The organism is Lactobacillus sp. PV037 (assembly GCF_014522345.1).
Taxonomy (GTDB): domain Bacteria; phylum Bacillota; class Bacilli; order Lactobacillales; family Lactobacillaceae; genus Lactobacillus.
Genome location: NZ_CP041987.1, coordinates 922,744 through 1,038,086, shown reverse-complemented (window position 1 = coordinate 1,038,086; position 115,343 = coordinate 922,744). Strand labels below are relative to the sequence as shown.

The 115,343-nt window shown below is 33.9% G+C and carries 115 protein-coding genes, 1 tRNA gene, 3 pseudogenes, 1 riboswitch and 2 other annotated features (1 of these 122 running past the window's edge); of the genes and pseudogenes, 106 read left to right on the top strand and 13 right to left on the bottom strand.

Going from position 1 to position 115,343, the window contains the following annotated elements; genetic code table 11:
• Nucleotides 1–36: 36 nt before the first annotated feature.
• Nucleotides 37–243 (top strand) — a binding site (T-box leader).
• Between the two features lie 38 nt (nt 244–281).
• From pheS to greA, 4 genes are all read left to right on the top strand, one after another.
• A complete protein-coding gene (pheS, locus tag FP435_RS05605; RefSeq protein ID WP_265483211.1) occupies nt 282–1,331 on the top strand; it encodes a phenylalanine--tRNA ligase subunit alpha in 1,050 nt (349 codons plus the stop codon).
• Nucleotides 1,331–3,745 (top strand): phenylalanine--tRNA ligase subunit beta, encoded by a 2,415-nt coding sequence (pheT, locus tag FP435_RS05600; protein WP_265483210.1) that lies wholly within the window; start codon nt 1,331–1,333, stop codon nt 3,743–3,745. Before pheS ends, pheT begins: the two co-directional genes overlap by 1 nt.
• Before the next feature lie 58 nt (nt 3,746–3,803).
• On the top strand, nt 3,804–4,901 hold the full coding sequence (gene mltG / locus FP435_RS05595) for an endolytic transglycosylase MltG (protein ID WP_265483209.1): 1,098 nt from the start codon (nt 3,804–3,806) through the stop codon (nt 4,899–4,901).
• Between the two features lie 78 nt (nt 4,902–4,979).
• Nucleotides 4,980–5,459, top strand: coding sequence for a transcription elongation factor GreA (greA, locus tag FP435_RS05590; RefSeq protein WP_265483208.1), 480 nt, complete (start codon nt 4,980–4,982; stop codon nt 5,457–5,459).
• A 27-nt stretch (nt 5,460–5,486) separates the two neighbouring features.
• Here greA and FP435_RS05585 read toward each other — a convergent pair whose 3' ends face one another.
• Complete coding sequence (locus tag FP435_RS05585) at nt 5,487–8,063, bottom strand: YfhO family protein (RefSeq protein WP_265483207.1); 2,577 nt, start codon at nt 8,061–8,063, stop codon at nt 5,487–5,489.
• A gap of 112 nt (nt 8,064–8,175) precedes the next feature.
• Between FP435_RS05585 and FP435_RS05580 the strand changes: the two genes are divergently transcribed.
• From FP435_RS05580 to FP435_RS05485, 20 genes are all read left to right on the top strand, one after another.
• Entirely contained in the window at nt 8,176–10,263 is a 2,088-nt protein-coding gene (locus tag FP435_RS05580; protein ID WP_416202978.1) for a peptidoglycan D,D-transpeptidase FtsI family protein, read from the top strand.
• A 102-nt stretch (nt 10,264–10,365) separates the two neighbouring features.
• Nucleotides 10,366–10,515 (top strand): 50S ribosomal protein L33, encoded by a 150-nt coding sequence (gene rpmG, locus FP435_RS05575; RefSeq protein WP_265483205.1) that lies wholly within the window; start codon nt 10,366–10,368, stop codon nt 10,513–10,515.
• Nucleotides 10,516–10,566: 51 nt separating this feature from the next.
• Complete coding sequence (locus FP435_RS05570) at nt 10,567–11,112, top strand: 5-formyltetrahydrofolate cyclo-ligase (protein ID WP_265483203.1); 546 nt, start codon at nt 10,567–10,569, stop codon at nt 11,110–11,112.
• Nucleotides 11,113–11,123: 11 nt separating this feature from the next.
• Nucleotides 11,124–11,798 (top strand): rhomboid family intramembrane serine protease, encoded by a 675-nt coding sequence (locus FP435_RS05565; protein WP_265483201.1) that lies wholly within the window; start codon nt 11,124–11,126, stop codon nt 11,796–11,798.
• Nucleotides 11,795–12,013: a YqgQ family protein gene (locus FP435_RS05560; RefSeq protein WP_265483200.1), complete on the top strand. Its 219-nt coding sequence runs from the start codon at nt 11,795–11,797 to the stop codon at nt 12,011–12,013. Before FP435_RS05565 ends, FP435_RS05560 begins: the two co-directional genes overlap by 4 nt.
• Nucleotides 12,014–12,031: 18 nt before the next feature.
• On the top strand, nt 12,032–12,430 hold the full coding sequence (locus FP435_RS05555; RefSeq protein WP_265483198.1) for a rhodanese-like domain-containing protein: 399 nt from the start codon (nt 12,032–12,034) through the stop codon (nt 12,428–12,430).
• 218 nt (nt 12,431–12,648) lie between these two features.
• Nucleotides 12,649–13,050, top strand: coding sequence for a 3-hydroxyacyl-ACP dehydratase FabZ (gene fabZ, locus FP435_RS05550; RefSeq protein ID WP_265483196.1), 402 nt, complete (start codon nt 12,649–12,651; stop codon nt 13,048–13,050).
• Between the two features lie 69 nt (nt 13,051–13,119).
• Complete coding sequence (locus FP435_RS05545; RefSeq protein ID WP_265483195.1) at nt 13,120–13,557, top strand: MarR family winged helix-turn-helix transcriptional regulator; 438 nt, start codon at nt 13,120–13,122, stop codon at nt 13,555–13,557.
• A 14-nt stretch (nt 13,558–13,571) separates the two neighbouring features.
• Entirely contained in the window at nt 13,572–14,540 is a 969-nt protein-coding gene (locus tag FP435_RS05540) for a beta-ketoacyl-ACP synthase III (RefSeq protein ID WP_265483193.1), read from the top strand.
• A 22-nt stretch (nt 14,541–14,562) separates the two neighbouring features.
• Nucleotides 14,563–14,808 (top strand): acyl carrier protein, encoded by a 246-nt coding sequence (locus tag FP435_RS05535; RefSeq protein ID WP_265483192.1) that lies wholly within the window; start codon nt 14,563–14,565, stop codon nt 14,806–14,808.
• Nucleotides 14,808–15,752: an ACP S-malonyltransferase gene (locus FP435_RS05530; RefSeq protein ID WP_265483190.1), complete on the top strand. Its 945-nt coding sequence runs from the start codon at nt 14,808–14,810 to the stop codon at nt 15,750–15,752. The genes FP435_RS05535 and FP435_RS05530 overlap by 1 nt, the downstream gene beginning before the upstream one ends.
• Nucleotides 15,736–16,467, top strand: coding sequence for a 3-oxoacyl-ACP reductase family protein (locus FP435_RS05525; RefSeq protein ID WP_265483188.1), 732 nt, complete (start codon nt 15,736–15,738; stop codon nt 16,465–16,467). The genes FP435_RS05530 and FP435_RS05525 overlap by 17 nt, the downstream gene beginning before the upstream one ends.
• Before the next feature lie 8 nt (nt 16,468–16,475).
• The gene (gene fabF / locus FP435_RS05520; protein ID WP_265483186.1) at nt 16,476–17,711 is read left to right on the top strand and encodes a beta-ketoacyl-ACP synthase II; all 1,236 of its coding nucleotides are present in this window, start codon (nt 16,476–16,478) and stop codon (nt 17,709–17,711) included.
• Complete coding sequence (gene accB / locus FP435_RS05515; RefSeq protein WP_265483184.1) at nt 17,711–18,166, top strand: acetyl-CoA carboxylase biotin carboxyl carrier protein; 456 nt, start codon at nt 17,711–17,713, stop codon at nt 18,164–18,166. Before fabF ends, accB begins: the two co-directional genes overlap by 1 nt.
• A gap of 3 nt (nt 18,167–18,169) precedes the next feature.
• Nucleotides 18,170–18,598 carry a 3-hydroxyacyl-ACP dehydratase FabZ gene (gene fabZ / locus FP435_RS05510; protein ID WP_265483182.1) on the top strand — a complete coding sequence of 143 codons (429 nt, stop codon included), beginning with the start codon at nt 18,170–18,172 and terminating at the stop codon, nt 18,596–18,598.
• A gap of 9 nt (nt 18,599–18,607) precedes the next feature.
• Nucleotides 18,608–19,993, top strand: a complete 1,386-nt coding sequence (accC, locus tag FP435_RS05505) for an acetyl-CoA carboxylase biotin carboxylase subunit (protein ID WP_265483180.1) — start codon at nt 18,608–18,610, stop codon at nt 19,991–19,993.
• Nucleotides 19,974–20,819 carry an acetyl-CoA carboxylase carboxyltransferase subunit beta gene (locus FP435_RS05500; protein WP_265484641.1) on the top strand — a complete coding sequence of 282 codons (846 nt, stop codon included), beginning with the start codon at nt 19,974–19,976 and terminating at the stop codon, nt 20,817–20,819. The genes accC and FP435_RS05500 overlap by 20 nt, the downstream gene beginning before the upstream one ends.
• Nucleotides 20,812–21,582 carry a carboxyltransferase subunit alpha gene (accA, locus tag FP435_RS05495; RefSeq protein ID WP_265483178.1) on the top strand — a complete coding sequence of 257 codons (771 nt, stop codon included), beginning with the start codon at nt 20,812–20,814 and terminating at the stop codon, nt 21,580–21,582. Before FP435_RS05500 ends, accA begins: the two co-directional genes overlap by 8 nt.
• Before the next feature lie 2 nt (nt 21,583–21,584).
• Nucleotides 21,585–22,343, top strand: coding sequence for an enoyl-ACP reductase FabI (gene fabI, locus FP435_RS05490; RefSeq protein WP_265483176.1), 759 nt, complete (start codon nt 21,585–21,587; stop codon nt 22,341–22,343).
• Nucleotides 22,344–22,346: 3 nt separating this feature from the next.
• Nucleotides 22,347–23,057, top strand: coding sequence for a biotin--[acetyl-CoA-carboxylase] ligase (locus tag FP435_RS05485; protein ID WP_265483174.1), 711 nt, complete (start codon nt 22,347–22,349; stop codon nt 23,055–23,057).
• A gap of 104 nt (nt 23,058–23,161) precedes the next feature.
• On the opposite strand, the gene FP435_RS05480 is transcribed toward FP435_RS05485, so the two are convergent.
• The gene (locus FP435_RS05480; RefSeq protein WP_265483173.1) at nt 23,162–23,341 is read right to left on the bottom strand and encodes a DUF3042 family protein; all 180 of its coding nucleotides are present in this window, start codon (nt 23,339–23,341) and stop codon (nt 23,162–23,164) included.
• 107 nt (nt 23,342–23,448) lie between these two features.
• Between FP435_RS05480 and miaA the strand changes: the two genes are divergently transcribed.
• The 13 genes from miaA (at nt 23,449) to FP435_RS05415 (ending at nt 38,910) form a co-directional block, all read left to right on the top strand.
• On the top strand, nt 23,449–24,369 hold the full coding sequence (miaA, locus tag FP435_RS05475; protein ID WP_265483171.1) for a tRNA (adenosine(37)-N6)-dimethylallyltransferase MiaA: 921 nt from the start codon (nt 23,449–23,451) through the stop codon (nt 24,367–24,369).
• 152 nt (nt 24,370–24,521) lie between these two features.
• Nucleotides 24,522–25,859, top strand: a complete 1,338-nt coding sequence (gene glnA, locus FP435_RS05470; protein ID WP_265483170.1) for a type I glutamate--ammonia ligase — start codon at nt 24,522–24,524, stop codon at nt 25,857–25,859.
• A gap of 143 nt (nt 25,860–26,002) precedes the next feature.
• Nucleotides 26,003–27,517 (top strand): glutamate/gamma-aminobutyrate family transporter YjeM, encoded by a 1,515-nt coding sequence (yjeM, locus tag FP435_RS05465; protein ID WP_265483169.1) that lies wholly within the window; start codon nt 26,003–26,005, stop codon nt 27,515–27,517.
• A gap of 176 nt (nt 27,518–27,693) precedes the next feature.
• On the top strand, nt 27,694–29,418 hold the full coding sequence (locus FP435_RS05460; RefSeq protein WP_265483168.1) for a glycoside hydrolase family 3 protein: 1,725 nt from the start codon (nt 27,694–27,696) through the stop codon (nt 29,416–29,418).
• A 185-nt stretch (nt 29,419–29,603) separates the two neighbouring features.
• Nucleotides 29,604–30,914, top strand: coding sequence for an SLAP domain-containing protein (locus FP435_RS05455; protein ID WP_265483167.1), 1,311 nt, complete (start codon nt 29,604–29,606; stop codon nt 30,912–30,914).
• A 116-nt stretch (nt 30,915–31,030) separates the two neighbouring features.
• On the top strand, nt 31,031–31,846 hold the full coding sequence (locus FP435_RS05450; RefSeq protein WP_265483166.1) for a Cof-type HAD-IIB family hydrolase: 816 nt from the start codon (nt 31,031–31,033) through the stop codon (nt 31,844–31,846).
• Nucleotides 31,847–31,863: 17 nt separating this feature from the next.
• Nucleotides 31,864–32,820, top strand: a complete 957-nt coding sequence (locus FP435_RS05445; RefSeq protein ID WP_265483165.1) for an ABC transporter ATP-binding protein — start codon at nt 31,864–31,866, stop codon at nt 32,818–32,820.
• Entirely contained in the window at nt 32,813–34,357 is a 1,545-nt protein-coding gene (locus tag FP435_RS05440) for an ABC transporter permease/substrate-binding protein (protein WP_265483164.1), read from the top strand. Before FP435_RS05445 ends, FP435_RS05440 begins: the two co-directional genes overlap by 8 nt.
• Entirely contained in the window at nt 34,357–34,752 is a 396-nt protein-coding gene (locus FP435_RS05435; RefSeq protein ID WP_265483163.1) for an OsmC family protein, read from the top strand. The genes FP435_RS05440 and FP435_RS05435 overlap by 1 nt, the downstream gene beginning before the upstream one ends.
• A gap of 77 nt (nt 34,753–34,829) precedes the next feature.
• Nucleotides 34,830–35,447 carry a GTP pyrophosphokinase gene (locus FP435_RS05430; protein WP_265483161.1) on the top strand — a complete coding sequence of 206 codons (618 nt, stop codon included), beginning with the start codon at nt 34,830–34,832 and terminating at the stop codon, nt 35,445–35,447.
• Between the two features lies 1 nt (nt 35,448).
• Nucleotides 35,449–36,114 carry a response regulator transcription factor gene (locus FP435_RS05425; protein ID WP_265483159.1) on the top strand — a complete coding sequence of 222 codons (666 nt, stop codon included), beginning with the start codon at nt 35,449–35,451 and terminating at the stop codon, nt 36,112–36,114.
• Between the two features lie 9 nt (nt 36,115–36,123).
• On the top strand, nt 36,124–37,407 hold the full coding sequence (locus FP435_RS05420) for a sensor histidine kinase (RefSeq protein ID WP_265483157.1): 1,284 nt from the start codon (nt 36,124–36,126) through the stop codon (nt 37,405–37,407).
• Nucleotides 37,408–37,521: 114 nt separating this feature from the next.
• Nucleotides 37,522–38,910, top strand: coding sequence for an IS3 family transposase (locus tag FP435_RS05415; RefSeq protein WP_265482988.1), 1,389 nt, complete (start codon nt 37,522–37,524; stop codon nt 38,908–38,910).
• Nucleotides 38,911–38,963: 53 nt separating this feature from the next.
• Here the strand turns inward: FP435_RS05415 and FP435_RS05410 are convergent, their stop codons facing one another.
• On the bottom strand, nt 38,964–39,311 hold the full coding sequence (locus FP435_RS05410; RefSeq protein ID WP_265483156.1) for a winged helix-turn-helix transcriptional regulator: 348 nt from the start codon (nt 39,309–39,311) through the stop codon (nt 38,964–38,966).
• A 145-nt stretch (nt 39,312–39,456) separates the two neighbouring features.
• Here FP435_RS05410 and FP435_RS05405 point away from each other — a divergent pair, with 145 nt between their 5' ends.
• The 3 genes from FP435_RS05405 to FP435_RS05395 all read left to right on the top strand — a co-directional run bounded on the left by FP435_RS05405 (nt 39,457) and on the right by FP435_RS05395 (nt 42,402).
• A complete protein-coding gene (locus tag FP435_RS05405) occupies nt 39,457–40,476 on the top strand; it encodes a zinc-binding alcohol dehydrogenase family protein (protein ID WP_265483155.1) in 1,020 nt (339 codons plus the stop codon).
• Between the two features lie 4 nt (nt 40,477–40,480).
• A complete protein-coding gene (locus FP435_RS05400) occupies nt 40,481–40,696 on the top strand; it encodes a hypothetical protein (RefSeq protein ID WP_265483154.1) in 216 nt (71 codons plus the stop codon).
• A 110-nt stretch (nt 40,697–40,806) separates the two neighbouring features.
• The gene (locus FP435_RS05395) at nt 40,807–42,402 is read left to right on the top strand and encodes a hypothetical protein (RefSeq protein ID WP_265483152.1); all 1,596 of its coding nucleotides are present in this window, start codon (nt 40,807–40,809) and stop codon (nt 42,400–42,402) included.
• A 186-nt stretch (nt 42,403–42,588) separates the two neighbouring features.
• On the opposite strand, the gene FP435_RS05390 is transcribed toward FP435_RS05395, so the two are convergent.
• Nucleotides 42,589–44,973, bottom strand: coding sequence for a Xaa-Pro dipeptidyl-peptidase (locus tag FP435_RS05390; RefSeq protein ID WP_265483150.1), 2,385 nt, complete (start codon nt 44,971–44,973; stop codon nt 42,589–42,591).
• A gap of 162 nt (nt 44,974–45,135) precedes the next feature.
• Here FP435_RS05390 and FP435_RS05385 point away from each other — a divergent pair, with 162 nt between their 5' ends.
• Both FP435_RS05385 and FP435_RS05380 read left to right on the top strand, forming a co-directional pair.
• Nucleotides 45,136–47,670: a M1 family metallopeptidase gene (locus FP435_RS05385; RefSeq protein ID WP_265483149.1), complete on the top strand. Its 2,535-nt coding sequence runs from the start codon at nt 45,136–45,138 to the stop codon at nt 47,668–47,670.
• Between the two features lie 214 nt (nt 47,671–47,884).
• Nucleotides 47,885–49,240, top strand: a complete 1,356-nt coding sequence (locus tag FP435_RS05380; protein WP_265483146.1) for a C45 family autoproteolytic acyltransferase/hydolase — start codon at nt 47,885–47,887, stop codon at nt 49,238–49,240.
• A gap of 63 nt (nt 49,241–49,303) precedes the next feature.
• Here the strand turns inward: FP435_RS05380 and FP435_RS05375 are convergent, their stop codons facing one another.
• The gene (locus FP435_RS05375; protein WP_265483144.1) at nt 49,304–49,966 is read right to left on the bottom strand and encodes a nitroreductase family protein; all 663 of its coding nucleotides are present in this window, start codon (nt 49,964–49,966) and stop codon (nt 49,304–49,306) included.
• A gap of 294 nt (nt 49,967–50,260) precedes the next feature.
• On the opposite strand from FP435_RS05375, the gene FP435_RS05370 reads away from it, so the two are divergent.
• Complete coding sequence (locus tag FP435_RS05370; RefSeq protein WP_265483142.1) at nt 50,261–50,884, top strand: TetR/AcrR family transcriptional regulator; 624 nt, start codon at nt 50,261–50,263, stop codon at nt 50,882–50,884.
• 37 nt (nt 50,885–50,921) lie between these two features.
• Here FP435_RS05370 and dapF read toward each other — a convergent pair whose 3' ends face one another.
• Nucleotides 50,922–51,926 carry a diaminopimelate epimerase gene (gene dapF / locus FP435_RS05365; RefSeq protein WP_265483140.1) on the bottom strand — a complete coding sequence of 335 codons (1,005 nt, stop codon included), beginning with the start codon at nt 51,924–51,926 and terminating at the stop codon, nt 50,922–50,924.
• An 11-nt stretch (nt 51,927–51,937) separates the two neighbouring features.
• On the bottom strand, nt 51,938–53,293 hold the full coding sequence (locus FP435_RS05360; protein WP_265483139.1) for an aspartate kinase: 1,356 nt from the start codon (nt 53,291–53,293) through the stop codon (nt 51,938–51,940).
• A gap of 159 nt (nt 53,294–53,452) precedes the next feature.
• A riboswitch (Lysine riboswitch) is annotated at nt 53,453–53,622 on the top strand.
• A gap of 103 nt (nt 53,623–53,725) precedes the next feature.
• On the opposite strand from FP435_RS05360, the gene lysA reads away from it, so the two are divergent.
• The 9 genes from lysA to FP435_RS05315 all read left to right on the top strand — a co-directional run bounded on the left by lysA (nt 53,726) and on the right by FP435_RS05315 (nt 61,810).
• Nucleotides 53,726–55,036, top strand: coding sequence for a diaminopimelate decarboxylase (gene lysA, locus FP435_RS05355; protein WP_265483135.1), 1,311 nt, complete (start codon nt 53,726–53,728; stop codon nt 55,034–55,036).
• Between the two features lie 15 nt (nt 55,037–55,051).
• A complete protein-coding gene (dapD, locus tag FP435_RS05350) occupies nt 55,052–55,762 on the top strand; it encodes a 2,3,4,5-tetrahydropyridine-2,6-dicarboxylate N-acetyltransferase (protein ID WP_265483134.1) in 711 nt (236 codons plus the stop codon).
• A 2-nt stretch (nt 55,763–55,764) separates the two neighbouring features.
• Entirely contained in the window at nt 55,765–56,913 is a 1,149-nt protein-coding gene (locus FP435_RS05345) for an N-acetyldiaminopimelate deacetylase (RefSeq protein ID WP_265483132.1), read from the top strand.
• 2 nt (nt 56,914–56,915) lie between these two features.
• Nucleotides 56,916–57,851 (top strand): 4-hydroxy-tetrahydrodipicolinate synthase, encoded by a 936-nt coding sequence (gene dapA, locus FP435_RS05340; RefSeq protein ID WP_265483131.1) that lies wholly within the window; start codon nt 56,916–56,918, stop codon nt 57,849–57,851.
• The gene (dapB, locus tag FP435_RS05335; RefSeq protein WP_265483129.1) at nt 57,844–58,611 is read left to right on the top strand and encodes a 4-hydroxy-tetrahydrodipicolinate reductase; all 768 of its coding nucleotides are present in this window, start codon (nt 57,844–57,846) and stop codon (nt 58,609–58,611) included. Before dapA ends, dapB begins: the two co-directional genes overlap by 8 nt.
• A 13-nt stretch (nt 58,612–58,624) precedes the next feature.
• Nucleotides 58,625–59,818, top strand: a complete 1,194-nt coding sequence (locus tag FP435_RS05330; RefSeq protein ID WP_265483127.1) for an aminotransferase class I/II-fold pyridoxal phosphate-dependent enzyme — start codon at nt 58,625–58,627, stop codon at nt 59,816–59,818.
• Entirely contained in the window at nt 59,811–60,869 is a 1,059-nt protein-coding gene (locus FP435_RS05325; RefSeq protein ID WP_265483126.1) for an aspartate-semialdehyde dehydrogenase, read from the top strand. The genes FP435_RS05330 and FP435_RS05325 overlap by 8 nt, the downstream gene beginning before the upstream one ends.
• A 209-nt stretch (nt 60,870–61,078) precedes the next feature.
• Nucleotides 61,079–61,273, top strand: coding sequence for a type II toxin-antitoxin system HicA family toxin (locus tag FP435_RS05320; RefSeq protein ID WP_265483124.1), 195 nt, complete (start codon nt 61,079–61,081; stop codon nt 61,271–61,273).
• Nucleotides 61,274–61,408: 135 nt separating this feature from the next.
• Nucleotides 61,409–61,810, top strand: a complete 402-nt coding sequence (locus FP435_RS05315; RefSeq protein WP_265483122.1) for a type II toxin-antitoxin system HicB family antitoxin — start codon at nt 61,409–61,411, stop codon at nt 61,808–61,810.
• A gap of 197 nt (nt 61,811–62,007) precedes the next feature.
• Here FP435_RS05315 and FP435_RS05310 read toward each other — a convergent pair.
• Nucleotides 62,008–62,081: transfer RNA gene (locus FP435_RS05310), tRNA-Arg, on the bottom strand.
• 139 nt (nt 62,082–62,220) lie between these two features.
• On the opposite strand from FP435_RS05310, the gene FP435_RS05305 reads away from it, so the two are divergent.
• From FP435_RS05305 to FP435_RS05175, 27 genes and pseudogenes are all read left to right on the top strand, one after another.
• Complete coding sequence (locus FP435_RS05305) at nt 62,221–62,448, top strand: 2-hydroxymuconate tautomerase (RefSeq protein WP_265483120.1); 228 nt, start codon at nt 62,221–62,223, stop codon at nt 62,446–62,448.
• A 93-nt stretch (nt 62,449–62,541) separates the two neighbouring features.
• On the top strand, nt 62,542–62,961 hold the full coding sequence (locus tag FP435_RS05300; protein WP_265483118.1) for a helix-turn-helix domain-containing protein: 420 nt from the start codon (nt 62,542–62,544) through the stop codon (nt 62,959–62,961).
• Entirely contained in the window at nt 62,954–63,535 is a 582-nt protein-coding gene (locus FP435_RS05295; RefSeq protein WP_265483116.1) for a Fic/DOC family protein, read from the top strand. The genes FP435_RS05300 and FP435_RS05295 overlap by 8 nt, the downstream gene beginning before the upstream one ends.
• A 1-nt stretch (nt 63,536) precedes the next feature.
• Nucleotides 63,537–64,553: an alpha-hydroxy-acid oxidizing protein gene (locus tag FP435_RS05290; protein WP_265483114.1), complete on the top strand. Its 1,017-nt coding sequence runs from the start codon at nt 63,537–63,539 to the stop codon at nt 64,551–64,553.
• 88 nt (nt 64,554–64,641) lie between these two features.
• Nucleotides 64,642–66,033, top strand: coding sequence for a DUF2325 domain-containing protein (locus tag FP435_RS05285; protein WP_265483113.1), 1,392 nt, complete (start codon nt 64,642–64,644; stop codon nt 66,031–66,033).
• A 79-nt stretch (nt 66,034–66,112) separates the two neighbouring features.
• The gene (locus FP435_RS05280; protein WP_265483111.1) at nt 66,113–66,952 is read left to right on the top strand and encodes a YitT family protein; all 840 of its coding nucleotides are present in this window, start codon (nt 66,113–66,115) and stop codon (nt 66,950–66,952) included.
• Nucleotides 66,953–67,016: 64 nt separating this feature from the next.
• Nucleotides 67,017–67,096: a sequence feature (ribosomal protein L21 leader region), on the top strand.
• 14 nt (nt 67,097–67,110) lie between these two features.
• Nucleotides 67,111–67,422 (top strand): 50S ribosomal protein L21, encoded by a 312-nt coding sequence (gene rplU, locus FP435_RS05275; protein ID WP_265483109.1) that lies wholly within the window; start codon nt 67,111–67,113, stop codon nt 67,420–67,422.
• Between the two features lie 17 nt (nt 67,423–67,439).
• A complete protein-coding gene (gene rpmA / locus FP435_RS05270; RefSeq protein WP_265483107.1) occupies nt 67,440–67,739 on the top strand; it encodes a 50S ribosomal protein L27 in 300 nt (99 codons plus the stop codon).
• Nucleotides 67,740–67,887: 148 nt separating this feature from the next.
• Nucleotides 67,888–68,457, top strand: a complete 570-nt coding sequence (gene efp / locus FP435_RS05265; protein ID WP_265483106.1) for an elongation factor P — start codon at nt 67,888–67,890, stop codon at nt 68,455–68,457.
• 23 nt (nt 68,458–68,480) lie between these two features.
• A complete protein-coding gene (locus tag FP435_RS05260; RefSeq protein WP_265483104.1) occupies nt 68,481–68,909 on the top strand; it encodes an Asp23/Gls24 family envelope stress response protein in 429 nt (142 codons plus the stop codon).
• Entirely contained in the window at nt 68,909–69,310 is a 402-nt protein-coding gene (gene nusB / locus FP435_RS05255; RefSeq protein ID WP_265483102.1) for a transcription antitermination factor NusB, read from the top strand. The genes FP435_RS05260 and nusB overlap by 1 nt, the downstream gene beginning before the upstream one ends.
• 42 nt (nt 69,311–69,352) lie before the next feature.
• Nucleotides 69,353–70,204 carry a bifunctional 5,10-methylenetetrahydrofolate dehydrogenase/5,10-methenyltetrahydrofolate cyclohydrolase gene (locus FP435_RS05250; protein ID WP_265483100.1) on the top strand — a complete coding sequence of 284 codons (852 nt, stop codon included), beginning with the start codon at nt 69,353–69,355 and terminating at the stop codon, nt 70,202–70,204.
• Nucleotides 70,194–71,546 carry an exodeoxyribonuclease VII large subunit gene (gene xseA, locus FP435_RS05245; RefSeq protein WP_265483098.1) on the top strand — a complete coding sequence of 451 codons (1,353 nt, stop codon included), beginning with the start codon at nt 70,194–70,196 and terminating at the stop codon, nt 71,544–71,546. Before FP435_RS05250 ends, xseA begins: the two co-directional genes overlap by 11 nt.
• Before the next feature lies 1 nt (nt 71,547).
• Nucleotides 71,548–71,790 (top strand): exodeoxyribonuclease VII small subunit, encoded by a 243-nt coding sequence (locus FP435_RS05240; protein WP_265483097.1) that lies wholly within the window; start codon nt 71,548–71,550, stop codon nt 71,788–71,790.
• A complete protein-coding gene (locus FP435_RS05235) occupies nt 71,790–72,656 on the top strand; it encodes a polyprenyl synthetase family protein (protein WP_265483096.1) in 867 nt (288 codons plus the stop codon). Before FP435_RS05240 ends, FP435_RS05235 begins: the two co-directional genes overlap by 1 nt.
• Nucleotides 72,656–73,474, top strand: coding sequence for a TlyA family RNA methyltransferase (locus FP435_RS05230; protein WP_265483094.1), 819 nt, complete (start codon nt 72,656–72,658; stop codon nt 73,472–73,474). Before FP435_RS05235 ends, FP435_RS05230 begins: the two co-directional genes overlap by 1 nt.
• A gap of 4 nt (nt 73,475–73,478) precedes the next feature.
• Nucleotides 73,479–75,161, top strand: a complete 1,683-nt coding sequence (gene recN / locus FP435_RS05225; RefSeq protein WP_265483093.1) for a DNA repair protein RecN — start codon at nt 73,479–73,481, stop codon at nt 75,159–75,161.
• A 142-nt stretch (nt 75,162–75,303) separates the two neighbouring features.
• Nucleotides 75,304–75,918, top strand: coding sequence for a guanylate kinase (gmk, locus tag FP435_RS05220; protein ID WP_265483092.1), 615 nt, complete (start codon nt 75,304–75,306; stop codon nt 75,916–75,918).
• 2 nt (nt 75,919–75,920) lie between these two features.
• Nucleotides 75,921–76,139 (top strand): DNA-directed RNA polymerase subunit omega, encoded by a 219-nt coding sequence (gene rpoZ, locus FP435_RS05215; protein WP_265483091.1) that lies wholly within the window; start codon nt 75,921–75,923, stop codon nt 76,137–76,139.
• 51 nt (nt 76,140–76,190) lie between these two features.
• On the top strand, nt 76,191–78,581 hold the full coding sequence (gene priA / locus FP435_RS05210; protein ID WP_265483090.1) for a primosomal protein N': 2,391 nt from the start codon (nt 76,191–76,193) through the stop codon (nt 78,579–78,581).
• Nucleotides 78,582–78,593: 12 nt separating this feature from the next.
• On the top strand, nt 78,594–79,538 hold the full coding sequence (fmt, locus tag FP435_RS05205; protein ID WP_265483089.1) for a methionyl-tRNA formyltransferase: 945 nt from the start codon (nt 78,594–78,596) through the stop codon (nt 79,536–79,538).
• Nucleotides 79,507–80,846 (top strand): annotated as a pseudogene (gene rsmB, locus FP435_RS05200) (16S rRNA (cytosine(967)-C(5))-methyltransferase RsmB). The gene fmt and the pseudogene rsmB overlap by 32 nt, the downstream one beginning before the upstream one ends.
• Before the next feature lie 6 nt (nt 80,847–80,852).
• Nucleotides 80,853–81,605 (top strand): Stp1/IreP family PP2C-type Ser/Thr phosphatase, encoded by a 753-nt coding sequence (locus FP435_RS05195; protein WP_265483088.1) that lies wholly within the window; start codon nt 80,853–80,855, stop codon nt 81,603–81,605.
• Nucleotides 81,605–83,589, top strand: a pseudogene (pknB, locus tag FP435_RS05190) (Stk1 family PASTA domain-containing Ser/Thr kinase). The gene FP435_RS05195 and the pseudogene pknB overlap by 1 nt, the downstream one beginning before the upstream one ends.
• Nucleotides 83,589–84,479 (top strand): ribosome small subunit-dependent GTPase A, encoded by an 891-nt coding sequence (rsgA, locus tag FP435_RS05185; protein ID WP_265483086.1) that lies wholly within the window; start codon nt 83,589–83,591, stop codon nt 84,477–84,479. Before pknB ends, rsgA begins: the two are co-directional and overlap by 1 nt.
• Before the next feature lie 8 nt (nt 84,480–84,487).
• Nucleotides 84,488–85,138 carry a ribulose-phosphate 3-epimerase gene (gene rpe / locus FP435_RS05180; RefSeq protein ID WP_265483084.1) on the top strand — a complete coding sequence of 217 codons (651 nt, stop codon included), beginning with the start codon at nt 84,488–84,490 and terminating at the stop codon, nt 85,136–85,138.
• Nucleotides 85,138–85,821, top strand: coding sequence for a thiamine diphosphokinase (locus FP435_RS05175; RefSeq protein WP_265483083.1), 684 nt, complete (start codon nt 85,138–85,140; stop codon nt 85,819–85,821). Before rpe ends, FP435_RS05175 begins: the two co-directional genes overlap by 1 nt.
• A 77-nt stretch (nt 85,822–85,898) precedes the next feature.
• Here FP435_RS05175 and rpmB read toward each other — a convergent pair whose 3' ends face one another.
• Entirely contained in the window at nt 85,899–86,084 is a 186-nt protein-coding gene (gene rpmB, locus FP435_RS05170; RefSeq protein WP_004895337.1) for a 50S ribosomal protein L28, read from the bottom strand.
• 197 nt (nt 86,085–86,281) lie between these two features.
• On the opposite strand from rpmB, the gene FP435_RS05165 reads away from it, so the two are divergent.
• From FP435_RS05165 to FP435_RS05125, 9 genes are all read left to right on the top strand, one after another.
• Nucleotides 86,282–86,644, top strand: coding sequence for an Asp23/Gls24 family envelope stress response protein (locus tag FP435_RS05165; protein ID WP_265483076.1), 363 nt, complete (start codon nt 86,282–86,284; stop codon nt 86,642–86,644).
• 19 nt (nt 86,645–86,663) lie between these two features.
• Nucleotides 86,664–88,328, top strand: coding sequence for a DAK2 domain-containing protein (locus tag FP435_RS05160; RefSeq protein WP_265483075.1), 1,665 nt, complete (start codon nt 86,664–86,666; stop codon nt 88,326–88,328).
• A gap of 1 nt (nt 88,329) precedes the next feature.
• Nucleotides 88,330–90,378 carry an ATP-dependent DNA helicase RecG gene (gene recG / locus FP435_RS05155; protein ID WP_265483073.1) on the top strand — a complete coding sequence of 683 codons (2,049 nt, stop codon included), beginning with the start codon at nt 88,330–88,332 and terminating at the stop codon, nt 90,376–90,378.
• Nucleotides 90,379–90,388: 10 nt separating this feature from the next.
• Entirely contained in the window at nt 90,389–91,384 is a 996-nt protein-coding gene (plsX, locus tag FP435_RS05150; RefSeq protein WP_265483071.1) for a phosphate acyltransferase PlsX, read from the top strand.
• 40 nt (nt 91,385–91,424) lie between these two features.
• Nucleotides 91,425–91,667 carry an acyl carrier protein gene (gene acpP, locus FP435_RS05145; protein WP_265483069.1) on the top strand — a complete coding sequence of 81 codons (243 nt, stop codon included), beginning with the start codon at nt 91,425–91,427 and terminating at the stop codon, nt 91,665–91,667.
• A gap of 98 nt (nt 91,668–91,765) precedes the next feature.
• Nucleotides 91,766–92,443: a ribonuclease III gene (gene rnc / locus FP435_RS05140; RefSeq protein ID WP_265483067.1), complete on the top strand. Its 678-nt coding sequence runs from the start codon at nt 91,766–91,768 to the stop codon at nt 92,441–92,443.
• Nucleotides 92,444–92,460: 17 nt separating this feature from the next.
• On the top strand, nt 92,461–96,021 hold the full coding sequence (smc, locus tag FP435_RS05135) for a chromosome segregation protein SMC (protein ID WP_265483066.1): 3,561 nt from the start codon (nt 92,461–92,463) through the stop codon (nt 96,019–96,021).
• Nucleotides 96,022–97,371 (top strand): signal recognition particle-docking protein FtsY, encoded by a 1,350-nt coding sequence (gene ftsY, locus FP435_RS05130; protein ID WP_265483064.1) that lies wholly within the window; start codon nt 96,022–96,024, stop codon nt 97,369–97,371.
• Nucleotides 97,372–97,382: 11 nt separating this feature from the next.
• Nucleotides 97,383–98,807 (top strand): C69 family dipeptidase, encoded by a 1,425-nt coding sequence (locus tag FP435_RS05125; protein ID WP_265483062.1) that lies wholly within the window; start codon nt 97,383–97,385, stop codon nt 98,805–98,807.
• 130 nt (nt 98,808–98,937) lie between these two features.
• Here FP435_RS05125 and FP435_RS05120 read toward each other — a convergent pair whose 3' ends face one another.
• On the bottom strand, nt 98,938–99,546 hold the full coding sequence (locus FP435_RS05120) for a DUF3862 domain-containing protein (RefSeq protein WP_265483061.1): 609 nt from the start codon (nt 99,544–99,546) through the stop codon (nt 98,938–98,940).
• 140 nt (nt 99,547–99,686) lie between these two features.
• On the opposite strand from FP435_RS05120, the gene FP435_RS05115 reads away from it, so the two are divergent.
• The 9 genes and pseudogenes from FP435_RS05115 to FP435_RS05075 all read left to right on the top strand — a co-directional run bounded on the left by FP435_RS05115 (nt 99,687) and on the right by FP435_RS05075 (nt 105,670).
• Complete coding sequence (locus FP435_RS05115; RefSeq protein WP_265483060.1) at nt 99,687–100,052, top strand: pyridoxamine 5'-phosphate oxidase family protein; 366 nt, start codon at nt 99,687–99,689, stop codon at nt 100,050–100,052.
• A 113-nt stretch (nt 100,053–100,165) separates the two neighbouring features.
• Complete coding sequence (ylxM, locus tag FP435_RS05110; protein WP_265483059.1) at nt 100,166–100,504, top strand: YlxM family DNA-binding protein; 339 nt, start codon at nt 100,166–100,168, stop codon at nt 100,502–100,504.
• A gap of 3 nt (nt 100,505–100,507) precedes the next feature.
• Nucleotides 100,508–101,938, top strand: a complete 1,431-nt coding sequence (ffh, locus tag FP435_RS05105; RefSeq protein WP_265483058.1) for a signal recognition particle protein — start codon at nt 100,508–100,510, stop codon at nt 101,936–101,938.
• A gap of 79 nt (nt 101,939–102,017) precedes the next feature.
• Nucleotides 102,018–102,290, top strand: coding sequence for a 30S ribosomal protein S16 (gene rpsP / locus FP435_RS05100; protein WP_265483057.1), 273 nt, complete (start codon nt 102,018–102,020; stop codon nt 102,288–102,290).
• Between the two features lie 68 nt (nt 102,291–102,358).
• Nucleotides 102,359–102,880, top strand: a complete 522-nt coding sequence (rimM, locus tag FP435_RS05095; RefSeq protein WP_265483055.1) for a ribosome maturation factor RimM — start codon at nt 102,359–102,361, stop codon at nt 102,878–102,880.
• Nucleotides 102,870–103,591, top strand: a pseudogene (trmD, locus tag FP435_RS05090) (tRNA (guanosine(37)-N1)-methyltransferase TrmD). The gene rimM and the pseudogene trmD overlap by 11 nt, the downstream one beginning before the upstream one ends.
• A gap of 114 nt (nt 103,592–103,705) precedes the next feature.
• Nucleotides 103,706–104,056 (top strand): 50S ribosomal protein L19, encoded by a 351-nt coding sequence (rplS, locus tag FP435_RS05085; protein WP_265483054.1) that lies wholly within the window; start codon nt 103,706–103,708, stop codon nt 104,054–104,056.
• Between the two features lie 122 nt (nt 104,057–104,178).
• Nucleotides 104,179–104,826 (top strand): NAD(P)H-binding protein, encoded by a 648-nt coding sequence (locus tag FP435_RS05080; RefSeq protein ID WP_265483052.1) that lies wholly within the window; start codon nt 104,179–104,181, stop codon nt 104,824–104,826.
• Between the two features lie 103 nt (nt 104,827–104,929).
• Nucleotides 104,930–105,670: a hypothetical protein gene (locus tag FP435_RS05075; protein WP_265483050.1), complete on the top strand. Its 741-nt coding sequence runs from the start codon at nt 104,930–104,932 to the stop codon at nt 105,668–105,670.
• Nucleotides 105,671–105,799: 129 nt separating this feature from the next.
• On the opposite strand, the gene lexA is transcribed toward FP435_RS05075, so the two are convergent.
• Nucleotides 105,800–106,426 carry a transcriptional repressor LexA gene (lexA, locus tag FP435_RS05070; RefSeq protein WP_265483048.1) on the bottom strand — a complete coding sequence of 209 codons (627 nt, stop codon included), beginning with the start codon at nt 106,424–106,426 and terminating at the stop codon, nt 105,800–105,802.
• Between the two features lie 141 nt (nt 106,427–106,567).
• Between lexA and FP435_RS05065 the strand changes: the two genes are divergently transcribed.
• A complete protein-coding gene (locus tag FP435_RS05065; protein ID WP_265483046.1) occupies nt 106,568–106,816 on the top strand; it encodes a DUF896 domain-containing protein in 249 nt (82 codons plus the stop codon).
• Nucleotides 106,817–106,888: 72 nt separating this feature from the next.
• Nucleotides 106,889–107,116, top strand: coding sequence for a YneF family protein (locus FP435_RS05060; protein ID WP_265483045.1), 228 nt, complete (start codon nt 106,889–106,891; stop codon nt 107,114–107,116).
• A gap of 599 nt (nt 107,117–107,715) precedes the next feature.
• On the opposite strand, the gene FP435_RS05055 is transcribed toward FP435_RS05060, so the two are convergent.
• The gene (locus FP435_RS05055) at nt 107,716–108,897 is read right to left on the bottom strand and encodes an SAM-dependent methyltransferase (protein ID WP_265483043.1); all 1,182 of its coding nucleotides are present in this window, start codon (nt 108,895–108,897) and stop codon (nt 107,716–107,718) included.
• A gap of 72 nt (nt 108,898–108,969) precedes the next feature.
• On the bottom strand, nt 108,970–109,584 hold the full coding sequence (locus FP435_RS05050; protein WP_265483041.1) for a lysophospholipid acyltransferase family protein: 615 nt from the start codon (nt 109,582–109,584) through the stop codon (nt 108,970–108,972).
• Between the two features lie 72 nt (nt 109,585–109,656).
• Between FP435_RS05050 and FP435_RS05045 the strand changes: the two genes are divergently transcribed.
• From FP435_RS05045 to FP435_RS05015, 7 genes are all read left to right on the top strand, one after another.
• The gene (locus FP435_RS05045; RefSeq protein WP_265483039.1) at nt 109,657–110,697 is read left to right on the top strand and encodes a GIY-YIG nuclease family protein; all 1,041 of its coding nucleotides are present in this window, start codon (nt 109,657–109,659) and stop codon (nt 110,695–110,697) included.
• A 145-nt stretch (nt 110,698–110,842) separates the two neighbouring features.
• Nucleotides 110,843–111,625: a 30S ribosomal protein S2 gene (gene rpsB / locus FP435_RS05040; protein ID WP_265483037.1), complete on the top strand. Its 783-nt coding sequence runs from the start codon at nt 110,843–110,845 to the stop codon at nt 111,623–111,625.
• A gap of 38 nt (nt 111,626–111,663) precedes the next feature.
• Complete coding sequence (gene tsf / locus FP435_RS05035; RefSeq protein WP_265483035.1) at nt 111,664–112,689, top strand: translation elongation factor Ts; 1,026 nt, start codon at nt 111,664–111,666, stop codon at nt 112,687–112,689.
• A 158-nt stretch (nt 112,690–112,847) separates the two neighbouring features.
• A complete protein-coding gene (gene pyrH, locus FP435_RS05030) occupies nt 112,848–113,573 on the top strand; it encodes a UMP kinase (RefSeq protein WP_265483033.1) in 726 nt (241 codons plus the stop codon).
• On the top strand, nt 113,573–114,130 hold the full coding sequence (gene frr, locus FP435_RS05025) for a ribosome recycling factor (protein WP_265483031.1): 558 nt from the start codon (nt 113,573–113,575) through the stop codon (nt 114,128–114,130). The genes pyrH and frr overlap by 1 nt, the downstream gene beginning before the upstream one ends.
• A gap of 1 nt (nt 114,131) precedes the next feature.
• Nucleotides 114,132–114,851 carry an isoprenyl transferase gene (locus tag FP435_RS05020; protein ID WP_265483029.1) on the top strand — a complete coding sequence of 240 codons (720 nt, stop codon included), beginning with the start codon at nt 114,132–114,134 and terminating at the stop codon, nt 114,849–114,851.
• 16 nt (nt 114,852–114,867) lie between these two features.
• Nucleotides 114,868–115,343: the 5' portion of a phosphatidate cytidylyltransferase gene (locus FP435_RS05015; RefSeq protein WP_265483028.1), read on the top strand. Its footprint extends 316 nt past the window's final position; only the first 476 of its 792 coding nucleotides appear in the window; its start codon is at nt 114,868–114,870; its stop codon lies beyond the right edge, outside the window.

Sequence of the window (115,343 nt, the reverse complement as noted above, 5' to 3'; positions counted from 1 at the left end):
TAAGTTTTGTTTTAACATAATAAATATAATTAAAAATTAAATGCGTTGATCAAGATTAGTAGTGAGGATTTCTATTTTAGAGAGGGCTTAAGTTGGTGAAAGAGCCTATAGAATAAACATGAATTTCATCTTAGGAGCAGAATCTAATCAATTCCGGTATTTCACCGTTAACGTAAAAGAGTGTGAACACGCACTTTTGTGCTAGTTTAAACTAGGGTGGTACCGCGAAGCTTCGTCCCTTTTTAGGGGATGAGGCTTTTTTTATCGGAAAGGAAAAAATAATGGACTTATTCGAGAAATTAAATAAGTTAAAAGAAGAAGGAACCGAAAAGATTAAGCAAGCTGATACTCAAAAAAAGCTTGATGAAATTAGGGTCAACTTAGTTGGCCGTAAAGGACAATTGACAGAAATTTTACACTCAATGAAAGAAGTAGAAGCAAGTCAACGTCCTAAAGTTGGACAAAAAGTTAACCAATTGCGTGACTACTTCCAAGAGACTTTTGATAAAGCTAAAGAAAAGATGACCCAAGCAGTAATTGCACGTCGCCTAGAAGAAGAAAAAATTGACGTAACTCTTCCTGGACGTAAAGGTCATGTTGGTTCAATGCACCCAATTAACATTATTTTAGATGATTTAGAGAGTTTCTTTATTGGGATGGGTTACAAGGTAGTTCAGGGACCTGAAATTGAAACAGATCACTACTGTTTTGAAATGATGAACTTACCAAAGGATCACCCAGCTCGTGATATGCAAGCTACTTTTTATATCGACGAAGAAAACTTGCTGAGAACGCAAACTTCTGGTGACCAAGCACGTGTTTTAGAAAAGCATGATTTTTCAAAGGGTCCTTTAAAGATGGTAGGACCTGGTAAAGTATATCGTCGCGATGATGATGATGCAACACACTCACACCAATTCCAACAAATGGAAGGCCTAGTGATTGATAAAAATGTAACTATGTCTGATTTAAAGGGTACTTTGGAAATGATTACTAAGCATATGTTTGGCCAAGATAGAAAGACTCGCTTGCGCCCATCATATTTCCCATTTACTGAACCATCTGTAGAAATGGATGTATCTTGTTTTAATTGTGATGGTAAAGGCTGCCCAATTTGTAAATTCACTGGTTGGATTGAAGTTTTAGGAGCTGGAATGGTTCACCCAAACGTTTTGCGTAATGCAGGTGTAGATCCAGAAGTTTATGGTGGTTTTGCCTTTGGGGTAGGACTTGATCGTTTTGCAATTTTGAAGTATGGAATTAATGATATTCGTGATTTCTATACTAATGATGTTCGTTTCTTAGCACAATTCCGTAAGGAGGAAGACTAATGCTTGTTTCATATAATTGGCTTCAAGATTTTTTAGATTTAGATATTGACCCAAAAGACTTAGCAGAAAAAATTACACGTACTGGTGTAGAAATTGAATCAGTTAACCATCCTGAAGATGGATTAAAAAAATTAGTTGTAGGACATATTTTAGAATGTGAAGACATCGAAGGAACTCACTTGCACAAATGTTTAGTAGATGTAGGTGAAGATGAACCGGTTCAAATTGTTTGTGGTGCTCCTAATGTAGCAGCTGGTCAAAATGTAATTGTAGCGCTTCATGGAGCAAGAATTGCAGGTAACCATAAGATTAAACGTGGTAAGATTCGTGGTATTGAATCAAACGGGATGATTTGTGGTTTGCAAGAAATTGGCTTTGCTGATAAGATTGTTCCTCCAAAGTATGCAGATGGAATTTTTGTTTTTCCTAAAGATGCTGATGTAAAACCAGGTGAAGATGTTTACCAGGCCTTAGGAATGGACGACTATATCTTAGATTTTGACATTACTCCTAACCGTGCAGATACACTATCAATGGAAGGAGCTGCTTATGAAGTTGGGGCAATTGTTGACCAAAAGCCTAAGATTGAACCAGTTGTTTTAAAAGAAGATGGTGCAGATTGGACTGGTGAGTTAGAGACTGAAGTTGATGAAAAACTTGCTCCTAAAATGTCTTTGCGTAAAATTACTGGTGTTAAGGTTGGCGAAAGTCCATTATGGATGCAAAGAAGACTTTGGAATGCAGGAATTCGTCCAATCAATAATGTAGTTGATATTACAAATTATGTCATGCTGTTAACTGGACAACCAATGCATGCTTACGACGCTCGTACTTTTGAAAATGGTAATTTTGAAGTTAGAAATGCCAAGCAAGGTGAAAAGCTTACTTTATTGAATGATAAAGAAGTTGAATTAGATCCACGTGATATTATAATTACTGATGGAAAAGAACCTGTAATGATGGCAGGAGTAATGGGTGGTAAAAATTCTGAAGTTGAAGATGATACCACTGATATTATCTTAGAGTCAGCAATTTTTGATGGAACTAGTGTAAGAAAGTCTGCGGTTCGCCACGCTAACAGAACCGAAGCTTCTAGTCGCTTTGAAAAAGGTGTTAACTGGGATAATACTGAAAAGGCACTTGATATGGCTGCTTTGCTTTTGCGTAATGAAGCTGAAGGAAAGATTGCTACTGGTGTGATTCGTCCTACTAAGCAAGAAAGAAAGCCAGCTGTAGTTAAGACAACTATTTCGCACATTAACAAAGTGTTGGGAACTGAATTGACTAGCGCAGAAATTGAGAAGATTTTTGATCGATTGAATTTTGAAACTCAAATTAATGGGGATGAATTAGTAGTTACGGTGCCAAATAGAAGATGGGATATTTCAATTCCAGCTGATTTGGTAGAAGAAGTTGGTCGAATTTATGGTTATGACAATCTTAAGTCAACTCAACCTCTTTTAGCTGAAACACATGGTGGATACAGTGAAAAAGAAATTGCGATGAGAAGAATTAAGGCAATCATTCAAGGCCAAGGAATGATGGAAGCTATTTCTTATTCTTTGACTTCACCAGAAAAGGCCGTTCGTTACACTAAGGATCCTCAACCTTTAGTAGAAGTAGAAATGCCTCTTAACTCAAGCCGTTCTGCAATGAGAGAAAACTTGATGACTGGGTTAATGGATGCTGCTAGATACAACATGGCTCGTAAAGAAAAAGAATTAGCACTTTTTGAACAAGGTCGAGTTTATGATCATGCAAATAACGAGTTCAATGAACATGAACATGTTGCTACTTTATACTCAGGGCATACTTTTGATCAAAACTGGCAACATGAAAATCAAAAGGTTGATTTCTACTTTGTTAAGGGTCAGTTAACTGAACTCTTTATTGCAATTGGCATTAAAGAAGATGAGGTTGAATACAAAGCAGAAGTAATTAATGGCATGCATCCAACTAGAACTGCTGGTATTTACATTAAGGGTGAATATGTAGGAATGATTGGAATGATTAGCCATGAAATTATGGTCCAAGATAAATCTTTACGTGGTAGTGAAATTTATGGTTATGAATTAGATCTTGATAAAATTATTCCACTCCTTCATAAAGGGATGAAAGCTCAACCAGCTCCAAAATTCCCAGCTATTAAGCGTGATTTATCAGTTCTAGTAGCTGATGACATTACAAATGCTCAAATTGTAAGTCAAATTAAACAAAGTGCTGGTAAGTACCTTACTAAGGTTGAAGTAATCGATGTGTATGCTGGAGCACAAATTGAAAACGGCAAGAAGTCAATCTCTTATTCATTAACTTTCTTAAATAAGAAAGAAACTTTGACTGATGAAGTAGTTACTAAGGCGATGGATAAAGTAGAAGAAGATTTGAAGGAAAAATTAAATATTGTAATTCGTTAATTTTTTAGAGAAACTTTTGGTATAATTGCCTTAGCTTTGTAAAGGCGGAGGATTGCAATTGCTAGATAAAAAGAGAGAAAAGCAGCGTCAATTAGAACAAAGAGCTTCTAATAAATTAACAAAATGGATTTTGGGGATAATTGGTGCAATAGTTGTTGTAGCAGTGATATTTACTGGTGGGTATACTATTTATGCAATGCAACCTGTAAATAGACATAATGATGCAGCAATTAGTGTTAATATTCCTGAAGGAGCAACTAATTCTCAAGTTGCAGATATTTTACGTAAGAATCATTTGATTCGTAATACAAAGATTTTTAATATTTGGTTAAAACTTCATAGTGAAAGTGGTTTTCAGGCGGGAGATTTTTACTTATCACAATCAATGTCTAATAAAGAATTGGTCAATATTTTACTAGGTGGTCAGCGTCCTATTGATGGGCATGTCCTAGTAAAAGAAGGTCAAACAATAGATGCGATTGCGACAACAGTAAGTAAATCAACTAAGTATAGTAGAGCTGACTTTTTGAAATTGATGAAGAACAAGAAATTTTTGAAACAACTAGAAAAGAAGTATCCTAAACTTTTATCTAGTTCAATGGCCAAAGACAATGTTCGTTATCATTTGGAAGGTTATCTCTTTCCAGCGAGATATGATGTTTATAAAGGTTCTTCTTTAGAAGAATTAGTTACGCAGATGGTACAAAAGACCAATGAGGTCTTAACTCCATATTATGCAACTATTAAAAAGAAAGACCTTACTGTTCAAGAAGTGCTTACCTTAGCATCGTTAGTAGAACGAGAAGGGGTAAAAACTTCAGATCGTCGTAAGATTGCTGGTGTATTCTTTAATCGTTTAGAGGCAGGGATGCCAATTCAGTCAGATATTTCTGTAATGTATGCTTTGAACAAGCACAAGAACTCCTTAACCATTAAAGATACAAAAGTTAAGTCACCATATAACTTATATGTTCACAAAGGATTTGGACCAGGACCATTTAATAATCCTAGTTTAGATTCAATTCAAGCGGTCTTAAATCCAGCTGATCGTGATGAAGGTTACCTTTACTTTGTCGCTAACTTGAAGACAGGAAAGGTTTACTTCTCTAAGAGTTATGACCAACATTTACAAACAAATAGCAAATTAGGTCAATAAAAGCATTTGACTTTTTAGCCAATAAACAATAAGCTATTTTTGCAAGATTAAGAAATTCATAGTGAGGAGCAAAAAAGTATGGCAGAAAAGGTTTATCCAATGACTGCTGAAGGTAAAGAAAAACTTCAGAAAGAATTAAAAGATTTGAAATTGGTTAAGCGTCCAGAAGTTATTGAACGTATCAAAGTAGCTCGTTCATTTGGAGATTTATCAGAAAACTCTGAATATGATGCAGCTAAAGATGAACAAAGTGCTGTAGAACAACGTATTTTACAAATTGAGCAAATGTTAAAATACGCTCAAGTTGTAGATGGAGAATCAGTTGATCCAAATGAAGTAGCAATTGGTAAGACTGTTACTTATACTGAAGTGGGTACTGATGATCCAGAGACTTACACAATTGTAGGTACTGACGAATCTGATCCATTAAACGGAAAGATTTCCAATGACTCTCCAATTGCTCAAGCTTTGCTTGGCAAAAAGAAGGGTGAAGTTGTTACTATCAATACTCCAGGTGGAAGTTTTGAAGCAAAAATTGATGATGTAACTACTAAATAAAAACTTAGTCAAAAAAAGAGGCGACCCTTACTGGGATCGTCTCTTTTTTGCATGTTTTCGGAAAACTGGGATAGAAATTAAAGTCATTAATGAAATTAAGGACCCAATTAAGAAAGGATAAGGAATATAAATCAAAGTAATTTGATGTTTTCCTTTAGCAAGATTAAAGGACAAAAATGTGTTATGCCAAAGTTTAGCAGTGACTCTTTGCCCGTTATCAAAAATCAACCAATTTTTTGAATAAGGTAAAGTTGAAGCAAAAGTAGTATTTTTGACGGAATAATAGTTAAATTTGAGTGATAAAGCTAAGGTTTGATATATTGTTGGTTGCTTTTGCAAGTATTGTTTCATTACTTGTAAGTAATGCTGAGTATCAAATGTCCACAAACGTGCAGTTGAAAGATCTAAAGTGTTGTCTTTTAAATCAAAGGTGATATGAATTGGATGATTTTTATGACGAGAGGTAAGATTAATTAATTTAAATCCACTTCCTAAGTCACTGGTGTCAATTTCTTTGCCATTAATTATTAAGGTTGCGCTATCCTTATCAACATAGCTGGGCAGCTCTAAGTAGTAAGGATCGTTAGTGCTAGGAATTAGAGTAAAACTAACACTACTTTCGAATTTTTTATTAACTGTGCTATAAACATGCCAGCTATTTTTCCAAGCTTTACTATTACGTAAAATAGGTTTAGGGAAGGCAAGAGCACTGTAGAAATATGTTTGCCTGCCGAGAATTTGGTAGAGTAAGTTGGTTTGATTATAAATGGGATCGCCGTCTTTCAAGGAAAATTTTTTATTTGAGTTAATTGTAAAAAATAATGGAAGAGCAGCAGGATTTTTTCTAATTTGAATTTGGTCAATATTTTTAAGAAATGGATCTTGGTTGAGGTCAAGACGTTCGTATGTTTCCGTTAAATTAAGTTGCTTTTGGACGGGAAGACGCCAGTGAAGAGAATTGGGTAGTAAATAATATTTAATTCCTAAGATACTATCAGTTACTAAAGTAGAATAGTTATTTGAAAAAGAATTATCATTACTTTTAAGTCCAAGAGCACGGACAAAAGAGATGGTTTTACTATCAGAAATTGAATTAAAGTGCCCAATACCATAATAATTGTTGCTTAGTGAATCGTTTTCTGAGCGATCAAAATTTTTTTCAATTCTAAATAAGCTGGTATCTTTTTGGTTAAGATAATTAACGGCTCGGGTGAGATTATTAGTCGTATTGCTATAAGCAAAGTTATTTTGGTAAGAAATTTCATTGAGTGAGAAGATGAGATTAATGGTCACTTCAATCCCCACTAGACCAAAGATAAATAACTTGGCCCATTGATAATTGTAAAAAGTAATTAAAAGCCCCACACAAATTAGGAAAAGAACTGAAAGTTCGAATTTAAAATTACTCATAAATTCAAATTGATTTTTGCTAATATACCAGAAAACCATTAAAGCTATTAAAAGAATATCAGTTAGAATTTTTTGCCATACTTTAAAGTAATGTTGACGTTGGAGAAGTTGAATTCCTAAATCAAGAAGGTAAAAAATTAATACAAAACTAAAACGTCCCGGATACCATACGGGAAATTGTCCCATGTGCCAGAGGAGAATGAGGGGATTGAAGCTTAATGATAAGAGAAGGAAGAGTAGTAGACCAGCTTGGAAGAATTTTTGACGCTTGGAAAATGATTGACTGGTAAAGTAAAGAATAGCCAAAATTAAAAAAGTAGAAGTTAAGAAAATGTTTGGAAAACCTTTTTCCATTTCTGTAAAACTGTAGCTACCAATTTCAAATTTGGTAAAAATGTTCCAAGGCATAAATTGAAAATTCCAATTAAATTGAGAATCAACATTTGTTTTTCCTTGTAATAGTTCAACAACAGTTGGGACTAGAGTAAAACTAGCAAGTAATGTAGCTAAGACACTCTTTTTGAAATAAATAAGAATTTTTTGGAAGGGAGAGCTAATTTTTTGACCCAAGAGGTTGGAAATAAAATATAAAAAACCAAATAGCAAAGCCATATAACCAGTGTAAAAATTAGTAAACCAAAGTAAAAAAGTAATTAAAAGTAAGTGGTTATTTTTTTGATTTTTTAGAATTTTTTGTAAACTATAAATTAATAATGGGAGTAAAATAACACTATCAAGCCACATTAAATTTAAGTTATTAGCAAGCATGTAGCCACTTAAGGCATAGGCAAGACTAGCTGCTAAAGCAAAAAATTTTCCTGTTGTTTGAAACTTTCTTTGCCAAAGAAAGTAACTTGTTAAACCAGCTAGACCAATTTTTAGAGAGATAAGTAGCAAAGTGGCTTGAGGAAGGAAACCAGTGGGAAAGAGTAATAAAATTAAATTTAAAGGACTATTTAAGTAGTAAGCATCTGTCCCAATCATTGACCCCCCTAAGCCTTTAGAGAGGCTATAAATCAGTTTTAGGGGTGAGTGAAAGAAGTTGGTTTTAAAATAGGCAAGAAAATCGATGTATTGCTGCCCTAAATCTACAGTTAAAATGTCCATTTTTCGAAAATAGAAATAGGTGAAAAAAATAAAACTAGGTAAGATAAACGATAAAATATAGATAAAAATTCGACGAGTTTTTGTCATAAAGATCCTTTTCTTTTGTAATATTTAAGATTAGCTTCAATTCATGAATAATGATAGAAGTCAGAGGCTTTTTTTGCTAAAATTTATCTTGGTTTTAAGAGAGGTTAAAAATTTGAACTATCAAAATAATAATTCAAAAAGAAAGGCTGCCTCTACACCTTTAAGAATGAAAATAATTCTAGGTGTAATTTTAGCACTTTTTCTTTTATTAATTGGACAATTAGTTTATTTACAATTAGTTTATGGTGGCCGGTTTCAAGCTGAAGTAAAAAAGACTGACCAACAGGTAATTACTAATAATGTTCCGCGAGGAGTAATGTATGACTCAACAGGGAAATTATTAGTAGGAAATACTGCTAACAATGCAATTACCTATACTAAAGGTTCTAATGTAACAACTAAAGATATTTATAATATTTCCAATCGCCTAAGTAACTATATCACACTTGATGAAGAGCCAACTAAACGTCAGTTATATGATTACTATTTGGGAAATTCTAAAGTAGCGGCTCAAGAAGAAGCAAAATTACCTAAATCTGAACGAGCAGAGGGAATGACTACTTCTGAAATTACCGAAAATATCATTAAACATTTAGAAAAAGAAAATCTGAAGTTTACTGCAAAACAAAAAACAGCTGCTTTAATTTTTAATAAAATTTCAGGTGCTTACCAACTTTCAACTATTTACATCAAAAATAAAAATCTTACTACTAAAGAAATGGCAGTAGTTGGTGAGCATTTATCAGAATTACCAGGAGTAAGTATTGGAACTGACTGGTCAAGAAGTTATCCAAATGGTAAATCTATTCAAAGTATCATTGGTTCAGTATCTTCTGAAAAGTCAGGGCTTCCAAGTGATAATCTTCAATACTATTTAGCACAAGGTTATTCTCGTAATGATCGTGTAGGAACAAGTTATCTTGAACAAAAATATGAACCACTTTTAAAAGGAACCAAGTCCCAAGCAGAAGTTGTTTCAAAGAGCAATGCTTCTGCAGATGGAATTGGTGATACTAAGACTGTTTATGATGGTCAAAGTGGTGCTAGTTTAATCTTAACTTTGAATTCTAAGTATCAACAAGAAGTAACTAAATCACTGCGTAAGGTTTATGCTTCCGCGCAAGCAGCAGGGGCTACTCAATATTCAAGCGGTGCTTATGCAGTAGCAATGAATCCCAAAACTGGCGCACTTTTGGCAATTGCTGGGTTAAATCATAATGTAAAAACCAATAAAGTAACTGATGATGCGTTAGGAATTATTAATCGATCCTTTGTTATGGGATCAGTAGTAAAGGGTGCGATGGTTTCAGGAGGGTTAATTAATAAAGTAATTACCCCAACCAATAATACCTTACCTGATACAGCGATTTACTTACCTGGTTCACCGGTTAAAAAATCAGTTTATCCAGTTGGAACATTTGGTTCATTAGATGCACCAAGTGCATTGGAGGTTTCAAGTAACATTTACATGATGCACTTAGCAATGAACTGGTTGAAAGCAAAATATGTACCAAAGTCTTATATTTCAATGCCTTCTGATTCCTTCCAAGTTTTAAGAAGAAACTTTGCTATGTTTGGTTTAGGGCAGAAGACGGGAGTAGATTTGCCAGGGGAAGTTTCTGGAATTCAAGGTGCAACTACAGACTCGCAAAATCGTTTGTTAAGTGGATCTGTACTTGACTTGTCTTATGGTAACTATGATGCTTATACTCCAATTCAATTAGTGCAGTATATTTCAACAATTGCTAATGGTGGTTATCGAATGAAACCATATCTTGTTCAGTCTGTTGGAGAAACTAATAAGCAAGGTAATAAAGTATCAATTTTGTATAATACTAAGCCGACTGTGCAACAACAAATTCCTTGGACGCAAGCAGAATTAAATGTGGTTAAGCAAGGTCTTCACCAAGTTGTTCACGGTTCTAATAGTTGGGGAACAGCTCACCAATTAAAGGATGTAACTCCATCAATTGCAGGTAAGACTGGTACTGCGGAAACTTTTTATTATGATGAGGATAATCCTGGTAATAAAAATGCTCCTGAGTTAATTAACGCCACTTTTGTAGGTTATGCTCCAGAAAAAGATCCAAAGCTTGCAATTGCAATTGTCTTTCCTGGCTTAGATCCAGATAAAGAAGGTACCTATACCTTACAAATGGCTAAAGAAATGGTACAAGATTACTTTGCTTTGAATAAGTAATTAACTAGTGTGAAACGTATTTCGTTAAAACACTGGAAAATTAGAGAAAAAAGTTATATAATTTAACAAGTCGATATAAAAAGCAAATAGGTGGTGGAAAAAATGGCAGAACACATTATTCTTGAATGTACTGAATGTGGTGACAGAAGTTACTTATCTGAAAAGAATAAGCGTAAACACCCAGAACGTTTAACTTTAAAGAAGTATTGCCCAGTTGAAAGAAAGGCAACCCTTCACCGCGAAACTAAGTAATTTAGAGACAACAGGTTATGCCTGTTGTTTTTTTGTATATAGGGATTTTTAATGGATAAAAAAGAAGTTAGACAACATCAAATAAAACTCCTCAAAGAGTTTAGTAAGACATCACAAAAGTTAGAAGAAGATAAGATTTTAATGCAGCAACTTTTGGCAAGTGCTGAAGTGGAAAAGGCTCACTCAATTGGGATTAGTTTTTCGATGGACTTTGAAGTTAATACCCAAGAAATTATTGAAAAGCTATGGCAAGCAGGTAAAGAAGTTTATATTCCACGTTGCTTGCCAAAAAGACAAATGGAATTTACCAAATTTACTACAGATACTGTGTTAACAACTACATCTTTTGGGGTTAAAGAAAATCACGAAAAAAATGCGCAAGTCAAAAATGATTTGGATTTACTAGTAGTTCCTTTGTTAGCTTTTTCTTCAGAAAATCATGCTCGTTTAGGATTTGGTGGCGGGTACTATGATCGCTTTTTAGCTAAGTATTCATCAAATGCAATTTCTTTGGTAAACTCTAAACAGTTATATCAAAAAAATATCTGGGAAATTGAGAAGACAGATGTTCCAATTAGAAAATATCTTACAATTTAAGGAGGGATTTGGTGAAAAAATTTCGTTCAAGTACTTATGTCACAAATACAATTTTGATTATCTTATTTTTAATATTTATTGGTGAAACTCTTTTAGGAGGTTCAACAAATATTAATACTTTGATTAGGATGGGTGGAGAAAATAACCAGTTAATTGCACTTAAGGGGCAATGGTGGCGTCTTTTTACAGCCCAGTTTTTACATATTGGTTGGCTTCACTTGGCCTCAAATGCGGTCATGATTTATTATCTTGGTCAATATATGGAACCAATGCTAGGTCATTTACGTTTTTTAATTGTGTATTTGCTCAGTGGTGTTGGAGGTAACTTATTAAGCTTTGGCTTAGGTAGTGATGCAACAGTTAGTGCTGGAGCTTCAACAGCTTTGTTTGGACTTTTTGGGGCCTTAATTGCAATTTATTTAGCTAATCGAAAAATAGGTCCAGTAGCGGAATTAGGTAAACAAGCAATTGCGTTAGCAGTCATTAATATTGGCTTAGACTTTTTTGCACCAGGAATTGATGTTTTAGGTCATATTGGTGGTCTATTTGCTGGATTTTTCTTAGAAATTATTTTTGGCTCCCGTAATTTGCGTAATTATCACAATAAGCTCAAGGTATTAGCTGGCGTAGTCTTAATTATTTTTGTAGTCTTTTGTGTCAGTCGAGGAATGAGGATTGCAAATTGAGAAATTTATATGATGTGCAGCAACTACTTAAAAAATTTAATATCTTGGTTCATGTTGGAAAAAGAAAATGGGATATTGAATTAATGGGATTAGAATTAGATAATTTAAACAGGGCGGATGTAATTTCTAAAAAAGAATACATGAGTGCAAAAATGATTTTGCGCCATGAACATGAAATTGAAGTCCAAAAAGAAAAGAAAAACTTACAAGACTAGATAATAAAGGGGATAGGTATGAATATATTTTCAATTATTAGTATTATTATAATTATTATTTTAGTGCTAATTGGGGTTAATTGGCTCTGGTTAAAATTAGAAGAAAAGCGTGTTGGAGGAGCAATTAATAACGAAGAATTTTCTCAAGGAAAACATAAGGCACAAATTATTGATGTTCGAGAAAAGGGACCTTTTAAGAAAAAGCATATCTTAGGTGCACGCAACATTCCAATAACGATGTTTAAATACCAATATAATACTATTCGTCCAGATTTGACTGTTTACATTTATTCAGATTCACCAACTGTTTCCATGCGCGCAATAAAAATTTTAAAGAAAAATGGTTATCACAAAGTTTACTGGTTGAAAGATGGTTTTGAAGGCTGGGATGGACCAACTAAATCGGCAAAGAATTAAATAAGTTTAGAAGCAAAGAGTAAAAATAAGTTACTCTTTGCTTTTTTTATAAAAAAATATTTTTTGGTGAAAGTCATAAAGAATAAGGTTTAATAACACTTAAAAGAAAAAGAAAGAAGAAAAATAGTTTGACATACGAAGTATTAGTGATATGATTTGTTTAACAAATAATTTGAATATCAAACTATTTGTAATACAAAATATAAGGAGTGAATAAGGTGAAATTAAACGCCGTTGAAATTCAACAAATTATTGGTTATCAACCTCCACTTTGCTTATTAGATCGAGTAATCAGTCTTGAATTAGATGATTTCCTGATAGCCACTGCAAGCATTAGTATCAATGAACCTTTTTTCAAAGGACACTTTCCTGATAATCCAGTAATGCCAGGCGTTTTAATAGTTGAAAGTATGGTGCAAGGAGCACAAATTTTATTTAAAAATAAATTTCCTAAATTACAGTTAAAGAAAATAAAAAAAGCCAGGTTTAAAAAGATGGTAAAACCTGGTGATGAATTAGTTATGAAGCTGAAAGTTTTAGATTTAGACAATAAAATTTGTGATGCCAAAGTGTATGTAAATGATGAAGTAGCATGTAGTAGTGAACTTGTTTTCTCTTAAAGAAAAGGGTTTCAATTTATTATATAATTAGTTTAAATATTAAAACTTAAGCTAAAGGAATTGAAACTAATGAATGAATTGTATAAGGAAATCAACGATGCACTTTATAATACATACTACGGAATTAATCGAATTGAAGAAGAAGAATTAAAAAAAAGTCGTTTTAAAGATTTAACTGTTAAAGAAATGCATGCCATTGATGCAATTACTTTACATGGGGAACTAACTGTCTCACAAGTTGCAAGTAAACTACATGTCTCACGGGCTACGATTACGGCGACAGTAGATAGATTAGTTCGTAAAGGTTATGTAAAACGAGTACGTGATGAAAAGGATCGCCGAGTAATTCATCTAAAATTAACTAAAAAGGGTCGGGTTTTATGTAGAGCGTATCATGCTTATCACAACATGATGGTAAAGAGCTTTTTACAAAACTTAGATGAAGATGAATTAAAGACAATTTATCATGCCTTTACTAATCTTGAAAAATTTGTAAATTCACACTAGATAGGATGACATAGGTGAAAGATATTGAAATTGTTGCTAGTGCCAAAAGTATACCCTCAAAAATAGTCACTAATGAAGAATTGAGTAATTTGATGGACACATCAGATGAATGGATTCAGAAAAGAACAGGGATTAAAAAAAGACATATTAGTACAATTAAAAATACTTCAGATCTTGCCAGTGATGTAGCCATGCAGTTGTTAAACAAGACAGCTACTCAAGCCAGTGAAATTGATTTAATTATTGTAGCAACTATGTCACCAGATAATATGACACCGGCTACAGCAGCGATGGTTCAAGGTGCAATTGGGGCCAGACGGGCTATTGCTTTTGATATTTCAGCTGCGTGTTCAGGATTTTCGTATGCAATTGCAATTGCACATGATCTGATGGTGAGCAATAATTTAAAAAAAGCAATTGTGATTGGTAGTGAAGTTTTGTCTAAAATGCTTAATTGGCATGATCGCACTACAGCAGTTTTATTTGGTGATGGGGCTGGTGGAGTATTATTAAATGCTAGTGCGCATCAGCATTTATTAGCTCATGAATTACAAACATTTGGTGAACTAGGAAATAAGCTAATTGCTGGTCATACCAAAGTAGAAAAAGATTTTACAGCAAATGACCATGTATTTAGTACCTTTGAAATGGATGGTAGAGAAGTATATCGGTTTGCGACGCATAAAGTTCCCGACTCCATTAAGTTGGCAATTGCAAAAGCTAAGTTAAATCTTAATCAAATTGATTACTATCTTCTTCATCAAGCTAATGTGCGGATCATTAAGAGTGTAGCACGTAATCTGAAACAGCCACTTACGAAATTTCCAGTTAACATTGATGAATATGGAAATACTGCAGCAGCAAGTGAAGCAATCTTGTTAGCAGAGTGTATGAAAAAAAATCTTTTTAAAAAAGGAGATATTATTTCCCTAAGTGGTTTCGGAGGCGGCCTAACTGCTGCAACGATAATTTATAAATTTTAAATTTAATAATGAGGTAAAGAAAATGACAAAAGAAGAAATTTTTAACGATATCAAAGCTATTGCTCAAGAAGAACTAGAAGTTGAACCAGATCAAATTACCCTTGAAACTAATATTAAGGAAGACTTGGATGCAGATAGTTTAGATTTATTTGAAATCTTAAATGAAATTGAAGACAAGTATGATATCGAATTAGAAACTGATGACAAAATTGAAACCATGAATCAATTGGTAGATTTTGTTAAAGAACAATTAGATAGTCAAAAATAATGAAAACAGTACTTTTATTTAGTGGACAAGGAGCCCAACGACCAGGAATGGGTCTTGATTTCATGGCAGATCCGCTTTTTAAAGAAGTAATTGAACAAGCAAGTTTAGCTAGTAAAAAAGATATTCTTACCATTTTTAAAAGTGAGAATGAAGAACTTAACAAAACAGTTAATGTTCAACCAGCTCTGGTAGCATTTGAAGCAGGAATCTACCAGATGTTACAAAGAGACTGGCCAGATTTGCAAATTCAGGGAATGATTGGACTTTCTTTAGGTGAATATAGTGCCATGTTTGCTAGTGGGGCACTAGATTTAGAAAATACGATTAGTCTGGTCAGTGACCGGGCACGCTATATGCAAGAAGATGCGAATCAAGTAACGAGTGCGATGGTAGCTGTGCTTAAACCTCAAACTTCTAAAATTGAAACTCTTTTGACCGAGTTACAACAAGAGGGTGAAAAGGTTTTTATTGCAAACTATAATTCACCTTCCCAAATTGTAATTAGCGGAGAAAAAGAAGCAGTAAAACAGGCTAGTACTCTGATTACAGAAGAAAAATTGGCTGCAAGGTTAATAGAGCTAGAGGTAAATGGTGCTTTTCACACGCCCTTATTTACCAAAGCTAGTCAAAAGATGCACGAGCGACTTAATAAAGTGAGTTTTAGTAAAAATCAGATTCCCGTTATTTCTAATACAACAGCAGTAGCTTTTAAAGATAACTGGGACTTGATAATGGAAAAGCAGCTAATGAAACCTACTCATTTCGGAGCTTGCTTGCAATATTTACTTGAGCAAGAGGATATTGATACTGCAATAGAGATTGGACCTGGGAAAACTTTATCTTTGTTTGCTAAACAAGTAAATCGTAAATTAAAACGTTACCAATTAGGAAAATATAAAGATTATCAAAAATTTATTGAGGAAAAAGATGGAATTAAAGGATAAAGTAGTTCTTATAACCGGATCTACACGAGGCTTAGGAGCGAGCTTAGCAGTAGCTTTTGCTAAAAAAGGAGCTAAGTTGCTATTAAATGGACGTCATGAAAAAATTCCAGTTGAATTAGAAGAAACTCTAAAGCAATTGGGAGGAGAATATAAATATTTACAAGCTGATTTAACTAAAGTGAGCCTTAAAGATTACTTTGATCAAGCTTGGGAAGAGTTTGGAAAAGTAGATATTTTAATCAATAATGCCGGCATTACTCGTGACAAGATGTTCATTGGAATGAGGGATGCAGATTTTGATGAGGTTATGAACTTAGATCTCCGGATTCCATTTTTCCTAAGTAAAGTTGCCCTCAAAAAGATGAATCGTGAACGTTCAGGGGTTATCTTAAATATGAGTAGTATTGTAGGGATGCATGGAAATGTTGGTCAAGCTAATTATGCAACGGCAAAGGCAGGGCTAATTGGATTGACGAAGTCACTTGCTAAAGAAGCTGCAATGCGTAATATTCGGGTAAATGCAATTGCACCAGGGATGATTGATACAGAGATGACGCAAGTACTTTCTGAACGTGTAAAAAATAATATATTAAAGCAGATTCCATTGACGCGCTTTGGTAAAACAAGTGAAGTAGCGCAGGCTGCTATTTTTTTGACCCAAAATGACTATATTACAGGTCAAACAATTGTTGTTGATGGTGGTATGACGATCTAGGAGATAATATGCAAAGAGTTGTTATTACTGGGATGGGAGCGATTGCTCCTAATGGAAATGGATTTAACGAATTTGTAGAAAATAGTTTGTTAGGAAAAAATGGTATAAAGTCAATTTCAAAATTTGATGCAAGTGAAACAGGCATTTCTGTAGCAGGTGAAATTGATGATTTTAATCCAGAAGATTTTGTGGGCAAAAAGGCTGCAAAAAGAATGGATTTATATTCACAATATGCAATTCAAGTAGCTACAGAAGCAATGGAAATGGCCCAAATTACCGAAGAAAATACTAAGTCTGAAGACTTGGGAGTAATTTTTGGTTCTGGAATTGGTGGTTTGACTACTTTAGAAGAACAAATAATTCGCATGCATGATAAAGGTCCCAGAAGAATGTCACCATTTTTTATTCCAATGGCAATAGGAAATATGGCAGCTGGTAATATTTCAATTCGTTTTAAAGCAAAAAATATTTCAACATCAATCGTAACTGCATGTGCTTCAGGAAATAATTCGATTGGAGAAGCTTTTCGCCAAATTAAAGAGGGAAGAGCAAAAGTAATGATTGCAGGTAGTAGTGAAGCAACAATTAATGAATCTGCAATTGGTGGTTTTGCGGCCTTAACAGCTCTTTCTAAAAGTTCTGATCCTGATCATGCCAGTCTTCCTTTTGATAAAGATCGTTCAGGATTTGTTTTAGGAGAAGGAGCTGGGGCAGTAGTGCTAGAAAGCTTAGAGCATGCTAGAGAACGTAATGCCAAAATATTAGGAGAAATTGTTGGTTATGGAGCAACTAGTGATGCCTATCATATTACTTCGCCGGACCCTGAAGGAGAAGGTGCGGCTAGAGCGATGAAGCTAGCCATCTCTGAGGCAAACATTATGCCTGATGAGGTTGGGTATATAAATGCCCATGGTACTGCGACTCATATAAATGATAGCGGTGAAAGTCGGGCGATAAATAAAGTCTTTGGTAAAGAAAGTTCCGTCTTAGTTTCTTCAACTAAGGGGATGACAGGACACTTACTAGGAGCAGCGGGTGCAATAGAAGCTGTTTTAACGATAGCAAGCTTACAAAAAGGGAATTTTCCAATGAATGTTGGTTGTTTTAATCAAGATGAGGCATGTGAAGTTAATTTAGTGACTTCTGCTAGTCAAAACATTGAAACTAATTATGCCATTTCGAATTCATTTGGTTTTGGAGGACATAATGCAGTTTTAGCTTTTAAGAAATGGAGTGAAAAGTAATGAAGGGAAATATTGATGAAATTCAAACCTTAATGAAGCAGTTTGAGGATTCTGAAATACGAGAATTAAAAATAGATAGTAAAGATTTTCACTTGTACTTGAGCAAAAATAAAGTCAAATCAGTAGAAGCCACTAAACCTGCTTTACCTAAAGTTGCAGTGAAAAAACAAGAGGATTCTCCTCAACCTAAAAAGCAAGAAAAACTTGAAGATGCAGGGGTACCAGTGAAGGCACCAATTGTGGGGATTGTCTATTTACAAGCTAAGCCTGGACAACCTGCCTTTGTAAAGGTTGGTCAACATCTTAAAAAAGGGGATACAATCTGCATTATTGAAGCTATGAAGATGATGACAGAAGTAAAAAGTACAGTTACTGGTACTGTTAAAGCAATTAAAGTTGAAAATGAAGACTTAGTTGAAGTAGATCAGCCTTTAATTATGGTTGAGGAAGATTAAAGTATGAAAGATCTAGGAATTAAAGAAATTAAAAAAATTATTCCTCATCGCTATCCGATGCTTTTGTTAGATCGAGTAGTAGAGGTTATACCTGGCAAAAGTGCAACTGGAATTCATAATGTAAGCTTTAATGAAGAAGTTGTCCAAGCTAGTTCAAAAACCAATCCAGTTTTGCCAGCACCATTAATTGTAGAAGCATTAGCACAAACTGGCGCAGTTGCGCTTTTAAGTGAGGAAAAATTCAGTGGGAAAACAGCATATTTTGGTGGTATTCAACAAGCTGATTTTTTCGACAAAGCTCAACCAGGTGATCAATTAATATTAAAAACCGAATTAACAAAGATTAGAAAAAATATAGGTGTTGGGATTGGAAAAGCATATGTTAAAGAGAAACTTATTGTAAGTGCGGAATTAACATTTGTAATTAATTAGGTGATAAAAATGTTTAAGAAAGTGTTAGTAGCAAATAGAGGAGAAATTGCAGTTCGTGTTATTCGTTCCTTAAAAGAAATGGGAATCAAAACCGTGGCAATTTATTCAACAGCGGATCGAGATAGTCTTCATGTTCAATTAGCTGATGAAGCAGTTTGTGTAGGTGGACCACAACCAACTGCTTCGTATTTAAATCTTAAAAACATCTTAGCTGCCGCTGTAGGAACAGGAGCACAAGCCATTCACCCCGGTTATGGCTTTTTATCCGAAAGTGCGGAATTTGCTCAGATGTGTACGAAATGTGGTCTTACTTTTATTGGTCCTAATGCAGAAACGATTGATCAAATGGGTAATAAGGAACATGCTAGACAGTTAATGATCAAAAATCATGTTCCAGTTACTCCTGGCAGTCAGGGTTTTATTACTTCAGTAACGCAAGCAGAAAAAATTGCAGCAAAAGTAGGCTATCCTGTACTTTTAAAGGCTGCTGCAGGTGGTGGGGGAAAAGGAATTCGCCAAGTAAGTAAGCCAGAAGAAATGGCCAATGCTTTGGCTTCTGCGCAAGCAGAAGCTAAAACGGATTTTGGTGATGATCGCATGTACTTAGAAAAAGTAATGCAGAATGTTAAACATATTGAGGTACAAATCTTTCGCGACAAATTTGGCCAGACAGTTTATTTTCCCGAACGTGATTGTTCTCTTCAAAGAAATAAACAAAAGGTTTTAGAAGAAAGTCCATGTAATGTAATTACTGAACAAGAACGGACAAAATTAGGTAAAATTGCTGTTCAAGCTGCAGAAGCAGCAGGGTATTTTAATACAGGGACTATTGAATTCTTGATGGATCAGGATCATAACTTTTATTTTATGGAAATGAATACCAGAATTCAGGTTGAACACACAGTAACTGAAATGGTAACTGGGGTAGATTTAGTGAAGGCCCAGATTAAAGTAGCTGCTGGTGAAAAGCTTCCTTTTACTCAAGAAGATTTAAAAATTAAAGGTCATGCAATTGAATGCAGAATTAATGCAGAAGATCCAGCTAATAATTTTATGCCTTCAGTTGGTGACATAGACTTTCTTTATTTACCAATTGGAAATCCAGGGATGCGGATTGATACTGCTTTATATCAAGGTGAGAAGATTTCGCCATTTTATGATTCAATGATTGCTAAAATAGTTGCTTTTGGTCAAAATCGAACAGAGGCCATCGAAAAAATGAAGCGATTACTAAATGAGATGGTAATTAGAGGGATTAATACTAATCAAGATTTCCATAGTGCTATTTTAAGTGATCCTGATTTTGTTAAGGGTTTATTTACAAATACTTATCTTGAAAAAGAATTTTTACCAAAGTGGAGGAGTCGTTCTAATGGTGAAACTATTTCCGCATAAAAATACTCTATCAGAAGTCAGAGTGAAGGCAGATATTAATGCAGATGATCGTGTACCAAATAATTTGATAAAAAAATGTCCAAAGTGTGGTGAAGAGGTATTTGCAGATAGATTAACTCAATATCAAACCTGCTTAAATTGTGGCTATGGCTTCAGAATTACGGCAAAATTGCGCCTACAGTGGTTAGTTGATGAAGCTAAAGAATGGAACTCGGAACTCCAAGCTACAGATCCATTAAACTTTCCTAGTTACCAACAAAAAATAGCTAAAGCTGAACAAACTAGCAAATTAAAAGAAGCAGTTTGGACAGGGCAAGGAAAAATTAAAGATGAAATCTTTGCCTTAGGCATTATGGATCCGAGTTTTATTATGGGCTCATTAGGACAAATGACCGGAGAAAAGTTAGCGCAACTTTTTGAAAAAGCTACGGATAAAAAATTGCCAGTTGTTTTATTTACAGCTTCTGGTGGTGCTCGTATGCAAGAAGGAATATTTTCACTAATGCAAATGGCGAAGGTATCTAATACAGTCGCAAAGCATTCAGAAGCAGGATTACTTTATATTGTGGTTTTGACTGATCCAACTACTGGTGGGGTAACAGCAAGTTTTGCCAGTCAAGGCGATATTATTTTAGCGGAACCTCATGCAATGGTAGGTTTTGCAGGAAGACGAGTAATTGAACAAACTATTCATCAAAAAATTGCTCCTGATTTACAAGATGCAGAAAATGTACTGCGGTATGGGTTTATTGATCACATTGTAAAGCGGGAAGATGAAAAAGAAGTTATTTCATGGCTGTTGAAAGTAGGTGGTCGAAATGAATAAAACGGCAATGGACATTGTATTAGCCGCACGTAGTGAAAAGCATATTTCTGGTCATGAAATACGTAAGCGACTTTTTCCAGATTTTTTTGAACTTCATGGCGATCGCTTAAATCAAGATGATCCAGCAATAGTTGGGGGAATCGCTAGTTTCCATGACCGACCAGTAACAGTTATTACTACAAGTCGGGGGCATGATTTACAAGAAAGAATGGCTAAGCACTTTGGTCAACCACAACCAGGTGGTTATCGAAAAGCCTTACGCTTAATAAAAAATGCAGCAAAATTTAAACGACCAGTTTTTTTATTTGTGGATACTGCAGGAGCTTATCCTGGAAAAAGTGCTGAAGAAAATGGACAAGGGCAAGCAATTGCACAAAATCTGCTTGAAATCGGACGTATTAAGACTCCAATTATTACGATTATGTATGGTGAAGGTGGTTCGGGAGGAGCATTAGCATTAGCTTGTGGCGATGAAGTCTGGATGTTGGAAAATAGTATATATTCTGTTTTATCGCCAGAGGGTTTTGCTTCTATTCTTTGGAAAGATGCTCAAAAAGTTACCCAAGCAGCTGAAAAGATGAAATTAACTCCCAAAGATTTATTGAAATTCAAAGTAATTGAAGGAATCATTGAAGAACCAGCTGATCATCAAATAGTTTGCGATAAGATCGATCAAGTTTTAAAAACTGAACTAAAGAAATTGGACCAATTATCTTTGGATGAATTAGTGCAAAAACGTTATGAAAGATTTAGAAAGTATTAAAAATGAGTGGAATTTTAGAAGGTAAAAAAATTTTAGTAATGGGTATAGCCAACAGTCGCTCCATTGCTTGGGGATGTGCTCAGGCAATGGAAGAGCAGGGAGCAGAAATAATTTACACTTATCAAAATGAACGATTAAAAAAGTATATTTCTAAGCTTGTACCTGATGAAAAATATCTCTTTGAGTGTGATGTTACAAGTGATACAAGTATCACAGAAGCCTTTGACAAAATAAAAAATAACTTTGGAAAAATTGATGGCATTGTCCATGCGATTGCTTTTGCTAAGAAAGAAGAGTTAGGTGGTTCAATTCTTAATTCAACTCGTCAAGGTTATGCTCAGGCCTTAGATGTTTCCTCATATTCTTTCTTAGCAGTGGCCAAAGAAGGAGTTAAGATTTTAAACGATCCCGCTAGCCTAGTAACTTTGACTTATATGGGAAGTGACCGTGCCCTTCCAAATTACAATACTATGGGAATAGCTAAGGCTGCCCTTGAATCAGAGGTACGCTATCTTGCGAGAGATTTAGGAAAAGATGGTATTCGCGTAAATGCAATTTCAGCAGGAGCCATCAAAACATTAGCTGTTTCTGGAATTAAGGGTCATTCAGAATTACTTAAAATTTCTCAAAGTGAAACAGTAGATGGAGTAAATGTAACTAAAGAAGAAGTAGGTAATACTTGTGCATTTTTGATGAGCAATTTGGCTTCGGGGATAACTGGAGACATTATTTTTGTTGATAAGGGCGTTCATTTACGATAAGTTATGAAATTTTTCCAATATGATGAAGTAACTTCAACGCAAGATTTAGCCAAAGAATACTTAAAGGATAATTTGGAAGCTGCAGCTTTTATTGCTAGTAGTCAAACTAGTGGATACGGCAAGCAAGGGCGTCCTTTTTATTCCCCTAAGGATACGGGTATTTATTATAGTGTTGCTATTCCAAACTTCAAAATAAATAAGGCAAAAATAGGCTTATTAACACCTTACATTGCGATTAAACTTGTTGAAGTTTTGAAAAAATATTTTCCTAAAAAAACTTTCTTTTTAAAGTGGGTAAATGATATTTATTTTAATAATAAAAAAATAGGCGGCATCTTAACAGAAAACCTAAATAATGGGCTCATAATTGGAGTGGGAATAAATGTTAATACAGCTAATTTTCCGGTTAGTTTGAGGGAGTTAGTAGGAAGTATTAGCAAGGAAGATTATAATAAAAAGTGTTTGAGGCAAGATTTAGTTCAAGCAACTATCAAGGCCACTAGTGAATATGACCAGCGAGATTTTATGCCTCTGTATCGCAAATTGTCTAATGTAGTTGGAAGAAAAGTAGTATTTAAAAATGGAAAAAATACCATCCAAGCTTTGGTGCAAGATATTGACGATAATGGTAATTTAGTAGTGAAAACGCAGTCAAAGGTGAAAGTTTTTACTAGTGGTGAAATAACTAAAATCAAAATTAAGCAAGAAAAGTGATTCTTTTAGAATCATTTTTTTCTTGCAAAAAATAAACAGTGAAGTTTAAATTAATTTAGGCAAAAGAAAAGACCTGTTTCAGCTAAACAGGTCTTAGTAAGATATTAAGCTTGGTGAGCTGCGTAGCTCTTACGGTTAGCTTTCTTACGGTTTTCTTCAATTTTTTGTTCGTGTTGTTCTTGAGGATCAACAACCTTCTTCTTGTAGGTAAATAATCCAGCTGCTAAAGCACCAACAGTTGCTAAAACACCAGTTGCAAGACCGGCACCAAATTTCTTTGCCATAATAAATACCTCCTGAATAAATCAATTAATTTTCTACCTTCATTTTGATTTTACCAATATTTGGGTATTTAATAAAGAAATACGATTTTAAATTAAAGGATATATAAATGCAGAAAGTAATAGTTATTATTGGACCAACAGCTGTTGGTAAAACTGAGGCAGGTTTAAAATTAGCTAAGACGCTGAATACTGAAATTATCTCAGGGGATTCAATGCAAATCTATCAAGAAGTAGCAATTGGAACCGCAAAACCTACTAAACAAGAACAAGCGCAAATTAAGCACCATTTAATTGACCAGCGGTCAGTCTTTCAAGAATACTCGGTAAAAGACTTTGTAAAACAGGCTAATGAAGTAATTGAAGTTTTAAATAAAAAAGGAAAGGTTCCAATTGTTGTAGGGGGAACAGGTTTTTATATTAATGCGTTAGTTAATAAGATGCAATTAGGTGAACCTGGAGAATATAAGACAAGTGTAGATAAAAAGTGGGAAGATTTTTTAGAAAAAAATGGTCCAGAAAAATTGTGGAAAGAATTAGAAAAAATAGATCCAGCAGCTAGTGAAAAAATAGCACCGAATAATAGTCGACGAACCTTAAGAGCATTAACAGTGATTGGCCGAACAGGAAAACTTTTTTCTCAGCAACAAAAACAGATTACTCCTCGTTATGATGCCTTAATTATTGGTTTAAATAGTGAGCGACAGTTAGTTTATGACCGCATTAATCGTCGAGTTGACTTGATGATGGAGAAGGGGCTACTTGATGAAGCAAAATTTATTTACGAAAATCGTGCCCAGGAACATCAAGTAATCCAAGCTATTGGTTATAAAGAACTGTTTCCTTATTTTGAAGGAGAAAAAAGTTTAGAGGAATGTATAAGTAAATTAAAACAAGCTTCCAGAAAGTACGCTAAACGCCAAATTACTTATTTTAAGCATCAGTTACCAGTACATTGGGTAGACCCTTTACAAGATTCAACAAGTGAAACGAAAATTAAAAAACTAGTTAGTGATTTCTTAAAAGTTTAAATGAAAACACCTTTTATATTGACGATACCAATTTTGTTTGTTATGGTTAGTAATGTGCAAAGGCACAAGGAAAAATGAGATTTTCAAGGACTAGACCAATTTAAAAACAATCTATAAAATTGATCTATAATTGTAGAATAAGGTGTGTACAAATGAGTAAAACATTAACTGCAGAAGATATTAAAAATAGTGTAGAAAATGAAGATGTTCGTTTTTTACGATTAACCTTTACTGATATTAATGGAACATTAAAGAGTGTAGAAGTTCCTACGAGCCAATTAGATAAGGTTTTGAATAATGAAATTCGCTTCGATGGTTCATCAATTGACGGTTTTGTTCGCATTGAAGAAAGTGACATGGTTTTATATCCTGACTTTTCAACTTGGGCAGTCCTCCCATGGGGTGATGAAGAAGGCGGTAAGATTGGTCGCTTAATTTGTAGCGTACACAAGACCAGTGGGGAACCATTTGAAGGTGATCCAAGAAATAACTTAAAGCGTGTTCTTAAAGAAATGAAGGACATGGGCTTTACTGACTTTGATATTGGTTTTGAAGCAGAATTTCACTTATTTAAGTTAGGTGAAGACGGCAACTGGACTACTGAAAATGCAGATCATGCTTCATATTTTGATATGACTTCAGATGATGAAGGTGCAAGATGTCGTCGTGAAATTGTTGAAACTTTGGAAGGTATGGGCTTTGAAGTTGAAGCTGCACACCACGAAGTAGGATCAAGCCAACATGAAATTGATTTCAAATTTGATGATGCTTTAACTACTGCTGATCGTGTTCAAACCTTTAAGATGGTTGTTCGTGCAATTGCAAGAAAGCATGGTTTATTTGCGACCTTTATGGCTAAGCCAGTACAAGGGGAAGCTGGTAATGGGATGCACACTAATATGTCGCTCTTTAAAGATGGTACAAATGTCTTTTATGATAAAAATGGTAAGTACAATTTATCAAAGACAGCCCTTTATTTCTTAAATGGGATTTTGGAACATGCACGTGCAATTACTGCAATTGGTAATCCAACTGTAAACTCATATAAGCGTTTAATTCCAGGTTATGAAGCACCAGTTTATATTTCATGGGCTACTAAGAACCGTTCTCCATTAGTTAGAATTCCTTCTGCAGAAGAAGTAACTACTCGTTTAGAAATGCGCTCTGCTGATCCAACTGCCAACCCTTATTTATTGCTAGCTGCTGCTTTAAAGGCTGGACTACAAGGCATCAAGGAAGAAAAGATGCCAATGGAACCAGTAACTTCTAATGTGTTTGAAATGAGTGAAGATGAAAGAAATGAACGTGGTATTAAGCCATTACCTTCAACTTTGCATAATGCGATTAAGGCCTTTAAGGAAGATGAATTAATTCAAGATGCTTTAGGTAAACACTTAACGCAAAGCTTTATTGATTCTAAGGAATTAGAATGGTCTCAATATACTCAAAGCGTTTCTGATTGGGAAAGAAACAAGTACATGAATTATTAATTGAGTAATAATTTAGAGAAAAAAGCAGTTAATGAAAGTTAATTGCTTTTTTTGTATGAAAAATTAAATTAATAACATTCTTTGAAAAAATTATGAAAAAGAGGATAATAAGTAAGTGTTTATAAAAAGGAGAATTTTAATTTATGGAAGAAAAAAAGGATGTTAAAATCAAGACCGGTGCGTTAGTACTGCTGATTTTTTCATCAATCTTTGGTTTTAGTAATTCATTGACCGCCTTTTACCAAATGGGTTACTCAAGTATTATTTGGTATGTTTTAACAGCGATTCTTTTCTTTGTTCCTTCAGCTTTAATGTTTGCGGAATACGGAGCAACTTTTAAAGGAGCAAAGGGAGGAATTTTTTCGTGGTTAAGAGGGTCAGTTAGTGAAAGAACGGCATTTACAGGAACGTTTATTTGGCTAGCAGCTTGGGTAATTTGGCTAGTATCTTCAACGCAGTTTTTCTTAGTATCAGTTTCGACAGCTATTTCTGGCCATGATACTACACAAAGTTGGCATTTGGGAGCAATTGGTTCTACCCAATTATTGGGGATTTTAGAAGTATTATTTTTAGTAATTGTAACTTTTTGTGCTGTAAAAGGTGTAGATAAAATTGCTGCTGTAAGTAAAGTTGGAGGAATTTTTACCTTAGCAATTGCAATTGGATTTATGGTAGTCTCTCTTCTGGTATTTTTACTAAGTGGAGGGCATTTAGCTGAACCTGCAACTGCTCAAACTTTTACTCATTCACCAAATCCTAGTTTTCAAACGCCGATTGCAATTATTTCCTTTATTGTGTATGCCTTATTTGCATATGGTGGTTTGGAAACCTCAGCGGGAGTAATTGACTCAGTTGATAAACCTGAAAAAACATTCCCTAAAGCTTTAATTATTGCAGTGATTGTGATGACAGGGTTGTATGTTTTTAATATTTTTATGGCAGGAGTAGCTGTAAACTGGAATAAAACCTTGAGTGGTAATAAAGTTGACCTAGCAAACGTTGAGTATGTTTTGATAAACAATTTAGGGATTGTTACTGGACATACTTTAGGACTGTCAAATTCAGCTTCTTTGGCATTAGGAACTGCTTTTTCAAGATTTGCCGGAATTGCAGATGTATTGGCAGGAATTTCAGCCGCTTTCGTAATGGTTTATTCACCAATCAAATCTTTTATTGAAGGCTGTGATCCCCGTTTATTGCCTAAGACTTTAACTAAACTTAATAAGCACAATATGCCAGAACATGCAATGTGGCTTCAAGCAGTTATTGTTAGTGTAGTAATCTTATTTATTTCATTTGGTGGTAGTGGTGCGCAACAATTCTATACTATCTTAATGGATATGATGAACGTATCATCTTCAGCGCCATATCTATTTTTAATTGGAGCTTATCCTTTCTTTAAAATGAAGAAAAATTTGGATCGTCCGTTTGTTTTTGTTAAAAATATGAAATTAGTTTGGGCAATTACAATCATAGTTTGGCTTGTGGTAGCAATTGGGATCGTCTTTACTTGCATTGAGCCATTATTTACAAATGATTACATGACATCATTTTGGACTGCAATTGGACCAATAGCCTTTGGTTTAATTGGCTGGTTCTGGTATGCAAGTGTATCTAAGAAAGCCCAGGTTAATGAAGTAGAAGAGTTAGATGAGTAAATAAAATTAACTCGCTATCAAATTTTTTAAGTAATAAAAATGAATCAAGTATCTTATCACTTGATTCATTTTTATTTGAAAATTCTTTGTAAAGTATTTGTTATGAATCTATTAAAAGAAGAATGTAGAATGGATTATGGTATATTTTGCTTTTAGATTAACTTTAAGGAGAAAAAATGAAAAAAAGACTTATAAGAAAAATTACTACTGCAGCGATTGCAGGAGTAACAATTGCGGCTGGTTTAAGTGGAATTTTCACTCATAAAACTCAGGCAGCAACTAGTAGTCAGATTAATACATACATTAAAAAGGCAAGTTTAAATCAAAAGATTGGCCAAATGTATATTGCACGTACACCGCAAAAGCTTGGACAAGCAGAACAAGATGCATACAAGTATAACTTAGGTGGGTATATTATGTATGATGCAGATATGCAAAATTATACCCAAAAGCAGTTTAAAAGTAAGATTGATAATTATCAAGCAACCGCTCAACTTCCCTTATTGATTGGAATTGATCAAGAAGGAGGATCAGTATCTCGTTTGACTCACAGTGGCTTGGTAAAAGAAAATGGTGATCAATTTAAATTTCCTCGTGACCAATATGAAAATGCGGAAGCTAATGAAAAGGGCAGCGGGATGGATGCTGTAGTGCAGTATGCGACAGATACAGCAAGTTTATTACATAAATTAGGTATTAATTGGAATTATGCCCCAGATGCCGATTATAGTGATAATCCATCTTCTTTTATTTATCAACGTGGATTTGGTGGCCTAAAAGGGAAAAAGAGTTATACAGCTGAAGCTAACTATATTAAGCAAGTTGTTCCAGCTTGGCAACATGATAATTTAGTAGCAGCTACATTGAAGCATTTCCCAGGTTATGGGGATGCGACAGATACGCATACTGATTTTGCTCATGTAAATACTGCTAAATCAACCATTATGAAGACTGATATCTTACCTTTTAAAGCTGGAATTAAGGCAGGAGTAGATTCAGTGATGGTAACACATGTGATTTATGATAAGATAGATCCAGTTTACCCAGCCTCCCTTTCGAAAAAAGTAATTAATCTTTTGCGCAAAGATTGTAAGTTTAATGGAGTAATTGTGACCGATGCCTTAGAAATGGGAGCGATTCAGAATTTTGCTAAAAATCATGGCAATGAGAGTGTAGATGTTTTAGCAGTCAAAGCTGGTAACGATATGTTAATGAGTGCCGACTATGCTAAGGGAATTCCAGCAATCGCTAAGGCTGTAAAAAAGGGAGAAATTTCTAAAAAACAGATTGATCAATCAGTTAAAAGAATTTTAACTATGAAGAATAAGCTTGGGCTTTTATCAGCAAGTGATTTACAAGTTAAGAAACTTAATAAAAAGTCCTTTAAGTTTAATACGATTTCTTATACAAAGAAAAATACTGCTATCATTTCAGGAGTAGCAGCTAAGAATACTAAACTTACCTTAGCTAATACTGATACAAAGAAAAATACCACTGTTACAACAAATAAGAAAGGTCAATTTAAAGTCACTGTACCTTTAAAGACCAGCACACAAAATTTTGTTTTGACAGGAAAAAATTATCTTAGTGCAAATATTCATTTAAATTCGGGAACGAAATCAACTATTAAGCAAAAGTTGAATTTGAAACCGTTGAAGTATGACAAGAATTATAAGTATGCGACTGTGTCTGGTCAAGTAGATGATGAAGGAGCAGAAGGTTCGTTGACGATTGCTTTTAAAGATAGTAAAACTAAGAAAACTTTAGCAACTACAGTCGTAGGAAAAGATGGAAAGTTTTCTGCTAAACTACCTGTTAAAAAGAATAAACAAACTATAAATGTGAGTGCACAAAATGATAGTAGTTATGCAACACAAAATATTGTAATTAGAGCAAAATAAGTATTTGAACATCCCTTATTGGATAGGGGATGTTTTTTGTTATAAAAGTGAAATACTTTCTTTAAGGATTTTTAAGATAAGTGATAACATTTCTTCGTATTTGAGTGGGATAATAAAAATGTTACCTTCAATGAATAAAATTTTTAAAGTTAGTTGGAGTTAAACTTAGAAAGAAAATTAAATTAATGAATAAAAAGAAAAAAACATTAAAGTTAGTAGCTGTAAGTTTCTTAGTTGGAAGTTCAATGGCAAGTTTAAATTCTCGAGTTTTGGCAACTACTATTAATACACCATCTTCTAACTCTACTAATAATCCTTCAAATTCACTAGAAATTAAAGACAACATGACATTAAGTCAAATTTATAAAGAATTGGAAGATGATAATATAAATGATGGATCATTACCTCCAAATGAACTTTCCACGCAACTCAAGCAACAAGGAATTTCTGTGGCTGGTAATAGAATCTTAGGTAAGCCCCAAGGTTTTACCATTACTCTCTCAAAGCAACAAACGGGAAAAGATGAAGATACTAGTGTAATATTTGGAACAGGGAAACCTGAAAACTTAATTGACAATAGCATTTTAAAGGCAAACTACAGTGAAAATGGAAAGGAAAAATCTGAATCCATAAGTGGAAATATTTTCTTAATTGATGAAGGTAGTAAATTTGATCCTTTAGATATTAAGGCATCGAATGGAATTACCTACCAAGTAGCATCAACTGATAAAGCAGATGGAAAGGTTGTTTCAAATACCGTAGATTCCACTAAAGCAAATAGTTGGGGAGTAGTTACTGTCTCTACAACAACTAAAAGTGGTAAAGAAACAGAAGCAAGTTATGCTGTATATGTGAGAAATGATAAACCTGTTCGTCTAAATGTGCCGTATTATACTTCAATTTATGATTTTAATAGTGTAGAAAATAATAACTTTTTAAATGATCCTGCTACGATTAGTAGGGGAACAGAAATCTATATTGGAAAAAATTTCATGAATGCAGGAAGTCATACCTATAATTCAATTTCTACTCAATCTTTAGCGATAGCTAATAATAAAGAGGAAGCAGCTTGGATGAGTACGGCAAACTTGTTGACAGATACTAAACCAATCGAAGCCGTAGAAAAGACTGTAATGCATCGCTCACTGGTATATAGCCAAGGAGGTGGAAGCAAGTATCGTCATATTGCTGCATTTAAAAAAGTTACAGTTGAAAAAGAACCTTATACTTTTAAGGGAGTAAAATACTATAAAATTATTGATGCTCCTGATTATATTAAGGTTGCAAATGTAGATGGTACAAAACGCAAATTAAAACATAATGCCTATATCTATGCAACGAGCACTAAGCGTGCAGATAGAACAGTTTTGAAGAAGGGAACCGTAGTAACAACGTATGGTGGTTCTTATAAGTTTAAGAATGGCAAACAATACTACCGGATTCAAGGAGCAACAGCGACAAAGAAGCGTTACGTAAAAGTAGCAAATTTTGAATAATTAAAACAGATTCTGATTAACTCAGAATCTGTTTTTGTTATAATGATTTAAGATTTGAAAATATATGATTAAAAATTAGAAATTAAATTAAAACAATTGAAAGGATAGTTAAGTTTATGGCTTTACCATTTAAAGCAGTTGCGGTTGATATGGATGGAACTTTTTTAAACGGAGAAAGGACCTATGACCATCAATTATTTAATAAAGTTCTAACTCAACTTGAGGCAAGAGGGGTCCATTTTATTGTGGCTTCAGGTAGACCGTACGCACGATTAAAAGAAGATTTTATTGATTATATTGATCGAATGGATTTTGTGACAGCTAATGGGTCACGTTTAATGTCTGATAACAAGCAAATTGGAATAACCCCAATGAAACGTGATACTGTAGTTGAATTAATTGAAGATGTACACCAGAAGTATGGTCAAATGGCTACGATGTTGTTTGCACCAAATATGGCTTACATTGGAGAAAATGCACCAGCACGAGACAAGGAATTTCTAAAATATTTTGCAGGTACTTGTATAGAGGTTAAAGATTGGTCTAAGTTGCCTAATCAACAATACATTGAAATTACTTTTCACCATCCTCGCAAAGATGGCAAGCAAATTGAACAAAGTTTTAACCAAAAACATGGGAATGTAATTTCAGCTTATGGCTCTGCTGAATTTGCAATTGATATCAATGCCTATGGAGTAAGCAAAGGTGCAGGGTTAAAAGAAATGCTGACAAAATTTGGCTTAACTGGTAATGATTTAATTGCTTTCGGAGATGGCGAAAATGATATTCCAATGCTAGATTTTGCTAAGTATTCTTATGCAATGGAAAATGGAATGGCAGAAGTAAAGAAGCATGCAAGTTATATTGCGCCTAAAAATACTGAAAATGGAGTTTTACAAGTACTTCAAGAGTACTTGGCAAAGGATAAATAAGAAAGAAAGTATTACTAATGATTAAATACGACCATATAGGGAAAAAATATGGGGATCAGGTAATTTTAGAAGATATTTCTTTTCAGGTAAATAAAGGCGAACTTTTTGTGATAGTTGGTCCCAGTGGGAGTGGTAAAACTACTTTGCTAAAAATGTACAATCGTTTAGTAGAACCAACTAGTGGAAAGATTCTTTCTAATGGGGAAAATATTGCCCAAATTAACTTGCGTACTTTAAGAAAAAATGCAGGTTATGTTTTACAATCAGCAAGTTTATTTCCAAATTTAACTGTTGGTGAAAATATTACTATCGCTTTAGATGGAAAAATCTCTAAGGAAGAAAAAATTAACCTTCAAAAAGAATTGTTGAAATTAGTAAAAATGTCTCCTGAAAAGTATTTAAGTCGATATCCTACAGATTTGTCTGGGGGAGAACAGCAAAGGGTAGGCATTGCCCGAGCCTTAGCAACTAAGCCACCGGTAATTTTAATGGATGAGTCTTTTTCAGCCCTTGATCCAGTTGTAAGAAAGCAGCTCCAAGATACTTTATTAGAACTGCATAAACAAACTAGCGTCACAATTATGTTTGTGACTCATGATATGCAAGAAGCAGTTCGGTTAGGAGATAGAATTGCAGTAATTCATCAAGGACATTTAGAGCAAATTGGAAAACCACGAGAAATTTTGCACCATCCTGCAACTAAATTTGTGAAGAAATTTTTTGCTGCTAGTTCTGTAGAAAATAATTTTGATTTGGAAGGATTATTAAAGGGAGAACTAGGGGTAGATCCTCGTTTTTACCCTAAAACTGAAACTTTACTTCGGTATCATATTTCAAATTTAAAAGATTTGGTTAAAGCTTGTTCAAATCACCCAGATACCCTCTTTATTGCAGAAACTGAATTTGGTGAATTTTTAATTGAACCTAAACGGGTTTGGAAATTTTTATTGCAAAGGGTGGTAAGTGATGATTAAACAGCTTTGGAATATGATACTAAAGGAACATACACAAATTTGGGCAACCACCTTAGATCATATAAAAATTTCGTTAATTGCGTTAGTAATTGCAATGATTATTGCTATTCCGCTGGCTTTTCTACTTCGTCATCATAAAAAAATGGCAGAATTTACCTTACAAATTGCCAGCATTATTCAAACAATTCCTAGTCTAGCAATTTTAGGATTATTGTTGCCATTTGTAGGAATTGGAACAGTTCCCGCAATAATTGCATTAGTTTTGTATGCAATTATGCCAATTTTTCAAAATACATATGCAGGTTTAACCGGCATCCCATCAAATTTACAAGAGGCAGCCGAAGCTTTAGCCCTATCACATTGGAAAAAATTGCGGAAAGTCGAGATTCCATTAGCAATGCCAATGATCTTAGCAGGAATTCGAATTGCTTTAGTAATGATTATTGGGACAGCAACTTTGGCAGCCCTAGTTGGTGGTGGAGGATTAGGTACTTATATTTATGTAGGTATTAATTCTAATAATAATGCTGAAGTCTTGCTTGGGGCAATTCTGTCTGCATTTTTAGCTTTATTCTTCAGTTGGTTCTTGCTGTTCATTTCTAAAAGTAAATTGCGGGCAAAAATAGGAACTAGCTTAATTGCTGTTTGCTTACTAGCTTGGGGTGGAGTAAGTCTTTATAATCATTATCAACCACAAATTACTGGAAAACCTGAAAAACAAACAATTACTATTGCAGGGAAGATGGGATCAGAACCAGAAATTTTAATTAATATGTATAAAGATTTAATTGAAAAAAATGATCCTAATACTAAGGTAGTATTAAAGCCAAACTTTGGTGGGACGACGTTCTTATTTAGAGCGTTACAAAGTAATAAAATTGATATTTATCCTGAATTTACTGGAACAGTCTTGCAAACTCTAGTCAAAACTAATAAAAAGACTGGGTCTGATCCTAAGCAGGTATATGCTGAAGCAGCTAGCGACTTGAAAAAGCAATATGATTTGGAATATTTAAAACCAATGGCTTATCAAAATGGCTATGCCTTGGCCACGACCAAAGAATTTGCTAAAAAATATCACTTAAGTAAAATGAGTGATTTGAAACGTGTAAATAAGCAAATTCATGCTGCTTTTGACCCTGACTTTTATAATTTAAAAGATGGTTATCCTGGCTTAAAGAAAGTATATGATCTTGACTTTAAGTCAATTAAGACAACCGAATCAAGTATTCGCTATTCAGCAATTGCTTCTAAGAAAGTTAATGTTGTTGATGGCTATACTACTGATGCAGAAATTGAAAAGTATCATTTGGTAATGCTAGATGATGATAAAAATTACTTCCCACCATATCAAGGTGCCCCATTAATGAAAGCTAAATTTGCAGAAAATAATCCTCAAGTTGTGAAAGCTCTAAATAAATTAGCGGGTAAAATTACTACTAAGCAAATGCAACGAATGAATTATTTGGTTAATGTAAAACATGAAAAACCTGCTAAAGTTGCTCGTGACTTTTTAGAAAGTGAAGGATTATTATAATGGGAAAATACTTAGTTGAAAGTAAAACTAATGGAATTCCTTGGCAAGTAATTAATGAAACAGGTAATTATAAATTTATTGCTGATGAAGATCGTCATGAAACAAAAGATGCTGGTCCTAATCCAGTTCAATATTTAATTGGTTCACTGAATAGTTGCTTAACAATTTCTGCGTCAATGATTATTAAGGTGAAAAATTTAGATGTACAGAATTTTCACCTTATAACTGAGGCTGAAACTGAAAAATACCAAGTCTCAAAAATTAATGTTAAGGTGTTTTTCAAAAGTAAAATGACTCAAGAAGAAAAGCAAAATTTCTTAAATCATATTTTGCATGTTTCGGTTGTTTATCAGACTTTGAGTCAAGGGATGAAAATTAGTGTTGAATTAGCATAAGTTTTTCTAAAAATTCTCTTCAAGATTGAAGGGGATTTTTTTAGTTGGTATTATTAATACAACTAGAAGGTGACATAATGCAAGAAAATATTTATGGAGATTACCAGCCAGTATTAGCTGAAATTTTAGCTGAGACTTTAGATAAATTAGAAGAAATTAAGGATGACTATCAAACAGAAACGGGAGATCGTTTATACGAACACTTAATTGGAAGAGTGAAAACTCCTAAAAGTATGATTGAAAAATGTCAAAGAAAGAATTTACCATTAAATGTTCGCTCCGCTTTAAAGGAAAATAAAGACAGTATTGGTGTTAGAATTGTATGCAATTTTATTGATGATATTTATACTTGGATTGATATAATTGAACATTTAAATAATGTAGCAATTGTAAAACAAAAAGACTACATTACACATGCTAAACCAAATGGCTATCGTTCATATCACTTGATTTTAGAAGTCACTTATCCAGTAGCTGATATTGATGGTAATGATCCAGGTCAATACTTTATTGAGGTGCAACTAAGAACAATTGCAATGGATACTTGGGCTAGTTTGGAACATGAAATGAAGTATAAGCATACAATTAATAATCCAGAGATGATTGGACAAGAATTAAAAAGAGTAGCTGATGAATTAGCTTCTTGTGATGTAAGTATGCAGACAATTAGACAATTAATCAGAGAGGATGATTAACTTGAAGATTTTGATTGCAGAAGATGAAGAGCAATTATCTCATGTTTTAGTAGCAGCTATGCAACATGAGGGTCATGAAGTAACAGCTGTTGAAAATGGTAAAGAAGCCGTTGAAAAGGTAAGTAAAAATAGCTACGATATTATTATTTTAGATATCATGATGCCAGTAATGGATGGAATTACTGCCTTAAAAAAGATTCGTGAAAGTGGTAATAAAAGTTATATCTTAATGTTAACGGCTAAGTCAGAAATTGATGATCGTGTTTTAGGGCTTGATACAGGAGCTGATGATTATCTAACTAAGCCATTTTCTTTAAAGGAACTACTTGCACGTTTACGGTCAAAGAAACGGCGTGATGATACTTATACTCCTGATGAAATTAAAATTGGAGATTTGTGTTTAAATGTTCCAGAACAAGAATTGATTAGCGAAAATTCAATTCGCTTAAATAGCAAAGAAACACAAGTAATGAATTATTTATTATTAAACCAAGGAAAAGAAATTTCTACTCAGGAAATTTTTAATCAAGTTTGGAAAAATGAAGATGACGTTACCAGTGAAATCGTTTGGATTTATATCTCTTACTTGCGACAAAAATTGCGTTCAATTCAAAGTGAAATTAAAATCTTAGGAGAAAAGGATGGTAGTTTTAAAATTGAAGGGTAGGTAAAGTAAATGATTCAAAAATTTAGGTGGAAATTTATTTATCTCTCAATTACTTCTTTAGCAATAGTTTTATTTTTTACCATGGGAACACTACTATTTTTTAGTTATCATCAAAGTAGTGGTGAAGTCAATCGAGTTTTAACGGCTCTTGACAAAAATCATGGTCACTTAACCCCGCAAAATGCTCAACCCGTTTTTGGCAATCAAAATGATGTAATTAATCGTAATTTTGGGGCAGGCACTTATAATCCAGAGGCAGTTTATCAATATCGTTATTTCACGGTAGGCGTAACTCCACAAAATACTGTTCAAATTATGAATGATGAGAATGTTGATGGTATTTCTAAAAAACAAATTAAACAGGTAGCCCAAAAAATTATTAGTAAAAAGAATATAGCGAATCGGGTTAAAATTGGCAAAAATATTTATGCCTTTAGAATTACTAAAAATGAATTAGGAAATCGAATGATTATTTTTTTAAATGAATCATTGATCTTTAATCGTTTTTGGATTTTAGTGAAAATTGCCGGTGTATTAAGTGTTGTAGCTTTGATTATCTTTGCAACAGTTTTAATTTTAATTTCAAAAAAGGCAATTGGTCCAATTATTCGTACCTATAAAAAACAAAAAGAATTTATTACTAATGCAGGGCATGAATTAAAGACGCCGTTAGCGATTATCTCTGCTAATACTGAAATGCAGGAAATGCTAGGAGAAGACTCTGAGTGGGTTGAAAGTACCAAACAACAAACTCAGCGGCTAACCCAATTAATTAATAATTTAATTGCTATGGCACGAACAGGAGAAACTAAAGAAGTTGTAGTAAGTAAAGTGAATTTTTCTCAAATTGTTAAAGAAGTTACCCAAAGCTTTAAGTCCCTTATGGAGCAAAAGGGTCTTCATTACAATGCACAGATTGCTACAGATTTAAATGTTTGGGGAGAAAAACATTCATTAAATGAATTAGTAAACATTTTACTAGATAATGCGTGCAAATACTGTGATCTCGATGGCAAAATATCAATTAATTTACGCCGGGGACGAATAGGGAAACAAGCTATTTTGTCTATTTCAAATACCTATGCTGCAGGAGCTGGTTTAGATTATAAATCATTTTTTGAACGATTTTATCGAGAAGATAAGTCTCATAATTCTAAAAAGTCAGGTTTTGGTATTGGTTTAGCAATGGCAAAAGAAATGGTAGAAAGTTTTGGTGGAAAAATAAACGTTTCTTACAAAAATAGTCAAATTACTTTCACTGTTTTATTGAAGTTGGTAAATAAAAAAGCATAGTTTATGCTTGAAGAACCATGAAAAGAAAACTAAAAGATTAGTTAATTAAATACACGATTTCTGTATTTTGATATGAACCCCGAAATTCGGACAAGAATTTCGAGGTTTTTTATTATGACTAAACTGTCTAAACAAGATAAAATTGATATTTATAATAATTGGAAATATTACGGTAAATCTTCTCTTCAATTAGGAAAAGAATATGGAATTACCTCTGATAGTCTTAGATACTTATTTAAATTAATCGATAAATATGGATTAGAAATCCTAGATAAGCCCTATACTTTTTATTCAATAGAATTTAAAGAAAAGGCAATTAGAAGGGTTCTTTCAGGAGACGAAACTATGTCCCAAATATCATTAGATCTTGGTTTACGTAGTAGGGCCATGCTTTACAATTGGGTTCGCAAATACAAAGAAAATGGGTATAATGTCATTAATCATAAGAAAGGTAGAAGATCTAATGCAGAACAAAGACAAACAGATTCAAGAACTTCAAAAGCAAATCAAGGACCTCAAACAAAAGAATTTAGAGCTTACTGTCGAGAACGAATTTATAAAAAAATTAGATGCCTTAGTGGCACAAAGAATCAGAAACCAAAAGCACAAGAAATAGTTTCTGCAGTCACACAGCTAAGGCAAGAACTTCATGTGACTGTGAGTTTTGTGCTTAAAGTGATCAATTCTAAACCTGACCTTCCTCACCTATCTAGGAGTAATTATTACTATGTTCAAGGACATGATGATAAAGATAGGAAAAACCAAAATATCATGGAAAGGATCAAAGAAGTATATGAAGAGCACAAACATCGCTACGGTTATAGAAGAATTACTGCACAACTTCAACGTGAAGGACTTAAAATCAATCATAAGAAAGTAAAACGTCTAATGACTAAAATGCACTTATATGGCATTGCCATTAGACGTAAGCATAAATATTCAAGCTATCGTGGAACTGTAGGTAAGATCAAAAGTAACTTGATTAAACGTAATTTCAAGTCTGTAATTCCAAATAAAAAGTGGTATTCAGATGTGACGGAATTTCATTTGAATGGTGAAAAGCTTTATCTATCCCCAATTATGGACGGTTGCACACAAGAGATTGTCTCTTATACTCTAAGTCGTCATCCTGTTTTAAAGCAAGTAATGGATATGTTAAAGCTGGCCTATAAAAAGTATCCGGCCCTTAATGGTTTAGTATTTCATACTGATCAAGGCTGGCAATATCAACATCCTCTCTTTCAATCATGGCTTAAAAATCATGGCATAACCCAAAGTATGTCACGTAAAGGTAATTCTTTAGATGATGGCATGATGGAGGGTTTCTTTGGCATACTTAAAAGAGAAATGTTTTATGGATTCGAAAATAATTTTAGTAATTTAGATGAGTTAGAAGAAGCCATCAAAGAATATATTGAATATTACAATACTAAACGAATTAAAACTGTACTAAAAAATCGCACACCGATTGAATATCGGAATGCGATTATGAATCAAAGCTAATTAATAATATGTCCTAATTTTAGGGTTCATATCATTTTGCAGGAATCGTGTATTTAATTTCCTTCGTTTAAATGGATAGAATTATACATATTTCCCCATTTTTCCATTTCGAGAATAATTGGATTGAGAGTTTTGCCAAAATTTGTTAGTTTATATTCTGTTTTAGGAGGTATTACTGGATATATCTTTTTTTCAATAATTTTATCTTTCTCTAAATCATTTAATTGAAGTGATAGCATTCTTCTTGAACAATCCGGTATCTTTTTTTGTAATTCACTAAATCTACATGTTCCATTCTTTATAAGATGATATAAAATTACACTTTTCCACTTACCGGAAATTATCTGTAGGGTACTTTCGATGGGACAACCGTTACTACAATTAAAAATATGTCTTTGCATTGTAATTCTTCTCTTTCATGATATTGTTGTTTTTATTTTACACCTAGGGGGAAATAATTGTTACATAGAAAAATTAAATTCCCTTCTTGTTTGCCTTTGGTAATTTGTTTACTATGTGTAAAGAAATAGAAAAGAGGAGTTAATTATGAAAGCAATTGGTTTTAAAGAACATTTAGATATTGCCAATCCTAAAAGTTTGTTTGAGTTTGAGGAAAAAATACCAGTACCCAAAGATCATGATTTATTGGTAAAAGTTGCCGCTGTGTCGGTGAATCCTGTTGATGTTGGAGTGCGACGTAATGGACTAGGTAAATTAAAGACCCCACGAGTTATTGGATGGGATGCTTGTGGAATTGTTAAAAAAACTGGTAGTAAAGTATCCTTATTCAAGCCAGGTGACAGGGCATTTTATGCTGGATCTTTTAAACGTGCAGGAAGCAATAGTGAATATCAATTAGTTGATGAACGAATTGTTGGTTATGCACCAAAATCGTTGAATGATAGTGAGGCGGCAGCTATGCCGTTGACTTCATTAACAGCATATGAAGCTTTATTTGAACAATTAGCATTGTCTGATGAACAAAAATATAATGGCAAAACTATTCTTATTATTAATGGCGCAGGTGGTGTTGGCTCGGTTGCTACTCAATTAGCTGCTAATGTAGGTTTAACTGTTATTGCAACTGCTTCACGAAATGAAAGTATTAACTGGGTTAAAGAACATGGAGCAACATATGTAGTAAATCATCGAAAAAATTTAGTGGATGAGGTTAGAAAACTTGGCTATAAATATGTAGATTATATCTTGGAACTAAATGATTTAGATAATCATTGGAAAGAAATGTGTGAATTAATTAAGCCGGAAGGAGCAATTGTTTCAACAACAGAGAATAAGCGTCCAGTTAATTTACGACTTTTAACTACAAAAAAGGCAACATTTTCTTGGGAATGGATGTATACCAAATCATACTACCATACAGCAGATATGGACACTCAACATAAAATTTTAAATAAAATATCTAATATGATTGATGAAAGAAAGCTGAAATGCACATTAACACAAGTGCTATCACCATTAAATGCAGCTAATCTTAGGACAGCACATGCCTTAGTAGAGAATGGGCATATGATTGGAAAAGTTGTTCTGTGGAAATGGGAGAATTAAATTTATGAGTGAAAATAATAGGTATTATCGTCGTTATGTAGAAGATGTTTCATCTGGTTATATTCCTCTTCAAGCGGGGTTAATTAAAAAGGCTATTTTAGATAGCTTTCTTGAATTAGATTATAGACTTACTAGTCAAATTGTAAAGAATAAAAAATTTACAGATCAGACTTTTTTTAAGATACTTCTTATATTCCTGTATTTAGTAAAATGTTTTTAAATTTTGAAAAACGTTTAATTAAACAATTTAATCATATACAAGAACTGTATAAGGATGAATCTACTTCTAAGGTGATATCTGACATAATAAAATTTTTAGAAGCATTGGATATGGTTGAAGATACTCAAAAAATAGTATGGAGCTATTTGGATTTATTAGACAATATTAATAATGTGGTTCCTTTTTTATCACCTAATAAGTTGGGTTATGCTAATTTTATTAATAAAGAGAATGGGCTTTTATTGGTTATTGATTTGAAAAGACTCCAGCAAAATAATCATTCTATTTCGGATTATGATAAGTTAGATATTCCGAAGTTTATTAATGTAGCAAGTCTATTAGATATGAAAATTAGACACGAGAATAGAAACTCAACATTACAAGAATATCTAACTCGCCAAATTGCCTTTGAAATGATTAATATTCGTGGATATAGTGAGGCACCAATTGTACCTTGGGGTAATAGTGGATTTAGAAAAATCCAAACTCAGGCTTCAATTACAGATCCAGGATTAGGTCATTTGACAGGAACTATTCGTAAGATGGAATATATAAATGGTACTAATGTTCATATTGAATATCTTGAACGTGGAAAAGAAAATAATCGAGAGCTAGTAGAGCCTTATAGACTCCCCGATTTAGCTACAATTGGTAAGGTCAAAATGAGCGTCGGCAGAGATACCTCTGTATCATCATATGTGGGGAGACCGATGTTTGAAGATAGATTTGATAATTCATTTATCAAATCTGTTCATACAACGATTGCGGTATGTTCTGCAATTTTTATGAATGGTCTTTCAGAGTGCAAGGTAGCTATTGAAAAAATGACAGTTACTCAAGCAATAAAGTTTATGCGTGCTGTCTCTGCAAATGTGGTTCGTGATGAAAATCTTCAAGTACTTGCAGCTGCTTTTTGTATTAATTACCCGCTTATAGATGATCGAAATGAAACACTTAGAAAAAATAATGGAAAACCGAGAAGAATTACTGATCGAATGGAGATCGCTAAGTTAGGTATTGAGATTACTAAAGCGGGTAATTTTGATAAAGTTACATTTGATGGGACAGCAAATTGGTACCCGAGTGATCCGATAATGGAACAACTTGGATATAAAAGAGCTTTGGAGTTAGTGCACAAATCTCATGAAGTAGGTCTATTAACTTACTTTTCAGCAGGTTTTAGATTTAAACATCTAATGGAGATTGTTCAAACAGGAACAGATGGAATTGGTCTAGGGGGAGCGCAAATTTTACGATTTATGGATTCTAAAAATGGATACCATGGTCCATTTAAAGAAGAAAATATTAAAAAAATTCTTACAATTAATCAATCTGCTGCTAGAAGTATTATTGGGAGAGGAGCCATTCTTCTTAGCAGACTCGATCGTATGTATTTTGAAAAGTCATTGCCAGAATGGGTAGAAGAGCAAAGAAAGAAACTCTATAAAGCGTTATTAATCAGGGATGAAGAAAGCGTAAGTTATATTTTAAAAGTACTTCAAGAAATAGTAGAATTACCTTGTGATTATGTACACCCCCTAGTAGCTTGGGCACAGCGAATTATTTCGAATAAAAATGATGCCATAGTATTTTCAAATATGAATAAGAAGGAAAAAGAATATTATATTAGTCGGCTTAAAAGATATGTTAATTGTCATGACTATACTGCACTTAATACCGTCTTAAAAGAACTTATTTCTAAGTAATAATTTACGGTTAAGTATTATTGATTGTCTTAATTGTATTTTATAAACAATAGTTTTAATAGATTATTTTATTAAATTTAGATACTCATTAGAGAAAAACTATTTTAGGTTAGTCAAAAAATACCCCATAGTTGTTAGACTTATAGCTACAATATGGGGTATTTTCGAATTATGCTTTTTCAATCTCTACATTTGACTATATGAGAAAACAGTATTAGTTAAGTCAATAGTGTAGGTTTCTTCTTCAAGAGGACGCTTAGTCATAGCTTGGTCAGTAGAGTAGATGATTAAACCTAGGCAAGATCCAACTGGAACGCGATAAAAGGTAGGTTGTAAGAAAAATTCAAGATCGTAGAATTTTTCAGGAATCACTTTTTGCGCCTTCTTCATATCTGCGTAGTTTTGGATATTCATATGACCTTTGGTGATTAGTTTAGCTTCAGTAAATTTATCAGGAACATATTCTCTTAGTATATCAGTGCCAAAGCGATAACCTAACTCTTGAATTTGGTCATTAAAGAGCTTTGGAACTCGTGTTAGGCGCTTGCGTTTTCCTAATTCAACTAAAGCAACCGAAATTTGGCCTTTAGGTAGTGAGGAACTAACTCTTATTTTAATTTTGGGACGACCGACAACAGTAATTGGGTTGATAAACTCTTCGGTAATAAAACGAAGTTGTTGGTCTGCCCACCGTTCTTTGCCAGAAATAAATTCATATTCCCAATCTTTTTCAGAGATTTTGGCTTCTTTAAATACTTTTCCTCCTACATCAGTAAATGAGACTTTTTCGTCATCTGCACTACTAATCTTTAATAATTCTCCTTCAGCGTTAGGGTAGTAAAGTTCTTGAGTCCCTAATGAATTATTCCATTTTGGCTCTTCATGCCAGATATCAGGTTGGAGATTATCTTGAATCATCACTGTTTCCCATTGCTTATAAGCGTTATTATTAACTTTAAGTAATTCATGACAAAACCATAAATTCATCATTTCAGAAAAGTCGATGGATAATAAATTATTCATGTTATAGTGAGGACCTTGGTGGAGGAAAAGTTTGTGGGCAATAGGAAGCTTAGCAATTTTTTGCCAAAGTTTGTAAACATTTTTAGGCTTTACATTCCAATCGTTAAGTCCATGGACAGAAATCCAAGAGCATTTAACATTATTTAAGTGGTGGCGATAATTTCGCACTTCCCAGAAATCTGAATATTGACCGGTTTCTCGATCAGCTTTTTTAAGGAGCTTTTTCTGCATTTCGTCAAATTTAGGCTTTATTTTTAAATAGTTACCAGCATCCCATAAATTAGATTGGCAAGTTTCGGCCAGCATATCGAGATCTTCCCCTTGGCAAGCTTCTGGCGCAACTACCAAACCATGTTCTCGATAGTAGTCATACCAAGAAGAAATAGCTGCTTCTGAAACAACAGTTTTAAGTCCAGCAACTCCAGTAGTAGCCACGGCAATTTGAAGTGTGCCTAAATAAGAACGTCCAGTCATTCCAATATTACCATTACACCAAGAAGCTTTAGTTTGGTGAGTGCGATTGCGGTCAGTATAAGCAATTCGATCACCATGTAGCCATTCAATAATTTCTTTAGCAGCAATTGTTTCTTCAGGAGCACCTGTAATTCGCAAACCATCACTACCACGAGTACCAATGGCACCAGCATAAACATTAGCAAATCCACGAGCTAGTAAGTATTCGTTAAGACTATAAGCGCCTTTGTGAACAGCAAGTTCACTACTTGCATGATTTTCATTACCTGGTAAAGATGCTTTAACTTTAGGAAGGGCTTCATAGTTTGGATAATCACTAGTAGTGGCATCCTCTAGATTCACATCTACATTATGATTCCGGTTAGCATTGTCAATGATTCCGCCAAAGTAGGGATCAGCTGTATAGAGTGCAGGAATTTTGAAAGTATTGCTTTCGATTGGACGAAAGATTGTAACTTGAAGAAGATCACTTTTTCCATCTTCGTCAGTGTCTAAATCACTTTCTACGTAAACTACTTCTCGAATAACTTTACTGGTGTCAAAAACTGGCAAAGCTTTTCCATTAAAGTACATGAATTTAGTAACAGGATAAAATTGGGTAAAGTAGCCTTTACCGGCTAAGTTATCAATTAAAGTTTGTCCATTTTTTGCGCGAGTATTTAGTAGTCGATAGAAAACGTTGATTAATTCATCTTTGTCAATTATTTCCTTCTCTGTAAAAGGAAGAGCATTACGTTTCATACGATCTAAAGGATCAGTTAGAGAAAAGTCATAACCAACATGATAATTTAATAATTGTAGGGCAACATTATAGAATTCCTTACGGGAGATGTTGGTAGGATTTTTAGAAATAAAATCGGCTAAAGTTTCGGTTTCACTTACTGCATATTCGTTTAATTTAGCTTCTTTGGCTTGAGAAGTTGTTGCTTGTGCAAAACAATTTTCAAAGAGATTTTTTAATAAACTAGCAAAACTCTCTTTTTCCCAATCCACCTTTAAAAACTTGATGTTAAGTAATTCATTAATTTTAGTTTGGTAGTCAGTTTTAAGATAAGCATATTGATTGTACTTCATAAAAGCCTCCGAAATTAAATAATTATAACTTTATTGTACTAGTTATTTGAGGAAAAGAGATAAAATTTTGCCCAATGATTAAAACTAACTTGTAAAGTAGCAATGATAGATTAAAAAGGTTATAATAATTAATTAAGAATATAATATAGAGAGGATAATTTTATGGCACAAGTCCAACGCTTATACGAATTATTTAAGCCAGAACACTATGACGTTTATTTAGATATTAATCGGCAAGAAAAAGTTTTTTCTGGTAAAGTTACAGTTAGTGGAGAAGCTGTAGAAGATAAAATTAAACTAAATCAAAAATTCTTGGAAATCACAAAAGTTAGTGTTGATGGACAAGAAGTAGACTTCAAGGTTGATAATGACGAACAAGTTATTAATATCAATGCCGGTAAAACTGGCAATATAACAGTTGAAGTTGAATTTGCAGGTCCGCTAACAGATACAATGATGGGAATTTATCCTTCTTACTATGAAGTTGATGGAGTTAAAAAGCAATTAATTGGTACCCAATTTGAAACAACTTTTGCTCGCCAAGCTTTTCCTTGTGTCGATGAACCAGCTGCTAAGGCAACTTTTAGTTTGGCAATTAAGTTTGATGAAAAACCAGGTGAAACTATAATTTCTAATCAACCAGAAGAAAAAGTGGTTGATGGAGTGCACTACTTTAAAGAAACTTTACGGATGTCAACTTACTTAGTAGCCTTTGTTTTTGGAGAAATGCAAAGTAAATTGACGAAGACTAATTCTGGAGTTGAAATCGGTGTTTTTGCTACAAAAGCTCATCAACCAAAAGAATTAGACTTTGCTTTAGATATTGCAAAACGTTCTATTGAATTTTATGAAGACTATTATGAAACTCCATATCCACTAGAACATTCTTATCAAGTAGCACTTCCTGACTTTTCAGCAGGAGCAATGGAAAATTGGGGTTGTGTAACTTATCGTGAAGCTTATCTTTTAGTAGATCCTGACAATACTGCCTTAGATCAAAAGCAATTGATTGCCACAGTAATTGCCCATGAATTAGCTCACCAATGGTTTGGTGATTTGGTAACAATGCAATGGTGGGATAACTTATGGCTAAACGAAAGTTTTGCAAACATGATGGAATATGTAGCAATTAATGCTTTAGAACCAGATTGGAAGATTTGGGAAATGTTCCAAACAAGTGAAGTACCTCTTGCATTACAAAGGGATGCAACTGATGGGGTCCAATCTGTACATGTAATGGTTAATGATCCTGCAGAAATTGATGCTTTGTTTGATGGAGCAATTGTCTATGCTAAAGGTTCTAGAATGTTAGTAATGGTAAGAGCCTTATTAGGTGATGATGCTTTAAGAGCAGGTCTGAAGAAGTATTTTGCTGCTCATAAGTTTGGCAATGCTACTGGGGATGACTTGTGGAAGGCATTAGGCGAAGCTTCTGGATTAGATATTGGAGAAATCATGCATTCTTGGCTTGAACAACCAGGATATCCTGTTGTCAATGTTAAAGTTGAAAATGGTGATTTGGTTTTATCACAAAAGCAATTTTTCATTGGAGAAGGAAAAGAAGTAGGAAGAACTTGGCAAATTCCGCTAGAATCTAATTATCAAGCAGCTCCGCAAATTATGAAAGATGCTGAAGTAAATCTTGGCAATTATGAAGCTTTACGTCAAGCAGCAGGTAAGGCATTTAGACTAAATGTTGGTAATAATTCTGACTTTATCGTTAAATATGATGCAGAATTACTACAAGATATTTTAGCTAGTGTTGAAGATTTGACTGCTACTGATAAATTGCAATTGCTACAAGATTTTCGCTTATTAGCAGAAGCAGGACAAATGTCCTGGGCAGAAATTATTCCACTATTACCTAAATTTGCTAACTCAACTTCTTCAATTGTTAATGATGCTTTATATCGTCTCTTAGCTTACTTACGTAATTTTGTTGAACCAAATTCTCCAGAAGATAAGAAATTACGTGAATTTTATAATATGCTATCTGAGGATCAAGTTAAGCGTTTAGGCTTTTTACCAAGAGAAGATGAGTCAATTGATGATACATTGACACGTCCATATGTAATTGCAGCTTCTTTATATGGTAAAAATGATACTACAATTGCTACCTTGCATAGAATTTATAATGAAAATGAGGATCAATTAGATGCAATTAATGCAGATATCCGTGCTTTAGTTTTAGATAATGAAGTCCACAACTTTGGTAGTATGAGTTTGCATGATAAATTAATGCATGAATATGAAACTACAAGTGATCCTAGTTTTAAAAATGATTTAACTAAGGCAATTACTGATACTGCACAGCCAGATATTATCGACGCCATTGTTGATGTCTTTAAAGAAGCAGATGTTGTAAAACCACAAGATTTACGTGCTTGGTATCGTGGAGTTTTGGCAAATCCTTATGGTCAAAGACAAGCCTGGAATTGGATGCGTTATAGTTGGGATTGGCTCGAAAAAACTGTTGGGGGAGATATGGAATTTGCTACTTTTGTAACAGTTACAGCTAATGTTTTCCATACTCCAGAATATTTAGCACAATTTAAGGAATTCTTTGAACCAAAATTGAATACTCCAGGTTTAACTAGAGAAATTGAAATGGATATTCGTGTAATTGAAACTAAGGTTAACTTGGTTGAAAAAGAAAAGGATGCTGTGGTGGCTGCCTTAAATAAAATTGTCGATTAAGTTAATAAAATAGCATTGATGGTTAAAGTCAATGCTATTTATTTAGCTAAAAAGTCAGCTGAATAAGCTTTTAGAGCCTTTTATTTGCTTTTTAAAGTAAATGCCACTATCTTTAAAGGTAAGTAGATTATAAATATTTATCTTGCAAGTTATTATCTAAATATCTATTTAACAATTTAATTTCACGTTTATAGATAATGGAGGTATTAACATTATGTCCTTAACAAAAGACCAAAAAGCAATTGTTGCTAAGGCTAGTCGAAAAGACGAAAATGGTTGGCACTATATTACTGTCCAAGGAAAACCTTATGAAATAGGATTCCAACATGGCTATTTATTAACTGATGAGTATAAAGATGCAATCAGAGTGTATGACCGCATGACACTTGAATTTTATGGAATGGATTACTCTTTCTTTGTTAAAGAAGCTGTGAAATTACATAAGGATAAGATTCCTGAAGAATACTTAGAAGAAATGCAAGGGATGGCTGATGGCTTTACAGCTGGTGGATATGAAACTAGTTTAGATGACATTATTGGTTGGAATGCTTGGATGGAGTTAACAGGCTATTGGTGGCCACAAGTTGCTGCTAACTATTCTAATAATCCTCCAAAAGGCCCAAGATCTTCCCACTGTTCAGGTTTTGTAGCTACGGGATCTGCTACTACAGATGGAAAACCAGTCATTGCCCATGAAAGTTTTGATGATTTTTGGAGTGGTCAATACTTTAATGTTTGTGAATTAGTGAAACCAGAAAAGGGTCACTCTTTTAAGATGCAAACTGTTCCAGGTTATATTGACTCAATGACTGATTTTTATGTAACTGATGCCGGCTTAGGAATTACTGAAACTACAATTGCTGGATTTGTAGGATATGATGTTAATGGAATTCCAGAATATGTCCGTGCCCGTAAAGCAACGCAATATGCTGATAACATTGATGAATGGATTGAGATTGCTAATAAGGGTAATAATGGTGGATATGCAAATATTTGGTTATTAGCAGATACTAAAAATAATGAAATTGCTCGTTATGAACAAGGCTTAAAGTATCAAGAATTATTACGAACAAAAGATGGTTACTTCTATGGCTGTAATGCCTGTCACAACCCAAGAATTCGTAATTTAGAGTGTGTAGACAATGGTTACAATGATACTCGCCAGCAAACAGGTGCTCGTAGAACACGATTTGAACAATTATTACCAGAAGTGAGTGGTAAAATTGATACTGCTATGGCAAAGAAAATTTTAGCTGATAAGTATGATCCATACCTTGGCTACCAAAATCCTTCCTCAAGAAATATTTGTGCTCACTATGATGTTGATCCACAATATTATGCTGACGATCCACATGCAGTTTGGAATGTTCCATTTTACCCAGCAGGTTCTTGCGATGGTAAATGTGCTGATGCTAATGATATCGATAACTTAAATATGTGGGGAATCTTTGGTCGTGCTGATGGTGAACCATTTGATGCTGATGAATTTATTAAGCAACACCCAGAATGGAAATGGCAACAAGGATACCTTTACAGTAGACCAAGTCAACCTTGGACTTTGTTTAACTAAATAATAAATTCCACAAAACAAAGAGATAATTCATATGCTGATATGAATTATCTCTTTATTTTGTTATTCTGTAATAAATTTTCCTACACTGTCAAATGGTAAACGTAAGGTAGGTAAAGAATTTAAAGTTGAATTTTTTTCTTTAGCACGGTGGCCTAGAGCGATTACCATTCCGACTGCTTCAGAGTCAGGAATTTTAAGATACTTATGAACGATTTCTGGATAGTGAGTAGCACTATAAAGATTGAGCGAATCCACTCCTTCATTTTTAGCTGCTAAATGTAAGCATTGTGAAAATGAACCTAAATCGTAAAGTGACCAGGCAGGTGAAACCTTTGGAATAGTAATTACAGCTAAAATTTGAGCTTGGTAAAGTTCTGCTTCAGCAGCAGTATAGTCAGAGAACTTTCCTTCCTTTAAAAACTGAACTGAATCACTATAGTTAAGCATATTTTTAGCTTCGCGTATATCCCATTTCCCGTTAGGAATGAAGTTTTCTAATTCAGAGTGAATTGGCTTGTTTTTAGTAAATGAGCGATAATAAGCTGCTCTAATTTTATTAGTAAGGGTGGGCATTGAGATGTAAACACGCCATGGTTGTGAATTAAGAAGAGAAGGAGCTTGTTGGGCCTGTGAAATAATTTTTTTAAGTTTTTTAGTAGGGACAGAACGTTTACTAAATTGTTTAATTTCTTGTTGATCCTTTAAAATCTTTTTGAATTCCATTGTTGATTCATCCAATCTTTAGTTATTAAAAAAATAACACTTTTTCAAGTTTTTTGAATAATGACGTTATATTATTTTATCTTATTTTCTAATTACTAGTATAAATTAATTATTTTAGATAAAAAGAATTACAGCCCTTTTTAAAGTTATTCAATAATTTTTAAAAAGAATATAAAAAAAGTAAACAATTTGTTTACTTTTTATGGTATACTCTATTTTAGATGTTATTTAATTTTTGTATTTTTGTTACTTGAATTAAAATGAATGTTATTTAAAGAGGGGGGGGGAGAGCACGTGGATATACGCTATTATAATACACAGTTACGTATTCAGCATGCACTCATTGAATGTATTAAAGAAAAGCCGTTTAATACTTTAAAAAATAAGGATATTATAGAAAAAGCACAAGTAAGTTCACGTACATTTTATCAGCATTTTTCTGATAAAAATGATGTTTTAGCTAAAACGGAGATTTATTTAGTCAATGGCTTACAAGAAGCTTTGGAAAAAGATCGAGAAATTTTAAGGAATTTACAGGAAATTCCTTCTCCTGAAGAAATTAGTAAGTTAGCTGAAGATAGTTTTCGCTATACTATTGAGTATTGTAGTAAATGGAAAGATGAAGCAAAAGTGTTACTATCAGATAATGGGGATCTTCATTTTTTAGAACTCATTAGAAATATTTCCGAAACAGAATTTATTGTACGCTTTAAGTATCTTTTTCCAGAAGAATACCAGAAAAGAAAAAAGTTCGGTGAAATTCCTACAGAGTTAATGCTTAAAATTTATATTGGAGGAATTGTTGATACAATAATCTTTTGGCTCAAAAACTATGACATTATGTCTCCTAAACAAGTAAGAACTATTTTAGGACAAGTACAATTAATGTCACCAGTACAATTGGTTATGCAAAAGTAAAATGGATGTACCTAAATCAAGGTATATCCATTTTTTATTATAGTGAAGTTACATTGTTGAAGTGAGGGAGATTGTTAACAAAGTTCAGATATGCATCTTGTTCATTGGTAGAAGTAATTGCAGCATGAGTAAAGTTATGATTTTTTAAATCTTCTTCACTAATATTAATCTTATCTGTAAAAGTGGCATTACCAATTAATTCAATCCAATAGCGGTGGTGTAGTGCATCATAGTGTGGAATAGTTTTCACGAAACCACCAGGGTTGTAGACAGTAATTGTCTGCTCTAATTCTCCAGCTTCAGGATGAGTCAAAGCTAGGGCGAGGGAGGTGGCAGACATCCCTGTACCGCAGGCATTAGTAAAACCAACGCCGCGCTCGAAAGTCCGTACAAAAATTTTATTTTTATCAATTATTTGAGCAAAATTAACATTTACTCCATCTGGATAATAGGGGTTATCACCATTGAGGTAGCTTCCTACTCCGCCTAAAATGTTACTTTCAATCTGCTCTTGACTCATAAAACTAATCAAATGAGGATTTGGCACAGCTAGACTAGTAAATTTAAGTCCAGGATAAATTTCAGGAACAAAATCATTGATAAGGCGTTCTCTACCTAAATTTTTAAACGGTAAGCTGGCAGCGTTAAAACTAACTGGTGAAATTTCAACTGCAAAAGCTGGGACGTTATGAGCAAAATCCTCAAATTTCCTTACGTTTAGGTCAGCTTTCATTGTTTGAACTTTAAATTCAGTTTGACCAGTTTTTTCATGTAAATAACGTGCTACTGTCCGCAGACCATTTCCACACATTGACGCTTCACTTCCATCAGCGTTAATTACACGCATTTGTGCTAGGGCATCAGAACTAGCTTTATCTACGACTAATAAACCATCGCTACCATGAAGTAAGCCAGTTTTGTGATTGGTTAAAGCAAGAGCAAGTTCTTTTAACTCCTTGTCATTTAACTTTTGGCTTAAAGTTTCTTGATCTAATATGAAAAATTGATTTTGGGATCCATGTACTTTTATTAATTCAACCATTTTTCCGCTCCTTAATTAAAAAAATTGTGGTAGATAGTTTGGACTGCTTCTTCAGCATCTTCTTTTTTGGTACCAATCATTAAAGAAATTTGGGAAGAACCTTTATTAATCATGCGTGGATAAATATGCTTTTTGGCAAGATTATGAAGAATTTGAGCACTAATTTGAGGTTGATGCTTCATTCCTTCTCCAACAACCATTAAAATTGCATAATCATCAATCCATTCTAAATGATCAGGATTGACAGTTGCTTGAATTTCATTACATAGTTGGTCAATAAGTTGATCGTTTAAAAAATTTCGATTAAAGACAATCGTAATATCATCAATTCCAGAAGGCATATGTTCATAAGAAATATTATGTTTTGAAAGAATTTGTAAAATCCGTAAGGTAAAACCAGCTTCTTTATTAAGTAAATACTTATGTAAATAAAGAGCAGAGAAATGTTTTTGACTCACAACACCAGTAATTGTTTGCTCTGGCTTAAAATCTTTTTCAGGTACGATCATGGTTCCTGGATTATCAGGCTCATTAGTATTTTTAACATTGATTTTAATTCCGCCCTCAATTGCTGGAATTAAAGCTTCATCATGAAATACGGAGAAGCCAGCATAAGAAAGTTCTCGTAATTCACGATAAGTCATTTTTTTAATAGATTGTGGGTGAGGAATTAGATTAGGATTAGCAGAGAAAATTCCGTTAACATCAGTAAAGTTTTCATAAAGATCTGCATTAAAGCCTCTAGCTAAAATAGCCCCAGTAATATCTGAACCGCCACGAGAAAAAGTAGCAATATTTCCAGAGGGGGTAATTCCAAAAAATCCGGGAAAAACAATATATTCATTAGGAGTTAAATGAATTTTTTCTAAATTAGTATAAGTTTCCGGGCTAACTAAAGCATCATTGGGTTCGCCAGTTACAATTAAACCAGCTTCTTTTGGATCAAGGAAGCGTGCTTTAAGACCATTTTTTTGTAATATTTTGGCAATTAGCATCGCATTTAATCTTTCACCGTGCGCTTTAAAGTTTGCCATTAAATATTCTTCATTTGGGTAGACTTTGGTTGGTAGTGAAAGTAAATATTGCTTGATTTCTGTTAGGTCTGCATCAGCTAAATTAAAGTAGTGAGCTATTTCCTGATAACGGGAAAATATCTTTCTTTGAATTTCAGTTAGATCATCTTTTCTTAAAGTTAAATTAGCATATTTAATTAATAAATCAGTTACTTTGATATCATCACTTGATCTTTTGCCAGGAGCTGAGACAACGATTACTTGTCTTTGAGGATCACTTTTAATAATATTTAAAGCTTGATCAATCTTAGAGCCACTTGCTAAAGAGCTTCCTCCAAACTTAATTACTTTCATTTGCATTTCCTTCTTTCATAAATGGATAGATGAATTAATTATGTTAAAATTAAACTTTTAAATTAACTGAATTTTAACATAGATTAATATATCTGCAAGAATAATTAAAAAAAGTGGTAAACTACTTGATTGTTAATTAATAAAAGTATAGAATCTAAGTAAATCGAAGAGGTGCAACTGACAAGAGTACTAGTTATGAGCTGGGCAGAAGTTTTGACTAACTAGGAAAGGGGAAGTTGCCGAAGCAGATAAAAGCCAACTTATCTGCTGGGTCGTAGTTGAAGAAGCTGCGAACTGTCGCGAAAGATTCGCGGAGCGCTGTCGATCAATTTGATTAATGATTTTTAGTTAATCCTTTGTTTGCACCCTCTGCAAGCAAAGGATTTTTGTTTTTCCAAGCGCTTCTACCGCAAAGATGATAGGAGAATTAAAATGAATTTACAAGTTAACAAAAATGATGTCAATGCAGAAAATCATTTAATGATTGGTGGTGTAGACACACTCGCCTTAGCACACAAGTATGGCACACCATTGGTTGTTTATGATGTAAGTAAGATTCGTAACCAAATCCGTGCTTTTAAGAAAGTATTTGATCAAGAAAAAGTAAACTATGCAGTTAGCTATGCTAGTAAAGCCTTTGCGGCAAAAGCAATTTATGAAGTGGTTGATCAAGAAGGCGCTTATGCGGATGTAGTTTCAGCTGGAGAACTTTATACAGCCTACCAAGCAGGATTTCCAATGGAGAAACTTAGTTTTCATGGGAACAATAAATCCCGTTTTGAACTTGAGATGGCAGTAGAGCATGGCGTTGGGAAAATCATAATTGATAATTTTCATGAAATTGAACTTTTAAGTGATATTTTGGCAGAAAAGAATAGCAAAATAGATGTAATGTTAAGAATCACGCCAGGAATTTCTGCTCATACTCATGAATATGACCAAACAGGTCAAGAAGACAGTAAATTTGGTTTTGATTTAAAATCAGGCCAAGCCGAAGAAGCTCTAGTAAAAGTATTAAATAATCCTCGAATGAATATGCTAGGCATTCATGCTCATATTGGTTCCCAAATCTTTGAAGTAGAAGGATTTAAAATGGCTGCCCGTAAGTTAGTAGAGGTCGCAAAGCAATGGTACGAAAAATACCATTATGAAACGCAGATTTTGAATGTAGGTGGGGGATTTGGAATTAGATATGTAGAAAATGATCATCCCTTGGCACCAGAAGAATTTGTAAAAGTAATTGTTCAAACTATTAAACAAGAAACTGAAAAGGCTGATTTGAAGATGCCAGAAATTAATATTGAACCTGGTCGTTCAATTGTTGGACCAGCTGCAATCAATCTTTATACAGTTGGTAGCAGTAAAAAAGTTTCTGGTTATCAACCTTATATTACTGTTGATGGAGGGATGGGAGATAATATTCGTCCAGCTTTATATCAAGCAGATTATGATACAGTATTAGCAAATAATCCTTTTAAAGAAGTTACCCAAGAAGTTAGAATTGCGGGTAAATATTGTGAATCAGGTGATCTTTTAGCAAGTAACCAACCATTACCGGATGTAAAAGCAGGGGATATCTTAGCTATGTTAAATACAGGAGCTTATGGATACTCGATGGCTTCAAATTATAATCGTAATCCTCGACCAGCAGTAGTCTTTGTAGAAAATGGTCAGGATAAATTAGTAGTAAAAAGAGAAAGCTTAGCCGACTTAGTTCACTTAGATGAATCATATATAAATTAGTGGAGGAATTGACTTATGGCAGAACTAAATGCAGAAGAAATCATTAATTTTATTGGTAACGCACCAAAGAAGACACCTATTAAAGTTTATTTAAAAGGAAATTTAGATAAAGTAGAATTTCCAAAGGATATTCAAAATTTCACTGAAAGTCATAGCGGAACAATTTTTGGAGAATGGGAAGTAGTAAAAAAATTTTTAAAAGATAACCAAGATTTAATTACTGATTATCATATAGAAAATGTTGCTCGTAATTCCGCTGTTCCTTTACTTAATTTAAAAGAAATTGATGCTCGAATTGAACCAGGTGCTTTAATTCGTGATCAAGTAGTAATTGGCAAAAATGCAGTTATTATGATGGGAGCCATTATTAATATAGGTGCAGAAATTGGTGAAGGCAGTATGATTGATATGGGAGCAGTCCTTGGAGGACGAGCAATTGTCGGTAAAAATTCTCATATTGGGGCTGGAGCAGTTTTGGCAGGAGTAATTGAACCAGCTAGTGCCAAACCAGTTGTAGTGGAAGATGATGTTTTAATTGGAGCAAATGCGGTAGTAATTGAAGGAGTACACATTGGAAAGGGAGCGGTAGTAGCTGCGGGTGCAATTGTTACCAAAGATGTGGAACCTTATACAGTAGTTGCCGGAGTACCAGCACGTTTCATTAAAAAAGTTGATGATCAGACATCCAGTAAAACAGGATTAGAAGAAGATTTAAGGAAGCTATAAGGATGAGTATCTTAACTGAAAATGAACTAATTAGTATTAGAAGAAAATTACATCAAATTCCAGAATTAGCTTTAAAAGAATTCAAAACTCAGGCTTTATTAATAGAAGAAATTAGAAAATTAAACCAAGAATACCTCGAAATAATGGTTCCTGAGAGTTTGCCAACTGCTATTTTAGTAAAAGTAAAAGGAAAAGCTCCTCGCAAAAATATTGGCTATCGCGCTGATATGGATGCTTTACCTGTGACTGAACAGACAAATTTACCTTATTCTTCTAAAACTCCCAATGTTATGCATGCATGTGGGCATGATATTCATATGACAGTAGCTTTAGGGATCTTAAGTTATTTTAGTGAAAATCAACCACAAGATAATTTGATCTTCTTTTTCCAACCTGCTGAAGAAAGTGAAAGTGGAGCTAAGAGAGCTTACGAAGCAGGAATTTTTACAAATAATTTTCAAGTTGATGAATTTTATGGCTTACATGATAATCCTAATTTACCAGCAGGAGCGATTGGTTGCCGAATGGGGACACTTTTTGCAGGAACGACTGAAGTGGATATTAAGATTAAGGGTAAAAGTGGTCATGCAGCTTTTCCCCAAGATGCCAATGATGCTGTAGTAACTGCTGCAAGTTTGATTATGCAGGTGCAAACTATAATCTCACGTAGTATTGATCCGATAAAAAGTGGTGTGGTGACCTTCGGAAAAGTAGAAGCGGGAACTATTAGGAATGTAATTGCTGGCCAAGCAAAGATTTATGGCACAATTCGCGGATTGACTCAAGCGATGATTGTTAAAATTCGTCAGCGAATTAAAGAAATTTGCAAAGGAATTGAATTAAGTTTTGGAGTAAAAATTGATCTTAAATTTAATCAGGGAGGATATTGGCCAGTTGAAAATAACCCTGAATTAACGCAGCAATTTATTACTTATATGAAAAAGAATCCTGAAGTTGAATTTATTGAAACAAAACCAGCAATGACTGGAGAAGATTTTGGCTTTTTGCTAAATAAAATTCCAGGAACGATGTTTTGGTTAGGTGTTGAAGATGATTCAGAGCTTCATTCAGCAACTTTTAATCCTCAAGAAAAAAGTATTTTAAAGGGTGTTAGAGCAGTAGTTGGATTTTTAAAAGAGAGGATGGAATAAGGATGACAACAAGTTTAAGGGATGCAGATTTATTAACTGCAATTGTGACTCCTTTTAAGGACTCAGGAGAAATTGATTATCAAAGTCTAGAAAAATTAACTAATTATTTAATTAACCAAGGTTCGAATGGCTTTGTAATTGGGGGAACAACTGGCGAAACACCAACTTTAACTCATGCAGAAAAATTAGAGCTTTATCAAAGGTTTGGTGAAATTGTAGCTGGAAGAGTTCCAGTAATCGCAGGAACTGGGAGTAATAATACTGCTGAAACAATTGCTTTTACTAATGAAGTAAGTAAATTGCCGGGGATTGATTATGCCTTGGTAGTCGTGCCACCTTACAATAAGCCTAATCAGCGAGGGATGAAGGCCCATTTTAAAACAGTAAGCGAAAACGTTAATTTACCAATTGTTATGTATAACATCCCTGGCCGCACTGGGGTAAAAATGGAAGTAGAAACAATTATTGAATTATCAGCTTTAGAAAATATTGTCGGAATTAAACAGTGTGCTTCTTTAGAAGAACTGGAAGAATTAGTCGACCATACCCCAGCAAATTTTGCCATCTTTACAGGAGAAGATACGCAAGCTTTAAGTGCGAGAGTATTAGGCGCTAATGGGGTAATTTCAGTTGCTTCGCATGTCTATCCGCAATTAATGAGAAAAATGTATGATGTATTATATGCCGATGAATACCAACACGCAGCGAATATTCAGCGCTTTTTAACGCCAAAGATGCAAGCACTTTTTATGTATCCATCTCCTAGTCCAACTAAAGCCGTCTTAAGTGCGCAAGGATTTCAAATGGGTGATTGTCGCTTGCCAATAGTTAGTTTAAATAATGAAGAAAAAAGAAATTTAGCTCGGCATTTAGGTCTAGCTGAAGATGCTCTACTTCATCATTTATCGTTAGATTTGGGAGGAAGTCTAAATGAGTAAAAAAGTATTAATTGCTGGTTATACGGGATCAATGGGGCAGAAAGTAATTGAGTTAATCAATTCTTTGCCTGATTTTGAAATTAGTGCAGGTTTAGCTCCGACAGTGCAGAAGGAACTTTTACCTGAGACGGCACAAGTTTTTACAAAGTTAACTGAAATTCCGGCAGGAATTGCAGAAATCTGGATTGATTTTACAGTGCCAAGTTCTGTATTTGAAAATGTTTCCTATGCCCTAAATCATCAAATGAAACCTATTGTTGGTACAACTGGTTTAACTGATGAGCAAGTAACGACTCTAAAAAAACTAGCTTTAGACAACCATTTAGGTGGCTTAATTGCACCTAATTTTGGTTTATCAGCAGTACTTTTAATGAAGTTTGCGCGAGAAGCTGCAAAGTATTTCCCAGATGTTGAAATTATTGAAATGCATCATGCTGATAAAAAAGATGCTCCTTCAGGTACGGCACTTGCGACTGCTAAGTTAATTAATGAAACTCGTTTGCCGCATCAAACAAATACTGATGAGGTTGAAACATTAGCAAATGTTCGGGGCGGAGACTATAAAGGAATAAAAATTCATTCAGTCCGGTTACCAGGATATATAGCTCATGAAGAAGTTTTATTTGGTGGTCCTGGAGAAGCGTTAACTATTCGTCAAGATTCATTTGATCGTGCTTCTTTTATGAGTGGAGTAAAGGTTGCCTTAGAAAAAGTTGGTGAACTATCTAAATTAGTATTTGGATTAGAAAAAATTTTATAAGGGGATGGAAATTATGCCAGCATTACCAGAATCTTTAAAGAACAAATTTAGTGAAAATGCAGAAAAAATCCAGGTCTCAGGAATCAGAGAATTTGATAATCAGATTTCTACAATTGATGGATTAATTAAGTTGACACTTGGTGAACCAGATATGGACACCCCTGAGCATGTTAAAGAAGCTGCAATTGCCAGTATTGCCAATAATGATTCACACTATGGACCTCAAGCAGGAAAAAGAGAGCTGCGCCAAGCAATTAGTAATTTTTTAGAAAAAACAATTGGTGTTTCTTATGATCCAGATACTGAAATCTCTGTGACTGTAGGAGCAAGCGAAGCTTTAGCGGCATCAATCTTATCTTTAGCTAATCCAGGAGATAAGTTTATTATTCCAACACCAATCTTTTCATTTTATTGGCCAATGGTTTCTTTAGGCGGAGCTGAATCAGTTTTAGTAGATGTTTCAAAGGATAACTTTATTTTGACACCACAAAAGCTCGAAGAAGTTTTGAAAAAAGAGGGAGATCGGGTAAAGGGAGTAATTTTAAATTATCCTTCTAATCCTAGTGGAGTTGAATATACTAAAGAACAAATCAAGGCTCTAGCAAAAGTAATTAAAGATCATGATTTATTTGTGATCACTGATGAAATTTATAGTGGGTTGACTTATGGAATAGACCATTATTCAATTGCTAAAGAAATTCCCGAAAGAACAATTTTTGTTTCAGGACTTTCTAAGTCTCATGCGATGACTGGTTATCGTTTAGGATTTGTGGCTGCTCCTAAAGAGGCAATGGCTCAACTAAATAAAATTCATGGCTTTTTAGTAGCTACAGCATCTAATGCTTCCCAGGCAGCTGCTTTAGAAGCCTTGACTAATGGACTGGATGATATTGAAGCTGCTCGTCAAAAATATGAAAAGCGTCGCAACTATGTTTACCGAGAATTGCAGGAAATAGGCCTGCAAGCAGTTAAGCCTCAAGGAGCATTCTATATTTTTATAAAGGCTCCAGAAAAATACCATAATGATGGGTATCAATTTGCCTTAGATTTAGCTCAAAAAGCTAAAGTTGGTGTAATTCCAGGCAATGCTTTTGGCCCAGGTGGAGAAGGGTATGTTCGTTTGTCTTATGCAGCTTCAGATGAAAATTTGCATGAAGCTTTGAAAAGAATAAAGAAGTTTGTGGAAGAAGGAAATAATAATGACTAGAGAATATAATGTTGCAATTTTAGGAGCAACTGGTGCTGTTGGAAGAAGAATGATTGAGCAATTAGAACAATCTTCTATTCCAGTAAAAGAATTAAAATTATTAGCTTCTTCTCGCTCTGCAGGGACAAAGCTTCCTTTTAGAGGAAAAGAATATATAGTAGAAGAAACTAAACCCGAGTCATTTGACGGAGTAGATTTGGTCCTCTCTTCAGCTGGTGGAAGTGTCTCAAAGAAATTTTTACCAGAGGCAGTTAAAAGAGGAGCGGTGTGTGTTGATAATACCAGTGCCTTTAGAATGGATCCAGATGTGCCTTTGGTAGTGCCAGAGGTTAATGGCGAGCAGCTAAAGAATCATCATGGAATTATTGCTAACCCAAATTGTTCAACGATTCAAATGGTAATGGCATTAGAACCAGTTAGAAGAAAGTTTGGCTTAAAGCAGATTATTGTTTCTACCTATCAAGCTGCTTCAGGAGCAGGGCAATCTGCTTTAAATGAATTAAATCAAGAAGCGCAAGATTATTTGGATGGAAAAAATATGCAAGAAGATGCAAAGATTTTGCCAACTAAGGGAGATAAAAAACACTATCCTTTAGCATTTAATTTGTTGCCACAAATTGATGTTTTTGAAGAAGATGGGTATTCTCATGAAGAATGGAAAATGATTCATGAAACTAAGAAGATTATGCTTAATGAGATGGATGCACCTGAAATTAAGGTGACTGCTACCTGTGTTCGTGTCCCAGTCCCAATTTCTCACGGAGAAAGCGTCTACTTTACAGTTGCAGATGAAACCGCAACAGCTGAAGATATCAGAAAAGTGATGGCTGATTTCCCAGGAGTAGTTGTGCAAGATGATCCAGAAAATCAAGTGTACCCACAACCAATTGATGCTGTTGGAAAAAGAGAAACTTTTGTAGGTCGCATTCGTCCAGATCAAGAAAATAAAGGCGCATTTAATGCATGGATTGTAGCTGATAATTTATTAAAGGGTGCAGCTTGGAATGCAGTAGAAAATGCAGAATATTTAGTAAAAGAAGATTTAATCTAGAGAAAAGAATAATTAGAGTGAGGGTAATGAGCCACAAAAGTTGGATGCTTTTGTGGTTTTTACTATGGACTAAAGAAGTTAATTTTTGAACGCTCGCATTAAAGGACTGGCGTGTTTTATTACGTATTGAATAGTAATGTCAGCTTTATTGTTGTAATACTCTTCAAGGCGTATAATTAAATTATCTCATTTGGGAAGGGAGGGTGTCGATGGTACAATACTTAGCGATTGACCTTGTGAAGAAGGCTAAAAAAGCTGGATTTAAGGAAGATCGCATAAGAGGAGATCACCATATTTTCGTAAATCCTAAAGACGGGAAGATGGTTGCAATTCCTTTTAGCAAAAGAAAAGATACTATAGCTGTTGGAACAGCTCATAGTATCTTACGTGTGATTAATGGGTAATACTTAATAAAAGGCAAGTAGTTATTACTTGCTTTTTATTATATGTCACTTTTTTCATAATTAAAACTGTTGATTAAGTGCGCTTTTATACGTATAATAAAATAAACTTACTAAGTAAGTTTAAGGAGGTATTTTATGAAGTATGTGGTATATCCGGCTATATTAGATGATTCAGAAAACGAAGTAGGCTTGTACACGGTAACTTTTCCTGATGTAGAGGGGGCAATTACTGATGGGAAAGGTGAAGGAGAGGCAATGGCTAGAGGTTCAGAGGTTTTAGGTGCGTTTTTATATGATGTTCCCGAAAATAAATTGCCAAAACCAACCAGTATTGAAAGAGTAAAAAAGGAAAATCCTAAAAAATTAGTTGTACCAATCTTTTCAGATTTAGAAAAGGCTAGAAAAGAAACTAAAAAAACAACAATTAAAAAGAATACAACTATTCCGAGCGACCTTGCCTATAAGGCAGAACAAGCTGGAATAAATTTTTCACAAACATTAACAGAAGCTCTAGAAGCAAAGCTTTTAACCAAGTAAAAGATGATGTAATAGTTGTAAATAATGTGTATGAGTTAGGCTAAGCGTTAGTTTTTGATGGCCATTTTTAAGTAGGATTCTGTAATTAAAAAAATAAGTATAAAAAAGTCCACTCAGAATTAAACAATCTGAGTGGACTTTTTGATGAACAAATTATGAATAATAACTTGTAAAGCTTAATCTAGCAATACATTTTATGATTCGGGTGAGATTCGAACTCACGACCCACGGTTTAGAAGACCGTTGCTCTATCCAGCTGAGCTACCGAACCATCTCCGCTAACGGACATTTAATATTATACGAAATTTATTTGTTAAAAGTCAAACACTTTTTAAAACTTTTTGTAAATATTTGCTTAATTTTCTATTTGCGGATATCTTATTATAAATTAATAGTTGATACTAATAGAGATGCATTATAATGAAGATATAAAAATAAAAAGAAAAAAGGAGATAATTATGCCATTTGTACATGTAGAATTGATTAAAGGACGTAGCGATGAGCAACTTACTAATTTGATGAAAGATATCACAAAAGCTGTGCATAAGAATACTGGAGCCCCTAAAGAGCATATTCATGTAATTATTAATGAATTGGATAAGCATACGTATGGTCAAGGTGGAAAGTGGCGCGCTTGAGTTATTAATTTAACTAAAGTTACCAATCAAAATATTTTTTTCTCAGAAAAGTTAGCAGTAAAATTAAAAGAAAATGCAAAAAGGTGAACAAAGATGAGCGCAATTTCTACCTTATTGAAGCAAGAAAATATTACATTAACAAAAATTTCAAAGCAATTCAATATTCCGCGCAAAGTAATCCAAAGAGCATTAAAGCAAAAACCAGATGCTTGGTCACCGAAGGTTTTAAATGCATTTGCGACTAGTTTAAGTAAAACGCCAGGTGAATTAATTGCCTTACTTCTTCCGGATACTTATGTGCTGGAAATCAACGATCCTAATCAAACTATTCAAGATGTTTATATTGAAGATAAAGAGACTTATCAACAAATTCGCTTTATTGTAGAAAGTGAACATTTAGAAGGATGGGAGCCGACAAGGACTGAGATTGAATTTTTATTAAATCAAGCATTAGAGCCAAATTTAGATTTGCAAAATGAAATAGATCAGATTTGGAGTGCAGACCATGATTAAGGAAGTACATGATAGTTCTTGGTATCACCATCATTTTCTGTATGAAACAGGGGCATTAAGAAATAAATTACACATTACTGATCCTAAAAAATTGCAAGAGCGAGAATATATGGGATCAGCAGTGCGGGCGCTCACTTTTTTAAGAAAAAAGGAAACGATAACTTCAATTGAAGATTTAAAAACTATCCATAAGATTATGTTTGGTTGGTTATATGAATGGGCAGGAGTTATACGCGACTATCAACTTTTAAAAGAAGAAACACAGTTTTTGGAGCCATCACGAATTCCTTTTGGAATGAGTGAAATTGATACAAAATTAGCACAATTACGTAAGAAAGATAAATTAACTGCTCAAGATTATGCTTTTTTATTAGATCGGTTAAATTACCTTCATCCTTTTAGAGAAGGTAATGGTCGGAGTAGTAAAGTGTTTTTACAAGCATTAGCGGCTAATCATCAGCAAGTCATAGAATATCCTCGGACTAATGAGGAGCTAATTGCGGCCCAAAAAAATGCTGATATAGCTAAGATTGCCAGTTTATTGAAAATAGAAGATGCTGCAGAGGAGAAATGAAATGAAAGAAGAAAAACATTTAGATGCTAGTACAGGTGCTAGTGAGCATCATTTTGAAAAGAAGGAAAGTCAAGAAATAAAAAGTCCGTGGCCTGGTCCTAAAGGGATGATTCCAGTAACTAGTGGCCGTGCTGAAGATGCTAATGTCCATAATCGGGCTTACCTTGATAATATTTTAGTAGAAATGCGAATCTTAGATGCAGTAGAACCAAATTTGGAGACAGAATTTTTTGGTAAAAAATACTCATCTCCAATTACTTTAGCTGCTGTATCCCATTTAAATAAAGTTTTGGATAACAAAGAACGTAAGCCAATGCAAGAAAAAGCAATTGCAGCTAAAAATTTGAGCGTTTTGAATTGGATTGGAATGGAAACTAATGAGGAATACCGTGAGATTACTGCTGTAGGTGGGGATACGGTTAGAATTATTAAACCATTTGCTGATCATGAAAAAATCTTAGATGAAATTGCAGTAGCGCAAGAAATAGGAGCAGTAGCTGTGGGAATGGATATTGACCATGTACCCGGAACCAATGGAAAATATGATGTGGTTGATGGGATTGCTTTGGGTCCAGTAACTAGTGCAGATTTAAGAAGTTATGTAAAAGCAGCTCATGTTCCATTTGTAGCTAAGGGAGTTTTATCTGTCCAAGATACCATTAAGGCAAGAGATGCGGGATGTAGTGCGATTGTAGTTTCTCACCACCATGGTCGTTTACCATTTGGTGTTCCACCACTAAAAGTATTACCTGCAATCAAGCATGCACTTGGTAATAGTAAAATGACAATTTTTGTTGATGGTTCAATTGTATCAGGCTATGATGCCTATAAAGCACTTGCATTAGGGGCAGACGGAGTTTTAATTGGTAGGGCTATCTTAGCGGAATTACTTGATAAAGGAACGAAGGCTGTTGAAGATAAAGTAGTGAAGATGAATGAGGAATTAGCTGAATTAATGATGTATACAGGTGTTAAAGATACCAAGACCTTTGATCCCACAGTTTTACATTTTAACTAACAAAAAACAGGTAACTTAGGTTACTTGTTTTTTGTTAGTGATTTTTCTAGTAAAATAGAAAAAGAAACAAAATGAGTAGGTGAAATAAATGTATGATTATCGCAATAATTTAAAGAGAATTTTAAATAAAACAGCAGGTGATGATAAAAGTTTACAAAATTCTTTAAGTGCAATTAAGGCCATTTTGGCAATGGCAGAAGGTGGAGAAGTTGTATCAACGCAAGTAGTTCCCAAAAAAGAAAAAAGTAGTGATCATAATCAGGAAAAAATACAACTATTTAATTCATTGTTAAACAATATCGCAGAGTTAATTGCTTCACCTGGAAATGAGAAGGCTAAGAAAGAAGCTAGTGGTGCTATTCATAAATTAACTTTTTTTGGTGGAATTAGTAAAAAGTATGGGAAAAGTTTGGGCCGTTTAGATAATGTAATTCAAAAATCAGTTGAAACCGATCAAGTAGTTAATCAAAAAATTTTTGAACAAGCACTTAAACCCAAAAAGCAGGTAAAAAGAGATTATCGTACAGGTAAACGTTATACAATTATTCGTACTTTAAGTGGGGCGCAGTTAACGACAGATAATGGGGATATTGCTTTTGAAGTTAATGAAAGTCAGATTCACAGTCTAAATTTAAAAACTGGTGATATAGTTGAAGCTTTAGAAAATAAGACTGCTTTAGGCCCAGAAGTAGAAATCTTACGAGTAGTTGGCTACAAAAATATGCGTAAGCGTGACTATGATCAAATAGAAACTTTTAGATATGGGGTGGTACAAGGTAGTAGTGGAAACTTAAGTGTGTCAAGAAATGTAAAAGGCCAAAAATTAAAAATACGAGGTAAAAATATTATTGTCCCTGTTGATTCTAGTTACTACCAAAATGGAACTATTCATTTAGAGGATGGCTCAATTGTAGATTTAGCCTGGTATAGCGAAGATGTTCGTTTAAAAAAGGATCCTGCTAGTGCAGTAAAAATTCGTTGGATCTATGAAACTGAAGCACCCAAAAGAGTGGGAAAGACACCTAAAAAGATTAATAAAACAAATTTGTCTCCTACTAAAATTAATAAAACAAATTTGTCTCCTACTAAAATAGAAACTTTAGACTTAGATTTACACTATCAGCGTGTTGGAATTGCAATCGGTGATAATCAAAATGAGAAAATTTTGGAAGAAATTGTTAATAAGTATAATGGTATCCCGATTCCAATTAATGCCTTTGAAGGGAAGAAAAAGGCGATGGAAAATCAAATAAAAAATTTAGATATTGTAATCTTAGTGACTGCTTTTGCTGCTCATGATAGTACTTGGAACATTCGTGAATTTGCTAGTAAATATAAAGTAAAATTTGCTGTTAGTTCAAGTAAAGGATACCAATCTTTTGAAAGAGCACTTTATCGTGCAGCTAATGGAATGCCAGCTTATGAAGGTAATCAGCAATTAGAATATAAAAAGAAAAAGATAAAAAATAAAGCTAATTAAATAAGGCAGTAGTTTGAGCAAGTAAAATTCACACTGTATAATTATTAGTGAGAAGGACTTGAAAAGAAAGGACGCTGAGATGAGAGATAGTTTAAAAAAACGTTCTTGGATGCGCTGGGTAGTGTTTTTAATAGCGCTAGAAATTATTGCAATTTCAATTAACTTTTTTTATGGACCAATTAATATTGCAGCCGGTGGTTCAACTGGAATTTCAATTTTAGTGGACGCAGTGTGGGGCATTAATCGTTCCATTACAGTATTAGTAGTGAATATTTTGATGCTGATTCTAGCTGGAATATTTTTAGGGATGAAAACTACTAAAAATGTAGCTTTAGGAAGCTTTATATTGCCTGTATTGATGGAAATTACACCAAGTTTTGCCCTTACTTCAAATAAATTGTTGGCAGTTATTTATGGTGGGGCTTTAATGGGATTAGGCGTCTCACTTTTATATCGGGTAAATGCTTCTAGTGGAGGCACTACTATTCCGCCAATGATTTTGAAAAAGTACTTCTATATTAATCCAGCAGTAAGTTTACTTTGCATTGATATGATAATCATCTTTTTAAACATTTTTGTAGATGGTTGGCAAGCATTTTTGCTAGCTACTTTATCACAAGTAGTAACAGCAATGACGATGAACTATGCAGAGGCTGGTTTCGATCGAAAATATCAAATTCGGGTAATGAGTAATGACCACTTTGAAGAGATTAAAAAAATGCTAACCCAAGATTATCAAGGTTTAACTTTATACAATGTTGAAGGTGGATTTACTCAAGATCAAAAGCAGCAAATTTTGATGGTTGTTGATAGAAGAGAATATGGTCCCTTAATTACAAAAATCCATGAAGTTGACCCTAATGCCTTTATCATTACTGATACGGTAGTAAAAGTTCATGGTGGTCAATGGGGATTATAAATAAAAAACAATTGCGAAATTTTTAATTAGGTAGTACACTATAGTAGTTGTATTTGTGGCTACCTCACATCTGCAACCGCACGCTTTAGGTCTGAAAGAGAGCTAATGTTAGTTTCACCGATAGCGGCGAGTCTAAGTATTATTTCGGAGGTGTACAAATGTACGCAATTATTAAAAACGGTGGTAAGCAATACAAGGTTGCTAAGGGTGACAGCGTTTATATTGAAAAGATGGACGTTGAACCAGGTAAAGAAGTAACTTTTGATGAAGTTATCCTTGTTAACGATGGAAAGTCAACTAAGATTGGTACTCCAGTAGTTGAAGGTGCTAAGGTTACTGCTAAAGTTGAAAAGCAAGGCAAAGAAAAGAAAGTTGTAACTTTCAAGTACAAGCCAAAGAAGCACTCACACACTAAGTACGGTCACCGTCAACCTTACACTTTGGTGACTATTGAAAGCATTGAAGCTTAATAAGGAGTCGAATTATTATGATGATTAATAACATTGAAGCACTTAAATTATTAGCCCACCACAAGGGTGGTGGTTCTACTGCCAATGGTCGTAACTCAGCTGGTCGTCGTTTAGGCGCAAAGCGTGCTGACGGTCAAGCAGTTCACGCAGGTTCAATTATCTACCGTCAACGTGGTACTAAGATCCACCCAGGTAAGAATGTTGGTCGCGGTGGCGATGACACTTTATTTGCCTTAGTTGAAGGTGTAGTTAAGTTTGAACGTTTGGGTAAAGATAAGAAACAAGTTTCTGTTTACCCAGCTGAAGAAGCAAAATAATTTTTTTGCAGGCTGAATGTTCAGGTAGAATATTCAGCCTTTTTTGTATTATTTTAGTTGAAAAATAAACTTTTTAAGTACTACAGGTTGCCTAATCCTGTTAAAAATTGGTAAGATAATTAATATAAAGAAACGAGGTAATTTTAGAATGACAAGCATTTCTGTTAATGAATTTAAAAACGGACTTACTATCAAGCATAACAATGACTTATGGCGTATTGTGGAATTCCAACACGTAAAACCTGGTAAAGGTAGTGCCTTCGTTCGTTCAAAGCTTAAGAGTTTGAGAAATGGTGCAGTTCAAGAATATACTTTCCGTTCAACTGCTAAAGTTGAAACTGCAGATATTCAAACTAAAGCTATGCAATACCTTTACAATGATGGTAGTAGTTACGTATTTATGGATAACAATACCTATGAACAATTAGAAATTCCTAACGAACAAATTGAAGAAGAAGCAAAATACTTAAAGGAAAACATGAGTGTTAATGTTATTACTCATGATGGAGAAACTTTAGGTGTAGATTTACCAAATACTGTTGATTTAACTGTTGCTGAAACAGAACCAAATATTAAAGGTGATACTTCTTCTGGTGGTGGTAAGCCAGCAACTATGGAAACTGGTTTAGTAGTTAATGTGCCATTCTTTATTAACCAAGGAGATGTTTTAACCATTAACACTGTTGATGGTAGTTACGTATCCCGTGCTAACAAGTAGTATTTAATGATGTGAGGTTTATTATGGCTGATAATTCAACGATTCTTTTATCAAGCAATGAAAAAGGCGACGAGACTCGTGTGGATGTAAGTGTTCTTGAAGTCATTTTAGGAATTGCTGCCAGAAAAGTCGATGGCGTCAGCGAAATGCGCGGCTCATTAAAAGCGGGTATAAACCGCCTTTTTGGTCGAACTAATCGCGGTAAGGGAGTTTCTATACACGTTGATGATGGAAAACTAACTGCAGATATTTATGTTTACTTAAATTACGGAGTAAATGTTCCGCAAGTAGCAATGAATCTTCAAAAGAAATTAACCTTACAACTTGAACAAATGACAAGTTTAAAATTAGATGATATCAATATTCATGTAGTAGGACTTATTTCTGAAGATGAAAATTCATATCAAGATACAGAAGAATTATTTACTTCAGATGGTGAGGCGCAAAAATAATGACCCAACACGAATTAAGAAAAATTGCTTTACAAACTCTTTATCTCGCTAATCAAAATGAAGATGCAGATGTAGAAGAGATTTGTCGAAAGGCACTAAAAGCTCTAGATATTAAAGAATATCCTGAATATTCTAAGGAATTAGTAAAGGGAATCTTAGAAAACAAGGGAGCTTTAGATGACCAAATTAGTAAATACCTAAAAAAGGGTTGGAGTATTCAAAGATTGAATCAAATTGATCGTGCCATTCTTGAATTGGGTCTTTATGAAATGCAAAATAGTAAAGCAATCGAACCTGTAGCTGCATTAAATGAAGCTTTGAATTTAAGTGAAGAGTTCTCTGCCCCAACTTCTAAAGCTTTTATTAATGGTGTTTTAGGTAATTTTATCAAAAAGGATTAATTTTTAGGCCGGTATTACCGGTCTTTTTTTAACGAGGCTAAAATGGTTACGATCTTAGAAGGTCGCACGCTAGCGACTCAAATAAAAAATAAAATAAAAAAAGAAGTTATTCAGTTAAAAGAAAATGGAGTAGTTCCGACAATTTGCGTAATACAAGTTGGAGAAGACCCAGCTAGTACGATTTATCTTAGAAAGAAAAAAGAATTTGCCCAATCAGTTGGAATTAAAGAAATCAGTCTACGATTTTCACAAGAAATCACTCAGCAAGAATTAATTGATAAAATTAAAGAGTTGAATGCAGATGCTGCTATCAATGCAATTATGGTTCAATTACCACTTCCGCAGCAGATAGATGAGCAGGCAATTTTTGAGACGATTGCTCCCCAGAAAGATGTTGATGGTTTTCATCCCTATAATCAAGGAAAACTATGGCAAGGAGATAGTCAAATTATGCCAGCAACAGTTAGAGGAATTTTAAGTCTAATTGATTCTTATGAACTTGATTTAGTAGGAAAGAATACTTTAATCATCGGACGAAGTGTAATTGTGGGAAAACCGCTAGCAAGTCAACTTTTAGCAAGAGATGCAACTGTGACAATCGCCCATTCAAAAACCCAGGATTTATCGGCACTAACAAAAAAAGCAGATATAATTGTTTCCGATGTAGGCCAAGCAAATTTAATTACGTCTAAAATGCTTAAACAAGGGGTAGTTTTATTAGACGTTGGAATTAATCGGGTCAATGGCCGTGTGGTAGGTGATGTAGCATTTGAAGATTGTAAAGTAAAAGCTAGTGCTATTACGCCGGTTCCTGGAGGAATTGGACCATTGACAGTTGCTAGTTTAATGGAGCAAGTAGTAATTTTGACAAGGATACAAAAAGATGACAGATAATGTCCAATTTTTAACAGTAAGTGATTTAAATGAATATGTGACAGCAAAGTTTAAAAATGATCCTTATCTAAAAGAAGTTTATGTTAAAGGTGAAATTTCTAATTTTCGTTACCGAATGAATTCGACCCAGTATTTTTCTTTAAAGGATAAAGATTCAAAGATAAACGTTGTCATGTTTCGCTCAGCTTTTAATAAGTTGAAGTTTAAACCTGAAGAAGGAATGGAAGTTTATGTTAAAGGTCGGGTTGATGTCTACCAGCCGCAAGGAAGCTATCAATTCTATGCTCAGGAAATGGAACCTGTAGGGCTAGGGGCACTCTATGAACAGTTTGAACAATTAAAAAATAAATTGGCCCAAGAGGGTTTATTTGATTTACAACATAAACAGACATGGCCAGCGTTCCCTGATAGAATTGCTGTTGTAACAAGCTCTTCAGGAGCGGTAATTCACGATATTTTAGTTACCGCTAATCGACGTTTCCCTCATGCTCAAATAGATCTTTATCCTGCTAAAGTTCAAGGCGATGAGGCTAAAGATAGCTTAGTTAAGGCCTTAAAGCAAATTTCGACTAAAAAAGATGAGTATGATCTAGTAATTATTGGGCGTGGAGGAGGATCTTTAGAAGATTTATGGCCTTTTAATGAAGAAGAAGTGGTGCGGGCAATGTATGAATTACCAATTCCAATTATTTCTTCAGTAGGGCATGAAACAGATACAACCTTAGCAGACTTAGTAGCTGATGCTAGAGCAGCCACCCCAACTGCCGCAGCAGAACTTGCCACGCCAGATTTAGCTAAAGTAGTAAATGATATTGAAAAATATCGGGTTCGTTTAGCTAGTTCAATTAATAATTTGTTAAAAAACAAAGCCTCTGCTTTAATACGCTTAACTAATGCTCCAATTTTTCAAACTCCTGAGCGTTTATACGAACAAAGAATTCAGTTGGTTGATAGCTTGGATATGCGTTTGAATAATGCAATAAGTAACCTTTTAGCGCATAAGCAAGCAACTTTTAATTTAATAGGACAGAAGTTAAAGGCTAATAATCCGAGTGTTAGACTAATAAATAACCAAAGTACACTTAATCATTTGACGAAAGATCTAAATAAAAATATGGCTGCGTATTTACAAATGAAGAAGAATCTTTTGACGCAGACAATGCAACGTTTAGATGGTAATAGTCCTTTAAAGGCAATTAGTAAAGGTTATGTTTATACTTCTACTCAAGCCGGAAAAACAGTTACTAGTGTAAATGAATTGAAAAAAGATGAAATCTTGAATTTACGCTTTAAAGATGGAAGTGCACAGGCTAAAATTATAGATATCAGAAAGGATAAGTAAAATGGCTGAAAAAAATAATTTTGAAAATCAATTAACTGAATTAGAGCAAATTGTTAATCAATTAGAAACAGGTAATTTACCATTAGATGAAGCCTTAACTGAATTTCAAAAGGGAATAACTCTTAGTCGAGATTTACAAACTAAACTTACTCAAGCTCAAGAAACAGTTGCGCGTTTAGTTAAAGAAGATGGTAGTACCCAAAGACTTGATCCTAATAATGCAGCAGCACCTGAGGAAAATTAATGAAACTTAAAGAATTTCAAAAAAGTTATCTTCCGAAAATAAATAAATTTTTAGAAGAAAAATTAGCGCTAGAAGTAAAAGATAAAAGTTTTAAAGATATTCTATCTTATTCAGTGTTAGCTGGAGGAAAGAGATTACGTCCTTTACTATTTCTGGCAACCCTTCATACTCTAGGAAAAGAAATTGGTGAAAATGAAATTCAAATTGCTGCAGGGATTGAATTAATTCACACCTATTCTTTAATTCATGATGATTTACCAGCAATGGATAATGATGATTTTCGTCGTGGTAAATTAACCTCACATAAAAAGTGGGGTCATGCTCAAGCTATTTTGGCAGGAGACGCGTTATTACCATTAGGTATTCAATGGATTGCACAAGGAGGTCAATCTGTTGAAATGATTGAAGTAATTACTAAAGCTATTGGGCCAAACGGAATGGTTGAAGGACAGTATTTGGATATTGAGGGAACGAATAATCCAGAAGCTAAAGAGGATCAAGAATTAGCTGATAAAATGGAGTGGCTAAAAACGGGCTGTTTGATTCAAGCCAGTGTAGAAATGGCAGCCATTTATGGACAAGCTGAGTTAAAACAAAGAGAAGATTTAGTAAAAATGAGTGTATTTTTTGGTCGTGCCTATCAAATTTATGATGATTTAGTGGATGTAGTAGAAAATAGTAATGAAGCTGGAAAAGCAACCCATAAAGATGAAAAAAAAGGAAAAAATAATACTTTAACCGTTTTGGGAATTACCCAAAGTAGAGAAAAACTACAACATTTAGTAAATCAAGGCAATAACATAGTGAAAAAATTTGAAAATCCAATTTTAGGCGAATTTTTTACACTTTATGAGAAGGTATTATAATGAGAAAAAAAAGAGCAGATATATTATTATTTGAACAAGGATTGTTTAACTCAAGAACGGCCGCTCAACGAGCAATTATGGCGGGATTAGTAAGTGACCATAATCATCAAAGAATTGATAAAAGTGGAGAAAAATTTCCAGAGGAAGAAGTTTTTTACATTAAAGACGATGGTAAAAAATATGTTTCTCGTGGTGGCTTTAAACTAGAGAAAGCATTAGAAGTTTTTGATATTGATCTTAAAGGCAGAATATGTCTAGATATTGGAGCTTCTACTGGTGGTTTTACTGATGTCGCTTTACAAAATGGTGCCAAAATGGTTTATGCCTTAGATGTAGGATATAATCAGTTATCTTGGAAACTAAGAGATGATGATCGTGTGGTAGTGATGGAAAAGCAAAATTTCCGCTATAGTAAACCAGAAGATTTTACTGCTGGTCCTCCTACTTTTGCGATGACAGATGTATCTTTTATTTCATTAGATTTAATTTTGCCTCCAATGTATGAAATTTTAGCTGATGGATATGATGCCGTTTGTTTAATTAAACCACAGTTTGAAGCTGGTCCAGAACATGTTGGTAAGCATGGAATTGTGCATGATCATGAAGTTCATAAAGAAGTTATTGACCATGTAATCCAAAAAGCTCGGGAAGTAGGCTTTAATATTTTGGGTCTTGATTATTCGCCAATTAAAGGTGGTAAAGGAAATATTGAATTTTTAATTCACTTAGGAAAAAACACTGAAAACCCAGGTCAAAAATTATGGCAAGGAACTGCTGAACAAGTTGTAAATCGAGCAGTAAATGAACTTAGGGGCTGATTAAATGCTAGTAGAACTAGATATCCAAAATTTTGCGATTATTAAATCTTTAAAGGTTGATTTCAAAGATAAAATGACTGTTTTAATTGGGGAAACAGGAGCTGGTAAATCAATTTTAATTGATGCGCTATCTCTTTTATTGGGTAATCGTGCTCAAGCAGAAATGATTCGTACAGGGCAGCAAAAGGCAAAAATTACTGGTTTATTTACTGTAGGTAAACAAAAGAAAGAATTAGAAGAATTAGCTGCTAACTACGGAATTCCGCTTGAAGAAGATGAACTCATCATTAGTCGTGAAATTTCTAGTAAGGGAAGAAATGTTGTTAGGATTAATGGCCAATTAACAACTATTTCTGTTTTAAAAGAATTTGGGCATTATTTAGTTGATATTCATGGACAAAACAATCAGCAAATTTTAATGAATCCAAAGGCGCAAATTTATTTAGTAGATGATTACGCAGATGATAATTTTAAAACTACACTAAAGCAGTATCAAGAGAACTTCTATCAGTGGAAAAAGTTAACAGCTGAAATTAAAGAAAGTGAAAAGAATGCTCAAGAATTAGCGCAAAGACAAGATATTCTAAATTTTCAGCTTAATGAGCTAGAGAGTGCCAATTTAGAGGACATTCATGAAGATGAGATTCTGGAGGAAGAATTTCAAGAGTTAGACAATTATCAAAAAATTGCTGATACTGCTAATTATTTTATGCAAATGTATGATGATCCAGAACGTGGATTAGCTACTTTATTAGGGCAGGCACAAGGTGCAGCTGAAGAATTAGGCGAATACGGTAAAAAATTTCAAAATTTTGCTCAAAGTTTTAATGAGGGTTACTATGCTTTGGGGGATGCACGAAGTGAATTAAGTAATATTATGGATTCACTAGATTTTGATGAAGAACGGTATCATTACGTGGTAGAACGCTTAGATGAACTCAAAAAATTGAAGAAAAAATATGGCCCGACACTAGAAGATGTATTTGAATTTTATGCAAGAATTCAAAAAGAATTTAAGCAATTTCAAGCAAGTAGTGATACTGAATCTTTAAAAAAAGAAGTAGCAGCGTTAGAAAAGTTAATGGAAGAACAAGCAACTAACTTGCATCAAAGTCGTCAAAAAATAGCCCATGATTTGGAAAAAAAGATAAAACAAGAATTAGCAGATCTTTATATGGAGAAAGCTCAATTTGCAATTGAAGTAAAATCAGAAGCTATTTTTAATAAAGAAGGTAAAGATAAGATCACCTTCCTAATCTCTCCTAATCCTGGTGAAGATTTACAACCATTAATTAAAGTGGTATCTGGTGGAGAGCAGTCAAGATTAGTTCTTGCATTAAAATCTATTTTTTCAAAAGTTGAGCCAGTAGGGACAATGATTTTTGATGAAATTGATACTGGGGTATCAGGAAGAGTGTCGGGTGCAATTGGTAAGAAGATGCGAGCAATTAGTCAAGAAAAGCAGGTAATTGCAATTACACACGCTCCTCAAGTAGCAGCAGCAGCTGATAATTATTATCAAGTAGCAAAAAAGGTAGAGAATGGAGCTACTTACACTACAATTTCTAATCTACAAGAAAAAGATGCAGTAACAGTAATTGCACAAATGTTAGCAGCCAATGAAGTTACTGAAGTTGCCAAAAAGAATGCAGAAATGTTAATTAAAGAAACCCATCAAGGCCATTAAGCTGCGGTGCTTTATTTTTCACTTTTTTAGTAGTAAATTGGTAATAAAGAAGAAAGATTAATAGTAAAAAAGTAACTTATATTGCATAAATTTAATTTTTAAAGTAGTATTATCTTGTTACATAATATTATTAGGAGAAAATATGGCACATCAAGGTTTATTAATTGTACTTTCTGGACCTTCTGGTGTAGGGAAAGGGACTGTAAAAAGTGAAATGGTTAAGCAAAGAGCTTTTTCCTTTGAATATTCAGTTTCAATGACTACCCGTAACCCTCGTCCTGGTGAAGTAAATGGAAAAGATTACTTATTTGTTAGTGAAGAAAGATTTCAAGAGGCAATCAAAAATAATGAATTATTAGAATATAATTCTTATGTGGGTAATCATTATGGAACCCCTTTGGGTCCTGTTAAAAAGATGCTCAACGAAGGAAAAGATGTGCTTTTGGAAATTGATGTTAACGGAGCTAAGCAAGTAAGAAAGCTAATGCCTGATGGTGTCTTTATTTTCTTAACACCACCTGATTTACATGAGTTAAAAGACCGAATTGTAAATCGAGGAACTGATTCAGAAAAAGCGATTGCTATGCGCATGAAGCAAGCGCGTAAAGAGATTTTAATGATGGAAGATTATGATTATGCAGTTGTTAATGACACAGTTGCAAATGCAGTTGATCATATTAAATCTATTGTTGAAGCTGAGCATGTTCGTGTACCACGAGTTATTGAAGATTATCGTGATATGGTTAAGGAGGTATAGTTATGAAGATTACTTATCCATCAATTGATGAATTGTTAGCTAGAGTTGATTCACGTTATTCATTATCTGTTTTAGCAGCAAAAAGAGCTCATGAAATTCAAGCAGGTTTTCCAAAAGCCTTAAAGCACTATGATACTGATAAAGCAGTTGGAATGGCACTTGAAGAAATTACTGCTGGTAAGGTTACAATTGATCCAGAACATCGTGCAGAAATTGATTAACTTAGACCCTTCATTGCTTTGCAATGAAGGTTTTTTAGTAGGGAGAAAAATTTGATTGCTCAAGTTATTGTAGATGTACCCGCTAAGCAAACTGATCGCACTTTTGACTATCATATTCCCCAAAATCTAGAAGTCAAAATAGGATCTAGAGTAGTAGTTCCTTTTGGGAGAAGAAAAGTTCAAGGTTTTGTAGTAAATACTAGTTCTAAAAGCCAATTTGAAGGAAAATTAAAAGATCTATTGTTGGTGGTGGATGAATTACCACCTTTAACAACTGAATTGGTTAATCTTTCTAAAGTAATGGCAGACAAAATTTTCTCTTATAGAATTAGTATCTTGCAATCAATGTTGCCACAAGTAATGCGGGCAAACTATCGTAAAATTCTGACCCCCTTAACTGAAGAGGCAAAGAGATTACCTTTTTTTAAAAATGGTCCTCTTGAAGTTGACGAGTTAAAGGATTCAGAAACAATTAATTTTATGCAAAAATTGGTTAAAACTGATCAAGCAAAAATAGAGTACTTAGTTGAAAATAAGGCAAAAAAGAAAACAGAAAAACAATATAAACTTTTAAAGACTAAAGCAGAGTTTATCGAAATTTATGAAAGCTTACGTACAAATGCTAAAAATCAACAATTACTGTTATTAGATATTCTAAATAATTTTGAGTCTTATCCTCAAACTCGGACTTACCTTCGTCAGAAACTAGGCTTAAGTAGTGATGTAATTAAGAATGCCGTAAAAAAAGAGTGGCTAAAAGAAGAAGAAGTTGAAGTCTATCGTGATCCGACTAAGGATATTAAAGAAAAAAAAGATTCAGAAATAGTCTTAAATAAAGAACAACAAGATGCTTTAGAAAAAATTTCTGCTAGTATTACCACTAAGCAAGATAAGACTTATCTTTTAGAAGGAGTAACTGGCAGTGGTAAGACAGAAGTCTATCTTCATGCAATTAAAAAAGCTCTTGCTAGTAAGCGGACTGCTTTAATGTTGGTGCCAGAAATTTCTTTAACTCCACAAATGGTTAAACAAGTAAAACAACGATTTGGATCTGATGTTGCAGTCTTGCATAGTGGGTTATCAGCAGGAGAAAAATACGATGAATGGCGCAGAATTAGACGAAATGAAGCGCAAGTAGTTGTGGGAGCAAGAAGTGCCATCTTTGCCCCTTTAGACAATATTGGGGTAATTATTATTGATGAGGAACATGAATCTTCTTATAAGCAAGAAGATAATCCCCGTTATCATGCCCGTAATGTAGCTTTATTGCGTAGCAAGTACCATCATTGTCCAGTAGTTTTAGGAAGTGCTACACCTTCCTTAGCAAGTCGTGCACGAGCCCAAAAGGGATTGTATCAATTACTGCGCTTAACTAAGCGAGCAAATCAAAAAAATTTGCCTGAGGTAAATTTAATTGACTTAAAGCAAGTTAGATTTGCAGGAGGACAGTTTGATCTTTCAATTGATTTAGTAGAAAATATTAAAGAAAAAATTGCTAAAAAGGAACAAATAATTTTGCTGCTAAATCGCCGAGGATTTGCTAATTTTATGTTATGTCGCGATTGTGGTTTTGTCTTAAAGTGTCCTAACTGCGATATTTCCTTAACTTATCATAAAAATACTCAGCAAATGCAGTGTCACTACTGTAATTATCAAGCACCTGTCCCGCAGTTTTGTCCTAATTGTCAAAGTAAGCAAATTCGTTTTTTAGGTACTGGAACTGAGAAAGTACAAGAAGAACTTCAAGAATTAATTCCACAAGCTCGAATTTTAAGAATGGATGTCGATACGACAAGGCGTAAGGGGAGCTATCAAAAAATTCTGCAAAGTTTTGAAAATGGAGAGGCAGATATTTTACTTGGGACGCAGATGATTGCTAAGGGACTGGATTTTCCAAATGTTACTTTAGTAGGAGTAATTAACGCAGATATTTCATTGCAAGTACCTGCATTTAATGCTTCTGAAAAAACTTTTGATCTTTTAACGCAAGTTTCTGGTAGAGCAGGAAGGGCACAGAAGAAGGGTGAAGTCCTAATTCAAACTTATAATCCGGATCACTATGCTATTAAGCTAGCGCAAACACAAAATTATGAAGAATTCTATCAAAGAGAAATGTATATTCGACGGCAAGGAAATTATCCACCATTTTTTTATACAACATTAATTTCTGTAGCCTCAAAGAGTGAACAACAAGCTGCTAAACAAGCTTTTTTAATTAAAAGAAAGTTAATGACTAGCTTGCATAGTCCAACAATTATTTTGGGACCAACGCCAAGTAGTATCAGTAGAATAAAAAATCAATATTATTATCAAATACTGGTAAAATATAAACAAGAGCCTAAGTTAAATGAGTTATTACATCAAATTCAAGATGATGCTCAAAAGATAAAAAAACAAGGCGTGAATGTTTATATTGATAATGAACCAGAAAGAATAAATTAAAGGAGCGATTTAATGCCATCAATTATATTTTTAGGAACCCCAAATTTTGGTAGTGTTGTGTTAGAGGGATTAGTCCAAGCAGGATATGATATAAAAGCTGTAGTTACTCAACCGGATAAAAAAGTTGGTCGTAAGCAAGTCTTACATGAATCAGAAGTAAAGCAGACTGCCAAAGCTCATAATTTACCAATTTATCAACCAGCAAAATTATCTGGTTCACCAGAACTTGAAGAATTAATTGCCTTAAAGCCTGATTTTATTGTTACAGCTGCGTATGGACAATTTTTACCGACTAAATTTTTAAATTCGGCCAAGATTGCCCCTGTTAATGTTCATGGCTCATTATTACCAAAATATCGTGGAGGAGCTCCAATTCAATATTCAATTATTAATGGTGATGCTGAAACAGGAGTAACCATTATGGAAATGGTTAAAAAGATGGATGCAGGAGTTATGTATGCGCAAGAATCTTTGCCAATTGAAGACGAAGATACTAGTGGAACAATGTTTGCTAAATTAAGCATCTTGGGAAGAGATTTGTTGTTAGAAACTTTACCTAAATTTTTAGATGGAACGCTAGAACAAACTCCTCAAGATGAATCAAAAGTGGTTTTTTCACCAAATATTTCTAAAGAACAAGAACAAATCAAAACTACTTTAACTGCTCAACAAGCAAATAATCTTATTCGTGGACTAAATCCAGATCCTGGTGCTTATTTAATCCTAGACGGAAAAAGAATGAAGGTCTGGAAGGCCAAGGTTAGTGAAGAAACAACTGATTTGCCAGCTGGAAGCTTAGTATCAAATAAAAAACGTTTTGCTTTAGCTTTTGCGAATGGAAGCGTACTTGATTTATTAGAAGTCCAACCAACTGGAAAGAAGAAAATGGGGATTAAAGATTTTGTAAACGGACAAGGAAGTCACTATGAAATTGGAGCAAAAATCATTGAAGACTAGTGCAAGAGCGGTTGCATTAGAAACACTTATTAAAATTTTAAACCAAAAGTCGTATTCAAATATTGCTCTCAATCAAGCACTTAATGATTCAGGTCTTAGTGAAAAAGATAAGGGATTGGCAACCAATATTGTTTATGGCACCATCCAATATAAAATCTTTTTAGAGTATCAGATAAAACCTTTAATCAAAGGTAAGCTAAAGGATAAATTTATGGAGCCTTTACTGTTAATGTCAGCTTATCAGTATTTTTTCTTAAAAAAGGTTCCTACAAATGCGATTTTTGATGAGGCTAATAAATTAGCTAAAAATTTAGTAGGAGAAATTCTGGCGCTTTTAAAATGGTAAATGGGATTCTTCGTTCCTTAGAGCGCCAAGGAAAAATTTTACCTTCTAAAGAAGACACGATAAAATACTTAAGTATTAAAGAGTCTTATCCAGAGTGGATGGTAGAATATTTTGTTAAGGTTTTTGGACTTGAAAAAGCAAAGAAAATTTTAGCTTCTGCTAATCAACCAGCACCCAATAGTATTCGAATGACAGTTGCACCAGAATTCTATGGTGAAATAGAGCAAGAAGTAAAACAAGATGGGTTTAAGTATCAAGTAGCACCTTTAACTGATCATAATCTCCTTTTAAATCATGGCGGTATTGCACAAACGGAGCTTTTTAAAAAGGGAAAAGTGACAATTCAAGATAGTGCAGCTTCATTAGCTGTAGATGCTTTTGATTTTAAAGGTGATGAAAAAGTACTAGATGCCTGCAGTGCACCAGGTGGTAAGACAGTTCAAATTGCAGAAAAACTTACGACAGGTTCAGTTATTGCTTTAGATATTCATGAGCATAAATTAGAATTAATTAAAAAGGCAGCTAAGCGGTTGGGTGTAGCAAATAAAATTACTACTAAAAAGTTAGATGCACGTAAGGCAAGTGAGTATTTTTCTGAGGAAAAATTTGATAAGATTTTAGTAGATGCACCTTGTTCAGGATTAGGATTAATTCGAAGAAAGCCTGAGATTCGGTATGATAAATCATTGAAAGATATCGAAAATTTAAGTAAGATTCAACAGGATATTCTTGATCAAGTTGCTCCTACTTTAAAAAAGGGTGGAGAATTGGTGTATGCTACTTGTACAATTACCACTCAAGAAGATGAAAAAGTAGTTGAAAAATTTTTGCAAAAGCATCCTGATTTTTCTTTAGAACCTATTCAGGTTGGCAATTTGCCAAAGCAAAAAATGGTTAAAATATTGCCTGATGAATATGATAGTGATGGATTTTTTATTGCAAAATTAAAAAAACGAGGGTAGATAAGTTTGATTAAAACAGCATTTGCATCAAGTACAGGTCGAATAAGAGAAACTAATCAAGACTACGTAGATATTTTTAAAAACCATAAAGATGTCATTATGGCAGTAGTTTGCGATGGAATGGGTGGCCATCAGGGTGGCGATGTAGCTTCAACAATGGCAGTAAGTCATTTAGGTCACTCCTTTTCTAAAACTGATTTTGAAGATCCTGAAATCGCTAAAAAATGGTTAAATGTCCAACTAAAGTTAGAGAATGAAGTAATTTTAGAAACCGCAGATCGTTTTTCTGATTTAAATGGCATGGGAACGACAATTGTAGTGGCAATAGCTTTTGCGGAAAAAATTTTAATTGGTCATTTAGGAGATTCACGTGCCTATCTTTATGGAAATGGACAGTTTAAACAAATTACTGAAGACCATTCTTTAGTCAATGAGTTAATTAAAATTGGGGAAATTACTGAACAACAAGCTCGCAGTCATCCACAAAAAAATATTATTACGGAAACTTTAGGAGTATCTAATGGTATTAATCCAGAATTTAATCTCTTAGAAGTTCATGCAGGAGATATTTTTTTGCTTTGTACTGATGGATTGACTAATTCATTAACAGACCCTCAAATTCAACAAATTTTAGCTACTAAAAATCTTACTTTGAAAGAACGTTGCAATCGTTTAATCAATGAAGCAAATCGCCTTGGTGGAGAAGATAATATTACTGTTTGTCTCCTAGCTTACACTGAAAAGGGGGAGGACAAATAGTGATGGATAAAGGCTATCTGCTTGGAGGACGCTATAAAATAATTGCAATTTTAGGCGAAGGTGGAATGGCTAATGTTTATCTAGCAGAAGACATCATTTTAAAGCAAAAAGTTGCTGTCAAAATATTACGTCAAGACTTAAAAAATGATCTGCAAACAATTCAACGTTTTCAAAGAGAAGCAATGTCAACTAGTGAATTATCTCATCCACATATTGTATCTATTTTAGATGTAGGTAGTGAAAATGATGAGCACTACCTGGTGATGGAATATGTGAATGGGGTAGATTTAAAGGAATACATTAAAGAACATAAACCGCTGCCCCTAAAAGAAGTGATTTCAATTATGGATCAGATTTTGGATGCAATGGCACTGGCTCATGATCATAATGTAATTCACCGAGATTTAAAGCCACAAAATATATTAATGGACAAAAATGGCAATATTAAAATTGTGGACTTTGGAATTGCAGTGGCGTTGAATCAAAGTACAATGACCCAAACTAATACTGCAATGGGATCGGTACATTATATGTCTCCTGAACAGGCTAGGGGAGTTTTGGCTACTAAACAATCTGATATTTATTCATTAGGAATAATTTTATATGAATTATTGATGGGGAAAGTACCATTTACTGGAGAAAATGCAGTTGCAATTGCTTTAAAGCATTTTCAAGAAAATACTCCCTCTTTAAGAAAACAAAATCCTCAGATTCCCCAGCCTTTAGAAAACGTAGTTTTAAAAGCAACCGCTAAAGATCCTAAAGATCGTTATAAGTCAGTTTATGAAATGAAAACAGACCTAGATAGCTGTTTAGATCCTGAACGTGCTGGTGAAGAAGTTTTTATAGATAGTCATCGAGCTAATGAAGAAAAGACAATTGTTATTCCAACTCTTTCAGGTTCTGTTCATAATGGAAAAAAGGAAACAAAAGAGGTTATTGAAGAGGAAAATAAAAAACAAAAAATAGTTTTTGGAAAAATGTAGCCTCTCATAAAGTTTGGTGGATTACAGCCATAGTTGCAATGATAGCGATTTTAGCGACGATGTTGCTCGCTTTAAATAGTAAGACTCTGCCAAATGTGCCTGATGTATCTAATATGACTCAAGCGCAAGCAACAAAAAAATTAGAAAAATCAGGGTTGAAAGTTGGTACTGTTAAAAGAAGTTATTCTGCTGGAGTGAAAAAAGGAAGAGTAATTCGAACTATTCCTGGTTCGGGAACATCAATTAGAAGTGGAAAACTTGTCAATTTGATTATTTCAAAGGGACAACATTTAGTATTAGTACCCAATGTGACTGGAAATACTTATGAAGTAGCGGCTGCTCGGTTAAAAAAGGATGGCTTTAAAGTTGAAAAAGATCAAACTTATTCTTACACAACACCGGTAGGAAATGTTATTTCACAAGATATTACACCTGGAGAAAAAATTGATCCAGCAACTACACCAGTTAAACTCCTTATTTCTCAAGGACCACCTCAGCAAGAAAAAGAGAGTTTTAAAATACGTGATTTAACCGGTTATTCTTTAAAGGGAGCACGTGATTACGCTAGTGATAATAATTTAAGGCTAGAGATTAGTGAAATTTATTCTGATACAGCAGAAAAGGGCACGGTTATTAGTCAATCTCCTAAGCAAAATACTACGGTATATCCTGGGGATGAAGTGAAATTAATTGTTTCTAAAGGTAAAGATGAAAATAAAAGTTCTCAAGACTCTCAAAACTCTAGTTCTAAGAGTCAGCAAGAAGTAAAAGTTACCAAAACTTTTTCAATTCCTTATGAAAAAACTAGTAGCTTAGAGGGTGACCATCTTCAAATTTACGTTGAAGATGACAATCACTCCATTAATGATGTTTATAAAGATATTTATATAAAAAAGGATGCAGCCATTTCGATTCCATTTAATTTAAGTAATGGAAACGGAAGAGTAAAAATTGTGCGTGATGGTAAGGAAATTTTAGATGAGGAAGTAAAGAAGTAATGAAAAATGCAACAGGAACAATTGTAGGAGCTATCTCAGGATACTATGATGTAGACATAGATGGAAAAGTCATAAGAACACGCGCAAGAGGAGTATTTAGAGGAAGAAAGCAAAAGCCGCTTGTTGGCGATAAAGTTGAAGTACAGCTAGATGATAAGGGAATGAATTATTTAGTTAAAATTTTTCCCCGAGAAAACGAAATTGGGCGTCCTGCAGTGGCAAACGTTGCACAAGTATTATTAGTTATCTCAGCTATTGAACCAGATTTTTCCACTGAATTATTAGATCGCTATTTAACTTTCTTTTCTTGGCAAGGAGTGGGAGTTGAGATTTATCTTTCTAAAACTGACTTAGTGAGTGAAGAAAAGCTAGCAGAAATTAAACAAGTCTTACGTTATTATCGAGAAATTGGTTATACTGTTTTTACTAGTGCAAAAGAACTTGAAGAAAGACTTCCTAATTTAGTGCAAAAGGATGAAGTATGGACCTTAGCTGGTCAATCAGGTGCAGGAAAGTCCACAATTTTAAATCGTTTAGAAAAAGATGCTAATCAAGAAACTGGAGCAATTTCAACTGCTTTAAATCGAGGTAAGCACACTACAAGAAAAGTTCAACTATTTAATTATGGAGAAGGCCTTTTAGCTGATACTCCAGGATTTTCAGCAGTAGACTTATATAAAATCAAAATAGATCAATTGCCAAATTATTTTTATGAATTTGCGACTGCAAGTAAGGGATGCAAGTTTAGAAGTTGTCAACATATTCATGAGCCAGGTTGTAATGTCAAAAAGCTCGTTGCCGAAGGTTCAATTCGTCAAAGTCGTTATGATGACTATTTAAAAATAAGACATGAAATTGAAGATAATCGAATGCCAGAGTATATGAAGTGAGGTTTGTCATGATAGCACCATCAATTTTAAATGCGAATAATATGAAGTTAGGGGAAGAAATTCAAGAAGCTGCCGATAATGGGATCACGCGTTTTCATCTTGATATTATGGATGGTCATTTTGTGCCCAATTTATCTTATGGTCCTGAATTAGTGTCGGCTTTTAAAAAGGAATTTCCTAAGTTAACTGCTGAAGTACACTTAATGAGTAATAATTTACCAGTAACTATTCCCTTATTTGTAGAAGCAGGGGCAGATTTAATTGAATTTCATCTTGAAGCAACTGATAAAGTAGAAGAATGGTTAGATTATTTACATGCTCATCATGTAAAAGCAGGCTTAGCAATTTCTCCTGAAACTCCAGTAGAAGAACTCCAGCTTTATTTAAATAAAGTTGATCAAATTTTGGTAATGAGTGTTAAGCCAGGATTTGGGGGACAAAGTTTTAATGAAAAAACGCCAGCCAGAGTTAAAAGAATTTATCAGATGATAAAAGAAAATAATCTAGAGATACCAATTGAAGTTGATGGTGGAATTGATGATCAGACCATTAAACAAGTAAAAGAAGCTGGCGCAAAGATTTTTGTAGCAGGTTCTTATATCTTTAAAAAAGGTCCCATTAAGCAACAAATCCAAAAATTAGAAAAGGCAGCTAATTAATGGAAGCAATAGCATTATTAGGAGGTCCCCGAGAGCAATGGCCTCAAAACATTAAAGAGCGATTTGAAAAAGCACGTAAAAAAAATAAATTAATTTTTAGTAGTGACCGGGGAACATTGATTTTAAAACAATGGGGGCTTACTCCTGATGTAGCTGTGGGAGATTTTGATTCAATTAAAAAGAACGAAAAAAAACGTACCCTGGAAAGTATTCCAGATGTACGTTTTTCTAATCCAGTTAAAGATTATACAGATTCAGAACAACTATTAGTAACTGCTCTACAAGAATATCAAGTAGATAATTTAGAAATATATGGGGCAACTGGTGGCAGAATTGATCATTTGCTAGTAAATTTATTTACTTTTTTACACTCACCTTTGCAAGAATATCTCGATAAAGTTAGTTTAGTTGATAAACAGAATATAATTTATTTCTGCAAGACTGGGAAGATGCAGTTTCCTTATCAAGAAGGGTATAACTATATTGGGTTTGGAAATTTAACTCCGGTCGAAGATTTTGAAATTAAAGATGCTCGCTATGAATTAAGTGACTTTTCAAGTAAAGTGCCACAAATGTTCTCATCAAATGAGTTTTTGCGGTCAAAAAAAGCAATTAAAATTTCTCTAAAAAAAGGAATAGTAATTGCTATTTATAGTCGAGATGAGAAAAGATTTTTTAGCTAAGAGGGTATTTGAGAATATCCTCTTATTTTTTATATAAAAAATCCACCAGAATGAAATCTGGTGGACTTTAATCTTCATTATACACGCTTAACTTTACCTGACTTCAAAGCACGTGCAGAAACCCATACACGTTTTGGCTTGCCGTCAACAAGAATGCGAACTTTTTGAAGGTTTGGCTTCCATGAACGCCGCACGGAGTTCAAAGCCTTTGAACGCTTGTTACCAAAGACCGTCTTGCGGCCAGTAATAATGTCTTTTGCCATTTTGCTAAACCCTCCTTTAATTTGTAATTATATCATAGTACTTATTTAATTTATCACAGCTTTAGCTATATTGCAATGTTTTATAGAGTTTTTCTTGAGAAAACTCTTTGGAAAAGACTTAACTATGTTGAACAAGATTGTAGCTATGTTAAAATAAGAACAAGTATATTTATTCTTCAGTAATGGAGGAAAGTAAAATGGCAGTAAAAATTAAAACAAAATTAGGTATGATTGATATTTCAAATAATGTCATTGCTACAGTAGTAGGAGGAGCAGCCACTTCAAACTACGGAGTGGTCGGGATGGCTTCAAAAAATGCACTTCGTGATGGTGCGTTAACTATTTTAAACCATGCTAATTACCGTCGTGGGGTTGTCATTAAATCTAAAGATAACGAAATAATAGTCGATGTATATATTATTGTGGGTTATGGCTTAAAGATTTCTGAAGTAAGTCACAATGTTCAAGATAGTGTAAAGTATAATTTAAAGAACCTATTAGGTATTAATGCAAAATCTGTTAACGTAATTGTACAAGGTGTTAAGATTTTAGATGAATAATCAAAGGGGTTAAGTGATTGTGGTTTTAACAGAAATAAATGGTCAAAATTTTAAGGATATGGTGCGTGCAGCAACCCACCGTTTAAGTAAAAACTCAGAATTTGTTGATAAATTAAATGTTTTTCCAGTGCCAGATGGAGATACTGGTACTAATATGACACTTACAGTTGAAAACGGAGCTAAAGCAGTTAATGAAGATCCAAGTGATGTAGTGGGGAAATTAACTGAAAGTTTAGCTAAAGGAATGTTAATGGGAGCACGTGGTAATTCAGGTGTTATTACTTCCCAATTATTCCGTGGTTTTTATAAAGCTGCAGAAAATAAACAAACACTTTCTGCACAAGATTTAGCAGATGCTTTTTCAAATGGGGTAGCGACTGCGTATAAAGCAGTTATGAAGCCAGTGGAAGGTACTATTTTAACAGTAGCACGTGTTGGTGCTGAAGAAGGTGCAAAAAAGGCAAAAGAAACTGATGATGCAGTTGAAGTAATGAAAGCAGTAGTAGCTGGTGCAAAAAAGGCACTTCAAGAAACTCCTGAAATGTTACCTGTTTTAAAACAAGTTGGTGTAGTTGACTCAGGTGGTCAAGGATTAGTTTTCATCTACCAAGGCTTTTTAGAAGGATTACTTGGAGAAAAGGATTCTGAAGAGTATCAACTTGATAATTTTGAAATGGATGAGTTAATTAACGCAGCTCACCACCAAGCTGAAGCTGCTCAAGTTCAATTATCAACAAGTGATATTGTAAATGGTTACTGTACTGAAATTATGGTAGATTTACAGGCCGAAGTACCTAATAAGAAAAAGTTCGATTTGGATGAATTTAGAAAGCACTTGTCTGAACTAGGTGATTCTCTTTTAGCAGTTTCTGATGGTGAAGTTGCTAAAGTACACGTTCATACTGAACATCCTGGTGAAGTTTTTGCATATGGTAGTCAATTTGGTGAATTAGGTAAAATTAAAATTGATAATATGCGTATCCAACACGAAACTATTGTTGAAAATAACGAAGAACAAGAAGAAGCAGTTGATTTTGCTGTTATTGCAGTAGCTTCAGGACATGGAATTCGAGAATTATTCAAGAGTGAAGGTGTAAATCGAATTATTTCTGGTGGTCAAACTATGAATCCTTCAACTCAAGATATTATTGATGCGATTCAAAAGTCTGGTGCCAAAAAGGCGATTGTTTTACCTAATAACGGAAATATTGTAATGGCAGCTAAACAAGCAGCTGAAGTATGCGATATTCCAGTGGGAATTGTCCCAACAAAAACTATTTCTCAAGGTTTAACCGCGATGCTTTCTTTCAACCCAGAAGCAAGTGTTGAAGAAAATGTTGAAGCTATGTCAGAAGATTTAGATGCAGTAGTTTCTGGAGAAGTAACACGTGCAATTCGTGATACGGAAATTGATGATGTCCAAATTAAGAAAGATGACTATCTAGGAATCATTGATGGAAAGATTAAAGTGGATAATCCAGATTTAATTGCTACTACTGTTGAAATGATTGAGAAAATGCTTGATGAAGATAGTGAAATTATCACAGTTATTTATGGTAGTGATGCTACCAAAAAACAAGCAAATGAAATTGTAGCTCAACTTGAAGCAAAACATGATGAATTAGAATTTGAAATTCATGATGGTGGACAACCAGTTTACTATTTCTTAGTTTCGGTTGAATAAGATGCAACTAAATTATGAAAACTCAGATCTCTTTTTGCCAGTTACCACTTTAAAAGGTGTAGGAGAAAAAACTAAAGAGCAACTTCAGAGCTTAGGTATCAATAGTATTTACGATCTATTGTTCTATTTTCCTTTTCGGTATGAGGCGTTAGATAGCACACCATTACAACAAGCAATTGATGGTCAAAAGATTGTTTTAAAGGGACTAGTGGTAACCGACCCATATGTTAGCCATTTTGGGCGTCATAAAAGTCGTCTTAGTTTTAAACTAAAAATTGATCATGAGATTATCATGGTCAATTTTTTTAATCAGCATTGGTTACAAAAAACAATTAAAACAGGACATGAGATAGCTGTATATGGCAAATATAATGAAGCACGTCAGAGTTTGGGTGGAATCAAAGTTATTGCCAAAAAAGAACATGATTCTTCAATGGCAGCAGTATATGGCGTTAACAAAAATATCAGTCAAAAAAAATTGCAATCATTGATTGATCAAGCGTTGAGTGAATATTTGCCTCAAGTAGATGATATAATTCCAGCCTCCATTAGAAAAAAATATCGATTGCTTGATGATAAAGAACTTGTCTCGCAAATGCATCACCCTAAAACACCCCAACTTGCAAAGTTAGCTAAAAGAAGTGCAGTTTTTAGAGAATTTTTTATCTTTCAAATGCAGGTGGCAGTTTTATCTGAGCAAGAAAGCAAAGGGAAAACAGGAATTAGTAAAAAATATGATTTGCGTGAAATTAGGGAATTGATAAAAAAATTACCTTTTGAGTTGTCAGCAGATCAAAAGAAAGTTGTAAATGAAATATACGCTGATTTACATTCTACTAAGCAGATGAAACGTCTTCTCCAGGGAGATGTAGGGAGTGGAAAAACCATAGTAGCACTTTTTGCTATCTATGCGGCAATTACGGCTGGTTATCAAGTTGCATTAATGGTTCCAACCGAAATTTTGGCCCAACAGCACTTTCACAAGATCGATGAACTCTTGCAGCAGTTTGGAGTTCGCGTCGCCTTACTTACAGGTAGTACTAAAGAAATAGAAAAAAAAGAAATTTATCAAGAACTAGCTGATGGAACAATTAATGTTGTTATTGGAACCCATGCTTTGATTCAACCAATTGTTAAATTTAAGAATTTAGGCTTAGTAATTATTGACGAACAGCATCGGTTTGGGGTAAATCAGCGAAAAGTGTTAATTAATAAAGGAAATAATCCAGATTTGTTGGCAATGACAGCCACCCCTATTCCTCGTACTTTAGCTTTGACAGTATATGGTGAAATGGATGTTTCTGAAATTCGACATCTTCCTGCAGGCCGAAAACCCATTACTTCTCAATGGGTAACAAGTAAAAAAATACCAGAGGTTTATGATCTCATTAATAAGCAATTAGCTCAAGGCTTTCAGGTTTATGCAGTTACTCCTTTAATTCATGAATCTGAAAGTAGTGATTTAAAAAATGCAGAAGAATTACAAGAACAAATTGCCAGACATTTTCCAGATAAAAATGTTGTTTTACTTCATGGACAAATGAGTGGTGAAGAAAAAAATAATATTATGGATAATTTTGTCCAGAAAAAAATTGATATTTTGGTTACTACTAGTGTAATTGAAGTTGGAGTAGATGTTCCAAATGCAAATATGATGGTAATTTATAATGCAGAACGTTTTGGTTTAAGTCAGCTTCATCAGTTGCGTGGTAGAATTGGACGAGGACAAACAGCGAGTTATTGTGTATTTATTAGTGATCCTAAAAATGAAGTTGCTAAAAAGAGAATGAAAATTATTGCCTCAACTAGTGATGGTTTTACCTTGGCACAAGAAGATTTGAAATTACGGGGTGAGGGTGATATTTTTGGAAAGGCTCAGTCTGGATTACCCCAATTTAAATTAGGGGATGTAGTAAATGATTATAATAGCTTGAAAGTTGCTCACGATGAAGCTAAAAATATCATTAAATCTGATCCTTTATTAGAAAATCCAGAATTTATTTTTTTGAGGAAACTGTTAGAATATTTAAATAAGTTACAAATAGATTGAAGTGAAAATTATGAAAAGAATTGCGATTGATGCAATGGGTGGCGAAAATGCCCCTCAAGCAATTATTGAAGCAGTATTACGAGCAAAAAAGGAATTAAAAGATACGCAGTTTATTTTATTTGGAAATGAAGAAGAAATAAAAAAGTATCTTAAAGAAGAAGATTCTCAAATTAAATTGGTGAATACTACTGAAGTAATTGCCGATGATGAGGAACCAGTAAAAGCAATCAGAAGAAAAAAGGATTCATCAATGGTGAGAGCTGCCCAAGCAGTTAAAGAAGGCCAAGCAGATGCAATTCTATCTTTAGGAAATACTGGGGCACTTCTTGCTTGTGGAATTTTTATAATTGGGCGAATCAAGGGAGTTAATCGCCCAGGGTTAATGCCAACCATGCCAAGTAAAAAAGGTGATCAAGGATTTAATATTATCGATGTAGGTGCAAATGCTCAAAGTAAGCCAGAATATTTAGTGCAATGGGCAGAAATGGCTAATTTTTACGCTAAAAAAATTAGAAACGTTAAAAATCCTAAAGTAGCTCTCTTAAATAATGGCGCTGAATATGACAAGGGAGATGCTTTGCATCAAGAAGCTTACAAGCTTTTAAAAGAGACAGATTTAAACTTTATTGGTAATATTGAAGGAAATGAGATTATGACAGGTAAGGCTGATGTAATTGTAACAGACGGCTTTACTGGAAATGCTGCTTTGAAGTCAATTGAAGGTACAGCTAGCGTGATCTTAGGAATGTTAAAAGATGCCTTATTAAATAATGGTACTAAGGCAAAGCTAGGAGCTTTATTAGCAAAACCTGCTTTAAAGGCTTTAAAATCTCGTTTTGATACTGCACGCTATGGTGGAGCAGTTTTATTAGGAGTAAATGCACCAGTTGTCAAAACTCACGGTCGTTCTGATCAGCGACCAATTTATTACACATTGGTACAAATTGATAAAATGTTAGATCAAAATTTGATAGATTTGTTAAAGAAACAATTTAGTCAAGAATAGAGTTTGATATAATAGTTGTAAAACATAAAGGAGGATCTTTATGAGTCAAGAAGAAATTTTTAATAAGATTGCTGATATGATTGCAGATCGTTTTGAAGTAGATCGCTCAACAATTACGATGAATCTTAACTTTCAAAATGATTTGGATGCAGATTCAATTGATTTTGTAGAATTTGTCATGGATTTAGAAGATGCATTTGGTAGTGAAATTCCAGATGAAGATGCTGAAAAATTACAAACTGTTGGTGAAGCAGTTGAATATATTCAAAATCATCAGAGCTAAAGATATAAATTTAGCAATTTTTAAGGTCACCTCTTTTGAGATGACCTTTTTTTATTGAAAGTAATGTATAATTAATTTGACAAAGAAAGGACATATAAATGATTACTGAAGAATTTAAAAAGAATCTCAAAGAAAAATATGGAATTGTTTTTCATAATGAAAAGTTATTAGAAAAAGCTTTTACCCATACATCATATGAAAATGAACATCCTGGGTCAGGAAATTATGAAAAGTTAGAGTTTTTAGGGGATGCAGTTTTAGAACTTGCAGTATCGGATTATTTATATCGTCATTTTCCTAAGTTAAATGAAGGTGAACTAACTCGTTTACGTTCAAATATTGTAAGAACAGAAGGATTTTCTGAATTTGCAAAAGAAGCAGGGTTTGCACAGGCAGTTAATCTGGGTAAGGGTGAAGAAAAATCAGGTGCTCGACAAAGAAAGACGTTGTTAGAAGATATTTTTGAAGCTTTTAATGGTGCTCTATTTTTAGATCAAGGAATGCCTGCAGTTCAACACTTTTTACATTTAACTGTTTATCCATTGATTGCAGAAGGTGATTTTGATGATTCAAGAGATTATAAAACAGAATTGCAAGAACAACTTCAAAAGAATGGCCCAGTTAAAATTAAATACGACGTCATTGCAGAAGATGAAACAAAACCGATGTTCAAAGTACAACTTGTTGTTAATGGAGTAGCTAAAACTCAAGGAATGGGTAGAAATAAAAAAGCAGCCGAGCAACAAGCAGCAATGAAAGAATTAAAAAATATATAAGAGGAAAAGGTGAGAGTTTGCCTTTAGATGCATTAATTATTAACGGCTTTAAATCATTTGCAGATAAGACAACAATTAAGTTTAATTCAGGAATTACTGGAATTGTAGGACCTAATGGAAGTGGAAAAAGTAATATTACAGAGGCAATCCGTTGGGTAATGGGTGAAGGATCAGCTAAATCACTGCGTGGGGAAAATATGAAAGATATTATTTTTGCAGGTAGTCAATTTAGAGCACCATTAAATTCCGCACAAGTAACCTTAATTTTTGATAATCATGATCATCAATTGAATATAAATAATGATGAAGTAAGTATTACGCGTAAGATTCTTCGAAATGGAGATAGTGAATATTTAATTAATAATAATAAAGTTCGTTTGCGTGATATCCGTGATCTTTTTATCGAAATGGGGATGTCTCAGGATAGTTTAGCGATTATCTCTCAAGGTAAAGTGGATCAAATATTGAATTCTAAGCCAGAGGATCGTCGTAGTTTGTTTGAAGAAGCAGCAGGAGTTCTTCACTTTAAGCAACAAAAACAAGCTGCATTAAGAGAATTAGATAAAACAAATGATAACTTAATTCGAATTAATGACTTAGTCAAAGAATTAGAAGATCGTGTTGAGCCATTAGCTGAACAAAGTTCTCTTGCTAAGCAATATAAGTTTCAAAAAAGTCAACTTGATGAAAAAATGAAGCAGTTACTTGCAATTAATTTGAACCAATTAGAACGAAAGCGACAAGAAATTACTAAAGTAGCTGATAAAAATAATAAACTGCTTACGAAACTAGATGAAGAAGTTAAGAAATCTAAAAGTGAGTTAGAAGGTAAAAAAAGCCAATCCAGTCTATTACAAGACAAAAAGGAAACTCAGCAACAGAATGTTTTAAATTTAACTCAAAAAATAGCTGATTTAAACACTCAGTTACAGGTTAAGCAACAATCAAGTAAATATAATGAAGCTACAAAAGCAGAATATAGCTTACAAAAGCAAGAACTTTTAGCAAATAAGAAAAATTTAAAAAATAAAGCTGAAATGTTACAAGTTCAAGCAGTAAACCAAGCTAAAAATTTAGAAAGTTTACAAAGTAAGATTCATCAACTACAGGAGAATTTTTCTGATAATCCTGAGGCTTTAAATAAGCGTTTAGATGATTTACGTAATGATTATATTGAAAACTTACAAGAGCAAGCTAACCTTCATAACGCAGTAATTAATTTACGAAAAGAAAAGGATAGATTAAAAAATAGTTCAGTAGTCGAAAATAAAGAATTAACTTCAAAACTTGCAGAAGCTAACAACCAGTTAGCTAAGTTGGCAGAACATGGCAAGAAACTCCAAAATAAGAAGCAAAGTCTTGAAAAACAAGTTGAAGAGATTAAGAAAGACCAAGTTAAATTTGAGCAGCAACTCAATAACTTAACCAATCGAAAAAATGAGCTATTATCACATTTAAATGAATATCAGGCACAAGTGGATGCTCTTAAACGTCTCCAGCAGCGGCATGAAGGATATTACTTTGGAGTTAAGTATGTTTTAAATCATCTGAGCGATTTTTCAGGGATAGTTGGGGTAATTGGAGAATTAATTACTTTTCCAGAGAAGCTGCAAGCTGCATTGACAACTGCGTTGGGAAGTGGAGTTCAAAATTTAGTTGCTGTTGATCAAGAGAGTGCTCGCTTGGCTATTAGGCGCTTAAAGACTACTCATAGTGGACGAGCAACTTTTTTACCATTAGATGGATTAAGACAACACAAAATCCCAACTTCAACTCTAAAAATTTTAGAAGGACTAGAAGGTTTTCTAGGAGTAGCTAGTGACTTGGTTGCTAGTAATTCAAAACACGATTTAAGGAATGCAATTAACTATCTGCTAGGAAATGTTTTAATTGTGCAGAACTTAGAAGTGGCTTTAAGAGTTCAAAAGCGGATTGGAAATTACTATCGAATTGTGACTTTAGATGGTGATATTATTAGTCCTGGTGGTTCCATGACAGGTGGAGCAAAAAATCAGCGAAATAATTCTCCTCTTGCTACAAACAGCGAAATTGATAAGTTAACTAGGCAAGTAGCAACTATCAAAGAAAAGCTTAAAAAATTATCCCAATCTATTACAGAAATTGATAGTCAGCTTGAAAAAACTAATCAACAAACTATCACTTTTTCAGATGATTTAGGGAAAGTAAGTGAAGCTTACAGTCAAACTAATTTTGAATATCAAAGTCAAAAAAAAGAAGTTAACCGGCTAACCTTGCTTCAAAAACAACAAGATGAAGGGCAAAAATTAAAGGCCCAAGAGTTAGAAAAAATTCAGCTAAATTTAGAGAAAATTAAAAATGACGAGAGTAATATAAGTAAAAAAATTGCTTCTCAAAAACAAGAAATGGCTGATATGAAGCAAAGTCTGGCTGATTTTGATACTGCTTATAATAAATTTCAAAAAGAAATTAGTGATCTAAAAGCGCAATACGCCGTTGAAAAAAATAAACAGGAAAATTTGATTGAGCAACAAAAGCAGTTACAAACACAACTTAAAAATACAGATAAGCAAATTGAAGTTTTGACAGAAAAGATTGATCAATTAGTCCCAGTAGCAGCGGATGTTGTAAAGACACTTAGAAACCAACTGAAACAGTTAGACCAAGATAAGCAAAAAGCTAATGAAAAACTTATTTTGACTAATGAAAATCTTGGAAAATTGACAGCGCAAATTGGAAATTTAGAGTTAATTGCTAATCGTAATTATGAGTTGCGTAAAAATGCAGCTTTAGAGCAAGAGCAAACTTCAGTGGAACAGGCAAAAATTTCTGAAAAGATGAACCATTATTTAACACAACTACGCCAAGATTATGGTTTAACTTATGAAGCAGCAATAAAATTGGTTAAACAGCCTGACAAGGAAGAATACAAGGCACAGTTGGAAAAAGATATTCATCTGCATAAGATGTCACTAGAAGATATTGGTCCTGTTAATTTACAAGCTATTGAAGAGTATGAAGATGTAAAAAGTAGATATGATTTTTTAAATGGACAGCAAGAAGATTTGTTGACAGCTCGGAAAAATATCGAAACTTCAATGAGTCAGTTAGATGATGAAGTTAAGATACGTTTTGAAAAGACCTTTAAAGAGATTTCTAAGAGTTTTGAAAAAATTTTCCCAATGATGTTTGGTGGAGGAAATGCAAGGTTGATGTTGACACAGCCAGATAATTTATTGGAAACGGGAATCGAAATCATTGCTCAACCTCCTGGCAAAAAATTACAAAATTTAAGCTTATTATCAGGAGGAGAAAGAGCTTTAACAGCTATTACACTATTATTTGCGATGCTCCAAGTAAATCCAGTTCCTTTCTGTATTCTAGACGAAGTAGAGGCAGCGTTAGATGAAGCTAATGTTAGTCGTTTTGCTGAATTTTTAAATGAATATGATTTTGCCACTCAATTTATCGTCATTACGCACCGACGTGGTACCATGCAAAAGGCTGATAATCTTTATGGGGTTACTATGCAAGAGTCAGGTGTATCTCAAGTCTTATCCGTATCTTTAAGTGAGTTAAGAGAAGAAGGGGAAAAATAAATGGGACTATTTGATAAAATCAAAAAATCTCTTTTTGGTAAGAAAAAAAGTGAAGAACCAGTATCACAAGAGCCAGAAAATCAAGAATTAAAGTCAGAAACTGTAGAAAGTGAGCAAGAAAACCAATCTGAGACTTCATCTGAAGTAAGTGAAGTTTCTGCAACTAGTGAAGAAGAGAAACCTCAAACTAGTACTTCTCCAGTAGTTGAACAAGAGAGTGAGGATAAGGAAAAAAGTGAAGAAATAGCGCCTCAAGAGAATGCAGAAATTTCTTCAGATACTGAGGAAGAAGCTAGAGAAGAAGAAAAAAGTGAGTCGCCACTAATTTCTGAAGAAACTGCTGCAGCTGATCCAAATGAAGAATCAATAGAAGAGGAGGAAATTGAAGAAAGTACTCCAGCCGAAGAAGATAAAGAAACAGATCAAGAAAAGTATGATCGTGGTTTGAAAAAAACTAACTCTTCTTTTGGGGCAAAACTTAATGCTTTCTTTGCTCGTTTTCGTTCAGTTGATGAAGAATTTTTTGATGAGTTGGAAGATCTGTTAATTGAATCAGATGTTGGCTTTGAAACGGCTGTACAATTAACTGATTCATTAAGGGATGAAGCTAAACTTCAAAAAGCAAAAAGCCACGATGAGTTAAAAGAAGTAATTGTTGAAAAATTAGTGGATATTTATGATAAGGGAGGAGAAGGTAAAAATTCTACTCTTACATATAATCCAGATGCTAAACCAAATGTTTATCTTTTTGTAGGAGTAAATGGCGCTGGAAAAACTACTACAATTGGGAAATTAGCTAAGCGAATAAAAGATTCAGGAAAAACAGTGATGATGGTAGCTGCTGATACTTTTAGAGCAGGTGCTGTTGAGCAGTTAGTTGAATGGGGTAAGCGTGATAACGTTGAAGTAATAACTGGTAAGGAAAAAGCAGATCCTGCTTCTGTGGTTTATGATGGAGTAAAGCAAGCGCAAGAAAAGGGAGTTGATTATCTCTTAGTTGATACTGCAGGACGTTTACAAAATAAAGTAAACTTGATGAATGAGTTAGATAAGATCGAAAGAACAATTAAAAAGATTTTACCTGAACAGCCAGAAGAAGTACTGTTAGTGTTAGATGGTTCGACTGGACAAAATGCATTATTACAGGCTAAGGATTTTGATAAGACGACCAAATTGACCGGCTTAGTCCTTACTAAGTTAGACGGTTCCTCAAAAGGTGGAGTTGTTTTAGCAATTCGCAATGAAATGGATTTACCAGTAAAACTAGTTGGGCTTGGAGAAAAGGTAGATGATTTAGCAGATTTTGATGCTGAAAAATTTGCTATTGGTTTGTTCCAAGGATTAATTTAAGGAGAAATTTTATGAAGAAATTAAGTGCATGTACAACAATATTGGTTGGTAAAAAAGCTTCCATTGATGGTTCTACAATGATTGCTCGTAATGATGATACTTTTAAGCCAATTACTCCACAACGTTTTATTATTGAACCGGCTGTGAAAGGTGAAAAAGAGAGAAAAATCAAATCTTGGTTGAATAAATTTGAAATGGAACTTCCTGAAGATTCTCAACGGGTTCCTGCAGTACCGAATGTGGACTATAAAACAGAAGGTTACTATGATGAAAGTGGTATTAACCAAGAGAATGTTGCCATGTCTTGTACTGAATCTACTTATGGTAATGAAAGAACTTTAGCTTTTGATCCTTTAGTAAAAGATGGTCTTGACGAAGACTGCATGCAAACTGTAGTTTTACCTTATATTCATTCAGCTCGTGATGGAGTAAAACGTTTAGGAAGCCTAATTAAAAAGTACGGTTCTCCAGCTGGAAACTCAGTTTTATTTAGTGATAAAGATGAAGTTTGGTATATGGAGATTGTAACTGGTCACCACTGGGTAGCCCAACGCATTCCAGATGATTGTTACGCAGCTACTGGGAATCGCGTTGCTATTCAGCAGGTTGATTTTAATGATCCTGATAATTTTATGTGGAGTGAAGGGATACAAGAATTTGTAGAAAAATATCATTTAAATCCTGATCTTGAAGGTTGGAATTTCCGCCATATATTTGGTACTTATACTGAACAAGATCGTCACTACAATACTAGTCGTCAATGGTACATTCAAAAGTACTTTAATCCTGATATTGAGCAAGATCCTGAAGATGGAGAAATACCTTTTATTAGAAAAGCTAATAAAAAGATTTCTAGAGAAGATATCGAATTCTTATTGGGTTCTCATTATCAAGATACTCCTTATGATCCTTTTGGAAAGGGAACAGATGAAGAAAAGCACCGCTTCCGTCCTATTGGGTTAAATAGAACTCAGAATTCTCATATTTTACAAATTAGATCAGATGTACCTAGTGAAATGGCCGGAATAATGTGGTTATGTATTGGAGGACCAACATTTACTCCATTTGTACCATTCTTTACCAATATGAATGATACTGATCCATCATATAATAATACTTCTATGAACTATAATCGTAATGATGCATGGTGGTATTACAAGTCCTTAGCAGCTTTAGTAGAAAGTCACTATCCTCAATTTGTACAACTAGATACTAAATATTTAGAGGAGTTAAATCGGTATTATCGTGGCCGTGTAGAAGAAATTATTAATAATGCTAAGGGACTAACTGGTAAAGAATTAACAGATTACTTAACCAAAGAAAACCAAAAGACAGTTGCTCACACTAAAGAAGACAGTGAAAAATTAATGGGACAAATGTTTATTGACAGCATTAACATGTCTAAATTGACTTTCAATATGGATAAAAATCTTTAGTCGGCTTTGTAACTGCAGTTTTCTAGCAGTAAAAAATAAGAGATCACTTAGAAATTAACTTTCTAGGTGATCTCTTATTTTGTAAAAATCAGTTGATTTTGAGGATGTCTATAAAATAATATGTTTAAATTTATTCTAGATTAATTTCAGTTTTGCTAGTTAGTTTATTATCATGGAAAATTAATGTGACGCTAGCATTTTGTCCTTTAACACCGGTTAGCCACATAGCAGTGTAGGTAATAGTATTGACAATGCGATTTTCATTAACTAAATCAGGTTCACCATATTTTTGGACAATGCTAGCATAAGTATCACCGGTTTTTAAGGCTTTATAATCTTTTAAAGTGAAGTTGGTAGTGCTTCGGTTCCATTTAAAACCAGTAATATTTTTAGTAACCGCATGATTATTTAGAAATTGAATAGTAATCGTTGTTTTACCTTGTTTCCAGATGTAAGATGTAACATCAATGTTGTGAATTTGAGTATCATTTTGAGAAGAAGGAGTACCAAGCAATTGTTTAGTTTTTTGTAAGCTAGTGCCTCCATTCCCAAATTGACTTAATTCACCAACTTGAATTTTAGCGTAATTTTTACGTAATTTTTCTAGTGAATTATTTGAAGTGGCCGAAGCAGTAGATTGAGTGGAATTAGTAGAATTATTTTTTGAGTTTCCGCATGCAGTTAAACCGACTGCAATTCCGAGTGATAGAATAATAGTGAAAAATTTTCTTTTTTCCATAATATAACCTCCATGATTAGAAATTATACCATTATTATTGCAATAAAAAATTAATTTTAGTCATTAAGTAAGCATAAAGATGGAAGTGATTTTAAAAGAGGGGTATACTAATAATAAATAAGTGGAAAGAAGGATTTTTTATGAAAAAATTAGATTCAAACAAATTGACCCCAGAACAACAAGGCTTAATTAACGACAACTTAGCTTACATGGCTACAGTTAATGAAGATGGAACTCCACAAGTTGGTCCTAAAGGTTCAATGATTGCAATTAATGATCATCAATTACAATACCTTGAAAAAACTAAGTCAACAGCTTACGAAAATATTAAACGTGGTTCAAAAGTTGCTGTTGTTGCAGCAGATGTTCCAAGCCACAGCGCCGTACGTGTAGATGGTACTGCAACTATTCATGAAGATGATGAATTTGCTAAGGAAATTTTAGCAAATAGTGATACTCCAAATGCTTACGTTGTAGTAATCGACATTGACGAAGTAGACGCTTAATAATATTATAAAACGTATTAGAGAAGCTTTTCTATTTAAAGTAGAGAAGCTTCTTTTTTATTAGGTTAGGAAAGAGGAGGAATTTTTGCTATACTTAATCTCAGGTGAAACATATGGATGAATTAGAGAAAAATGAAATGCTAGCCAGTTTGTATGCTTATTATGGTGAGCTATTAACTAAAGGTCAGCAGAATTATTTTGAAGATTATTATTATAATGATTTGTCTTTGGGAGAAATTGCTGAAAACCATAGCGTCTCTCGGCAAGCAGTCTATGATAATTTAAAGCGTTCTAGTAAGGCTTTGAAAAAGTATGAAGATACTCTCCATCTTCAAAAAGAATATGTAGAAACGGGTAAATTAGTTTCTCAAATATCTATTGACCTAAAAAGTAATAAAAAAGAGCAAGCAGAAAAAAATTTAGAAAAATTACTACGAAAATTAGGGGTGTAAAAAATGGCTTTTGAAAACCTGAGTGAAAGATTACAAAAGGCCCTTCGCAATTTAACTGGTAAGGGTAAAATTTCAGAAGATGATATTAATAAGGCAAGTCGTGAGATTCGGTTGGCTCTTTTAGAAGCAGACGTAAATTTCAAGGTTGTAAAAGATTTTATTAAAACTATTAAAAAAGAAGCTTTAGGTAAAGAAGTTCAAGAGAGCCTAAATCCCGGGCAACAAATTATTAAGATTGTTGATGAAGAATTAACAAAGATGATGGGAGAAGAGGCAGTAAGCCTAACTAAATCTCCTCATATTCCAACAATTATCATGATGGTTGGACTTCAAGGTACTGGTAAGACTACCACAGTTGGTAAATTGGCTAATTATTTAGTTAAAAATGAAAAAGCTCGTCCTTTGTTAATCGCAGGTGATATTTATCGTCCAGCTGCAATTGAGCAATTAAAGCAAATTGGTGATTCACTAAATATTCCAGTATATAGTGAAGATAACACTTCAGACGTTGCTGAAATAGTTAAACATGGTATTGAAGAAGCTGATAAAAATAAAAATGATTATATTATCATTGATACTGCAGGACGTTTAGAAATTGACCAAGAATTAATGGATGAATTAAAGAGAGTTACTGAGGTCGCAAAACCTGATAACACTCTTTTAGTAGTGGATGCAATGACTGGTCAAGCAGCTACTAAAGTTGCAGAAGGTTTTAATCAAGATTTGGATTTAACTGGATTAGTTTTAACTAAACTTGATGGTGACACTCGTGGGGGTGCCGCATTATCGATTAGAGCGGTGACAGGACTACCAATTCTTTTTACTGGTCAAGGAGAAAAGTTAACTGAGTTAGACACCTTCCACCCCGATCGTATGGCATCACGTATCTTGGGAATGGGAGATATGTTAACGCTAATCGAAAAGGCACAACGGGACTATGATGACAAAGAAGCTGAAAAAATGGCGCAAAAAATGCGTGAAAATACTTTTGATTTTAATGACTTTGTCGATCAAATGGAACAGGTGCAAAAGTTAGGCCCAATTGATCAGTTAATTAAAATGATCCCAGGAATGGCGAATAATCCTGCACTCAAGAATATTCATATTCCTGATAATGAAATCGCCCATATTAAAGCTATTGTTTATTCAATGACACCGGCAGAAAGAGAGAATCCCGATATTTTAAATCCTTCAAGACGCCGTCGAATTGCTGCAGGGTCTGGTCTTCCAGTTGTTCAAGTTAACCGGATGATTAAGCAATTTAAACAATCAAAAGATATGATGCAAAAAATGACCTCAGGAAATATGAAAGGTCTAGAAGGCTTACCAGGAATGGATTCACCATTGGTACGTCGGGCAATGAGATCAATGGGTAAAAAGTTTAAGAAGAATAAAAAGAAGCGCATGAAAAAAATAAAAAGATTTCATTCTTAAAAGTGTTAAGTAAAAAACCTTTACACACTATTTTTTTTATGATATATTGTTAAAGTTAAGAGATTTAGGAGGAAATATAATGTCTGTTAAAATTCGTATGCGCCGCATGGGCTCAAAGAGAAAACCTTTTTATCGTATTGTTGTAGCTGACTCACGTATGCCACGTGATGGTCGTTTTATTGAAGAAGTTGGTTACTACAACCCACTTACTAACCCAGCAGAAGTTAAACTTGAAGAAGGTAAGATTTTTGACTGGCTTCAAAAGGGTGCACAACCATCAGATACTGTAAGAAGTATGCTTTCAAAAGCTGGTTTAATGAAGAAATACCACGACGCAAAATATGGTAAGTAATTACTAATAAGAAGTTTGGGAGCAGTCCCAAACTTTTTTGTTATCTAAATATTAAGAGGGTTTAAATAATGAATGATTATTTTGAAGTAGGAACAATCCTAACTACCCATGGTTTAAAAGGTGAAGTTAAAGTAAGTGCAATTACGGATTTTCCAGAATTACGTTTTGCTCCTGAAAGTCGGCTATATGTAGACTTAGATGGTAAAATGGAAGAATTAACTGTTGAAGCAGTTAGGATGCATAAACAATTTTATTTAATTTACTTTAAACAAATTAAGAATATTGATGAAGCTGAGAAAATTTGCCATCATAAGCTTTATGTAGCTGATGAAGATCGAGAAGACTTACCAGAGGGAAGCTATTACTTTAAAGATATTTTAGGACTTCCAGTTTATGATGAAGAAACAGGCACAAAACTTGGGATTGTCAATGATATTGAGACTCCAGGAGCAAATGACATTTGGGAGATTAAACCGGAAAGCGGAAAAAGTTTTTGGATTCCAAATATTCATTCTGTTGTTAAAAAGGTTGATCTTCCTAACAAACGTATTGAAGTCACTTTATTAGAAGGATTACGCGATGAAAATTAATGTTTTGACGTTATTTCCAGACATGTTTACACCACTCCAAGTTTCAATGTTGGGACGTGGATTAGAAGATGGAAAGTGGGATTTAAATCTAGTAAATTTCCGCAATTTTACGACTGATGTTCACCATCATGTGGATGATACCCCTTATGGTGGTGGAGCAGGGATGGTTTTACAAATTATGCCAATCAAAAGGCTTTAGATTCACTTGAAAACAGGGGAAAAGTAATTATTACCGCACCACAGGGCAAGACTTTTAATGAAGAAATTGCTCAAGAGTGGTCTCAAGAAGAAAACTTAACTTTTATTTGTGGTCATTATGAAGGGTTCGATCAAAGAGTATATGATTTAGCAGATGAAGTTGTTTCGATTGGTGATTATGTTCTAACTGGAGGAGAATTACCTACAATGAGCATGATTGATGCCACAGTGCGTTTGTTACCAGGAATCTTGGGGAATGCTGCCTCACCAGTAGATGAATCATTTTCACATGGACTATTAGAATATCCACAATATACTCGTCCAGCAGAGTTTGAAGGTAAAAAAGTTCCAGAAGTTTTAACATCAGGTAACCATCAAAAAATCGCCCAATGGCGCCATAAAGAGGCTTTACGCGCAACTTATTTAAGAAGACCAGATTTATTAGCTAAAAAAGAGTTAACTAAGGAAGAAAAAGAGATGCTGGCGGAAATAAAAGCAGAAGTCGAAAAATAAATATTTACAAACTTTTTTTAGTTTGTTAGACTAGTTGTTGTGGCATAAGCCATGAGTTATGGGTATTCCGCTGACACGATGTGTGAATGAATGCCGTAGAAGGAGAGAAATATAATGGATCCATTAATTCAAGAATTAACTAAAGATCAAATCCGTACTGATTTACCTGACTTCCGTCCTGGTGATACTATTCGTGTTCACGTACGTGTTGTTGAAGGTAGTCACGAACGTATTCAAATTTTTGAAGGTGTTGTTATTAAGAGAAAAGGTAGTGGTATTAGTGCTACCTATACTGTACGTAAGATTTCATCAGGTGTTGGTGTTGAACGTACTTTCCCAGTTAACGACCCTCGTGTTGCTAAAGTAGAAGTTAAGCGTCAAGGACGTGTACGTCGTGCTAAGCTTTACTACTTACGTGATCGTCACGGTAAGGCAGCTAGAATCCCTGAAAAGCGTCGTAAGTAATATATTATTAAGAAGCTATCATGTGAGTGATAGCTTCTTTTTTGTATAAAAGATAAATTTTTAGACATTTAATTGTGAATCTTTTAAGATAAACGTAAACCTATAAAGAAAGGACAGTTAAAATGACAAAGCAAGTATTTATAGCAGGAGGATCAGGTCGAGTTGCAACTGATTTAATTTCAGATTTGGTTGGAAGAGGATATGATGTGGTTGCTGGAGCTCGGCATGAAGATAAAATAATTGAAATGCCAGGTGTAGCTAGAGTTCATCTAGATTTACATGCAAGTGTTGATGAAATTGCACATTTAATGGAAGGAAGCGATGTGGTTTACTTTACTGCAGGCTCACGTGGTAAAGATTTGTTACAAACTGATGCCTTTGGTGCAGTAAAGACAATGCAAGCAGCTGAGAAAGTAGGAATAAAACGCTACATAATGCTTAGTTCTCTTTTCTCATTAGAACCAGAAAAATGGGAAGAAATACCAAGTTTGAAATCAATTTTAAATTATGATATTGCCAAATATTTTGCTGATAATTATTTGATTTACAATACTAATTTAAAATATACAATTTTACAACCAACTAACCTTGTTGAAGAAGAAGGAACTGGAAAAATTAGTCTCGATAAAGATGTTCTAAAGCCAAATCCAATTCCAGATGTTGCTAAAACGTTAGCCGATATCTTAAAATTTGATAATACTATTGATAAAGTTATTAAGATGAGTGGTGGAGATACCCCAATTAAAGAAGCCTTAGCAAGTATTAAATAAAGAAATAGCACTGTATATTAGTGATCAGCTAGGATACAGTGCTATTTAATTTTGAAAAAAAGTAGTAAAATAAGAAACAAAGATAATTCACAGGAGGATCATTATGAAAAAGATAGGATTACTCGGTTTAGTAGTGCCAATAATGTTGTTAGCAGGATGTCAAACACAATCTAGTTCAAGTCAGCATAGTGCTGCACCAAGTTCTCAAGCTCCTGCTAAAGTTAAGAAAACTCGTTTTGCATCATTAACATCTAAACTAGAAAAAGAAGATCTTAAGATGGAGTTGCCTCAAACTTCTGGTTTAGGAAAAGCAACTAAAAATATTAATGTTCGTTACACTAAAAAGGGTGATACAACTACTGTTTACTATAGTGTGGGAAGTAGTAAAAAGAAGTTTAATGATGCAAGCTTAGAGAAAGAACATCCATATTTAACACTTACAAAAATTTCTGGATTGAGTAAGAAAGAAATTACAAGCAAGATTAATTATCAAGCTGCTACTAAAGGATTACCAACTGTAAAATTAGATGATGAAACTACTGCAGTTAGTCAAGGAGCTGCAGGTCAAAGCTATTTAACTTGGAACAAGGATAATTGGTCATTTACTGTAAAAGCAAATTCATATTTAGGCGAAAAGCCAAAAGCTACTGCAAATGAAGTGGTTGATTTGTTAGAAGATTACCGCTTACCAAGTAAAGATGGTAAGGGTGCAATGCAATTTACAGTGAGTGAGCAGTATGCTTCTCTCGGAAATGAAATGCTATTTGAAAAAGATGGAAATCTCTATCAGGTGAAAGCTCATAGTATTAAGACGATGTTTAAAATGATGCAAAGTTTAAGATAGTTAAGAGTTTAAACAAATATTTAGATATTAAAAATGCTGATAATCTTGGTTCTACTCAGTGATATGAACCTTGATATATCAGCATTTTATTTAGAATTGAATATTAAGAAGTTCTTGGGACCTATTTCATTAATTAATATGCGACCGATAAAGACTAATAACTTTTCCTAAAATTGTAACTTCATCTAAGATGATAGCAGGCATTGTATCATTTTCAGGTTGAAGGCGATAATGACCATCTTCTTTATAAAAACGTTTTATAGTGGCTTCATTATCCATAGTCATGGCGACCACAATTTCACCATTAAGAGCTGTAGATTGTTTTTTTACAATTACATAGTCACCATTTAAAATACCAGCATTAATCATTGAAGTACCTCGAACGGTAAGCATAAAGAGGTCGCTTGATTCATTAATTAAATTAGGAGGCAAGGGAAAGTAGTCTTCAATATTTTCAACTGCAGTGATGGGTTCTCCTGCGGTCACTAGCCCTACCATAGGAATGAGTTTTGGCTTGATGCCTAGAGCTTTGCGTCCTTCTTCAGTAATTTCTAATGCACGTGGTTTGGTAGCATCTTTAATTAAAAGACCACGCTTTTCTAAACGATCAATGTGACCATGAACAGTGGAAGTGGAAGCTAAACCTACAGCTTGACAAATTTCACGTACAGTAGGAGGAAATCCTCTTTTTTCAACATTATCATAAATATATTTTAAAATTTCTAGTTGTTTTGAATTTTGATTTTTTGTGGCCATAATAAGTTTCACTCCAATACATTTACTAGTCATTGTACCAAAAAATTATTTTTTTCACAAACAAATGTTCAAGACACTTAAAACTTTTTTTCTGCGATATTTTAGGGTAGACTTAAGATAGAATTAGGAGGTATATAACATATGGATAAAAAAGAAGAAGAAAAAGTAACTAAGAGAATCAACGAATTATATCACTTAAGCCAAGAACGTGAACTTACTCCAGAAGAAGTTGAAGAAAGAAAACAATTACGTAAGAAGTTTTTAGATAACTTCCGGGCTGCTTTTAGACAACAATTAGAAGATACAGTAATTATTGATAAAGATGGTAAAGAAGTAACTTCTGAAAAGGCTAAAGAAGCTCAAAGAAAAAAAGGCTTACGTAAGGATTAATAAAGTTCTTTAAAAAGTTAGAATTTTTTAGTAAAATTTTACTTGGTTTAAAAGTTTTGGAGGTTTTATTTTATGAATTTAGCGTTAGCCATTTTTTTGATTATTCTTGCCTTAATTGTGGGCTTAGTTGTTGGTTTCTTTGGTGCACGAAGCTATATGAAGAAATACTTCGAAGACAATCCACCAATTAGCGAAGATATGATTGCTGCAATGATGGCCCAAATGGGACAAAAACCATCAACCAAAAAATTAAATCAAGTAATGAATATGATGAAGCAAAAACAAAAACGTAGCAAGTAAAACGCTAAAAACAATGCCATTTTGACTTAATGACATTGTTTTTAGTAGGGACAATAATTATACAGGAGCTTATAGTTTTCATATTTTAAAATAATTACTCATGAATAATCAAATTTACCTTAACCTTCTTATACTTGGAGGAGCTGTAGTCTGGTTCATAATTACAATAATTTTGAAAAAAAGAAAATTATTTAATTTAAAATTAGATTATTATATACGGGCATTTTTTTGCGCAATAATGGGAGTACTCTTTACTGTTTCGATTATGATGAATAAATCATCCAATTATTTTTATATTTTCCCAGTTTTAAGTGTAGTGGGTGCTATTTATTGTGTTTACAAGGCGAAGAAATAAAATTAAGTAAAGTGAAGTATCTGGGAAAAATTAAATACTTAAAATAGAAAAATCCGTTAGAATTCGTTTGTTCTAACGGATTTTTCTATACACTGCATTGATGTTCATGATGAACTTAAGTAATTATTGGAATAGTAAACAGACTCCTTCAACAAAAAGAAGGTACAAAAAAAGAGTAAGATTTCTAAAAATAGGATTCTTGCTCTTAATTTTTAATCTAGGGAGTTATTTTTTCAGATGCTTTTTATTTCTTATTACTCATGTAATCGCGTGTCATAGGAAGCTCTTGACCAGATGGCCCTTTAGTTAATAAGTATTGAACAACGTCAATATTTCCTGATTGGAACGATGCTGCACAAGCTTGAAGATACATATCCCACATTCTGCAGAAACGTTCACCCATCATTTCTTGCACCTTATCGCGCACATTATTAAAGTTTTTATCCCAAATTTCAAGAGTTCTTTGGTAGTGGCGACGTAGCATTTCCATATCTGCAATTTGAAGATTTGCTTCTTCAATTCTTGAAACGATTTCTACTAATCCAGGAATATAACCACCTGGGAAGATGTAACGATCAATCCAAGCATTGGTAGCTCCACCTTGTTGACGAGTAATTCCATGAATTAAGGCAGTACCATTAGGTTTTAAGTATTTGGCAACATCTTTGAAGTATTCGCCTAGGTTTTCACTACCTACGTGTTCAAACATCCCAACAGAAGTTACATAGTCAAAAGTACGATCTCCAAGTTCACGATAGTCAGTTAAAATTACTTCTGCTTGATCTTCTAGGCCCATAGCTTTAATTTTATTTTGAACAAGTTTATATTGTTCTTCACTGAGAGTAACACCAGTCACTTTAAGGCCATATTCTTTAGCGGCTGTAAGCATCAATGTTCCCCAGCCACAACCGATGTCTAATAATGTTTTACCTTTTTGGGGATGTAATTTGTTTAAAATGTGATGAACTTTGGCAATTTGAGCTGCCTCTAAATCATCATGGTTATCTTCTGTAAAGTAAGCACAAGAATAAGTTAAAGTAGGATCTAACCATAATTTATAAAAATCATTTCCAATATCGTAGTGATGTTGAACATCTTCTTGACTTTGCTTTTCAGTGTGCTTTTGCTTAGGTAAGAATTTTCTAAACTTAGAATTTCTTAGAAAGCTATCGGCACTTTCATAAGCTCCTTCAATTAATTGTTGAATTGAACCATTGATTTCAATGTCTTTATTCATGTAAGCTTCCCCTAAAGCAAGAGAGGCATTGGCAGTGATATCTTTGATGGGAACCTTTTTGTTAAAAGTAATCTCAATTTCAGGTGTTCCATCCCCATAAACATCACTTTTGCCATCCCAGTAAGTAACTTTAACAGGGAAGTTAAAGGAATGACTAAGCATCATTTTATAAAAAGTTTTTTCTAACATTCTTTGCGCTCCTTAAAATTAGTTAACTAGTAGAATTGTATCACTTTGAAAAAAAGTCGCAAATCTCAACTATTATTTAGGAATATATTTAAAGTTGGGATTTTGTTCTTTATCTAATGTGTCCCAAGCTGTTTCTAATTCTTTATAAAGACCAGGAATTGTTTCTTTATTAACTTTTTGAGAACGTGGGATTTCAATAGGATCACCAAAACGTACATTTAAAGGCTTTCTCTTTAAAAGCCCTGTGAAGGTTAAAGGGCCTTGATAGATAACTGGCACTAAAGGACGACCTGACATTTTGGCAATGATAAAGGCACCACTTTTTAATTCTGAAGAATGACGAGTTCCAGAAGGAAAAATTATTAAAGAATAATTACCCTTTTTTAACCCCTTGACTGGAATTTTAATAGCTGATGGTCCAGGATTTTTACGATCAACTGGAAAAGCATGCGAATGATTCAAAATAAAACGTAAGATTGGATTTTTAAAAAGTTCTTTTTTTGCCATAAACATAAATTCAGTAGGACTTGCTGCAAGAGCAAATAAAACGGGTTCCCACCAAGTTCTATGAGGTGCTACTAAAATGTAAGTGCCCTTAGGCAGTGCTTCTTTATTGTAAACATGCAAATGGCCATTTAAGATCCAAACGATAAATCTAGCAATTGGCCTGATAAATTTGTAAAACATAATTTTTCCTCCGATTAAAATACATAGTATAATTATAACCTATGAAGAAATAAGCGAAAGAAGGGAAAGGGAATGGATTTATTAAAAGAAAACGAAAGAATTGATTACTTATATAGTGATGATATTCAAATTATTCAAGATAAAGATGCTTTTTCGTTTTCATTAGATACATTATTATTAGCTTATTTTGCTAAAGAAAAAATCCATGATAGTTATAAAGTGGTTGATCTTTGCAGTGGAAATGCGGCAGCAAGTTTGTATATGGCTTATTTTAATAAAGCAAAATATGAAGCAGTAGAAATCCAACCAGAGATGGCAGACCAAGCAAAAAGAAGCATAATTTTAAATAACTTAGAAAATAGAATTAATGTTAATACTTTGAATGCTATTAATGCACCCCAAAAACTAGGAAAAGATAAATACGATATGGTCGTTGTCAATCCACCTTATTTTAAAGCTCCTAAGGGTCATCATTTAAATCCTGATAAAAGAAAAGCTATTGCGCGCCATGAATTAGAAATTAACTTAGAGCAAATTATTAGCGTAGCAAGTGACCTTTTAAAAATGAAAGGGAAGATGTTTATGGTACATCGCCCAGAACGATTAGGCGAGATTATGCATTATTGTATTACTCATAATTTAAGTGTCAAAAATGTGCAACCATTTGTTTCTAAAAGAGGTGAAAAAACAAATTTAATAGTTATTGAAGCAATTCGTAATAGTGCGACTGATGGCGTGGAGCTAGTAGATCCAATTTTGGTTCATAACGCTGATGGTGAATTTACAAAAGAAATCAAAAAGATAATTCGAGAAACTCCAGAAGCAAAAAGGGAACATGATGCCATTAAAAAATTCTATTTTTATTGTCTTTTATGTAATGATGGAAGCTTTTATGGTGGCTTTACTACTAACCTTTCTCAAAGAATTAAAACTCATAATGCCGGAAAAGGCGCCAAGTATACAAAGGCGCGTCGTCCAGTTAAATTAATATACTTTGAAGAATTCAAAGATAAATCAGATGCTCTGAAACGCGAGTACTGGTTTAAGCATCATTCGAGAAAGTGGAAAGAAGAATTTCTAAAATCACATAATGTTAATTTTTCATTGAAATAATGAAAAAAATTAGTTACAATATTGTGGTGTGTTATTACACAATAATTTTAAATCACATCAGAAGCGATTAGAATCTCCGGTGCCGAATTTGGTCTGATTCTAATGGGACCTTCTGAGAGGAATGAAACCATAGGAGGAATTTTTTATGACAGTTGTTACTATGAAGCAATTGCTTGAAGCTGGTGTACACTTTGGTCACCAAACTAGAAGATGGGACCCTAAGATGGCTCCTTACATCTTTACTCAAAGAAACGGTATCTACATCATCGACTTACAAAAGACTATTAAGATGCTTGATGATGCTTACAACTACACTAAAGCTGTTGCACAAGACGGCGGTGTATTCTTATTCGTAGGTACTAAGAAGCAAGCTCAAGACTCAATTGCTGAAGAAGCAAAACGTGCTGGTCAATACTACGTAAACCAACGTTGGTTAGGTGGTACTTTGACTAACTGGTCAACTATCCAAAAACGTATTAAGAGATTAAAGCAATTAAAAGAAATGTCACAAGATGGTACTTTTGATGTATTACCTAAGAAGGAAGTAGCACTTTTGACTAAGGAAATGGATAAACTTGAAAGATTCTTAGGTGGTATTGAAGATATGCCTAGAATCCCTGATGTTATGTTCGTTATCGACCCTAAGAAGGAAAAGATTGCTGTTCATGAAGCAAATATCTTAGGAATTCCAGTTGTTGCTATGGTTGATACTAACACTGATCCAGATCCAATTGATGTAATTATTCCATCAAATGACGACGCTATTCGTGCTATTCGTTTAATTGCAGGTGCTATGGCAGATGCAATCATCGAAGGTAAACAAGGTGAAGACGATAGTGATGTAGAAGCAGAAATGACTGCTAGTGTTGAAGAAACTGCTGATGGCGAAAAGTCAATTGAAGAAGTAGTTGAAGAAACTGAAGACTAATTTGTTTTACTATTGGTTCTGTTAGGAGGACTTAATTAATGGCAGAAATTACAGCTAAATTAGTTAAAGAATTACGTGAACGTAGTGGCGCAGGCGTTATGGACGCTAAGAAAGCGTTAGTAGAAGTTGATGGAGATATGGATAAAGCAATCCAATATCTTCGTGACAAGGGTATGGCTAAAGCTGCAAAGAAAGCTGACCGTATTGCTGCTGAAGGTTTAACTGGGGTTTATGTTAACGGTAATGTAGCCGCAATTACTGAAGTTAACTCAGAAACTGACTTTGTTTCTCAAAACGATAAGTTTGTTAAGTTAGTAAACGATGCTACAAAGGTTATTGCAGAAGGTAAGCCTGCAGATATGGAAGCAGCTGAAAACTTAAAGATGGATGATGGCATTACTATGTCTCAATCATTTGTTGATGCAACTGCTACTATTGGTGAAAAGATTGTTTTACGTCGTTTTGCATTAGAAGAAAAGACTGACGATCAAGAATTTGGTGCTTACCAACATAATGGTGGCCAAATTGGTGTTATTACTGTTTTAGAAGGTGCTGATGCTGCAACTGCTAAACATTTAGCTATGCACATTGCTGCAATGAGTCCTAAGGTTATTTCACCAGATGAATTAGATGAAGACTTCATTACTGAACAATTGGCAGAAATGAACCACAAGATTGATCAAGATAACGAAAGCCGTGCATTGGTAAATAAGAAACCTTTGCCACATCTTGTTTACGGTTCAGCTAAGCAATTAAGTGATGATGTTTTAGCTAAGGCTGAAGAAGATATTAAGGCTGAACTTAAAGAAGAAGGTAAGCCAGAAAAGATCTGGGATAAAATTATTCCTGGTAAGATGCAACGTTTTATTGATGATAATACACAAGTTGATAAGCAATTTGCTGTTTTATCACAAGACTACATCATGGACGACAGCAAGACTGTTGGCGAATTTTTAAAGGAAAAGGGAGCTAAGTTAGTAGCTTTCCAACGTTTCGAAGTTGGTGAAGGTATCGAAAAGAAAGAAGAAGACTTTGCTGCTGAAGTACGTGAACAAATGAAGTAAATCTTTACTTTACAAAAGAGTAGTGAATATTCGCTACTCTTTTTTTCTGAGGTTTTTTATTGAAATAAAATTTTAGGCTAGCTATATGGTAAAATTAAAGAGAAATGTTTTAGCGTCGCTGTATGGTAAAATTAAAGAAAATTAATAAGGAGGACTTTATGAGTCAAGTGAAGTATAAGCGTATCATTTTGAAAGTCTCTGGTGAAGCACTAGCTGGAGAAAAGGGTACTGGGATTGATCCTGAAGTTATTCGCCACTTAGCAAGTGAAATTAAAAAAGTTCATGATATGGGCGTAGAGATTGGTATTGTTTGTGGTGGTGGTAACATGTGGCGCGGTGAAACAGGTGCTAACCTAGGTATGGATCGTGCGCAAGCTGATTACATGGGGATGTTAGCTACAATTATGAATGGGTTAGCATTACAAGATGGCTTAGAAAATCTTGGAGTACCTACTCGAGTTCAGACTTCAGTTGAAATGCGTCAAATTGCTGAACCTTATATTCGTCGTAAGGCAATTCGTCATCTTGAAAAGGGTAGAGTTGTAATTTTTGGTGGTGGTACAGGTAACCCATACTTCTCAACTGATACTACTGCTGCTTTGCGTGCTGCTGAAATTGATGCAGATGTAATTTTAATGGCCAAGAATGGTGTCGACGGTGTATATTCAGCAGATCCTAAATTAGATCCAACAGCTACTAAATTTGATGAATTAAGTCAACTAGATTTAATTTCTAAGAATTTAAAGGTAATGGATAGTACAGCAAGTTCTTTATCAATGGACAATAATATTCCATTAATTGTGTTTAATGTTAATAAACCTGGCAACATTAAGAAGGTTGTTGAAGGTGAAAATATTGGTACTGTAATTAAAGGTGGTAAATAATGGCTAACGAAGTTATTGAAAAAGCAAAATCAAACATGAATAAATCTATTGCAGTTTTTGAAAAAGATCTTGGATCAATCAGAGCTGGAGTAGCAAACGCAAGCTTATTAGATAAAATTAAAGTTGATTACTATGGTGCCCCAACTCCCCTAACTCAAATGTCTAGTGTAACTATTCCAGAAGCAAGAGTTTTGATGGTAACTCCATATGACAAAAATAGTTTAGACGATATTGAACACGCAATTTTAGCTTCAGATTTAGGAATTACTCCTGCAAATGATGGTTCTGTAATTAGAATTGTTATTCCTCAATTAACTGGAGAACGTCGTCAAGAAATTGCAAAGCAAGTTGGTAAGTTGGCTGAACAAGCAAAAATTGCCATTAGAAATGTTCGTCGTGAAGCCATGGATACTTTGAAGCGTCAAACTAAAGATGGTGATATTACAGAAGACGAACAACGCAGTTTAGAAAAGCAAGTGCAAAAAGTTACTGATGACTCTACTAAAAAGGTAGATGAATTAGCAGATAAGAAGAGTAAAGAAATTACACAAGCATAAAATGAATAATAAATCTCATTCATTAAATCATCTTGCAATTATTATGGATGGAAATGGTAGATGGGCTAAAAAGAGACATTTACCTCGTTTTGTTGGTCACAAGCACGGTATGGAGACAATCCGTACAATTGCCTTAGCAGCTAATGAGTTGGGAATAAAGGTTTTAACTTTATATGCCTTTTCAACTGAAAATTGGGGTCGCCCAGTTGATGAAGTAAAGTATCTCATGCGATTACCAATTGATTTTTTTGATAAGTTTATGCCAGAGCTGATGGAAAATAATGTAAAGGTCAATATTATGGGATTTAAAGATGAAATCCCTGATAAGACTTATCAGATTATGGAAAAAGCTATGGCAGAAACAAAAGATAATACTGGAATGGTATTAAATTTTGCTTTTAACTATGGGGCACGAAAAGAAATTGTAAGTGCAAGTCAAAAATTGGCTAAGAAAGTAAAAGATGGTAGCTTAATGCCAGAAGACATTAATGAAAAAGTTTTCGCTGAAGAGTTATTGACAGCCAGCTTAGCTCCTTATGACAATCCTGATTTATTAATTAGAACCTCAGGCGAAGAAAGACTTTCAAACTTTTTATTATGGCAGTTAGCTTATAGTGAATTTGAATTTACAGAAAAACTTTGGCCAGACTTTAATGCAGAAGATTTAAAAGAATTAGTAGCAGATTTTAATAACCGCGATAGACGATTTGGAAAAATATAACAAAAGAAAGTAAATTATGAAACAAAGAGTAATTACAGCAATTATTGCTTTAATTTTATTCATCCCAATTGTTTGGTTTGGGGGAATATGGATTGATATTGCAGTGTGCCTTTTTGCCGCTGTTGGAATTAGTGAAATCTTTATGATGAAGAAACAAATTTTAGTTTCTTGGGATTTCTGTTTAGCTTTATTAGCCACCTTGACAATGGCTCTTCCAGTAAGCTTTTTTAACTTCTTACCTCATTTTTTAAATAGATATGATGTATTCTTTATGATTGTAATGTTAATGTTGGTGAGAACTGTTTTAACTAAGAATAAAGTCACATTTGATGATGTGGGAGTTTACACTTTGGGAGCTTTGTATATTGGAACAGGGTTCCATTATATGGCAGCTGTCAGAAATGCGCATCTGGGTTTGCAAGTATTGTGCTATGTGTTCGTTGTAGTATGGTCAACAGATATTTTTGCGTATTTAGTAGGACGTAAAATCGG

Bases quoted from the DNA above. Each gene is read 5' to 3' on its own strand.
- dapF (WP_265483140.1), bottom strand. From the start codon at position 51,926: ATGGTTGAATTAATAAAAGTACATGGATCCCAAAATCAATTTTTCATA.
- FP435_RS05535 (WP_265483192.1), top strand. From the start codon at position 14,563: ATGACAAAAGAAGAAATTTTTAACGATATCAAAGCTATTGCTCAAGAA.
- FP435_RS05375 (WP_265483144.1), bottom strand. From the start codon at position 49,966: ATGGAATTCAAAAAGATTTTAAAGGATCAACAAGAAATTAAACAATTT.
- rpmG (WP_265483205.1), top strand. From the start codon at position 10,366: ATGGCAGAACACATTATTCTTGAATGTACTGAATGTGGTGACAGAAGT.
- gmk (WP_265483092.1), top strand. From the start codon at position 75,304: ATGGCACATCAAGGTTTATTAATTGTACTTTCTGGACCTTCTGGTGTA.
- glnA (WP_265483170.1), top strand. From the start codon at position 24,522: ATGAGTAAAACATTAACTGCAGAAGATATTAAAAATAGTGTAGAAAAT.
- FP435_RS05115 (WP_265483060.1), top strand. From the start codon at position 99,687: ATGAAAAAATTAGATTCAAACAAATTGACCCCAGAACAACAAGGCTTA.
- fmt (WP_265483089.1), top strand. From the start codon at position 78,594: ATGCCATCAATTATATTTTTAGGAACCCCAAATTTTGGTAGTGTTGTG.
- FP435_RS05390 (WP_265483150.1), bottom strand. From the start codon at position 44,973: ATGAAGTACAATCAATATGCTTATCTTAAAACTGACTACCAAACTAAA.
- rpmB (WP_004895337.1), bottom strand. From the start codon at position 86,084: ATGGCAAAAGACATTATTACTGGCCGCAAGACGGTCTTTGGTAACAAG.
- pheT (WP_265483210.1), top strand. From the start codon at position 1,331: ATGCTTGTTTCATATAATTGGCTTCAAGATTTTTTAGATTTAGATATT.
- pyrH (WP_265483033.1), top strand. From the start codon at position 112,848: ATGAGTCAAGTGAAGTATAAGCGTATCATTTTGAAAGTCTCTGGTGAA.
- plsX (WP_265483071.1), top strand. From the start codon at position 90,389: ATGAAAAGAATTGCGATTGATGCAATGGGTGGCGAAAATGCCCCTCAA.
- FP435_RS05330 (WP_265483127.1), top strand. From the start codon at position 58,625: ATGCCAGCATTACCAGAATCTTTAAAGAACAAATTTAGTGAAAATGCA.
- rnc (WP_265483067.1), top strand. From the start codon at position 91,766: ATGATTACTGAAGAATTTAAAAAGAATCTCAAAGAAAAATATGGAATT.
- lexA (WP_265483048.1), bottom strand. From the start codon at position 106,426: ATGGCCACAAAAAATCAAAATTCAAAACAACTAGAAATTTTAAAATAT.
- FP435_RS05435 (WP_265483163.1), top strand. From the start codon at position 34,357: ATGGGAAAATACTTAGTTGAAAGTAAAACTAATGGAATTCCTTGGCAA.
- accC (WP_265483180.1), top strand. From the start codon at position 18,608: ATGTTTAAGAAAGTGTTAGTAGCAAATAGAGGAGAAATTGCAGTTCGT.
- FP435_RS05360 (WP_265483139.1), bottom strand. From the start codon at position 53,293: ATGAAAGTAATTAAGTTTGGAGGAAGCTCTTTAGCAAGTGGCTCTAAG.
- FP435_RS05440 (WP_265483164.1), top strand. From the start codon at position 32,813: ATGATTAAACAGCTTTGGAATATGATACTAAAGGAACATACACAAATT.
- rimM (WP_265483055.1), top strand. From the start codon at position 102,359: ATGAATGATTATTTTGAAGTAGGAACAATCCTAACTACCCATGGTTTA.
- FP435_RS05280 (WP_265483111.1), top strand. From the start codon at position 66,113: ATGAGAGATAGTTTAAAAAAACGTTCTTGGATGCGCTGGGTAGTGTTT.
- rpmA (WP_265483107.1), top strand. From the start codon at position 67,440: ATGATGATTAATAACATTGAAGCACTTAAATTATTAGCCCACCACAAG.
- FP435_RS05240 (WP_265483097.1), top strand. From the start codon at position 71,548: ATGGCTGAAAAAAATAATTTTGAAAATCAATTAACTGAATTAGAGCAA.
- FP435_RS05300 (WP_265483118.1), top strand. From the start codon at position 62,542: ATGAGCGCAATTTCTACCTTATTGAAGCAAGAAAATATTACATTAACA.
- acpP (WP_265483069.1), top strand. From the start codon at position 91,425: ATGAGTCAAGAAGAAATTTTTAATAAGATTGCTGATATGATTGCAGAT.
- FP435_RS05410 (WP_265483156.1), bottom strand. From the start codon at position 39,311: ATGCAAAGACATATTTTTAATTGTAGTAACGGTTGTCCCATCGAAAGT.
- FP435_RS05055 (WP_265483043.1), bottom strand. From the start codon at position 108,897: ATGTTAGAAAAAACTTTTTATAAAATGATGCTTAGTCATTCCTTTAAC.
- tsf (WP_265483035.1), top strand. From the start codon at position 111,664: ATGGCAGAAATTACAGCTAAATTAGTTAAAGAATTACGTGAACGTAGT.
- dapA (WP_265483131.1), top strand. From the start codon at position 56,916: ATGACAACAAGTTTAAGGGATGCAGATTTATTAACTGCAATTGTGACT.
- frr (WP_265483031.1), top strand. From the start codon at position 113,573: ATGGCTAACGAAGTTATTGAAAAAGCAAAATCAAACATGAATAAATCT.
- FP435_RS05525 (WP_265483188.1), top strand. From the start codon at position 15,736: ATGGAATTAAAGGATAAAGTAGTTCTTATAACCGGATCTACACGAGGC.
- FP435_RS05380 (WP_265483146.1), top strand. From the start codon at position 47,885: ATGTCCTTAACAAAAGACCAAAAAGCAATTGTTGCTAAGGCTAGTCGA.
- FP435_RS05345 (WP_265483132.1), top strand. From the start codon at position 55,765: ATGAGTATCTTAACTGAAAATGAACTAATTAGTATTAGAAGAAAATTA.
- rsgA (WP_265483086.1), top strand. From the start codon at position 83,589: ATGAAAAATGCAACAGGAACAATTGTAGGAGCTATCTCAGGATACTAT.
- recN (WP_265483093.1), top strand. From the start codon at position 73,479: ATGCTAGTAGAACTAGATATCCAAAATTTTGCGATTATTAAATCTTTA.
- FP435_RS05315 (WP_265483122.1), top strand. From the start codon at position 61,409: ATGAAGTATGTGGTATATCCGGCTATATTAGATGATTCAGAAAACGAA.
- FP435_RS05305 (WP_265483120.1), top strand. From the start codon at position 62,221: ATGCATTATAATGAAGATATAAAAATAAAAAGAAAAAAGGAGATAATT.
- FP435_RS05295 (WP_265483116.1), top strand. From the start codon at position 62,954: ATGATTAAGGAAGTACATGATAGTTCTTGGTATCACCATCATTTTCTG.
- lysA (WP_265483135.1), top strand. From the start codon at position 53,726: ATGAATTTACAAGTTAACAAAAATGATGTCAATGCAGAAAATCATTTA.
- fabZ (WP_265483182.1), top strand. From the start codon at position 18,170: ATGAAAGATCTAGGAATTAAAGAAATTAAAAAAATTATTCCTCATCGC.
- FP435_RS05455 (WP_265483167.1), top strand. From the start codon at position 29,604: ATGAATAAAAAGAAAAAAACATTAAAGTTAGTAGCTGTAAGTTTCTTA.
- FP435_RS05120 (WP_265483061.1), bottom strand. From the start codon at position 99,546: ATGGAAAAAAGAAAATTTTTCACTATTATTCTATCACTCGGAATTGCA.
- yjeM (WP_265483169.1), top strand. From the start codon at position 26,003: ATGGAAGAAAAAAAGGATGTTAAAATCAAGACCGGTGCGTTAGTACTG.
- rplS (WP_265483054.1), top strand. From the start codon at position 103,706: ATGGATCCATTAATTCAAGAATTAACTAAAGATCAAATCCGTACTGAT.
- FP435_RS05020 (WP_265483029.1), top strand. From the start codon at position 114,132: ATGAATAATAAATCTCATTCATTAAATCATCTTGCAATTATTATGGAT.
- FP435_RS05585 (WP_265483207.1), bottom strand. From the start codon at position 8,063: ATGACAAAAACTCGTCGAATTTTTATCTATATTTTATCGTTTATCTTA.
- rplU (WP_265483109.1), top strand. From the start codon at position 67,111: ATGTACGCAATTATTAAAAACGGTGGTAAGCAATACAAGGTTGCTAAG.
- FP435_RS05285 (WP_265483113.1), top strand. From the start codon at position 64,642: ATGTATGATTATCGCAATAATTTAAAGAGAATTTTAAATAAAACAGCA.
- FP435_RS05570 (WP_265483203.1), top strand. From the start codon at position 10,567: ATGGATAAAAAAGAAGTTAGACAACATCAAATAAAACTCCTCAAAGAG.
- FP435_RS05460 (WP_265483168.1), top strand. From the start codon at position 27,694: ATGAAAAAAAGACTTATAAGAAAAATTACTACTGCAGCGATTGCAGGA.
- FP435_RS05045 (WP_265483039.1), top strand. From the start codon at position 109,657: ATGGATTTATTAAAAGAAAACGAAAGAATTGATTACTTATATAGTGAT.
- rpsP (WP_265483057.1), top strand. From the start codon at position 102,018: ATGTCTGTTAAAATTCGTATGCGCCGCATGGGCTCAAAGAGAAAACCT.
- FP435_RS05075 (WP_265483050.1), top strand. From the start codon at position 104,930: ATGAAAAAGATAGGATTACTCGGTTTAGTAGTGCCAATAATGTTGTTA.
- ylxM (WP_265483059.1), top strand. From the start codon at position 100,166: ATGGATGAATTAGAGAAAAATGAAATGCTAGCCAGTTTGTATGCTTAT.
- accB (WP_265483184.1), top strand. From the start codon at position 17,711: ATGAAGGGAAATATTGATGAAATTCAAACCTTAATGAAGCAGTTTGAG.
- FP435_RS05420 (WP_265483157.1), top strand. From the start codon at position 36,124: ATGATTCAAAAATTTAGGTGGAAATTTATTTATCTCTCAATTACTTCT.
- FP435_RS05480 (WP_265483173.1), bottom strand. From the start codon at position 23,341: ATGGCAAAGAAATTTGGTGCCGGTCTTGCAACTGGTGTTTTAGCAACT.
- FP435_RS05485 (WP_265483174.1), top strand. From the start codon at position 22,347: ATGAAATTTTTCCAATATGATGAAGTAACTTCAACGCAAGATTTAGCC.
- accA (WP_265483178.1), top strand. From the start codon at position 20,812: ATGAATAAAACGGCAATGGACATTGTATTAGCCGCACGTAGTGAAAAG.
- FP435_RS05555 (WP_265483198.1), top strand. From the start codon at position 12,032: ATGAATATATTTTCAATTATTAGTATTATTATAATTATTATTTTAGTG.
- xseA (WP_265483098.1), top strand. From the start codon at position 70,194: ATGACAGATAATGTCCAATTTTTAACAGTAAGTGATTTAAATGAATAT.
- FP435_RS05450 (WP_265483166.1), top strand. From the start codon at position 31,031: ATGGCTTTACCATTTAAAGCAGTTGCGGTTGATATGGATGGAACTTTT.
- FP435_RS05545 (WP_265483195.1), top strand. From the start codon at position 13,120: ATGAATGAATTGTATAAGGAAATCAACGATGCACTTTATAATACATAC.
- fabI (WP_265483176.1), top strand. From the start codon at position 21,585: ATGAGTGGAATTTTAGAAGGTAAAAAAATTTTAGTAATGGGTATAGCC.
- FP435_RS05325 (WP_265483126.1), top strand. From the start codon at position 59,811: ATGACTAGAGAATATAATGTTGCAATTTTAGGAGCAACTGGTGCTGTT.
- FP435_RS05320 (WP_265483124.1), top strand. From the start codon at position 61,079: ATGGTACAATACTTAGCGATTGACCTTGTGAAGAAGGCTAAAAAAGCT.
- FP435_RS05430 (WP_265483161.1), top strand. From the start codon at position 34,830: ATGCAAGAAAATATTTATGGAGATTACCAGCCAGTATTAGCTGAAATT.
- rpe (WP_265483084.1), top strand. From the start codon at position 84,488: ATGATAGCACCATCAATTTTAAATGCGAATAATATGAAGTTAGGGGAA.
- pheS (WP_265483211.1), top strand. From the start codon at position 282: ATGGACTTATTCGAGAAATTAAATAAGTTAAAAGAAGAAGGAACCGAA.
- nusB (WP_265483102.1), top strand. From the start codon at position 68,909: ATGACCCAACACGAATTAAGAAAAATTGCTTTACAAACTCTTTATCTC.
- FP435_RS05065 (WP_265483046.1), top strand. From the start codon at position 106,568: ATGGATAAAAAAGAAGAAGAAAAAGTAACTAAGAGAATCAACGAATTA.
- FP435_RS05400 (WP_265483154.1), top strand. From the start codon at position 40,481: ATGAGTGAAAATAATAGGTATTATCGTCGTTATGTAGAAGATGTTTCA.
- FP435_RS05405 (WP_265483155.1), top strand. From the start codon at position 39,457: ATGAAAGCAATTGGTTTTAAAGAACATTTAGATATTGCCAATCCTAAA.
- FP435_RS05260 (WP_265483104.1), top strand. From the start codon at position 68,481: ATGGCTGATAATTCAACGATTCTTTTATCAAGCAATGAAAAAGGCGAC.
- rpsB (WP_265483037.1), top strand. From the start codon at position 110,843: ATGACAGTTGTTACTATGAAGCAATTGCTTGAAGCTGGTGTACACTTT.
- FP435_RS05230 (WP_265483094.1), top strand. From the start codon at position 72,656: ATGAGAAAAAAAAGAGCAGATATATTATTATTTGAACAAGGATTGTTT.
- FP435_RS05530 (WP_265483190.1), top strand. From the start codon at position 14,808: ATGAAAACAGTACTTTTATTTAGTGGACAAGGAGCCCAACGACCAGGA.
- FP435_RS05235 (WP_265483096.1), top strand. From the start codon at position 71,790: ATGAAACTTAAAGAATTTCAAAAAAGTTATCTTCCGAAAATAAATAAA.
- dapD (WP_265483134.1), top strand. From the start codon at position 55,052: ATGGCAGAACTAAATGCAGAAGAAATCATTAATTTTATTGGTAACGCA.
- ffh (WP_265483058.1), top strand. From the start codon at position 100,508: ATGGCTTTTGAAAACCTGAGTGAAAGATTACAAAAGGCCCTTCGCAAT.
- FP435_RS05415 (WP_265482988.1), top strand. From the start codon at position 37,522: ATGACTAAACTGTCTAAACAAGATAAAATTGATATTTATAATAATTGG.
- FP435_RS05395 (WP_265483152.1), top strand. From the start codon at position 40,807: ATGGTTGAAGATACTCAAAAAATAGTATGGAGCTATTTGGATTTATTA.
- dapB (WP_265483129.1), top strand. From the start codon at position 57,844: ATGAGTAAAAAAGTATTAATTGCTGGTTATACGGGATCAATGGGGCAG.
- miaA (WP_265483171.1), top strand. From the start codon at position 23,449: ATGCAGAAAGTAATAGTTATTATTGGACCAACAGCTGTTGGTAAAACT.
- FP435_RS05050 (WP_265483041.1), bottom strand. From the start codon at position 109,584: ATGTTTTACAAATTTATCAGGCCAATTGCTAGATTTATCGTTTGGATC.
- fabF (WP_265483186.1), top strand. From the start codon at position 16,476: ATGCAAAGAGTTGTTATTACTGGGATGGGAGCGATTGCTCCTAATGGA.
- efp (WP_265483106.1), top strand. From the start codon at position 67,888: ATGACAAGCATTTCTGTTAATGAATTTAAAAACGGACTTACTATCAAG.
- FP435_RS05060 (WP_265483045.1), top strand. From the start codon at position 106,889: ATGAATTTAGCGTTAGCCATTTTTTTGATTATTCTTGCCTTAATTGTG.
- ftsY (WP_265483064.1), top strand. From the start codon at position 96,022: ATGGGACTATTTGATAAAATCAAAAAATCTCTTTTTGGTAAGAAAAAA.
- FP435_RS05125 (WP_265483062.1), top strand. From the start codon at position 97,383: ATGAAGAAATTAAGTGCATGTACAACAATATTGGTTGGTAAAAAAGCT.
- FP435_RS05080 (WP_265483052.1), top strand. From the start codon at position 104,179: ATGACAAAGCAAGTATTTATAGCAGGAGGATCAGGTCGAGTTGCAACT.
- FP435_RS05290 (WP_265483114.1), top strand. From the start codon at position 63,537: ATGAAAGAAGAAAAACATTTAGATGCTAGTACAGGTGCTAGTGAGCAT.
- rpoZ (WP_265483091.1), top strand. From the start codon at position 75,921: ATGAAGATTACTTATCCATCAATTGATGAATTGTTAGCTAGAGTTGAT.
- FP435_RS05385 (WP_265483149.1), top strand. From the start codon at position 45,136: ATGGCACAAGTCCAACGCTTATACGAATTATTTAAGCCAGAACACTAT.
- recG (WP_265483073.1), top strand. From the start codon at position 88,330: ATGCAACTAAATTATGAAAACTCAGATCTCTTTTTGCCAGTTACCACT.
- greA (WP_265483208.1), top strand. From the start codon at position 4,980: ATGGCAGAAAAGGTTTATCCAATGACTGCTGAAGGTAAAGAAAAACTT.
- FP435_RS05165 (WP_265483076.1), top strand. From the start codon at position 86,282: ATGGCAGTAAAAATTAAAACAAAATTAGGTATGATTGATATTTCAAAT.
- FP435_RS05250 (WP_265483100.1), top strand. From the start codon at position 69,353: ATGGTTACGATCTTAGAAGGTCGCACGCTAGCGACTCAAATAAAAAAT.
- FP435_RS05445 (WP_265483165.1), top strand. From the start codon at position 31,864: ATGATTAAATACGACCATATAGGGAAAAAATATGGGGATCAGGTAATT.
- FP435_RS05175 (WP_265483083.1), top strand. From the start codon at position 85,138: ATGGAAGCAATAGCATTATTAGGAGGTCCCCGAGAGCAATGGCCTCAA.